The sequence below is a fragment of the Echinimonas agarilytica genome (genome assembly GCF_023703465.1).
GTDB classification, from domain to species: Bacteria; Pseudomonadota; Gammaproteobacteria; order Enterobacterales; family Neiellaceae; genus Echinimonas; species Echinimonas agarilytica.
This window is the reverse complement of record NZ_JAMQGP010000001.1, coordinates 230,687-346,029: the sequence shown is the minus strand read 5'-3', so window position 1 is coordinate 346,029 and position 115,343 is coordinate 230,687. Positions and strand designations below refer to the sequence as shown.

Here is a 115,343-nt window from a genome sequence, read left to right as displayed (position 1 = left end):
AAAGATTTAGACTTTGATGCAATGGTTGAATCACTCAAGTCCGCTGAAGCAGGCGACTTGGTGTTATTCCACGGCTGCTGCCACAACCCAACGGGCATTGACCCAACAAGCGAACAGTGGAAGATTTTGGCTGACATGTCTGCCACTCAAGGTTGGTTGCCGTTGTTCGACTTTGCATACCAAGGCTTTGCTGTAGGCATTGAAGAAGATGCCCAAGGCCTTCGCACCTTCTTGCAAAATCACGACGAATTACTGATTGCATCTTCGTTCTCTAAAAACTTTGGTTTGTATAATGAACGTACGGGTGCATTTACCTTGGTTGCAAAATCAAGTGACGTAGCCGATAGCGCATTCAGTCAAGTTAAAGTCGGCATTCGCAGCATGTATTCAAACCCGCCAGCTCACGGTGCTAAAGTGGTCAGCACTATTTTGGGCAACGATGACCTGTACACCCAATGGGTTGCTGAAGTGGCAGAAATGCGAGTTCGCATCCACAAGATGCGTGGCCTGTTCGTCGCCACATTGGCAGACAAAGGTGTCGAAGGTGACTTTAGCTTCATTGAACGCCAAAACGGTATGTTTTCGTTCTCAGGTTTAACGCCTGATCAAGTGACTAAATTGCGTGAAGACTACGCAGTTTATATTGTAGGTTCTGGTCGTATTAGTGTCGCCGGCATGACATTAGCCAATATGGATGCTCTCTGTACTGGAATTGCAGGCGTGTTGAAGTAACATAGGCTGTATCAGAACTAAAAAAGGCGGCTATAGCCGCCTTTTTTGTTTCCCCTTTGATCGCCGCTATGTGTTGTCCTGACGGTCTAAAAAGTGCTTACACTCTGTTTCATAGAGGTGAAATAGCACCAAGGTGATGGCGAAAATAAGCGGCCCGTACAACAACCCCATCAAGCCGAAGACATGCAGCCCGCCCAGTAACGAGAAGAAAATCACAACGGTATTCATTGAGCCTGCGCCTTGCATGAACATAGGACGCACAAAGTTGTCGATGCTTCCTACTACAACAACGCCCCAAACAATGAGAAAGATGCCCCAGCCGGTATCACCGTCGATGAGTAAGAATATAGCGGCAGGCAACCATATAAGCGCAGTGCCCACCACAGGGATCAACGAAGCGAATGCCATCATCGTCCCCCAGAACAGGCCGGGAAAGCCTGCCAGCCACATAGCAAATCCCCCAATTGCGCCCTGCGTTAAAGCCGTCAGCACTGTGCCTAACAGTGCAGATTTAGAAACCGCTTGAATCTCATCAATCAAAGCATCTTCTTGAGATCGAGAGAGCGGTAAAGCATGCCGAACAAAGTCCACCAATTTGTCGTGATCACGAAGCACAAAAAACAGCACGAACAACATCAATAACATCTGAACCACAAAGTGAGTAATGCTGCCCAACACGCCGGTAGATACGCCAACAAAGCCTTTTCCAGCGTTGGTTGCAACAGACATAATTTGCGTGCGGATATTGTCATTCTCAAGTAAATCATCCGGCAGGATCACGGCCAATTTAGCTTTGATAATACTCACCCAAGGATGACTCAGAACTGTTTCAATCCCCCCGCTATCAACCCAACTTTTCAGATCAATGGTGTATGAAATGCCTTGTTGAATGATCGCAGCAACCACGCCAAAGGCTGGGAGTAATATGACAAATGTAACGATGATGCAGCTCAGAACCGCAGCCAGGTTAGGGCTATCGCCAAGTTTACGGGTTAACCAAACGTTCATCGGAACCATCATTAAGCCAAAAAGAATAGCTAATATAATGGGCTCTAAATAAGGAGTCACCAGCACGTAACAGGCATAAACTGCCAGCAATAACATGCCGACAAGCCACCACACGCGGGGTTTATTAAAAGGAGATTCTTTCACTCAAGCGTCCTTGCATTATTTACCTTAAACAGACTCTTATGAGCCTAGCATGCGAATTTAGTCAATGACATTAAAGTGCGCGACATCTTTAAGCGCATCGGCCAGCAGCGGCTCAATTTTTTCGGCGTAATGTGGTACCAACATCATGTCCACAATGACAGACCAAGGTAGAACAAAAAGGCCAAACCAAGTGACAAAATTCAGCGCTGATAGGGTTGTTAATACCGAGCATAGCATGAGCATCACCAGACCAGAGACGAACCAATGACCTGCGATGTAGGGATCTTTCCAGTACACGATGCGAGAGGCCGCCAAGCGAATCACACGCCGACGGATTGTGGGATCAACACCGCTCAATACAGGGAATGGCTGGTTTATGATCTTACGCATTCGATACACCGATTAGGTTGGGGTATGAAGATGGTATGAAATTTTGAAGGAAGAGTCAGCAGGCTAATAACTTTAGCCTGCTAGGAAGGTCATATTTACAGGAAGTATTCCATAGCGACTTCATCGCAGGCATGCTTCTTCGGACAAATATCGCAGTCCTTCATGACTTTTTCAGGTAGTTGGTCTTTGCTGGTGTATCCAAACCCAAGCTTCTCAAAAAAGTCTGGTACACGTGTCAGAACAATCAAGCGCTTCAGCTCAAGCTCTTTGGCGCGTTGCAACATAAATTGCACCAATGCTTTTCCCTGGCCTTGGCCATGCTTGTCGTGATTCACGCCTAAACTACGGATTTCGGCAAGGCCGGTTCCATAGATATACAGCGAAGCACAACCCACCACGTCATTGTCAATTTCTGCGACCGCAAAATCTAAGATACTGCGAAGCAAATCATCGCGGCTACGCGGTAAAGTTTCGCCCTCACGGGCCCAGTGAGTCACGATGGCATCAATGTCATCCATGTCTGACAAACGAGCCGAACGTACACTTAAAACTTCCGCTTTTTGAGCATTCAAACGCTGTTGCACTTGGCCTAACGCGTACCCCACTTGCCCCACCGAAGTACCACCTAGGGCCTGGCCTTGTTGAATCTCATATTCTGACTTGCCATTTAAGGCTGATTCAACACTCGCTCTGGAGGTGCCACCTAGAACTTCACGTTTGGCCAAACACGCTTCGATTGTAAGGTGTTCAAACACATCTTGTTCAATCAACGGGCTATATTTTTGTAAATCAGCAAGTTCAAACTCTTCAAGGGCACGCTTTTGCGCAATCGCATTGACCACTACTTCACCCACCACATGATGAGCTTCACGGAACGGTAACCCTTTGGCAACCAAGTAATCAGCAAGCTCTGTCGCATTTGAGTAACCTTGCTTGGCAGCTTCTAACGTTGCGTCTTGGTTTACCTTCAGATCTTTTAGGCAAAGTGCCGCCATGTCTAAACATGCCAACCACGTATCAACAGCGTCGAATAAGCCTTCTTTATCTTCTTGCATATCTTTGTTGTAAGCCATTGGCAGTGCCTTGATGGTAACCATCAAGCCTGTCAATGAGGCCACAACACGCCCTGTTTTACCGCGAATGAGTTCAAGTGCGTCTGGGTTCTTTTTCTGAGGCATCAGAGAAGAACCAGAAGTCACAGCATCATCCAATTCGATAAAGCCAGCTTCTCCGGAGTTGTAGAAGATCAAATCTTCAGCCATGCGGCTTAAGTGCAACATCGAAGTACTTGCAGCAAAAATCATTTCTAACACGTGGTCGCGATCAGACACCGCATCGAGACTGTTGAGCGTCGCCGCTCGAAATCCCAGTGATGTGGCTAATTCGTTACGGTCGATTGGATACGCTGTTCCCGCCAATGCCCCTGAACCTAACGGACACGTATCAAGGCGATGCATCGCATCTTTGATACGTCCAATATCACGATCAAACATCTCGACATAGGCCAAACACCAATGACCAAATGTCAGAGGCTGAGCGCGCTGTAAATGCGTGTAGCCCGGCAAAACGGTACTTTGCTCGCGGCCTGCCAGTGTCACTAATGCTTCTTGCAACTTAACCAGCGCTGCGTAGATTTCTTCGCCTTGCTCTTTACACCACAATTTCAGGTCAGTGGCGACTTGGTCGTTACGGCTCCGGCCAGTGTGCAATTTTTTACCTAAATCACCCACTTTTCCAATCAGTTTACCTTCCACCCAAGAGTGAATATCTTCCGCATCCGATTGTAGAATTTGGTCTGGATCTTGTTGTACTTCAACCAGCAATTCTTCCAATGCTGCTTGAAGTTGTTGCTGTTCTACTTGTGTCAGAACACCGGTACGATGCAGCGCCATCGACCACGCGACGGACCCTACAATATCTTGTTCTGCCAAACGGTAATCAAACGGCAAAGAATCATTGAAAGCTTTAAACCTTGCATCGCTCGCTTGCGAAAAACGTCCCCCCCACAAAGCCATGATTACTTCTCCTGCGCTTTAAGCGCTTGAATACGGCTTGATAAGGTGTAAAGACGAATAAAGCCTTCAGCGTGTTTTTGGTCGTAGACGTCATCAGCACCAAAGGTTGCAAACTCTTCTGAATAAAGGCTGTTTGGCGAACGCTTTTGAGTCGCAGTGACAGAACCTTTGTAAAGTTTCAGAACAACATCACCGTTCATCTCAGCAGTAAAGCCTTCAGCCGCGCCCAACAAAGAGTCTTTCAGCGGCGTGAACCAGCGTCCGTCGTATACCAGGTGTGCAAATTGCTCACCTACGGTGTGCAACCACTCACGAGAACGCTTGTCGAGTACCAATTCACGAATGGCTTCTAGAGCAGCAACAATGACTGTTCCGCCCGGTGTTTCATAACAGCCGCGTGACTTCATACCCACTAAACGGTTTTCAACGATGTCGATACGACCCACACCATGCTCACCCGCAATTTCATTGAGCTTAATAATCATTTGATATGGGCTGAGAGCTTGACCATTGAGCTCAGTCACTTCGCCGTTTTTGACGGTTAAAGTCACTAGCTCAGCTTCATTTGGCGCGTCTTCTGGAGACTTAGTCCAAGTCCAGACTTGATCAGAAGGTTGGTTCCAAGTTTCTTCCAACTCGCCGCCTTCTGTTGAAATGTGCCATGCATTTGCATCACGACTATAAATTTTGGTTAAGCTCGCGCTACAAGGAATGTCGCGCTCAGCCAAGTAGGCTAATAAATCTTCGCGAGATTCCATTTCCCACTCACGCCACGGTGCAATCACAGTTAAGTCAGGTGCAAGTGCAGCAAAACAACCTTCAAAACGAATTTGGTCGTTTCCTTTACCGGTGCAGCCGTGACATACCGCATCAGCGCCTACTTTACGGGCTACTTCAACGTGTGCTTTTGCAATCACAGGACGTGCCATAGAAGTACCTAACAAGTAAGTGCCTTCGTAAATTGCGCCAGTTTTGAGTGTTGGGTAGATGTAATCAGCAGCAAACTCTTCTTTTAAGTCAACCACATGACATTCAGTCGCACCTGATGCGAGGGCTTTTTCCTCAACACCTTTAAGCTCTTCTTCGCCTTGCCCTACATCTGCACAGAAAGCCACAACTTCACAGCCTGGATAGGTTTCTTTCAACCATGGAACAATCGCTGATGTGTCCAATCCACCGGAGTAAGCAAGTACTACTTTTTTAATTTGTTTTGTCATTTTAATCGGGCTCCACTACAAACTGTTTTTTACTTCAACAAAGCTAACAACACGGCATTTTGAGCATGCATGCGGTTTTCAGCTTGTTGTAAAATAATTGATTGATCACCATCCAATACATCTGCGGTCACTTCTTCTTCGCGATGCGCCGGTTGGCAATGCATAAAATATTGCGCGCCACTATCTGTCATCATTTGGCGATTCACTTGATAAGGCATGAATTTTTCTGCAATACGTTCAAATGGGGTTTCATCGCCCATTGAAATCCATGTATCAGCATAGATCGCATCTACACCTTTTAGCGCAGAAACGTCATTACTGATGGTGAGTGTTGCGCCAGATTTTTCACATAGCTTCTGACTATCAACGACCACTTGGCCATCAACACCGTGACCTGGCGGTGTCACAATCACCATGTTTACGCCGAGAATAGCAGCTGTGAGCATCAACGAGTGAGTCACATTATTGCCATCACCAACGTAAGCTAAAGTGCGGCCTTGCACGTCACCAAACTGCTCGGTCAAAGCTTGAAAATCAGCCAATGCTTGGCATGGATGATACAAGTCTGACAGTGCATTCACCACAGGTACAGAGCCGTATTCCGCAAGTTCAATCAGAGATTGTTGGCTAAATACGCGGGCTACAATACCGTCGACCCAGCATGATAGATTTTGTGCAAAGTCTTTAACGCTTTCACGTTTACCGAAAGCACCATTTTGCTGATCGAGATAAACAGCATGACCACCCATTTTTTGAATACCCACATCAAAGCTAACTCGGGTACGCAGCGATGGTTTTTCAAAAATCATCGCGATGCTTTTACCAGCCAATGCTTGCTGGTATTTCTGAGGGTTTTTCTTCAAATCAATCGCTTGAGCGATTAGCGCTTTGAGGGTGGATTTCTCCAAATCTTTCACGCTCAACAAGTGTTCAAAATTCATAAGCTGTCTCGAATATTTTGCCCTTATCTGCAGGGCCTAAGGCAAAATGCGTGTTCCCACTGGTGCGCCTGCCAATAAATCGGCCAAACGCTCAGGATAACGCCAGTTTGCAACTGCGATAGGACGTTGCAACGAACGAGCTGTTGCCAACGCTGCACGTGTTTTAGGGATCATGCCGTCGGTGATCACACCGTCGACGACTAATTGCTCGATTTTTTTCTCATCCAACTCAGGAATGAGCTGACGGTTTCCGTCTAACACGCCATCGACATCGGATAGTAGCACCAAATCAGCTTGGAGCAACTGCGCTATGACTGTTGCGGCATCATCCGCGTTTACATTTAATAAACGACCCGTTTCTGACATCGCGATAGAGGAAACAACCGGCACAATGTTAGCATCAGTCAGAGCCATCACCAATGCGGCAGAGTTGGCTTTACATATACCCACAGCACCAAGTTCAGAAGACACTTCTGTTGCCGTTGTTAAACCACCATCGGCCAGACTGATGCCCGCCGCATTCACGCCGCTTTGCTTGGCATAAGACACCAACAACTTATTGGCATAACCGGCCAATGCTCCGACTACAATCGGCATATGCTCATCAGGGGTCACACGTAAACCATTGAGCTTGTCGCTCACGACGTTTTGCGCTTGCATCTGTTGCTCAACAAAAATTCCCCCCCCATGAACCAGCACCACCTTAAAGCCTTTCTCTTGCATTTGCGCAACGGCTCTAAAAAGGTTTAGAGCAGGCTCTGCCTGCTCCATTACTGCGCCACCAAGTTTGATAACAACCAAACTCATGATGCCGCCTCCAGTGGGAAATCAATCAGACCGAATCTTAAATTGGCGCATTGAATCGCTTGACCCGCGGCTCCTTTAAGCAAGTTATCTATGGCAGCAACAAGTACTGCGTGACCGCTGGTTTCGTCGACTTTCCAACCCAAGTCGCAATGGCTCGTACCCACGACGTTCTTAATGCTTGGAGATTGTCCTGCCATTTCATCGTATAAACGAACGCATTTGCTGCCGGCATAAGCGTTTTGGTAAGCCTCGGTCACTTGTGCTTGAGTGACGTCACTGGCGAGCTTGACCGTCACCGTCGATACGATACCGCGAGGGAAGTTGCCCAAGTGTGGCGTAAAAATTACGTCTTGCCCCAAGTGCGTGCCAATTTCTGGCTGATGGCGGTGGCCTAAAATACCATAAGGGTGAAGGCTCACTTCACAGAAGCTATTCACCATACTCGCTTTGCGACCTGCACCCGTCACCCCAGAGACCGCATTGACCACAGGATATTGCTGAGTATCTAACAACCCAGCTTCTTTGAGTGGCTTCAATGCACTTAATGTGGCAGTTGGATAACAACCGGGGACGGCAACTAAATTGGCGGTTTTAATCGACTCGGCATTCCATTCAGCTAATCCATACACTGCTTTTTTCAACAATTCAGGCTCAGCATGATCAAAGCCGTAATATTGTGGGTAAATGTCAGCATCCGCAAAACGAAAACCGCCAGACAGATCCATCACGACTAAACCCTGTGCCAACAGTTTTGGTGCAAGCTGTGTTGAAACTTGGTGTTCTGTCGCCAAGAACACAACATCATGCGATGTACCAATGGCTGCAAACGCTTCTTCCGACAATGGCGTCAGAGGCGTATCAAGTAACCCTAAAAAACGACCGTGCAACTGACTCAAAGGTTTATTCGCATCAAGACTTGCTTCTGACACATATACGCCGCCAAGCGACATTTGAGGATGACGTGCGATGAGAGCAGCCAATTCAACGCCGGTGTAACCGCTTGCTCCGATCACTGCACAACGAATGTTTTGAGTCATAATAATTCCGAAAATAGGGCCGTAAAAAGCGACAAAAATGCCACTTTAAAAATAAGGGTTACACATTATCTTTTGATGCATGGTTATGCAACAAATATGCATTAATATTTGAAAATTCCAATAAACAAGATGTAAAGTTTACTTACCAGCGGGTGAATTCAGCTTGATTACAATGACAATTGATAATCTGATTGAGCCAACTGGATATATTGATACAATCAAATGGCGAGAGTTGCTACAACTCTAACTCATTCGCTGCTTATGCATTGATCTTTGTCAGCAACACAGACGAATAGTTCCGGACATAGTATCCGGCCATAAATTTGCTAGCTCATATAAAGGTACTGATATTCATGGAACAGTATGAAACGCTGCGCGCTAACGTCCGTAAGCTCGGCAGCCAATTGGGAACGGTCATTCGCCAAGACCTTGGCGAGGAATTGTTCAACAAAGTTGAACATATTCGCACTCTTTCTAAGGCGACACGAGCCGGCGATAAAGAAGCGCATCAAGATTTAGAAGCCACACTTCGCGATCTTTCTGATGATGAATTGATGGGCGTAGCCCGATCTTTCAATCACTTTTTAACGTTTGCCAATATCGCAGAGCAATATCACACTATTTCGCGCTCAGGCCATCAAGACATCGACAAACCTCATCCGTTTGAAGATTTAATTGCCCGATTGCGAGAGCAGGATGTCAATCCAGAAACGATTGCAGACGCTATCAATGATATGTCCGTTGAATTAGTGCTTACAGCACATCCAACTGAAGTGAGCCGCCGTACGCTCATTCATAAATACATTGAAGTGGCCGATTGCTTGGAAGAGCTGGAACACCCTCATTTATCCAACAGTCAAAAAGCCAGCACGCACAAGCGCTTGTCGTCACTGATTAGCCAAGCTTGGCATACCAACGAGATTCGCACCCAGCGACCAACTCCGGTTGATGAAGCCAAATCAGGCTTTGCGGTCGTCGAAACGTCGTTGTGGGAAGCCATCCCCGATTATCTTGAACAACTCGACGGTTTACTCCGCGAACAATTAGGTATTTCACTTCCTGTTGATGCCAGACCAGTTAAGTTTGCATCTTGGATGGGCGGCGACCGTGACGGCAACCCGTTCGTCACTGCCAAAATTACGCGTGAAGTATTGATGCTCGGCCGCTGGAAAGCCGCCGATTTATATGTGTCTGATCTCAATTCATTGGCCGCAGAGCTGTCGATGAACGAGTGCAATAGCCACGTTCGTGCTTTGGTCGGAGAATGCCAAGAACCCTATCGTGAGATTTTAAAATCATTACGCGATCGGATGAAAGCCACTCGCAACGCATTGTTCCGTGCTTTATCAGGCAACTTAGCCGCGCTTGAACAACCAGGCCTCATCAATACCAAAGCAGATTTGCTCACCCCCTTACAAACCTGCTTTGAGTCATTGATTGATTGCGGTATGGCGTCAATCGCAAACGACTTGTTGTTACGCACTATTCGCCGAATTCACTGTTTTGGCATTCATTTGTTGAGCCTCGACATCCGCCAAGATGGTGAACGTCATGCTGAAGTGTTCGGGGAAGTCACACGCCATTTAGGTTTAGGTGACTACATGCAGTGGAGCGAAGAAGACAAACAGTCCTTCCTCTTAACTGAACTCACAAGTAAACGACCGCTTATTCCTCGCGATTGGCAACCCAGCGCAGAAGTGCAAGAAGTGCTCGACACCTGTGCAGTGATTGCCGAAACCGATCCGGACACGCTTGGCACCTACATCATTTCCATGGCAAGTAATCCATCAGACGTATTGGCCGTTCGATTATTGCTGCGCGAAGCTGGCGTAAAGTGGGCGATGCCTGTTGCCCCATTGTTTGAAACACTCGATGACTTAAGCGGTGCTCTGGATTGCATGACCCGTTTATTCTCAATTGACTGGTATCGTGGTTTCATCAATGGCAAACAAGAAGTGATGATCGGGTATTCAGATTCCGCCAAAGATGCAGGCGTAATGGCAGCCGCCTGGGCTCAATACTCAGCTCAAGAAAGTTTAGTGGAACTTGCCGACAAAGAAGATGTTCGTCTCACCTTGTTCCACGGACGTGGTGGCACAATCGGTCGCGGGGGCGGACCAGCTCACACCGCAATTTTGTCGCAACCTCCAGGATCACTGAAAGGCGGGTTGCGAGTGACAGAACAAGGCGAAATGATTCGCTTTAAGTTTGGTTTACCCGAGTTGGCAGTGCGCAGCTTAGCTATCTATTCAAGCGCCGTGCTTGAAGGCATGTTGCTACCACCGCCAACGCCCAAAGATAGCTGGCGTGATGTGATGGCAGAACTGGCTGAAGAGTCGTGTAAGGCCTACCGCGATGTTGTGCGCGGCAACCCTGACTTCGTGCCTTACTTCCGTGCTGCAACGCCTGAGCAAGAGCTTGGTAAGTTGCCGTTGGGCAGTCGCCCAGCGAAACGGAAAGTGGGGGGAGGAGTTGAAAGCCTGCGCGCAATTCCGTGGATTTTCGCTTGGTCGCAAAACCGCTTGGTATTGCCCGCATGGCTAGGTGCAGGCCAAGCGCTGAAAGTGGCTATGGAGAACGACCGTGGTGCAATCATGGATGAAATGTTCACCGACTGGCCATTCTTCAACACCCGTATGCTGATGCTCGAAATGGTATTCCTCAAGGCCGATCAAAGCCTGTCCGAATACTACGACGAAGTATTGGTTCCAGACGAGCTTCGTCCTTTGGGGCAACAACTACGCGAGCAATTATCATCCGATATCGATACCGTATTGGCGTTGACGCACGATGATAGCTTGATGGACAAGGAGCAATGGAGCCGTGAGTCAATTATGCTGCGCGCTCCTTACATGGAACCTTTACATCGCCTACAAGCGGAATTGTTGAAACGGATCCGCGCCAGTGAACAGACTGACAATTCTGACCTAGAATTGGCACTGATGGTGACCATGGCAGGTATTGCCGCAGGAATGCGAAATACCGGTTAACGTCGAATCAGGGGTTGCGCTGCATGGCGCGACCTCTTCGTTCTCACCAACACCACAAAGCGGTTGATCGCCGGTGCGACCAATGTAATGAGTGCAAGACCTTGCAATGCAGGAATAACAATTGAATAGCCCGCTTGAACACGGCTATCTTCAAGACCCGCACCAACCACAAACTGATCAATAAATCTCACCACATAAATCAACGCCAGAGCGACGAAAATAACCAGTAGACGAATGGTCGTTTTACGCAGATATTCAATATCAAAACTGATAAATACTAGGATGATGAGCGCTTTAATCAAGTTCACCGCACATGCTAATAAGAACCAGTAATACATGCTCGACTGAATGGGAAGCGCTTCAAGCGCCGAGATCAATTGCCAGCTGGTAAATTCAACCGCCACATTGACCAAAGCAAGATTGCGCAAAACAGGAACACGCCAATTCATGACCACTAAAAAACCACAGAGAGCCAAGAAATAGCTGCCCCATATTAAGTCGGTATTGCCGCTCCATCCTGATTCCATATGTACTCTATTCCTATTGCAATAGGCTCCATGCTCATCATGAAGGTCATGCCTTCAACCTGCAAGCCAAAGAAAAAGCCGCGTAAATCTACGCGGCTTTTTCAGAATTCACTATTATGCAGACGTTTTACCCACGCACACCCAGTGTATGACAAATTGCATACGACAAATCAGCACGATTTAAGGTGTAGAAATGAAAATCTTTCACGCCTTCTTTGTTCAATACTTTAACCATATCAATGGCGATAGACGCAGCTAGCAAATTACGGGTGCCTTGGTCTTCATCAAGGCCGTCATACATTTTGTGCATCCATTGCGGAATACCCACATTCGTCATGCCCGCAAAACGGCGCAACTGCACAAAGTTAGTCACCGGTAAAATGCCCGGTACAATTTCAACGTCAATACCGGCTGTGACACAGCGGTCACGGAAGCGTAAGTAGCTTTCCACATCAAAAAAGAACTGAGTGATGGCGCGATTCGCTCCCGCATCCACTTTTTTCTTCAAATTAATTAAATCAGACTGAGCGCTCTTCGCTTCAGGATGTACTTCTGGGTAAGCGGCTACCGAAATATCAAAATCGTGACGCTTTTTCAGCAACTCTACCAAATCACATGCGTACATATCAGGGCGCTCAGGATTGCCTTCAGGCAAATCACCGCGCAGGGCAACAATATTACGAATGCCGCTATCCCAATAGTCGTCTGCAATTTGGGCTAGCTCATCACGCGATGCATCAATACAGGTTAAATGCGGCGCTGCGGCTACACCGGTATCATTTTGAATACGTTTCACGATTTCATGCGTACGGTCGCGCTCACCGCCACCGGCGCCATATGTCACCGACATAAACTTAGGCTTGAGGGGGGCTAACCGCTCCACACTGGCCCACAATGTTTTTTCCATTTGTTCGCTTTTCGGCGGGAAAAATTCGAATGACACATTAATGTCGCCCGATATGTCAGCCAAACTTTGGTTCAAAGAGCCTAGTTGCTGGGCATGATGGTAACTCATGACAAAATATTCCTTCGCAAAAGCATTTAATAAAATGGATGTTTAGACGTCTATACGTCTTTTTATCCGATCCTTCACTAGGCTGTCAACCTGCAATTGACTTAGCCTTACAACTCAGACCTGCCGAATCAGCCGACATAAACGGAATAAATCCATTTGAATCGCGCCAGCAGCAAGCTCAGGGCCCGCACCTGGCCCCTGTAAAATCAATGGCGATTGGCGATACCAACGGGTTGAGATCGCCACACCAGTCACCGCTGGAGCTAGCGCCTGCAATGGCTGCCCCAATGGCTCTGAAGCTAAATAAACACGCGCTTGCCCTTTGCGGTTAAGCTGCGCCTTAAAGCATAAACCTTCATTGAGTGCAGCGGCTTGCGCAAATCGTTGCTGCATTAAATCATCCAGCGCTTTGGCGTCTTCCCAACAGGCTTCAAGCGGCATTGACTCCCAACTTTGTGGCAATAAGCTTTCACACTCGATGCTGCCGAGCTCCATTTCGATATCGAGACTGCGGCCAAGAATCAATAACTTTCGGGCCACATCTAAGCCACTTAAATCATCTCTTGGATCGGGTTCTGCTAAACCATTTTTCCATGCTTGCTTGAGCAATTCAGTGAATGAATTTTTACCGTTGTACTGCGCCAATAACCAACTCCAAGTGCCCGACAAAACACCTTCCACTGATTCCACATCATCACCAGCGTGTTGCAAGGCATCGATGGACTCTGTGATTGGCATACAGGCGGAAATAGTTGCGCCATAAAACCAGTGACGGGCCCGCTCTTGCTGATGTTGGGTAATTTCACGATACACACTCAGCGGCGCTGCTGCGGGAGATTTGTTGGCACTGACAATATGGCTGCCCGCAGCAAATAATTGCGGATACTGCTCACCTAAGCGAGCACTGTCAGAGGCATCAATGACCACCAGCTCGTCGTAAGGGTGGCTGGCCAGCAATTGGATCAAGGTTTCTGATTCATAGGCTTCAGCCCGCTCAGAGTAAGCTTGGTAACTCTGCTCCGGCAAGCCGGCAAAATCGATCAGGCCTTTTTGCTCTCCCACCACGCCGCACAATTGCACGGCCAAATTGTGATGATTGGCTAAATGGGCCTGTTCGCTCCGAAACAATTCAAGCCATGCCTGACCAATATTCCCTGCACCAAATAGAGCAACGCCCAAACGCTTATCTGGGCTGGCAATGGACTGATGCAGTTGAGCCACCAGCTCCGATAAATTAGTTTGGCGCAGCACGGCCACCAAAGACACGCCGTCTGGCCCCGTCTCGGTAAATTCGACCGGTGCCTGATCAAGACGACGAAAGAAACTGTGGTAGTGACGCGCATTATCGCGCACGCCTGCCCCCACTAGCGCAATTAAAGAATGCTGGTCGTCGAGCGTAATATGGCCGCCATGTTGATAATCTTTGAGCAGTTCAAACGCAGCACTGGCCAGCTCTTCGGTAAAACAAAAACGAATTCGATGTAAGTCTTCACTGACCTGAGTCGCTAATGGCATAAGCTGATGCTTACCCAGAAACGAACTCAATAGAAGTCCCATCTCTGCCACCTGATGATGCCGCGACAATTCAATGCTAATCACACTCACATTGTCTAAATACGTCACGGTTTTAGCGCCTTTGTCGCCCGCTTGTCCAGAAATCATCTGAGTGTGATTTCCATCTGCGGCAAAGGTCGAGCGAACAGCAGCTCGAATTTGAGTCCGGAGCAAAGGCTGCAGTGTCCGCGCATGCAGCACAGGAGAGCCAAGGCGCGCCAGTTCATCGGCTTCTTGAAGCGACAATAGTGGTACCGTGTGAGCACCGTTCACTTTGCGAGGATCGGCACTGAATACCCCGGCTACATCGGTCCAAATTGTCACCGACTTAGCACGCGCAAGTACTGCCAGCATCGATGCGGAATAGTCGCTACCGTTGCGGCCAAGCGTTACGCTATCGCCTTGTGCGTTCCGTGCGATAAATCCGGTCACAATTAAGCGGCTATCTGGGTGCTGCTTTTGAATTGGCTTGAGAAGGACGGTGGACTGTTCAACATCAATTGCTGGTTGCGGGCCTTCTCCGGCGCAAAAGATAACGCGCGCATCCAGCCACTGTGCCTTACTGCCAGCTTGGTTTAGTGCCGCAGCTAAAAGTCTCGCAGACCACATTTCACCATGGACCACAAATTCAGCCTGGCGAGTCGTACTCATGGGCTCGCCAAGCCATCGACGTAAATTGGCAATATCAAGCGCTAAAGCTTGCAACAGCGGTTGTGCGGGCACGGCATCGAGTACTTCGGTGATCAATGTGCTTTGAAATTGATGCAGGACATCTAGACATTCGCTGTGCTCATCAGCATTGGAACTCTGCATGCATGCGAGCAAATGATTGGTGGTTTTTCCCGCAGCAGAAACAACGACCATATCGCCGCCATGTGTATGTGACTGCACCAATTCACAGACTTTTTTAAAACAATGGCTGTCGGCAAGACTAGAACCACCAAATTTATGCACTTGTCGAGCTGTCATAAAACGTCTACCTAACTACTGCACCAAAAAATTAAGCAATGGCTGCAAAGGCAGCATCTAGATCAGCTTTGAGGTCATCCACATGTTCGATGCCCACCGACAGACGTAACAAGTTGTCTGTAATACCTGCCGCGAGTCGAGCGCTTTCATCCATAGCCGCATGGGTCATGGTTGCAGGGTGAGCAATCAAGCTTTCTACTCCGCCCAACGATTCCGCTAAACAGAACAATTTAAGCGCGGCTAAAAATTCTTTTACTTCTTTGAGGCTTGCGTCGAGTTCAAACGCCACCATACCGCCAAAGCCAAATTGCTGACGCTTAGCCAATTCATGACTTGGATGACTCTCTAAACCCGGATAATGAACTGCTGAGACTTTCGGGTGCTGCCCTAATACTTCCACCAATACTTTGGCGTTCTCTTCATGCTGACGAATACGCGGCAGCAGTGTTCGAATACCCCGAAGCGTCAGGTAGCTATCAAATGGTGCACCAGTGACGCCAATGCAGTTCGACCACCACGCAATTTGCTCCCCGATTTCTTCAGATTTGGCAATCAGGCAGCCACCCACCACGTCGCTGTGACCATTGACGAATTTAGTGGTGGAATGCACCACCAGATCAGCACCTAGCGTAAGAGGCTGTTGCAGTGCTGGCGACATAAAGGTGTTGTCGACCACGACTAAGGCATCCACTTGATGAGAAAGCTCGGAGATTTTTGCAATATCAACTAAACGCATCAATGGGTTACTTGGGCTTTCAACCCATACCATTTTCGGTTTCTGAGCCAACGCTTTCGCCAAAGCCACTTCATCATGTTGGTCAACAATTTCTAAACGAAAATGTCCTTTGGCCGCTAAATTGGTAAATAAGCGATAAGTACCACCGTAGCAATCATGTGGGATCACCAATAAATCGCCAGCGTCTAATAACATAGTCGCCAAATGACAAGCAGCAGTACCGCAAGCAGTCACAACCCCGTGAGCACCTTTTTCTAAATCGGCCATGGCTGCACCCAGCATGTTACGTGTGGGGTTTCCCGAGCGTGAATAGTCAAACTGACGCTTTTCATCAAAGCCAGCAAAGCTGTAAGTGCTTGTTAAATATATAGGTGGAACCACTGCTCCGTGTTGAGTGTCGCTATCTATTCCTGCGCGCACGGCCGTCGTTGCGGTTTTGTCATGGCTCATATTCGGTCTCCTGATTGAAAGCAACCCCGCTTTCAATTGATATTTGAGGGTCTCACGGGGTACAGAATAACTACATCTGCTCCCTGACAATAGTGCCACCTTAGCCGCCCTTTAATTGGACGTCAATACATCTAGACGTCTAGAAATCCTTGCGTATAGCAATCCAAAATTTGACTGAGCCATGAAGGTGGGTAAAATCATGCAGGATATTAAAAGAAGAGTTGCTAACAAACAGGCGGATTTATGGCGGACGAGTGGAACGGCGAATATATTAGCCCTTACGCCGAACACGGTAAGAAGAACGAGCAAGTGAAGAAGATCACTGTATCTATCCCACTGAAAGTTCTAAAGATTTTGACCGACGAGAGAACTCGCCGACAAATCAACAATTTACGCCATGCAACGAATTCGGAGCTATTGTGTGAAGCATTTTTGCATGCTTACACCGGCCAGCCATTACCTACCGATGTTGATCTGAGCAAAGACAAGCCGGACAACTTACCAGAAGAAGTGCTTCGAATATTAAAAGAACGCGGTTTACCCGTGCCAGATTTATACGAAGACGAGTAATACTTAGTTGACGACTGGGCCCACTTGCGTGGCCCAGTGTTGCCACTCTTCAACTCGAAGCACCTGAGAAGGGTGTTTAAGTCGCATGCGGAACTTACCATACGACTTATGTACAGTGCCGCGTACAATCCATTGCTCGCCAATGACCGATATATCGCTGGGCAAATTGACTGAATCAGCTTGAGCCAGCTCAACGCCTACCCAAACTGTGTCATCCAGCACCCACCACAGATTGGAGCTAGAACGCTCAAAGTGAGTGACCTTCCCTGACACCTCAATCCATTTTCGGTGCGCTTTTCGTATCGATTGCGCCATCACCGGATGCGCCTTGTTGTGGCTCCAAATGCCAATGCGCTGCTCACGCGCCAACCACTCGGCCATGGCATAGCAACGCCACATATCAAAATCATCGATAACCATTAGACGAGCCATTCCCTCAAGCAAGAGCTGCTGATTGACATTCACGCCTTGAAAGTTCACCACATGCCCAAGTGTACGACCAAACCGGTCAACACCTCGGCCATCGGTTCCCACTGAAATTGATTGTTCATCGAGCAAGCGAGTAAGGGCTTCGCGCGCTTCCAATGCAAAAGGTTGGCTCCGCGCAGGCACATCATGATTAATCTCTGGCGCATTGATCCCCAAAAAACGAATTCGCTCACCGTTGCTTAATGTGACCGTGTCGCCGTCGTGAATCTGTTGAATAGTGAGATTGGTGCGCTGTGTAATGGGTGGGCAGGCAAGCATGTGAGGCGTTGCTGCATAAGTGTTGGCAAACGGTCCAATCAAACACAATAAACAAAAAACTCGGATACATGTTTGCATGCGTGTTTCATCCACCTTTATCGACTGAATAACAAAATCTGGATACAAAAAAGGCGCCATCAGGCGCCCTTTTCTCATGGTGCAAAAATTTATTTTTTGCCCAATGCACCGAAACGCTTCTTGAAGCGATCAACACGTCCGCCGGTATCCAGAACTTTCTGCTTACCAGTATAGAACGGGTGACATGCGCTACATACGTCGATGTGAAAATCTTTACCCAGAGTAGAACGAGTCTGGATTTTGTTACCGCAAGAGCAAGTTGCAGTGACTTCTGAATATTCAGGATGAATACCTTGTTGCATGGGAAACCTCTATAGTTCAGGCCGTGTCGCCATCTAACCCGAAGTCAGACACCACACGTGGTTACAATTATCGTAAGGGCGCGAATTCTAATGGAGTTGGGCGTCCAGATCAATAATAGATTGGTAATTTTTTAACCAATTGATAAGGCACTTTCGTTGACTCGCTTCCATGATACCATTCAGACATTAAGCAATCACTCATGAAATATCACCTTGTCGACTGAATCCATCATCGAAGTAGCATTACCAGTGCCAATGCGCCGAACCTTTGATTACAAGGTCGACTCGTTGACTCACTGCGCCATTGGCTGTCGCGTTCAGGTTCCCTTTGGGCGCCGAGTGATGGTAGGAATCGTCGTGGCGCATAAAGACACCAGCGATTGGCCCATTGAACAAGTCAAAGCCGTTGAAACGATTTTCGATGATGTGCCATTATGGACGCCTAACATTGATAAGCTGCTTCGATGGGCGAGCCAATACTACCAACACCCTGTGGGCGAAGTATTTCACCACGCACTTCCCAAGCGCCTGCGCATGGGCGATGCGCCCGACGCTTCTGATATTGAAGTGTGGCGTTTGACCGATGCAGGCCAAGCCTTAACAATTCATGATTTAGGTCGCGCTAAAAAACAATGGAAGCTACTTTCACTGCTGAGTTCCGGCCCTCAGGATAAAGGGAGCATCACTGCTGCGGGCGTCGCCAAAGCGACCATCGACGCGTTACTCGAAAAACAATGGATTGAACAAGCAACACTCTCTGATCTTCCGACTCAAAAGCCCGACAGCGACGCTCCACCACCAACCACAGAGCAAGCGATTGCTATCACTGCATTACAGCGTCACTTAGACGGTTTTCACGTGACATTACTTGAAGGCGTTACCGGTTCAGGCAAAACACGCGTGTACTTAGATGTCATTGCAGATGTCATTGCAGCGGGGAAACAAGCGCTGATCTTGGTTCCAGAGATTGGTTTAACGCCACAAACACTAGCACGCTTTCGCAAACACTTAGGCGTTCACATTGCCGTCATTCACTCTGGGCTAAACGACTCAGAGCGACTCGCTGCATGGCAAGCCGCACGAACGGGGCAAGTGTCAGTAATTTTGGGAACTCGTTCAGCCATTTTCACTCCCATGAAGAACCCTGGCATTATCATCATCGACGAAGAACATGATGCCAGCTACAAGCAACAAGATGGATTTCGTTATCATGGCCGAGATTTGGCGGTTATGCGCGCCAAAAACGAGGGCATATCACTTATTTTAGGTTCAGCAACACCTAGCTTCGAGTCATTCCAAAACGCTTTGAGCGGCCGCTATCACCACTTGCAACTGAAACATCGAGCAACGGGCGGCGTCATGCCCACCATGAATGTCGTTGATATGCGCCAACAAACACTCGAGGGGCCGTTATCTGCTCCTTTAATTCAAACCATGCAGAAACATTTGGATGCCGGAAACCAAGTGTTGGTATTTTTAAACCGTCGTGGTTTCTCACCCGTATTGCTATGCCATGAGTGTGGCTGGTTTGCTGAATGTGGTCGCTGTGAGCGACCTTATACGTGGCATAAAAATCAACGCCGGTTAACCTGTCACCATTGTGCAACCGAACGCCCTATTCCTCACCAGTGCGAACAGTGTGGTAGCACGCAATTGCTTCCTGTTGGGCATGGCACTGAGCGCTTGCAAGAAGTGATTGAAACGCAATTTAAAGACTTTGAAGTGGCGCGTATTGACCGCGATAGCACACGCAAAAAAGATTCGTTCAGCCGTATCATCGCAGACATACAAGACGGCAAATATCAGATTTTACTGGGCACTCAAATGCTGGCCAAGGGGCACGATTTTGGCAAAGTGAGCCTCGTCGCAATGCTCGACATCGACGGCGCTCTGTTTAGCAACGACTTCCGTGCTGGCGAGAAAATTAGTCAGCTGCTCACTCAAGTTTCTGGGCGTGCCGGACGAGCAGGACAACCCGCACAAGTGGTGCTACAAACCCACTACCCAGAACACCCTTGGGTGCAGCAATTAATGACCGAGGATTACAGCGCCATTGCCAAAGACTTGTTAAAAGAGCGCGAGCAAGCTCTGCTGCCACCTTTTGCATCACTAGTCATGGTTCGCGCTGAAGCCAGTCAAGACAATTTGGTTCGGCGTTTTTTTGAAAGTGCAGAGCAAATTATTCGCCAACATGCACCCAAAGATGTCATGATCATGCCAGCAAGCCCATGCAGCATGACTAAAAAAGCCGGTAAATATCGCTGGCAAATGCCACTGCTCAGTGCACAGCGTGCCGCTCTTCAACGACTGCTATTTCAATGCACAGGCCTTATCGAAAAAACCCCCGAAGCCCCCAAAGTACGCTGGCATATCGACGTAGACCCTATTGAAACGACTTAACTTATGTAAGTCGTTTAATTTCTAAATCACAGTTAAAGTCTCTCATCGAGATTTCATTGCAAAAAATGGCCGATGGGAATTCTATGATAAACGCAAGTCAAAGCTCTCCGCTGATCGTTGCTGATCATATCAACTTCTCATCAAGAGAGATTTACGCCATCACTTGCAGTATCGGAGAACAAGCGCAAGGGTTCCTGCACTCAATGAAGATTGAGCCACGCAATGTGGCGAGTGGTCAATTATCTTTGAAGTAAAGAGAGTTTAGTGGAGATTACCCACAAAAATGCCAGATCACATTGTTGACCTGGCATTTTTTATGACCGTTCTTAACGAGCTTCTAACCTGCTAGTACAGCAATTTTCCCAACGGGTTGAGTAGGCGTGAAGGGCCTGAAGTGAAGTGGAGCGGCGCTTCAACCGCGGCAAAACATAAGCAATCCTCACTGGCATCGGCACCGGGTGTATGCGTGTGATTTGCGTCGCGAAGGATAAAGTCTCCTTCTTGGTATATATCATCTTCGTCAACAAAGCTGCCTGATAATACCAAAGTAGCTTCTCTACCTTTATGTGTATGCTGAGGTATGTTGCCGCCTTGCTCAATGTACAAAAAGCTCGTTCGCCATGATTCATCTTGATGCATTCGGCTTCGCCAAAGCTTACCCATTTGGCGCCACTGAGATGCATTTGCCGCATGCGTTTGCAATGCCCGGGGTAGGCGAAATTTACGACCATTCAACTCGATATATTTGACGCCCGAAGGTTGTGTCACTACAACGTCTTCGGATTCCAATATGTTTGCGAGCATGCCTTCTAACCCTGCATCCATAACAACATGCGCGTCATTATTTTCAACTACATCGTCAAGCGCAGCGCCAGCCAACTCTGCTTCAACCGCCAACACTTGCGCTTGGCACAAACGGCACATATCAACGTGAGCAGATACAGCAAGAGCCAAGGCAGGTGATAACTCACCGGCAACAAATTCCCGGATTAATTCAGCTGTAGGGTGACTCTTAATCATGATTAGCCTCGATTTTTTCTTGTAGCTTCTGAACAGCAAGGCGAATTCTTGATTTCACCGTACCCAGAGGGATATTTAATTCTTCAGCAACTTGTTGCTGCGGTTTGTCTTCTAAATACACTTTGCGAATCACTTCCATCTGAACTTCGGATAAAGCGTCGTAATATTTTTCAAGTTGTAATTGTAGGACTAAATGATCGGGTTGGTTGCGACCATCGCCCGCGTCAGCCTCAAGGATCGGCCATAAATCCTCTGCGCTGATGGTGTCGGCTTTGTTGCTCAGCTTTCGCATTGCGTCATAACGTAAATTACGGGCAATGGTAAAAATCCAAGTCGACGCAGCGCCTTTATCTGGGTTGTAGAGGTGAGCTTTTTGCCAAACGCTGAGCATGGTGTCTTGCACCAACTCTAATGCTAACGCTTCAGTGCCACATAACTTCATGGCGAATGCCTTTAACCGTGGTGCAAAGTGATTAAACAACTTGGTGTACGCTGCTTTACTTTGCGTTTCACCGATTTCAACCAGTGTGAGCTTCCACTGCTTGCCTTCGTCTCGGCTTCTTTGTGTCATTGGGTTAGAACTCATTGCTTTTGAAACATTTGAATCATTGCTCGGAGTATAACCAGAAACACTCATCGTTGCTGTTGTCATCGCTCATCCTCTGAAGTGACGGGCCTAAATTGGCCCGTCCATCACATCATTAATCATCCAGACTAATAACTGATACGCTCGTTGCAGAAGAAGGATCATCAATCGCAACTAAAGTTGTTAAAGTGCCCCCTTCTAATGCTAGCTCAGCAGGGCCAATCGCTACTGTGCTGGTATCTACCGGCGTGACAATGGCGTAAGCCATACCGGGCATCACCGACAACACCATGGTGTCACCCTTGTAGGGTACGTTAGATATCTTCACGTCATCATCACTGATCGTTGCATCTGCGCTCACGTAAATATCCACATTACCCGCAAGCGTTGAAGCGTGAATGACTCTAAGCTTGGCTTCTGTCGCCACGCGACGTGTATTGTTATCTTCAACCAAGTACAGTTCGTCGTTGTCTACCATGTCACTCAAATTGCCGATGGCAATGGCTGAATAAGCTTGGCCGCTCATTAACTCTCCTTCGAGCGTTAACGCATCTACCACAGCCACAGGATCCGAGCCACTCACTGCCACATTAAAGGTATATTCCGCTCCGGGTACCTGTAGGTAATCAGTCGAATATTTATACATCAAATTATATAAAGGACTGTCCATGGCAGGAGCGTCACCATTGATCCAAACATCAACTCCCGGTGCATCTGAAATGGTATGAACAGCTCTAATTGCTGCGCCAGCACTCATATCATCAACCAATAAATAACCTTCCCCCGTATCGACTAATACATCGACAGGTGATGATCCAGTTCCAGTGTTGGTTACCGCAGCTGCAAACCAATCCGCACCGGCTGGAACCGCAACGGTACCTGAATCAAAATAAACCATGCTTGCATCATCTGGCGCTGTAATGCGGATTTGGTAATCTCCGGCAGGCACTTCTATTGCATCAGTGGCCATTGGGTATTCGACGTTATCGGCAAATGGCGTGGCCGCGGACAAATCAGCACCGGGAGCAGTAATAAACACATCAACCATTGGCGCATCGGGCGACGAATGCATGACTTGCACTCGGGCCCCTTCTGGCATCAACGAGTCTCGACTGACAATTTGAGGCCCAAAAGCCATCGGAGTGCCAGCATCTGCTGCGACTTTACCGGTTGCAATCACGTTGTATTCGACGTTTGGCTCCAACGCGAGTTCAATTTCTGGAATTACAGTGGTCGTGCTACCGTCAGCCAAAATCGCATCGACTTGCACGGTGTGAGCACCCGAAGCAACCGTAATTGCACCTGAGCTCATGGCATAGTCAACACCTTCAAGTGCGGGCTGACCATCCAGCCATACGTTCACAGCCGGAGCATCGGGAGAAGCATGGAGCACTCGCAACTGAGAATAATCCATTTCTTCTGAAGAATTGTCGTTGTCATTGTCGTTACAGCCCACGAGGATTGTGGCCATCATTGAAGCAAGAATTAGTTGGTTGAAAGGTTTCATTGCAGCATTCCTTATTATTGTGTTGTGCAATGAAATTTACGGGGGGGGTCAAAAAAAGATCAGGAGGGAGAAGTGAAGCCCATCACACTTTCAGATGGGCAATAAACAATCATTAATCGTCATCACATGGTGGATTCGATGGCTTCAATCAGATCATCATCTTCTGGGGTCGTCATGGCACCAAAAGATGCAATCACCTTGCCTGAACGGTCCACTACGTACTTGTGAAAATTCCATTTTGGCGATTCACCGGCTTGCTCTGCAAGCTTACGGTAGAGTGGATCCGCATCATCGCCGCGCACAGCCATAGGCTCGAACATAGGGAACTTCACACCGTATGTAAGCTCACACAATTCGGCTGTTTTTCCTTCTTCTTTATCTTCTTGATTAAAATCGTGAGATGGAAAACCCAGCACTACAACATCTTTGTCTTTGTAGTTTTCATACAAAGCTTCTAAGCCTTTAAATTGAGGTGTGAAACCGCAGTAACTGGCGGTATTTACAATCAATAGCGTTTTACCTTTATATTCAGAACACATGTTAACGGTTTCTGAGCTGTTCAATTTACGCTTCATAAACTTCAACGTGTCAGGACAATCTGCTGCTTGTACAACAGCCGTGAATCCCACACTTATTGCAGCCAACATCACGCCAGCGATCAATGCTTTCATTGCCTTTCTCCAATTTTTTTAATGGCCTGATTCAAAAATGCTAAAGCCGCATTACAATCAGGTTGTTCTAATAATAGTTGTTTGTCATCTGGATTTAACGGTAGCAATTCTAACCAGCGATGGCACAGCCAAGTTGCATTATGCTCGTCAAACTCCAAAGCCAGCTTGTGCAGACTCTCATTTTCTTCATAGAGCATGCGCAATTGCTCTGCGAGCTCATATAATTCTGACGGCAATTCCACCGGATGCCAATCTTCCACCGCTTCTGTAAATCCGACTTTCAAACCATCGGGCTCTGCCCATACTCTGTTGAGTCGTCTTTTACGAATGCCACGCACCGTAATACCGAGCAAGCCATCGGGCAGCGCATCAAAATCAACGATCTCAATTTCGGTTGCCAACGGAAACATGTTCATCAGCGTGTCAGGCTTGGCACTGGCATCTAGCATGCACATGCATATCTTGCGGCCACCACTGGCCGCCTCTTTTACCATACGAACATAACGAGGCTCGAAAATTCGAAGAGGTAACATACCGCCAGGCAACACATGAGCGGTGAGCGGAAACAAGGCAAATTCAGCACTCATTGTCATCAGCTCCTTAGTTCTATTGATGATGCTTCATTGTCTGTATTACGCCTGAAAACAGCGGCAAGACCAATTCTGCCACTACTTTTTATTTTAGATGCGCGATTAAGCTTGATGATGCTGGTCAAAAACGCATCCGCGGTTTACAATTTCCGCCCAGCCCGCCTCCGATGCATCAGACTAAATTCTAGCGACTATGAAATCGATTATTGAACAACTTTTAACAACCACCATCGCTCAACTTAAATCTGCAGAAATCATTCCTGCCGATCTAGCGCCGCGTCTGCAAATTGATCGCACAAAAGACAAGAGCCACGGTGATTTCGCTACCAATTTAGCCATGATGATGGCCAAACCCGCAGGCAAGAACCCTCGCGAACTGGCTCAACTCATTATTGAACACCTGCCTCAAAATTCAGCAATCTCTGATGTTGCCATTGCAGGGCCAGGCTTTATCAACTTCTTCGTTAATCCAGATTATCTCGCTGAACAAATTAAAGCACTGCTGGCAGATGAACACGCTGGTGTAACGGTGGCAACTGAACCACAAACCATTGTGGTGGATTATTCTGCACCAAACGTAGCCAAAGAAATGGCCGTTCACCATATTCGCTCTACGGTGATTGGCGATGCAGTCACTCGTACGCTTGAGTTTTTAGGGCACAAGGTTGTTCGCGCTAACCATATTGGTGATTGGGGTACCCAATTTGGCATGCTCATCGCGTATTTGGAAAAGGTTCAAAACGAGCAAGCGGCAGATATGGAGCTATCCGATCTGGAAGCCTTTTATCGCGAAGCCAAAAAACATTATGACGACGACGCAGAGTTTGCAGAGCGCGCTCGAAACTATGTGGTTAAACTTCAAGGTGGTGACGAATACTGCCTGAAGATGTGGCGCAAGCTCGTTGATATCACCATGGTGCAAAATCAAAACAACTATGATCGCTTGAATGTCTCGCTCAGCAATGACGACGTTATGGGTGAAAGCTTGTACAACCCCATGTTGCCAAACATTGTCGAAGATTTGCTAGGCCAAGGGTTAGCGGTTGAAGATGACGGCGCGATTGTTGTCTTCCTTGAAGAATTTAAAGGTAAAGACGGCGAAGCCATGGGCGTTATTATCCGCAAACGCGATGGTGGCTACCTTTACACCACAACCGACATTGCCTGTGCTAAGTACCGTGTTGAGACACTGAATGCCGACCGCGTGTTGTACTTCATTGACTCACGCCAAGCCATGCACTTGCAACAAGCATGGAGCATTGCGCGAAAAGCGGGGTACGTAGGAGATCATGTCTCACTTGAGCATTGTGCCTTCGGCATGATGTTAGGCAAAGATGGTAAGCCTTTCAAAACGCGTTCTGGCGGCACTGTGAAGATGGTCGACTTGCTCGATGAAGCGCAAGAACGAGCCACGGCTTTGATTGCTGAAAAGAGTAATGATTTAAATGAACAAGAACGCAGTACCGTTGCCTCAGCAGTTGCCATGGGCGCAGTAAAATACGCTGATTTATCGAAAAACAGAACTACGGATTACATTTTCGACTGGGATAACATGCTCACATTTGAAGGTAATACGGCACCTTACCTTCAGTACGCTTACACGCGCATCCAGTCTATTTTCCGTAAAGCAGACATCACACCCGAACAATTGCAAGGCACGTTGAATCTCACAGAAGCAGCCGAACAAGCCTTGGCGCAAAAGCTCACTCAATTGAGCGATGTGGTAAACAACGTCGCGGCAAAGTCTTCGCCACATTTACTTTGTACTTATTTGTTCGAACTTTCGGGTCAATTCATGAGTTTCTACGAAGCTTGCCCAGTGAACAAAGATGGCGTGAGTGCAAATGAACGTAACAGCCGACTGATCCTGTGTGGCGCAACGGCCAAAGTTCTTAAAACCGGCTTAAGCCTGCTAGGAATTGCGACCTTAGAACGGATGTAAACTATGCCTCGCGATTATGCTAATCGCGGGCGCCCAGCCGCAAAGAAGAAAGCGACTCGGCGTCCCGCAGCCAAAAAATCCCCGAAGCAAACAGCTTCTGCGCCTTGGTTTATGATTCTCTTGGTTGTGGCGCTGCTAGTTGGCTTCGGCTACTTCTTATATTCCATTAAAGGTGGCGCGCAGCAACAAGCATCTGAGCCACCAGAAACCAGCCCAACAAAAAACAAAACGGTAAGTACACCAAAAAGTGATTTGCCCGAAAAGCCCGAAGAGCGATGGACCTTTATTGAAGAATTAGAAAATAAAGAAGTCGAAGTCGACGTGCCCGACGCGCCTGAAAAAACTCGACCTTATTTGATGCAATGTGGATCATTTAGAACCGAGAGACAAGCCGATGAACTCAAAGCTCGCATTGCTTTTCAAGGGCTTAGCTCTGAAGTGAGACGTACAGAAGGTACCAAAGGAGTTTGGTTTAAGGTTGTATTAGGGCCTTACGATACCAAGCGCGCAGCCGAAAAACATCGTCACGTAATGCAACGAGGCGACATTCAAGGCTGCCAAATCTGGCACTGGTGACTTGAAAAATACAATATCGCCCCTATTTTCCTAAGAAGTACACACTCTTCAGGAGAAGGTTCTTGACCACGATTGTTTCTGTACGTCGTAATGGCAAAGTTGTTATTGGGGGCGATGGCCAAGTTTCACTGGGCAACACAGTGATGAAAGGCAACGCTAAAAAAGTCCGTCGCTTATATAACAACCAAGTATTGGCCGGTTTTGCGGGGGGCACAGCGGACGCCTTCACGCTGTTCGAGCGCTTTGAAAGCAAGCTCGAAATTCATCAGGGGCATTTGACTCGCGCCGCCGTCGAATTGGCGAAAGACTGGCGCACTGACCGCATGCTTCGCAAGCTCGAAGCACTCTTAGCAGTTGCAGATCATACAGCATCTCTCATTATCACCGGTAATGGTGACGTTGTTCAGCCTGAACACGACCTGATTGCCATTGGCTCTGGCGGTTCATTCGCTCAAGCCAGTGCCACTGCTTTGTTAGAAAACACCGAATTACCCGCCGATGAAATTGTACAAAAAAGTTTAGCAATTGCCGGCAATATCTGTGTTTATACCAACCAATTCCAAACCATTGAGCAGCTCGACTACTAGTCGCTTGATGCGTTCACCATAGGATTGAATTATGTCCGCTATGACTCCCCGTGAGATTGTGCATGAACTAGACCGACATATTGTGGGTCAGCAAGATGCAAAACGAGCCGTTGCAATTGCGCTGCGAAATCGCTGGCGCCGCATGCAATTGCCTGACGCTTTGCGCCAAGAAGTAACGCCTAAAAATATTTTGATGATCGGACCAACAGGCGTCGGTAAAACTGAAATTGCGCGCCGCTTAGCGAAGCTCGCCAACGCTCCCTTTATCAAGGTTGAAGCCACCAAGTTCACCGAGGTGGGCTACGTTGGTAAAGAAGTTGACTCCATCATTCGCGATCTCGCCGACATGTCGATGAAAATGGTCAAAGAGCAAGAAGTGGAAAAGAACCGTTTTCGCGCTGAAGAAGCCGCCGAAGAACGTGTACTAGACGCACTACTGCCGCCGCCCAAAGAAGGCTGGAATGAAGATCAATCATCGCAAAGTAACACGCGACAAATCTTCCGTAAGAAACTGCGCGAGGGCGATTTGGATGACAAAGAAATTGAAGTCGAAATTGCTCAACCGCAAGTCGGCGTAGAAATTATGTCTCCTCCTGGCATGGAAGAAATGACGAACCAGCTTCAGGGTTTGTTCCAAAACATGTCGGGCACCCATAGCCAAATGCGCAAAATGAAAGTCAAAGATGCGCTCAAAGCAATGGTCGAAGAGGAAGCTAACAAGCTCGTCAACCCAGAAGATCTCAAGCAAAAAGCGATGGAATCAGTGGAGCAACACGGCATTGTGTTTATCGACGAAGTCGACAAAATTTGTAAGCGCGGCGATGCTTCTGGACCAGATGTAAGCCGTGAAGGCGTGCAGCGTGATTTGTTACCTCTGGTTGAAGGTTGCACCGTCAACACCAAGCACGGCATGATTAAAACCGATCATATGCTGTTTATTGCCTCAGGTGCGTTCCAAATGGCGAAGCCATCGGATTTAATTCCCGAGCTACAAGGTCGACTCCCTATTCGCGTTGAACTAGGCGCACTGAGCAGTGAAGACTTTGTTCGCATTTTAACCGAGCCCAATGCCTCGCTCACAGAGCAATACGAAGCGCTAATGGCCACCGAAGGTGTCATTGTTAAATTTGAAGAAAGTGGCATTAAGCGCATTGCAGAAGCAGCATGGCAAGTGAATGAACGCACCGAAAATATTGGTGCTCGGCGATTGCACACTGTGCTTGAGCGCTTGATGGAAGAATTGTCATTTACCGCATCTGACCAACATGGTGAAACCATTTTGATTGATGCAGACTATGTGAACAAATCATTGAATGAACTCGTTGAAGATGAAGACCTAAGTCGCTTCATTCTTTAATCCGAGCACAAGGTGAACCCGATGAAGCCTCAAGTCACGCACATTAAATTGCATCGAGAAAGTCAGCGTTTAACGTTAACTTTCTCTGATCAGTTAAGTGCGGATTTATCGGCTGAATTTCTTCGGGTTCATTCTCCATCCGCGGAAGTGCAACGGCATGGAAAACCAATTGTGGTGACCGACAAACATGACGTTCGCATGCTCGATGTTCAAGCCGTAGGACATTACGCGGTAAGAATTATTTTCGATGACGGCCACGACACGGGCATTTACAGTTGGTCTTGGCTGCATCACCTTTGCCAAGACCAAGAGCAACTCAAACTGCAATACCAGCAACAAGTGGCGTTAAAAAACGCTGAAAAAGCATTACAGATTCCAATCTCTGTTCGATTTAACGACGACTAACCCACTTTGGCTATTGAACTTGGAATTGCGAGACTTGCGCTTTGAGCGCACTAGATTGCTCGCTCACTTCGGCCGCCACGCTCACACTCTGCTCTGAATTTGCGCTGGTTGACCCTGCAATATCTCGAATGCGCTGTACATTTTGGCTCACCTCTTGAGACACCTGGCTTTGCTGCTCTGTTGCTGTTGCTATTTGTGTATTCATGTCCAAAATACTCGACACAGCTTGCACAATGCGGTGCAAAATTTGGCCAACCTCATTCGCCAGTTCAGCCGACTCGGTGCCCGACTGACTGCAATCTTGCATCATTTCAGTAATTTTTTTGGTGCTTTGCTGCAATGTGCTAATGATTCCTGAGATTTCCTCGGTAGACTCCTGAGTTCGATTCGCCAGACTACGAACCTCATCGGCCACCACCGAGAAACCGCGCCCTAACTCTCCGGCACGGGCAGCTTCAATCGCAGCATTTAGCGCCAATAGGTTGGTTTGTTCAGCAATGCCTTTAATGACCTCTACGACCGCGCCAATCGTATCGCTTTGCACCGCCAACTCATTCACAACTTCAGTGGTGTGATTGAGTTTCTCAGACAAACTCTGAATGTGCGTCACACTGTTGTCCACTTCTTGAACACCATTACTCGCTTCTTTAAAGGTGTTGCCTGCGTATTCAGCAGCTTGCTCTGTATTGCGAGCAATTTCGCCTACGGTTTGCCCCATTTCTGTGGTTGCAGTGGCTACCATTTCTGTTTCTTGCAACTGCTGTTCGGCGCCTTCATGAGTGTTATCGGCTTGTTGCGATAAGCGCTCTACCGCGGAATCAAGAATGTGACTGGAGTTGGCCACGCTTGATGCGAGCGTCTGAAACATCACTAATAACTCATTTAACGCTCTTCCCATTTCAGTAATTTCGTCTCGGCCACTTTCGTCCGCTCGGATCGTTAAGTTTTTAGACTGAACGATTTCTCTCATAGAACTTTGCAATGATACGATTCGAGACCGAATAGATTGACTAATCCATAACGTCAGGGCTAACGATACTGACACCAAGATAGCCACGATAATCACAGCAATTAAGGCAAATTGGGTACGACTGTTGTCAATTGAATCGTTAATCAACTGAGACACCCGATTTACATTTTCAATTGCAGCTTGCTGTTCGGTGGCCAAATTGCCCCGAATACCTTGATCTGCGGTTAACCCCACTATTTTCTCCGCATCCACTAATTTAGTGAACGCCTCTTCATACAAATCCAAATATTGTGACAAGTTAGACTGGTTACCCATGCTCAGGCCACTGGTGCGTAACGACGATTTAATATTAAAAATATTGTCGGAAAAGGTGTCTAAGTATTTAGGATCCAAGCGCAACATGAAGTCTTTTTCATTCCGCCTAAGTTCGAGTGTGTCGTACATCAGGCGGTAATTTTTTTGTTGAAATAATAATTCTTGTGCTTGATGAGCCTGCTTTCGTAACTCTCCCGACAAACCATCCTTGTATGATAAGCCGACTATTTCTCGATACTTAACCAGTTCGTTAAATGCCTCTCCATAAACATCAGCAATGATTTCAAGTTGATCGAGTTCAGCAATGAGCTCTGCGCTAGAATGTGCTTTCATGCGTTCTAGGGTCGCATCAAAATGCCCATCCAAAGCGATAAACCGGTCTCGGTGCTTAACATCCAAATCAAGTTGAAACTGCAATACCGAAGCTTCCATTTTATCCAGCGTGACCAGTAAGTCAGAAGCTTCGCGCTGGAATTGGTTTTGTTCAGCGGCCGTGTTGTCATACCACCAACCTAGGGCCAGCAAAAAGGCTATTGTCATCGAACTGACAACAAGTAAAAGCATTAACCGTTGTTTTATGGTCATCCAAACTCTCACAGCGAAACCAGAGATGTATTAGATTAAACATAGTCAAAAACTAAAAATGTGGTAAACGCTGCCTAAGGTTTTAACATGTTACTGTGGCGTAGGGCGGAAATTGCACTTGGCTCCATAACTCGTCAGCCACTTCGGACATGGGCCGAGTGGCACCTGCTGCAATCCATTGAGCAAGCATTTGAGCCACATTGGGATAATTGACGGGTTCTGCAGCAGGCTTTTCCAACCAAGACGACACCACATCAGCATCTAATTTTTGCATCGTCGAAGCCAAATTCAGCTGCTCTAATGTCAGTACATTTGATTCCTGCTCAAATTGGCGTACCAAAGGCTTCACTAGAATTTTTTTGCCAAGAAACAAAGATTCACTCGGCAATTCAAAACCGCCATTTGCTATCACTCCCTCGCAGTTTTGTAGGTTCGCTTCAAATGACTCTCGGTTTAATGCTCTGTAATGCAAATGATCAACGTCAGCATCTTTGGTTTCCGGATGATAAATATAGAAATCGACCTGCGAATAAGACTTCAGCAACTGAGCAATATCAGCTAACGATTCAAATGGCAGATATACAATGACTTTACCTTTGACGGGCGCACAGCGTTGCATATCAACATTAATAATGGGCGGTAAAATCGCATGTCCAAAATGATGCCAATGCACCCCCACCTTCTCTGAAGTAGGCGCAAAGTATTTCATCACAATTTTTGAGCCTAAGTCTTGCCCAGTTTTGGGAATTGGAAAACTAAACGCCGCCTGATGAGACAATCCAATACAACGAACTTTCTGCAATTTTGCAGCCCAGGCTGACACGGGTTCAAAGTCGTTTAGAATCAAGTCATAGCCACTCACATCGAGTTGCTTAATATCTTTAACCAACTGACGGGCATTCAAATCTTGCATGGTTTTAAACAGGTTTACTCGGCCTTGCGATGTAGCAAAGCTCAGCCCTCCACGCACCTCATAATCACCAAACAAATCCATATTAAAGAGCTCTTCTGGAGCTCTCCCTGAGAATAAGTAATCTACTTTTATATCGGTGTTTTGAAATGCAGTTGCCATTGCTCTAGCACGGGTAATATGGCCATTGCCCGTTGCTTGTACGCCATACAAAATTCGCATCAACTATTTACTTCTTATCTCAAACGGAAGGAGTGGACTAAACCCACATCGCAAGACTTATCCAAGCGGCACTCGCACCTAATGCAAAGCCACAGAGGATATCGGTTGGAAAATGCACTCTGAGTAACACTCGAGAGGCACCAATTAAAGCGGCCCAGGCATAACACAAAGATGCTATATCTGGATAAAATTGAGCCACAACGGTTGCCATTATAAAAGCAGCTGCGGTGTGGCCTGAGGGCAAGCTAAACTTATCGGAAGGCTTTACAAATGCAGGCAATGCCAGTAGTACTTCGCAGGGACGATTGCGTTTAAACACGTTTTTAATGACAAAATAGAATGGCAACTCAAAGGCAAACGCAGTGAGGGCCACTATAAAAAACTGGGTTCCGTGTTGACCATCAAGCAACATCGCCAGCACCCCAAGCACAAGGTATAGATGACCATCTCCGGAACGCGACACCCATCGAGCTACCGTAGCTATATTGGCGGCGTACTTTCGATCTGTAATACTTGCATATAACGCGTGGTCAGCACGCTGGATTGATTGCAACATGTTCAAAATCTATACAGTTCTGTGTCGCTATTAATCCTAGAACCCTTATATGACAGTTCCGTGAAACATTGACGACATTTTAATCACAATTGAATTGTTTAAAAGATTGCTATGAACCTCTAAATACCTGTTAGATTTAACACTATCTGCTTTGACATTAGGGCCATCTATGCGACCCGAACAAACATCCGTTTTCGTGGCAGGCGGAGCATCATGGGATGCCATTATCGATTTAGATGTGCTGCCTCATAACCAACCCGAATCACTTTTTGCCAAGCGCTATCACGAAGCCGTTGGTGGCACTGGTGCGGGCAAGGCTCTGAACCTTGAGAAGCTGGGATTCAATGTCATGCTGCATGTTGTGTTGGGCCAAGATGAATGGGGTGACAAAATTCAACAACGCTTCCAGCGAACCGGCGTTCAACTCCTCACTGATATCGACCCAAATGGCACCGAACGGCACACTAATCTCATGGATGCCGACGGCAGACGAATTAGTATTTTTACCCACTCCGCATCACCCATTCCAGGCATAGACCCTGAACACCTAGCTCGGGCAATGCGCCATGCCGATTACGTGGTCATCAATATCATTAACTACTGCCGACGACTGCTCCCATATGCCCGCGAGCTGGGAAAACCAGTATGGTGCGACTTACATGATTATGATGGCAAAAATAGCTATCACAGTGATTTTGTTGCCGCTGCTGATTACATTTTTATGAGTGATGACAAACTCGATAACCCCAGATCACTGATGGAAAGCCTTGTCGATGCGGGCAAACAGTTAGTTGTATGCACACATGGCAAACGAGGTGCATCTGCACTCACTCATGATGGCCAATGGTTTGCAGTATCAGCCCTGACCGACTTATTCATTAATGATTGCAACGGGGCAGGCGACGCATTCTTTGCGGGTTATTTGTTTGGCCACCAGCAAGGGTTATCAGTGTTAGATTGTTTACGAGTGGGAACAAAAGTCGCGGCCCGCTGTATCAGCTCGGATGAACTTGTTGACACCACATTGACAGAACAAATTGCACTCTCAGGTTATTGAAATTTAGTCTGTTAATCGACTCTTTGATCTAGCAATGGGTTTCCTGCCTTTGCTGGTTTATACTAATTGCAACTAGCGCCTATTTTCGGAACAAGAACAATGGAATACAACACATCAGAATTGTGCGATACCTATGCCGACCTCATCGATGTAGTCGAGCCGATGTTCACTAACTTTGGTGGCGTATCGTCGTTTGGCGGTCAAATTGTCACGATCAAATGTTTTGAAGACAATGGTTTGATCCAAAACATGGTGCAAGAGTCGGGAGTTGGAAAAGTCCTACTCATTGATGGCGGAGGTTCTTTGCGCCGGGCTTTAATTGATATCAACATTGCTGAACAAGCGTTAGAAAACGACTGGGAAGGCATTGTTTGCTATGGCTGCGCTCGCGATGTTGACGCCTTAGCAGAATTAGAAATAGGCATTCAAGCCTTAACGTCAATACCTGTCGGCTCAGAAAGCCAAGGGCACGGCGAAGTTGACGTAGCGATTAATTTCGGTGGCGTGACATTTCTTCCCGAAGATCATTTATATGCAGATAGCACCGGCGTCGTTCTGTCGACCGAGCCTCTGGATATGGAGTAGCTTGTTTTGGTGCGCAACTCATTGGTTGCGCACCAAAATCAAGACTCCACGCACCACTGCTGTACAATTAGCACCCACCTATTTCTCTCTCTGCACTGCCAGAATAATTTTCTCCGCCTCTAGCGCAACTATTTACCTTATAAATATCAATAAATTAAATGCAACAATTGTATTTTAATACGTTATGGCTTTGTTTTTGCTTTGAGCTAGTTAGAAACTCCTGTACTCACCGAGTTTCTGATGATTGCCGCTTGCTCCATCGCATCAGGGCCAGGGAACGGGGCAAGCGGCCTTTTTAACGATTTGCCCCAACTCGCATTTTTTACATTTCCAAGCGCAACATTTCTCTCCTGTCATATAGTTATTATCAAGACCTTATAGAAATAACTCGGTACTTATGGCGCCATCAAATCCTCAAGACATGCCAATCATGTTTGCTCCCAACCCAGACAAAAAACCGGTTGATGAGAGAAAGCGAGCTTCATGGCGAATCCTCGTTGTAGATGATGATGACGAAGTTCATAAAGTCACACTTTTAGCACTCAATAATCAAACCATACTCGAGCGTCATTTGGAGTTTGAGCATGCTTACAGTGCCAAAGAAGCACGCGACAAGCTTATGCAGCATGATGATTTTGCCGTGATATTGCTCGATGTCGTGATGGAAAGTGATAATGCTGGCCTTGAATTAGTGCACTACATTCGTAACCAATTAGCCATGTCAGCACCGCGCATTATCTTACGAACGGGCCAACCCGGCTATGCCCCTGAACAAACCGTTATTCATGAATACGACATTAATGATTACCGAACAAAAACCGAAATAACGCAAGATAGGCTGATCACATCACTTACCACTGCAATTCGATCATATCGGCAAATTAATCTACTCGACAAAAGCTTGAGCGGTATGGAAATGGCGATTCGTCGAGCAGCTTCGAATCACTCAAATTTAGGCTTTAGTCAATTTGCTCAATACTCACTTGAACATCTTTCTCAGATAATGGGCGCGCAGGCCGACGCTTTATTTGTGGTTCAATGGGGATTACCTGAAGTTGTAGCTGGATTAGGGAATTTTGATAACAAGACCCTTCTCGATCAATTGCCCGATGAGCATCAGCATGAAGTTTTACAATGCTTGTTTGACGGTGTTGTCATCAGCCAAGACAACCACTTGTGCATAAGCATCAACAGTTGCAGCCTGCCCTCGGTGTTATTCCTGAAAATGCCAACGCCGATCAGTCGACCCGACCGACACCTCATTCAGAGTTACTGCCAACATATTCGAATTGCATACGAAAACATCGTGCTACTCAAACAGCTGCATCACACCGCATTTGTTGATGAAGTGACTCAACTGGGCAACCGCAATCAAATGCTGGAACGCTTGGATAACCTTTGTGAAGAGCAAGCGCCTGACATTACCTTTGCTCTCATCGATATTGACCACTTTTCAGACATCAATGGCAGTTTAGGCCAACAATTTGGCGACGACACCTTACGCGCATTTGCCATGCGCTTAGAAGCCGAAATGGGTGGTGGTGACTTATTTTATGCACGCATTCATGCTGACGTCTTTGGCATTGTGGGGCCAAGCCAACTAATCAGCGCCAAACGTTTACTCGACCTGTTCATCAAGCCTCTTAGCGTTGGCACTCATTTTTTGCCACTGCGGATTAAAATTGGCCTGTGTCGCCTGTCAGAAATGCATCATGACGGTTTATCCATCATGCACCAATGCAGCATTGCATTAACTCAAGCAAAACGAAATGAGCATTTACGTCATGCATGGTTTGAAAGTGACTACGAAACACGCACCAAAGAGCGTTTAGACATTATTCGGCGCTTACGCCAAGCGGTGAATGCTGGCGAGCTTATGCTGTGGTATCAGCCTCAAATGAACCTTCAAACAGGAAAAGTTGAAGCGCTCGAAGGATTACTGCGGTGGCGCGACAGTGGTCGCTTTGTTTCACCGGCTACGTTCATTCCTCTTGCCGAATACTCCGGATTAATTAATGAAATAGGTAGCTCTGTGATCGACACGGCATGCGCACAGCTCAAACAATTTTCAGAACAGGAAATTGATGTTCGGATCGCGATCAACATTTCAATGCAGCAATTTAGAAAAGACGATTTTTCCCACAATATTCACCAACAAATGGCGCACCACGGCATTGACCCCACCAAGCTCGAACTGGAAGTGACAGAGAGCGTTGTGATGGACGACCCTAAATCGGTCATCAATATTCTCGAGGAACTACAGTCGCTGGGCGTCAAGGTCGCCATTGATGACTTTGGAACAGGCTATTCAAGCCTAAGCTACCTGAAACAGTTACCTCTTAATGCGATAAAAATTGACCGCGCATTTGTATGTGAAATTGAGCAGCCAGAAGTGGCATCAATCGTTGAAATGATTATTTCTCTGGCCGCTCGGTTAGGACTCACAGTCATTGCCGAAGGTATTGAAACACCGTCACAAGGTGTTCGACTCAAATCGTTAGGCTGTCATTTAGGCCAAGGATTTCTCATTGCTAAACCCATGCCAATAGAAAAGATCATGGAATATTTGCAAAGCAACCCCAATTGCCCGTTTAATTAAAACTCAACACATAGACCACAACGACTTTAAATGTCCCCTAAACCCGTGATATTAATGACTGGCTGTTCAAGCGGTTTAGGGCTTGCTCTCGCTCGGCAAGCCCTAAAACAAAGCTACGCTGTTATCGCCACAGCACGTCGTGTACAAGACATCTCTATAGAGCCGCATGAAAACCTTTTGACCCTGTCACTCGATGTAACTCAACCCAATAATATTGCCCATGTCATGGAACAAGCCGCATCATGGCGAGGGCAAATAGATGTGCTCATCAACAATGCTGGATATGGTCAAATGGGAGCCTTATTGGACTTGTCGGCTGAGCAACTCAACCAGCAATTAAACACCAATGTAACCGCCCCAATAGCCATGATTAAGGCTACGCTACCGTTATTTCCAAAACGGCAAGGGCGAGTCATTCAAATAGGCAGTGTCTCGGCCAAGCTCAGCACTCCGTTTGCTGGTGCTTACTGTGGTTCAAAGGCCGCTTTGCAAATCATGTCAGATGCATTAAGAATGGAATTATCAGAACTTGGAGTGTCGGTGTGCACTGTTCAATTGGGAGCTGTCGCCAGTGAATTTGCTAACAACGCTCAAAAAGGCCTGCTCGATGCGATTCCTACGCACAGTAAATTTAGCCACCTCAAGCACTACATTGAAGCTCGGGCAAATGCATCACAACAACACCCAACTGCCGCCAGAGACGTTGCTGTGAAAATTATTCATTCGCTCAACAAGCCCCCAACGGCATACCTCAAAATTGCCAATGGAAGTCACGCTCTACCCTTGCTCGCATTGTTTCCGGTCAAATTGACCGACTGGATTCTAAAACGTAAATTTGGACTCAATTGATCCGATCAATGCCCCAAAGATGGTTACTTTATATGGGGCAGGCCATTATTTAGCGCGCCCCAAATACACATCCATCATATTGTTCCATTCAGGCTCATCGATGACGGTCAGAATTTCTTGATTAATCACTTCTCGGGCGACCGTACTCGGTGGCAAAGCAATACCATAGTCTTGGCGAGCAAGCACAGTTGGCAATACTCGAAGTTGTTCGCTGAACTCATTGCCCACCGCGTATTGAAGAATTGGAATGTCATATACAACAGCCGAAACCTCGCCATCTGCCAAAGCTTGCAAAGCATCTTCAACGGTGTCAGCAGTGCTGTATCGAATAAGCTGATCATGCAATAGATCGGCACTTGTGCTTTGAGCCAATGTCATGACTTTCTTATCATACAAGTCATCAAGACCTTTAATAGACTGCCCTAACTGATTAACAGTTAACGAGGTAGCAATCGCTGCGGTAAAACTTGAAATAATAATAATACTGGCAAACATCCATACCAACGCCACCACTCGGCCGCCCATAGTGCGAGGTGATTTATCACCATATCCAACCGTTGTCATAGTCACCGCCGACCACCATAACCCGGCAGCAATACCTCTGACTGGCGCTTCATTAAACTCTTCGTTGTGGCGTCGTTCGGCTAACCAGACTAAAACGCCAATCACGGCCAGCACAAATAACAATGCACTCACGGCCTTCAAAAATGCAGGCGATATAAAGCGTTTCGTGGCATCTAAAATTCCAACATCTTCACTTTTGACTACCGCTATACCAATACCCGAGCTTAAATACGGATGTGTAAAATCGACTGTTCGTTCACGCTCAGCAGTAATGGTAAGTGCCGCCGCCGCAGCTTGAATGTCGCCTTGAGCGGTAGCCGTAAGCATTTCTTCAATGCTCATTTCTTTAAATTCAAACTTTAAGTCAGTATTCGCAGCAACGCGTCTGACCAATTCAATGCTAATGCCCTGCCATCCATCGTCAGTTTTAATACTAAATGGCGGAGCATGGCGAGTCGCGATCACCACGGTCTTATCCGTGACAAACGCTTTGGGCGGTGGTTGTTGATCTTGCGCGCACACCGATGTGACAGCACTCACCATAGCAAACAAGCCAATAAATAACGTATGTAGTAAAGATTTGATGCCCGATGTATGCCCCATTGAATGGTCCCTTTCGTTGCCTAATGAATGCAAATTGCATTTCGATTTAAATCAAGATTTAGCGCTTCAAGTATATAACTAAGCGACTCAAGGTGTTTGATAATTTAGCGGTTTCATACTCAGCAATGGATTCGCTCAGAACAACGGTTGCCGCCACTTCGAAGAATTGCGATCATGATGCCCATTATGGAATAAAGGATATAGCCGCATGGCACACTGGCAGTTTTGGATTGATCGTGGCGGAACGTTTACCGACCTTGTAGGAAAGTCCCCCTGCGGCAGGTTGCACGTCCATAAATTACTCTCTGAACATGCCGAACAGTACCAAGATGCGGTCACCGAAGGCGTGCGCCGTATTCTGTCGAAAAACAATGCGGTGGATGCGTCAATTGATGTGGTAAAAATGGGAACAACTGTGGCGACCAATGCTTTGCTGGAGCGCAAAGGTGATCCGACGCTACTGGTCATTACCCAAGGCTTTGCTGATTCGCTGGTGATCGGGTACCAGAATAGACCCCACTTATTTGAACGTGCTGTGTCTCGCCCAGAGCAACTCTATTCGCAGGTCATTGAAGCCACTGAGCGGTTAAATCACAACGGTCAAATCTTAACGGCCCTAGACACAAAAACACTACACCGTGATTTGAGTAAGGCCTATGCCAGTGGCCTTCGCAGCTGTGCCATTGTGTTTATGCACAGCTACCAACACCCTCAGCACGAGTTGATTGCAGGTCAAATCGCGCGTGACATAGGCTTCATGCAAGTGTCACTAAGCCATCAATCCAGCGCGCTGATTAAACTGGTCAGTCGCGGCGACACCTGCGTTGCCGACGCCTACTTATCACCCGTGTTGAGGCGCTATGTGTCTAAAGTTCGCCAAGGTCTACATGGCGCCAATTTGCAAATGATGCAAAGCCACGGCGGCTTAACCGATGCCCGCCAATTTCATGGCAAGGATGCCATACTCTCCGGTCCAGCCGGTGGTGTAGTCAGTATGGTCGAAACAGCTCGTCAAGCTGGGTTCGAGCAGATTATTGGCTTTGACATGGGCGGCACAAGTACCGATGTGTCTTTGTTCAATGGCCAATACGAACGCAGCTTTGAAACCGAGGTTGCAGGTGTAAGACTTCGCGCCCCGATGCTTAACATCCATACAGTTGCTGCTGGCGGTGGCTCTGTGTTGAGCTTCGACGGCCACCGCATGCGCGTGGGCCCAGAATCAGCAGGGGCATCTCCGGGGCCACGTTGCTATCGCAACCAAGGGCCTTTGGCGGTCACCGATATTAACGTTATGCTCGGCAAGATCCAGCCTGATTTTTTTCCTTCTGTGTTTGGCCCCCTTGGCGATCAACCCATTGATCAAGTTGCTGTTCAACAGGCTTTTTCTGAGCTTCAGGATTCGATTTCAACGCCAGAATCCCCCAAAACGGCAGAGCAAATTGCCAGCGGTTTTTTACGCATCGCGGTGAATCATATGGCAAACGCCATCAAAACCATTTCCGTTCAAAAAGGTCAGCCCGCCAACGACTTCGTTTTGTCGTGCTTTGGCGGTGCCGGGCCGCAACATGCTTGCTTGGTGGCCGATGAACTAGGCATTGAGTCCATCATGATTCATCCGCTGTCGGGCGTACTCTCAGCATTTGGTATGGGACTCGCCAGTTTACGCGATGTGCAAAGTCAAACCCTTGAAGTCATTTTAGATGAAGCGGGTTTAGTACAGGCCCAGCACTTGGCCCATACGTTGGGGCAGCAATCTCACCGCACCATTACCGAGCAACTTAGAACAAAAGTGCCGCTCCACCAACAAACACAGTTGGCACTCAGATATGAGGGTTCAGACACCACGCTCACAGTGGAACTGGCAAGCGGTAAAGCAATGCGACAAGCATTCGAGTCGCAGCATCAAACTTTATTTGGGTTTATCCAACCAAGTGTGGCGCTGATTGTGGCCAATGTGCAAGTTGAAGTGGAAGCACAAGAACACACACTATCGGCCCCCCAAGCTGTTCGTCGTCCGGATTCGACACCTGAACCGCTGTGCTCTCGTTCTGTGTATATGGGAGATCAGTGGCACTCTACGCCATTTTATGAACGCCAAACCTTGTTAAACGGGCAACAAGTGGCAGGGCCTGCCATTATTGTCGATGACACCACAACTGTGGTGATAGAGCCCGATTGGCGCGCATTAATTGACACTCACGGTAATCTGCAATTATCCCGAACTGCGCCAAGACAACAACAGAGAAACATTGGCACACACGCCGATCCTGTGATGTTAGAAGTGTTCAATAACCTGTTTATGCATATTGCGACGCACATGGGCCATGTACTGCAACAAACCGCCTCTTCGGTGAATATTAAAGAGCGATTAGACTTTTCCTGTGCCGTGTTTGATACCCGAGGCGAACTAGTGGCCAATGCCCCGCATATGCCGGTTCATTTGGGCTCAATGGGCGAGACAGTCAGCGCTGTACTGAAGCGACTCACGCCACAAGCGGGTGCGAGTTACTTGGTCAATAGCCCCTATCATGGTGGTACTCATTTACCCGACTTAACCGTGGTCACTCCCGTATTTGACGAGGCCAATGAATTGTTGTTTTTGGTGGCAAGCCGAGGACACCACGCCGATATTGGTGGCATTTCGCCGGGCTCGATGCCAGCGCACAGTCAGCACTTAAACCAAGAAGGTATTTGTTTTGAGTGTTTTGAGTTGGTTTCCAATGGCGAATTCAATGAGCAACAACTTCGCCAACAACTCTCAGCTGGGCCGTTTTCTGCCCGCAACCCAGACCAAAATGTAGCGGATTTGAAGGCTCAACTAGCCGCCAACCAAAAAGGGGTTACCGAACTCCATAAAGTATTGAATTACTTTGGCCTCGATACCGTGCGTGCTTATATGGCGCATGTTCAAGATTACGCCGAGCTTTGTGTGCGTCGTGCGATTGGTCAACTAACTGACGGGCAATACAGCTACCCATTGGACAATGGTGCTCGTATCGAAGTGGCGATTCAAGTGGATCACCGTACAGCCAGCGCTATCATCGACTTTACCGGTACATCATCGCAAACCGAAGATAACTTTAATGCGCCGCGAGCGGTCACTATGGCTGCTGTTCTGTATGTATTCCGTTGCTTAGTCGACGATGATATTCCACTCAATGCAGGCTGCATGAAACCGATTGATGTCATCATTCCCGAAGGCTCAATGTTGTCACCCGTATCTCCGGCGGCAGTGGTTGCTGGCAATGTCGAAACCTCGCAGTGTGTGTGCAATGCACTATTTGCCGCCATGGGAACCATGGCGCCCGGCCAAGGCACCATGAATAATCTTATTTTTGGCAACGACCAACATCAGTATTACGAAACCATCTGCGGCGGCACCGGAGCAGGATTGCACGGCAATGGAACCGATGCGATTCACTGTCATATGACCAATTCTCGACTCACGGACCCCGAAGTTTTAGAACAACGTTTCCCTGTGGTGCTTGAGTCGTTTTCAATCCGTCCAAATAGCGGGGGGCAAGGGCTGTTCACAGGCGGCAATGGAGTCATTCGTCGACTACGCTTTACCGAAGACGTGGAAGTTTCTGTATTGAGTAATCATCGTTCTCAAGGCCCAGCAGGCTTAAATGGAGGCTCTTGCGCAAGCGCCGGTCAAAATACCGTTTGGCGATTAGATGGCAGCCGCGAGCCCATTGCCTACTCAGCTCATATCTCGCTGCAAGCAGGTGAAAGTATCGAACTTGCTACCCCCGGAGGAGGAGGTTTTGGCAGCTAAACACATATTGGCAGCGGGTGCGCTAAGCATGATTGCTTCGCTCACTCAGGCATTCACGCTCGATAAACAATGGCGTGAACACTTAAATGAGTCGGGTATGATACTCGCAAGCAGACCATTTACGGGACACGGGCAGCCAGAGTTTTTTGCAACCTTGCCCCTTGAAGGCCCACCTCATGCCATGTTGTCGTTGCTACTCGACATAAACCGAGTCTCAGAATGGGCTTATCATGCAGATGGGTCGACCGTTATTACACATCCCACGCCTGATGCATGGCGCGTTCATTCCCGATTTTCACCGCCATGGCCGATTCGTGATCGCGATGTGTTTAGCCACTCTGTTCATTGGCAAAACGTACAAGGCATATGGCTAGAGATAAAATCAATTCCAGATGAATTCCCACCCCAACCTGGCTACGTGCGCATTCGAGATATGCAGAATTGCTGGCATGCCAGAGCGAATATTGATGGCACCGCTACTTTGTATCACCTCGGCCATGTCCGAGATCCAGGCTTGCTCCCTAATTTTGTCATCAATCCAGCGCAAGCGAGCGCTTTAAAAACAACACTCAAAAATATGGCAAAAGTGCTGCCCAGTTATCGTCAAAAAGTCACTGAAATAGGGCTCTCTCAACCACCACATAATTGGCACTACTGCCAACGTTTAGCACGTATTCTCGATTTGAATGAACACACAAAACGCGATCAACCAGAGTAAAATTCAAACTTGCATCCTTGGCCGTCCACAGACACACTAAACTCGCCTAAATACGAAAGAGTATCGTCATGCTTGAGACCCTAATTCAAAACTCAAAAGCCTTTTTTGAACACCATGGATTACCCGATTGGATGGCCACATTCACTCTGCTAGGTATGGCCTTGTTTGCTGGACTGGTGGTTGATTTAATCGCCCGAAGAGGCTTGCTCAAATGGGTTCAAGCCAGCGTGCATAACAATAAGATTAATTGGGATGACGTGCTGTGGAAACATGGCGTATTTAAACGCGCCGCGCATTTATTACCCGGCTTAGTGTTCTATCATGCTGCAGGCATTGTACTCGAAGCCACACCGGTAACCGCTGCGGCCTTTACCAAGGCTGCTGCCGTTTACCTTTTGATCATGGGAGGCCTCACCATTATGGCGTTGATTAACGCCTTAACTGAGCTTGCCGATCTGAAAGACAGCGATAACAAGCTGCCCTTGAGAAGCCTGCAACAGCTCTTCAAACTCATCATGATCATTGCCCTAGCAGTCACTTTATTAAGTTTATTGCTCGATCAAAACCCTATATACCTGCTCAGTGGTCTCGGTGCGTTCACGGCAATTTTGCTGTTGATTTTTAAAGACACTATATTGGGATTGGTTGGCGGTATTCAGCTCGCAGCCAACGACATGGTGCGACGCGGTGACTGGATTGAAATGGGTAAATATGGTGCTGATGGCGATGTGATTGACGTTGGCTTAACCACCGTCAAGGTTCGCAATTGGGACAAAACTATTACCACCATTCCAACTTATGCATTGATCACTGATTCATTCCGCAACTGGCGAGGCATGTCTGAATCGGGAGGGCGGAGAATCAAGCGTTCTGTGTTCCTTGATGTCAGTAGCATTAGGTTTATGGATGCGACATTGCAAGCCGACATGTCGAAGGTTTCGGTGTTGCAGCCTTACCTTCAAAGCAAGCAGGCTGAACTTTCTCAACAACCTAGCGAACCGCTCGAAGCCAGCCCAGTAAATGGCCGACGGCTAACCAACGTGGGCACCTTCAGAGCCTACCTTGAGGATTACTTAAAGAACAGAACGGACATTCATCCAGAAATGACATTGCTTGTGCGGCAGCTGGCTCCCTCAGAAAAAGGTTTGCCGATCGAGATATATTGTTTCAGTGCGCGCCAAGAATGGGCTGTTTATGAATCAATTCAGGCTGATATCTTTGATCACATTTACGCCATTTTACCAAGCTTTGGGCTTAGAGCATTCCAGTCTCCCACAGGGCACGACTTTCAGGTATTCAGCTCACATCATTGTTAGCCAGTTGGGCTCCGGTTAAGCCAGGCATTGAGAGGCTTAACCGGACTGACACTGAACAACTCGACTTATGGCTGGCCGCCACATTCGACCTACCAAGGATCAAGATCTTCAGATACAGGCAATACGCCTATCAGCGAGACTTATACTTTGTATTCAACTGACTCATCTTCAAGCGTACGGCTTTGAGCTACGCCTTTTTTCACCAACGCATCAAGTGTTGCTTTACGCGCTTTAATTGCTTTTGCTGAACTCCAGTCTCCCACTTCTTGCAATGCAGCAAGAGCAGTGGCTTGGGCTTCTGTTAGGTCGGCACTTGGAATCACTTTTTCAACGTTCTTTTTCTCCGCAGTAACTTTTGCTGCGGACTTTGCTCTTTTAATAGGCGCCTTTGCTGGAGCAGCAGTACCTTCGATCAGTCCTAGTAATTCAGTGCTGCTTAAACCTACATAAGCACTGAATGCCTTACCACGTGGCAACGGGTTACCTTGAGAGACTAGTTTATAAGCCCATGCTAACTCAGCTTTTACAGGCGATGTGTTTGTTTCAGATACTGTGTTTTCAATACTCATAGAGTCTTTTGGCTCCTGACAACGTTGAATATTTTAAGAAGGTGGAGAATCATAATGCACAGCCCACTTTAAATACCAGCCCCCACACCACTTTTGACGGCTAAATTACGACCAAGATAACTATTTCGCCACTTTTAGGCCCTCAATAGACGAATAATTCCGACGTTAGGTCACCCGATCTTGTTTTTTAGTGCTCCATTAGCGCTGGATAAGCCCTTGAAACTGGACTGTCATCAAATATTCATACATTTCTCAAACTTCTTTACCGCCATAAATTAACTCGACTGAAACATAAGCACTATGGGTCAGAAAAGCGCTCTCACCCATTTTTCGTGGCCCGACCAGGCCCTCTCTCAAACCTCATTCACCCAACACCCTCACTTGTTAAGAAAACGTAAAAAAACCAAACAAAAACACAACCTTAAACATATAGAAAAACTCATTCTTCTCTGGCATGGTGAATTTCTTTAGCAGCCTAAATTCTCTGAACCATGTTATGAGCTGCGCATGAGAGAGGGCCTCATTCGCGGCTATCAATGATTTTAAAACGCATCTAATAGATGTGTTGCTTTCTAGGGCGCCCACTTAGAAAGTGAACTTAATTTGGGCAATATTTGACAGGAAGTAAGCATGAAGAAGTTATTAGCATTGGTCCCCCTCGCCCTATTACTCACCGCCTGCGGCACTGCAACCGTTGAAGAGCTGATTGAAGACCCAGATAAATTGGCAAAAGTGAACGAAAAATGCTCCACCTTGATGATGCAAGGTAAAAACACCGATACCGAAGAGTGTAATAACGCCCGTGAAGCCATCAACCAAATGACTTCAAATATGCTCAAAGGCTTTTTGGGCAAATGATTCTAAGGAGAGAGGCGCGATAGCCTCTCTCTACACTCATTTTACCGCAAGGCTGGCATACAACATTTTGTAGCTATGGATTTTTAACGCGTCAGGCGCGTCCGAATGGTACATAAAATACTGCCCCATCGATGTAGCCATCGCTTCTATAACCTCAATCACCATCGCTTCTGGAATGACCGCAAAAAACCCCTGCTTCTGGCCTTTCTGAATGACCGACAACACGAAACAAAACAAGTCTTTCCACACGGCTTCTCGCTGCACTTGATTCACCGCTGAAGAGTGGCTGTATTGAATCACAAAGCGCAATTGTTGCGGAAAACTAGCGCACCACTGTAAATAATTCATCCACACGGTTTGTAGCTCATCCATCTCAATTTCAGCTGAATGTACAGGTTTTATATGGCGCGCTAAGTCTGCCTTAATGTCGAGATATAGCGCCTGCACTAAAGCTTCTTTATTGCCAAAGTGATGAAATAGAGTCCCCGTTGCAACGCCCGCTGTTTTGGCGATTGATGATGTGGTGACATGTTCAACGCCATGCTTTGAAAACAAGGCCAATGCAGCTTCAAGCAAACGGCTGCGCTTTTCGTCCATGTTGCGTGTTCGCCGCGAAACGCTTTGATTCACATCTGTCATTATCGAACCAACACCTTAAATAAAACCTTCTGCCACCAACGCTGATACGGTGGAGTGACCAAAGCGGCCGTCGTCAAACGTCCTCGTTTGAACACCGTTTTGGCATGAGAAAAAGTGATAAAGCCTTCTTTACCGTGATAATGCCCCATACCAGAAGGGCCAATACCGCCAAATGGCGCATCATCAGCAGCGCATTGATATAGAGTTTCATTCAACGCAACACCGCCAGAATGCGTCCGAGACAAGACTTCCGACTGTACCTTCTTATCCAAGCTCATTAGATATAGCGCAAGTGGGCGGGGCCGTTCATTCACATAGGCCAACGCTTGATCAAAGGTTTGATAGCTCACTATCGGCAAAATAGGCCCGAACAACTCATCTTGCATCACGGCCATATCATCACTCACATCACTGATCAGGTGAGGCAACATGCGGTGTACCTCATCATCACATGAAGGTTCCATCACAGGTGAAATAGAGGCGCCGAGACGCTCTGCATCTGTCAAGATCGTCTTTAAACGCGCATATTGTCGAGCATTAATAATCGACGAATAGTCTTTGCTAGCAATCCCCTTAGGGTAGCGCGCCAAAAACAACTTCTTAAAACTAGCTTTAAACGCTTCCACTTTGTCTTGAGGACAAAGAATGTAATCGGGGGCAATGCAGATCTGGCCTGCGTTTAAACATTTGCCCATCATTAACCGATTGACTGCAAATTCAATATCGCAATCAGGTGCGATCAGCACAGGCGACTTCCCTCCCAGCTCTAAGGTCACTGGAGTCAGGTTTTTTGCTGCTGTAGCCATCACATGACGTCCCACTTGCGTGGAGCCGGTAAACAACAAATGGTCGAAGGGCAGCGCACTAAACTCTGCTGCGATATCGGCCTCACCTTCGATCACAGCCACCTGATGAGATTCGAAACATTGTTCGATGACCGTTTTACAAACGCGATTGAACTGCGGCGTAAATTCCGACAGTTTTAGCATCACCCGATTACCTGCGGCCAATGCTGTCATAAGTGGACCAAACGACAACATAAGCGGCACATTCCAAGGCACAATAATGCCCACAACACCTTTGGCTTGGTAATGCACTTTGACCGATGCAGGCCATAGCGCCATACCAACATGGCGACGCGAAGGCTTCATCCATGATTTTAATCGAGAAAGGGTATAACGAAATTGTTGAGCCGTCGGCAGCACATCTAGGAGCATGGAATCATAACCAGCACGATGACCAAAGTCTTGGTTAAGCGCCTCAGAAAATTCATGCTGATGGGACAAAAATGCGTGATGTAAGCGTTGAAGATCAGACTTGCGCTGCGGATAGGTTCGTTCAGGTTGCTTTGAAAATGCCTGCCGCTGAGCGGCAAAAAATGAGCCTAGCTCCGAGCGCGTTGCATATATACTTTGAATCGATGAGTTTTCAAAGTCCAGCGACTCACGTTGTTCATTGCTGAATGTTTGCACGTCAAACCCCACTATTGACTGACTAGTCAGTTAATAATAGCGTTTAACGATGACAACAACAATGTTCAGCCATGCCTCATTAATGACGATGTGATGGCCAGCCTGTTGGTAATAACTCGGCGACAAAAGCACGTGCTCCGCGCCTTAGAATTGACCCCGAATAAAGCAAAATCAGCAGTGCGAGAGAGGCATATTGCACCCATGAGGCATCTTGAAAGTGAGGTAATTCAAGTGCCACAGACGGCCAAACCGGCATGAAAAAAGCAAACAAGAATGCAAGCAACAACATTAATATTGTCATCAAGTAAGCTGTTTTCACTCCATGCAGTTGCGCAATGAGTTTTATCAGAGAAATGTTAATCGCCGGGCCAATTAACAGCAAAATCAACGCTAAAGCGGGCGGTAAGCCATTAATCAGTAATACCGCGAGCACTGGCGTCATGCCAGTGGCACAAAGGTGGAAGGGCAGACAGATACACGCCAGCACCACCACCCCTAAAAGTAACGGCATTAAGTGAAAGCCATCAATCACCGGGATTAATGATGCCACCACGAGGCCTGCCACAATCCAAGGCGCAGTATGGTCAATTAAGTGAGCGTAACCATGCCGAATAGCTTGCTGTAAGCGACGTTTTACAGAGCTCCCCACGTGAGGTGCAGCGGCTTCATCTGCTTCAGGTTCCTGATTCTTCAACCAGTGCCCAACTAATAAAGCCATCGACAAAGCAAAAATGAGAGTCACCGCGATTCGCCATAAAGCCCACTCGCCACCCAGCAAGCCCCATGTGAGAAGTACAGCGTCAATTCCAAGTAGAGGTGATGCCATCAAAAATGCGATGGCATAAGTTCGGCCCGCGCCTTCGCTGACTAACATACGATACAGCTTGCTGGCATTGGGCACACAAATGGGCAAAGGGAGTCCAATCACTACACCGCGTAACGCTTGTCCCATAGTGTTTCCGCCCGATAGCCCTGCAAACGGCCGAGGCACCACATAGTGAATCACTGCTGCCACACAATAGGCCAATAGCAACCAGGGCGAAGCCACTAAACTCAACTCTAATAATCGTTCCAACACCAGCACACTGGTATCCTGGTGCGCCACCATCTCTGCGCTGTGGTGACCATGCTCCATCACTCCGAGCCAATAAGGCATCATAATCGAAAGTAATACCACCACACCGATTAAAGAGCCTATGCCCTGTAACCAGTCTTGCTCGCTGCCCTGATGTTGATGTGCATGCTCACCATGAGAGTCCTCATGGCTGTGTGAGTGTGGTTCCGCATTGTGCTCGTGCGCATGATCTTCATGGTAAGGACGATGGAATACGACGTGCAATATTGTGCCAACCACCAAAGCATCAAACCATGCCACGGGCGCGCCACTCAGTAACGACAACCAGTTCTCGGCCAAGGTATGGCCCACCACCGTACTCACCGCAATTGCGGCCAATACAAGCGATGCGATAAAGACACCGAAGTGAGGTCGAAGCAGCCACCAAATAGTTAAGCCCACTGGCAAACGATGCAAAATGACACCTAGAGCGAATAAGTAATGCCCGCCATGACTGCCTGCCTCAGCTAAAGCGGCACCATCAGTCATGCCGTGAATACCTAAGCCAATAGCAGCAAATAACATTGCGCCGGCATGCGCTTGACGGGCTATTTTTCGGAATAGGTGTTCCAGCATTGTCGGGACTGACATGCCAACAGCGAGAAAGATCAGCGATAGCCAGCCGCCATTATCAAGAATTTCGGGCAGCATATGAAACACGACCAAGCCGCCAATGGTGACAAAAATAAATGCATCTAAGCCACCCATTAAGCGAGTATTACGCTCAAATAGGCGATAGAGAAGAGGCCCTAAAAGTAAGGCTAATATTGAGAGCGTTAGATACATTAATGATGAATTCGTTGTAGATAAATAGATTTCAGCGGCCTATTGGCCGCTGGTGAACTATAGCGATCTGAGCGAATTTGAGCAATAGCTAGGGCGGTTCAAATCACTTTAGAGAAGCGATTTGACGGGGCTTTCTGAAGATAAGCGTCGAAGCACATGCAAATATTACGAATCAATAATTTACCAGCAGGGAGGACTCTAATTTCATCATCAAATAAGGCCACAAGCTGATCACCCACCATAGGTTCAAGTTGACTCAGCGCATTGGCAAAATAGCGATCAAACTCAATATCAAATACATATTCAATGGTGCGTTTGTTCAACGTCATATTGCAAATCAAATCGGAAATCACTCTCTGCCGAATGGCGTCGTCTTGGCTCAGTATGTAGCCTTTTTCATGGCCACTACCTGTTTCTTTAACTGCCTGATAGTAGGGCTTTAAGTCGCGAAGATTCTGAGCAAAACAGTTACCGATCTGACTAATCGAAGACACACCCAAGCCCAGTAAATCGCAATTTTGATGCGTAGTATAGCCCTGAAAGTTGCGATGCAATTTCCCTTCACGCTGGGCCTTAGATAGCTCATCGTCAGGTTTTGCAAAATGGTCCATACCAATAAAATCAAGACCTGCGTCGGTGAGTTTATCGATGGCCAATTGCAACAATTGCAATTTCTCATCAGCACTGGGTAAGTCTTCCGTTTTTATTTTACGTTGCGCGGCAAAGCGCGTCGGTAAATGAGCATAATTGAAAATAGACAAACGGTCTGGCTTGAGTGCAATCACTTGATCAAGCGTGTGCGAAAAGCTTTTCACGGTTTGATGAGGTAAACCGTAAATTAAGTCGAGGTTGATCGAGCGAAAACCCGCCGCCCGAGCCGCTATCATAATTTGCGAGACTAGTGCTTCAGATTGCACGCGGTTCACCGCAATTTGTACCGGTTCTGAAAAGTCCTGAACTCCAATACTCATGCGGTTAAAGCCCAATTCAGCCAGCGCATCAACATAGGTAAGTGTCACTTCTCTCGGATCAACTTCAATGCTTATTTGAGCGTCATCAGACACATTAAATCTGGAGCGAAGAGCAGCCATCAAGCGTGCGCATTGCGGTGCGGACAAATAGCTTGGCGTACCCCCACCCCAATGTATTTGAGTGACAGGTTTGTCTGAAAACTCGGCTGGAAGCAATTCAATTTCTTGCAATAGCACGTCCAAGTACGCATCTATTTTTTCAGGGTGACGAGTCACGACCTTATTGCAACCACAGTAGTAACAGAGCGTATGGCAAAACGGTAAATGCACATACAAAGATAATTCTGGTTTGTCGCTGTGATGCCAAGCATCGATCACTTGGGCACGCGTCACCTCCGAATGAAACGATAGCGCCGTCGGATACGAGGTATAACGTGGGCCACTCGAATTGTATTTATGCAGAAGTTCTGCACGAAGCTGTTGCGCAATCATCTCATTTTTCAGCCGCAATTAGTCCAGACTGCAAGTCTAACAACACGTCTGAGAAGCACTTTGATTTAGCGCATACAACTGACGAATGGTGCTTTGCACTATCAGCGAACTAATGCAGGTTGCCACGCAAGAATGGTAGGTAGCTCTTCGGTGATCGCCTTTTCAAATTCAGCTTCAAATTTTGTGCGCTCCATATCGAGCTTAAAAATCTCTTTCTTGGAATACTGTTTACGCGCATCGTGCGTGGGGTGATGCCTAATAGCATCGTACAAACCATGAATGGACGGAAATAACTCCGCCGCATTGGGCTTCTCTTCATGAGTTTCAAACGCGAGATGATCCATCAACACACACAAACGAATGGCAGCCTCTGACAATTCACATTGACCCTGCTGAGTGGCTCGAACGATGGTATCGATACTGCTTAACAAGCGTTCGTTGCGCGCCACTAACTTTTCACGTGCAGCTATTTTTTTTTGTGCTTGCTGTTGAGTTTGATGCTTGAGCATAAACAACAACTTTCCCGCGTAAACAGCAAGCCCAAGTACAATTAAAACAGCCGCTGCGACAGCAAACCAAATCATGATTCTTTCCTACTTCTAATGCTATTAAGCCTATTAAGACCAGTCATCCTTTAACGACTTACCTTGTTGCGTTAGATCATCCCAATCATCGCCTTCATCTTCAACCAAGCCTAACGCTTCAATCAGCCAGTCATAACGGCTGAGTTTTTGTTCAAACTCTGCAAGCTCAGATGCATCTAACACGCCACCATTTTCCAAGGTTTCCAGCTGTGCCATAAACACTTTGTCATTCTCAAGCGCTTCCATTGCCGCTTTTTTTGCTGCATCGGTTTGAGGCGGCCACACCACCACAGGCTTATTCGGTTTTGCCGCCTTAGGCGTTGCCGATACAGCCGGAGTCAATGAGATGGGTTTCTTGCTGCCTAAGCGCTTATCTCCTTTCTGACCTGCATTCGCCCCAGCGCCGTTCCCTGACGTTGTTCCACCTTGGCGATTACCCGCTGCTTTGCCTTTTCCAGGCTTTTTACTTTGCTTGCCTTGTGGCTTCGCATCACGCGCTATTTTTGTGGGAGCAAGAGGGCCGCCCGAGCGAGTTTTTTTCATACGTGTCATATTTATTCTCCGCTACAACGCATGATTCATTTGCGCTGCAATAAAATGGCATCACTGCCAAAAAATTCTAAAGTCAGCCCATCTCGATGCGCAAGAAACTCAAAGGTCTCTCGGCTAAAGAAGCTGACATGTGTTGGATCTAGCTTGTAGTGCCACCGCGCAAATTGAGAGGGGCTTTGCACAAGCCCTGTCATTAACCCCAAATAGCCTTGGGGTTTTAACAGGGTCATCCAAGTATTCCATTCTTTTTCGGGCTGATGAAAATGTTCAATAGCCTCGGTACAGGTAATAAAGTCGTAGTGATCTTGAAGCACAATGGTGCAGGGCGCAAAAAAAGGGTCATACACTGAAATATGATGCCCACGTTCAGTCAAAATTGCGGCTAAGGCTGGCCCCGGACCACACCCAAAATCTAGACCACTACTATTCGGTTTCACCCGAGCTAACAAAGGTGTTGCCAATCGACTCAAAAATTGTCGATAACGTATGTCAAATACATCGTTTTGATGGCAATCATAGAGTGCTTTTTCTTGTTCAGGCAAAGGCCTTTGCGAAGGTTCAACAAACACCAAAGAGCACGTTTCACATTGCCAAAACTGACGTCGTTCATCAGTGTGGTAATGCCTCGGCGTCGAGCATTGACATAAAGGGCACACAAGGTTGCTGTTGCTCATAAAACTCTCCATCTGAGCAATGACGGCTGGCGGCTTGTCAAATTTCACGCAAAAGAAAAAGCGCCATATCTCTATGCCGCTTTCTGGTTATCTGGCGCATTGTACCGCACCCCAATAATGACTGTGAACCGCAAAGTCCAGTTATCCCTTTATTGGCTTTTCTTCCTTGTTATTCTTTTTATCGTCAGTTCGAATTATTGGTTCATCCCAAACACTTTCAGTCGCCATCCTAGCTACGGCATCCATTGCCAATTAATGTGGACAAATGCCCAATCGAAATAGGAATCACCATTCCCACGCAAACACTGTAACTACTGTGTAATTAATAAGCAATCCGCCTATTAAATCGTTTTGAAGTAGCGAGGAGCATCTTAATAACTAAAGGTTATTAAGATGCTCAACTTCGCACTTATTCTGTCATCACTGTGAGTTCTACCGCTTCATCTTCGATAAACTCAAAACCGTGTTCAGCACGAGCTTGGCGAGCTCGCACAAGCAAGAACTCGGTCACCGCCATGTATTGTTCTAAAGACCTCACCATGCTTGCATCCACAATGTAATAGTCATCAATGACCAGCGTTGGGACGCCTCGCAATTCAATAGACTCTTGTAGCCGTTCATCAGCATTGAGTTGCTGATTGACAATGGGAGAGGTCACCTCACGCTCGGCAGCTTCAGCATCAATGCCCTGAGCAACAAGCCATTGAATTAAGCTTTTTTGATCGGAAATAGCCCCCGGTTCCGACGCCAACATATCAAACAGTGCGTCATCTAATGCCTCTGCGCCCTCAAGCTTCGACGTCACATAAAACGCCTTCGCATGAAAGTACCAATTGAGCCTTAATTGCGCGGGTATCCGTTGCCAATCCACATCGGGTGCTTTTAACTGGCTGTATTGCTCATCAAAACTCGCACAACTGGCACATCCGTACCAAAACCATTGACGAACCTTCACCGGAGATTTAAGCACAGCCTCAGACAGCGGCTGGGAAGTCACTCGGTAGTCTTGTCCAACCTGAAAGGCATCCACAGCAACAGCTGGCTGTATTACCAACATCAGCAGGATTAAAAAAGGCGACCAAAGGCCGCCTTTTCTGGAGTGATTATTAATGTAAGCCGCCAAGATATTTCGAAAGCGCATCAATTTCATCATCTGTAAGTTTCTGCGCCACATCGCGCATCATTCCGTTCAAGTCGTTCGCACGCTCGCCAGAGCGAAAAGCGGTCAGCTGAAGCTTAATGTACTCAGCATTTTGACCTGAGATTTTAGGGAAGCCTGACAACTCAGTACCATTACCACGAGGGCCATGACATGCTACACATGCTGCAATTTTACGCTCAATATCCCCCCCTAAATACAACGGTTGGGCTACTTCAATAACCGACTCAGGAGTGCTGCCAGCTTGCGCAGGCATGTTTGAGTAATGTTCTGCCAAAGCATCCATCATTTCTTCGGTAAGAGGCATCGCCATTCCGCCCATTACGGCATTAGCACGACCTTCTCCGCCCATAATGGCTGATTTGAACTCGCGTAATTGCTTAGCGATGTATTTGCTATGTTGTCCCGCAAGATTAGGGTATGCGTCCATGATTGCTTGACCGTTCTGGCCATGACATGCCGCACAGCCCATCGCTGCTTGTTCAACTTCCGCAGGTTCGAGTGCGCTTGCCGAAGTAGAGGCCAGCAACCCCATAATGCAAGCTAAGATGATTCTGTTCATTGATTACCTGTTATTATAGTCAATTTCGTCTGACATGAACGCCACCGCTAGGGACGTGGTACACTTGCGACCACAAAGCGCCTCTATCGCGCGATATTGTACACCAATTTAACCAAAAGTAACCAAATGGTCGGAGGAAGCTCGTGTCGGATCAGAAACTATTGTTCCAGAACGCCTACTTTACTACCAGCGCTCCTGATATACGACACATGCCCGAAGATGAGGGCATCGAGATTGCCTTTGCAGGTCGTTCAAACGCTGGCAAATCGAGCGCATTAAATGCGCTCACGCGCCAAAAGCGCCTGGCGAAAACAAGTTCAACGCCCGGTCGCACACAATTAATTAACGTTTTTAACGTGACAGACGACGTGCGCCTGATCGATTTACCCGGCTATGGTTACGCTAAAGTGCCTATTGCTGTGAGAAATAAATGGCAAAAAGCACTGGGGGAATATCTCCAAGCCCGCGCATGTTTGAAAGGTCTTGTGGTCTTGATGGATATCCGTCATCCGCTCAAAGATCTAGACCAACAAATGTTAGGTTGGGCTGCTGAGTCAGGGCTACAAATATTGGTGGCGCTCACCAAAGCTGACAAACTATCTCAGTCGGAACGTTCTAAAACATTGCGAAAAGTAAGAGAGGCATGTTTGTACTTTGGCGAAAACGTTGAAGTGATCGCTTTCTCATCCACACGTGGGTTTGGACTACCGGAGATGGAATCTGTCATCACTCGCTGGTGCACTGAACCTAATCCAATCGATTCCGAAGAACTCGACTCCGACACATCCGACGAACAAGCCTAATACCTTCCACTTTGTGCCACTCAGGTCATGGGCAACCATTCTGAGTGGACCGAATGATGTTGCAGTATCACGCTCCTCAAATTTTTCATAAAAAAAACCCCCGCGTTGGCTAAACGCAGGGGTTCCAATAAGAGAAGATGGACAAAGCACTTTTAACTTGCACTAATTAAGACTGCCTTGAACTGAATTGGTTCAATCTATTTTGCGAAAAGTAAAATGCTTTGAAATGTTGTAGCTGAAAAAACCTATATTCCAGCCGATCTTGGTAATTAAATTACATAACTATTATTTAATTACGTTATGTGAACCCGCGCAAGTGGGTGCACTATTTTGGTTCGGCACAGAAACCAGTTTATTTTGAGACCCAAATAAGTGCAATTTTATTGTTCTAGGTCATTTACACTGAATTTAAGGCAAAAAAAACGCCCCGACTGAACCCAGCCGGGGCGGCAAATATAAGCCTATTCAATTACGTGAACTAAAAGGTCTGAAAGATAGAACATCTTACCTCTGTACCCTACACCACTAAATATACACACAAATCTGGTGCAATGAAAGTATTGTCCGTAATTAATTTACTCAAGTGCACCATTAAATTGCAGGCAAAAAAAAGCCGATCTTCATGATCGGCTTAAAAAAAACACACTTTGCGAAACACAACCACTAACTGTTGTTTGCAGCGTTCACATATATTCAGACTCAAGTGGTTTCATTAAGTTCAAATTTTTTTTAATGCGCTTGCTGCCAATTTTCTCCGTGCCCTGCTTCAACCACAAGAGGCACATCCAGCTCTGCAGATTTTTCCATTAAATCAATAACTTTTGATTTAACTTCATCTAATTTGTGCAATGGTACTTCCAACACTAATTCATCGTGAACCTGCATCACCATAAATACATCTTGATTTTCTGGCTCTGTAAGCCAGTTCGCAACATTCAACATTGCCAATTTAATGATATCCGCTGCAGTGCCTTGCATGGGCGCGTTAATTGCAGCTCTTTCAGCAGCTTTTTTACGGGCTACATTTCGAGCGCGAATATCCGGCAAATATAAACGGCGTCCAAAAATGGTTTCTACATAAGCATTTTCTTCCGCTTTTTCGCGCGTACGTTCCATATACTCCAGCACCCCAGGATAACGCTCAAAATAGGTGTCCATGTACTGCTGTGCCTGATTTCGACCAATGCCAAGCTGCTTCGATAAGCCGAACGCTGACATGCCATAAATTAAACCAAAGTTAATTGCTTTAGCACTGCGACGCTGATCCGCAGACACTTGATCTAAATTCACGCCAAAGACTTCAGCAGCGGTTGCTTTGTGCACGTCCAAATTATTTGAAAATGCATCGAGCAAACCTTTATCTCCCGATAAATGAGCCATGATTCGAAGTTCAATTTGAGAATAGTCAGCCGCCACCAACGCGTATCCTTCTTGTGCAACAAACGCTTGGCGGACACGCTGACCTTCTTCCGTGCGGATAGGTATATTTTGCAAGTTAGGATCAGAAGACGACAACCGACCAGTGGCCGTCACTGCCTGATGATAGGAAGTGTGAATACGCCCAGTTTGCGCATTGATCATGTTGGGCAGTTTGTCAGTGTATGTGCTTTTGAGCTTGCTCAAACCACGATGCTCAATAATAAGTTTGGGCAAAGGGTAGTCCAGCGCGAGTTCTTGCAATACATCTTCTGCCGTTGAAGGCGCTCCTTTGGGCGTCTTTTTGATAATAGGAAGGCCCATTTGATCAAATAAGATTTCTTGCAGCTGTTTCGGTGATCCCAAATTAAACTGCTTGCCGGCCTGCTCATAAGCTTCCTGCTCTAACGTTTCTAATCGCGCACCAAGCTCTACACTTTGTTGTCCGAGCATAAAGCTATCCACTAGTACGCCATGGCGCTCAACAGCTGACAAAATTGGAACCAGCGGCATTTCAATGTTGTCATACACGCCTTGTAAGCTAGGCTCTTTGGCCAATTTTTCTTTGAGTACATGATGCAGCTGCAGTGTTACATCAGCATCTTCTGCAGCATAAGGAGCCGCTTGCTCTAAAGCAACTTGATTGAAGGTGAGCTGTTTGGCGCCTTTACCGGCAACATCTTCAAAACTAATAGTTTTATGACCAAGATACTTCAGCGAAAGGCTGTCCATATCATGGCGCGAACCCACAGAGCTAAACACATAGCTCTCGAGCATTGTGTCGCATAACGGTCCCGCAAATTCAATATCGTAACGCGCAAGTACACTCATATCGTACTTGAGATTTTGACCCACTTTAGTGTGAGATTCACTCAAGAGTAATGGCTGTAGGTCTTGTAACACTTGCTCGCGCGACAGTTGTTCAGGTGCGCCGGGGTAATCATGCGCTAATGGCACGTAAACGGCTTCGCCAGGATTTATTGCAAGCGAAATCCCGACCAACTCAGCCACCATGTAATCGAGCGCCGTGGTTTCGGTATCAATCGCGAATAGGTCGCAAGCTTGGAGCTTTGCTAGGTAAGCATTCCAGTCGCTAAGCTCGGTAATACACTGATAGTTTGAGGTATCGATACCCGATTCAGGTGCCACTTGTTCGCCGTCGTCTTTAGCAGTTTGATGATCACGAACTTCACTCAACCAACGACGAAATTCCAACTCCCCGTACAAGGTTGCTAAAGTACTGAGATCCGGCTCACGAACCTCAAGCACGTTAGGCATTTGTTCGGGGGTCACATCCACGTCGAGCTTAATTGTTGCAAGCTCATAGGAAAGTTTGGCCATTTCTTTATTGTCTGCCAACTTGGCCGCCATAGTTTTTGAACCACGGAACCCCAGTGCTGCGATTTTATCTAAGTTCGCGTAAATATCATCAATACTGCCCAACCCTTGAAGCATTGCCAGCGCAGTTTTTTGACCCACCCCCGGGACGCCAGGGATGTTATCCACCTTGTCACCCATGAGCGCTAGATAATCGATAATGAGATCTGCACCAATACCGAATTTTTCGATGACTTCATCAGGACCCATAATAGTATCGGTCATGGTATTAATGAGAGTGACATCAGGGTTGACCAGTTGCGCCAGATCCTTATCACCAGTGCTAATGAGAGTATGTAATCCTTGTGCTTTGGCATGCACAGCTAAGGTGCCAATAACGTCATCCGCCTCAACACCGGGCGTCACAATCATTGGTAAACCCATGGCTTTAATCACTTCGTAAAGCGGTTCAACCTGAGTTCTCAAATCGTCGGGCATCGGCGGACGCTGCGCCTTGTATTCCTGATACATGTCATCCCGAAATGTTGGCCCTTTTGCATCAAATACCACGGCCATTAATTTGGGGTTGTATTGCCTGATCAGGCTTCGGAGCATATTCACAACGCCATACACTGCACCGGTCGCTTCACCTTTGGAGTTCGTTAAATGCGGTGGAGAATGGTATGCACGGTATAAATAGGAGGAACCATCGACCAAGACAAAGGGCTGTTCAGGTATCTGAGGCATGAGAATCTTGCGCTGTTAGAATTAAGTGGGCATAGGATGCCACAAAGCGAATTAGATTACATAGAACGGCATGGATACGACCTGTGCGTAACCGTTGTGCTCTGTGGATAACTCTGTTGAAGAAAATCGCGCAGGAAAAATTCTTCCAAGAGAAGAAAATCTCTCAGACAATAACCAATTAATATTATTACTTTTTTTTGGCTGCTTATTGGAAGCCAGAGTTAGTAACTGATCGGTGAGGCTGTGAACAACTTTGTTATATTTGCTTGGGCAAGCAAATCACTGCGTCCGTGCTGTTCAAAGTAGGAACCGATGTGACGACGAAATATATCAGACAATGCCGCCTTTGACACAACAATTTTTTAACTTAAAGACAAAACGTGCGCACGCTCAATTTTGAGCAAAATTCGTCCAACATAGATAACAAATGGGCACACTTCTTGTGCCCATTGAATCAAAATAATATTAATTACCAAAAACAACTGTGCGATTGTTGTAAACCAGTACTTGTCGGTTTAGGTGACGCCAAATAGCGCGAGATAACACAACCTTCTCTACATCTCGCCCCTTGCGTACAAGGTCATCCACATCATCGGTATGACGAACATGCTCTACGTCTTGCTCAATAATCGGACCAGCATCAAGCTCTGCAGTCACATAGTGGCTGGTGGCGCCGATGATTTTCACTCCCCGCTCATAGGCGGAATGATAAGGACGAGCGCCAGGGAAAGCTGGCAAGAAACTATGATGAATATTAATAATTTGATTCGGGTATGAGCGAATGAAATCATCAGACAGTATTTGCATGTAGCGAGCCAACACAATGAAATCGATATTGTACTGCTTGAGCAGTTCGCGCTGTTGCAACTCAGCTTCCGCTTTATTGTCTTTGGTCACTGGAATATGAACAAACTTGATGCCCAAATTGGTGGCTGAACGTTCTAAGTCAGGGTGATTACTAATCACAAGAGGGATTTCAGCGTCCCATTCGTGGGACTGATAACGAGCTAACAGATCGAACAGGCAATGATCGTGCTTAGACACAAAGATGGCCATGCGCGGCTTTATATCGCTATAGAATAATTGCCAATCCATTTGTAGGGGCGTGGCCAACGCTTTTTCAAACGCTCCTGCAAGCGACTCTCTTGGAATCACGAAATCTGCCAAATCCCATTCAACACGCATAAAAAAGCGACCTTCTCGACGATCCACGTGCTGTTCTATATCAATCACGTTGCCGCCGTTGGTATAGATAAATTGGGTGACGGTGTGAACCAACCCTTTCTGGTCGGGACACGAGATAAGCAAAATCGCTGATACCTGTTCGGAGGCTTGCGTGGCCATTACTTTCAATACCTTAAGACATAATTGGACGGCCAGTATTAACCAGCCTGAACAATGACGCAACCATCTTACGCCGCCATCATTTTCAATAACGAATAAAATCAGATAGTTAATATCGTCAGTAATTGTTCGTAATAAAAATTTTGAAAAATATTCATCGCTAAATCAGGTGATTATTTGAAATATCATGCGGCAGCAAAAAACTATGGCGAGAGTCAGCTAAACTTAAAGTCAGGCATGTATGAGAAGGAAGCGAAATTATGGCGCAACGTGTACGGACACGCTTTACGACACGCGAAGCGATGTATTATTTGAGAGCGCGACCTCAATTCAATGAGTTTAGTGACCAATATCTCTCTGATTTAATCGCATCGGTTGTGACCGCGTCGGATAACAAAGATTTGTCCTTGTTAAGCTTGGCTCAGATTGAGAACGAGTTGTGCCAAGATCCATTTTCGGCAATGGCTTGATGCAACATCACCCATAAAAAAAGCAGGCAGCGCCTGCTTTTTTTATGGGTGATGTTGCACACGGCAATTGTTTGCGGTTGTCACCGATCACATTCGTAGTATTGAATAAAATCAATCAGGTGACTTTTAATCCCTAAAAGGTCTTGTTCTGAAAACATCTGTTGGTCATGGTCACTGATGCAACCCAACAGCGACTTCAATACATTATCAGATACAGCCTCGTACTTAGAGTTGGCTCTAAGAAGCCTAAATGCCTCAAGCTTAGTCATGTTAAAAAATTCCTTTTCTTAACCACCAAATTTGCAATCGAGCCAAAAATAGTCCTTTATTGGCTAAATTTCAAGCAAATAAAGCTAAATTTGAATCTAATTCCCTATTTTAATGCGTTGGATTAATGAACAACTCTGCTTCGGCTGCAGTTCATAAACATCATTGCCAGCGTTAACCGCTTCGATACAGACCATCGTAAGGTAGCCGTTGTCGTTAAAGTCACCGAGCTCTTGGGACTTTTCAATCCACGGATTCCACACAACCGTCGTATGACTACCTGATTTACTTACTTCAATGTTACGGTCATTTTGGCCATCGTGGATCACACAAGTCGTATCGGTATCGAGATACACACGATCTACTTCTTGATCAATCAGTACACCGCCTTTTTGTATGATCTGATCTTCACTGCTTACTTTGTCATCAAATACTGTTTGATCAAGGCCCGTAATTTCAGTTTCAGCAATATCACCCACAACGAAATACGTGTGTAAAGCTCCTCCGACAACCATTGGTGAATCGCCCGTATTGGTTGAAGTCAGATTCATTTCCAGCTCGATTCCGACAACAATACTGATTTTCAATTCAAAGGCATGTGGCCAAATAGCAAGGCTGCTGTCAGTTTCAGTCAAGATTAACTCAACCAATGTTTGCCCATTAGCGCGATTTTCAATGTGAGCAATCGTCCAGTGTTGATTTCGAGCAAAACCATGCTGCGGCAAGCTCGTATCTGTTGAATGCGGTCCAAACCAAGGCCAACACACAGGAACTCCACCTCGAATGGCTTTTCCTTCTTTATAAACGACATCTTCGCTCATCCAAATCACAGGTTTCTCACCTATGGGCTGAAATTCACAAACGTGGCCACCGTGAACGCACACTTTTGCTTGAGCTTGGTCATTCGCTACGTGTATGAAGGTAAGGCCGCTGTCTGACTGGCTGAATGAAATGCCAGTTGTATTCGCGTATTTTTGTTGAAGTTGTTGAAGCATATCGATCACGGCTCCATGCCAATAAAATAGAAGATTAGAGAAATGGTACTAAGCGTCAGTGCTTAGCACCACATTGATTCGATGAAGTTTTCGTGTTGCTAAACGCTACTTCGCGCCAACAAGCTGTTGAATATGGGCCCAACAAACAGCATTTTGCGCAAGCGCCCCTGTCGGAGTGAGCCAAAAACATTCTGCCATTTGGTCGTAATGCAGATGGATTGTGCCTTGTGGCACATTCAACATAGCAAACCACACATCGGCCCCTGGACAGATTTCGGATATTTTACCGCTCAAAACCAACGCCATATGATTTGCGGCTCGCTCAATATGAGCATCACTAAAGCACGGTTCAACTAAACAAAGAGCATCTAAAGACGGCTCTAGCTGCTGCATGATACCTCCAAGTCATCACTCCACTTAGGAGGAAGTTGCGCGTAGTGACCCATATCTGGCTGTTCTGCAAATGGCTTGGTTAGCAGGCTATGTAGTTGTTGAACTTCGGTGTAGTCGCCAGTCTTGGCCTTTTCGATGGCCGTATGCGCAAGATGATTACGCAAAATGTACTTTGGGTTACTCGCCAGCATCAATGATTGCCCATGCGTTGCATCATCTTGCTCACCACGACGTTTCCGGTAACGCCCCCACCATTGGCGAAAGCCTTCCAAATCGATAAATTCATTTTCTAACGCGCAACGACTTTCCCTAACATCTTGTTCAGACAGCAGTCTGAAGCTGAGGGTATGATCGTGTCGCCCACGCTGAATAAGTTCAAAGAATTCGGTCATCATTGGTCCATCACCATCTCGAATTCCATCAAGTCCAAATTTAGCAGCCATCAGACGACTGTATTCCCGCATTAAGTTGAGCTCATATAAACCCAACGCTTTGTCGGTGTCTTCTTTACCAACAAGCGGTGACAACGCATGGGCTAGGCACTGCAAATTCCAATGCCCAATCCCAGGTTGCTGCACATAACTATAGCGGCCACTGTGATCGGAATGATTGGGGATATGGTTGGCTTCGTATTTATCCATAAAACCATATGGACCGTAGTCGAATGTAAGCCCCAACAACGACATATTGTCGGTGTTCATCACGCCATGGGTAAACCCAACCGACTGCCATTTTGCAATGAGCGTAGCTGTGCGGATGACCACTTGCTCAAACATCGCCAAATATGGGTTTGCTGCTGTTAAGCACGATTGAAAATGATGGCGCAAGGCGTAGTCAGCCAGCTCTTTCAGTATGCCGTGACGATTGGTGTGAAAAAAATACTCAAAATGACCAAACCGTAAATGGCTCTCGGAAACTCGCAAGACCGTGGCGGCGGTTTCCATTTCTTCTCGCTGTACTGGGGTTTCACTGTCAAGTACACAAAGTGCTCGGCTGGTTGGAATCCCAAGAGCATGCATGGCTTCAGATGCTAAGAACTCTCGAATACTAGAGCGCAATACGGCTCGCCCATCTCCGCTGCGGGAGTAAGGTGTTAAACCTGCGCCTTTAAGGTGTAAGTCCCAGCTCTGTTGTTGAGCATTAGTGATCTGGCCCAACAATAACCCGCGCCCGTCTCCGAGTTGCGGCACATAGTGGCCAAACTGATGACCGGAATACACCTGTGCAAGCGGCGCACTGCCTTGAAGGACACTTGCACCGGAAAAGTAGCGGCACAGTTCAGATTCTGCTGGCTGCTGCTTTAAATCAAGCAACGATCCAACCTGCTCTGCATAAGCCACCAGCTTCGGCCGCATGATCGGCATCGCCATGACTTCACTATATGTTTCTGGTAACTCGTCATGCCAATGATTATTAAATTGCCAATCTTGCACCGCACACTCCTTCGTTTTTCATCATGCTAGCAGTAACAGGTCTCAATCTCATTACTTATATTCTTGCAAAGCAGCACCTTAAGCTTAATGTAAATCTTTCCAATGGGTTTTGTTTACATGTCTACACTTAGGTCCTGACATGTGAGTAAAAATTTGAACAAAAGGGACAATTGTTATGCCTCTCTCTAAAAAGTTAGTTGCAGAGTTTTTCGGAACATTTTGGTTAGTGCTTGGAGGGTGCGGAAGTGCAGTATTAGCAGCCGCCTTTCCTGACGTAGGTATTGGTTTGTTGGGCGTAAGCTTGGCGTTTGGTTTAACCGTGCTGACCATGGCCTTTGCCATAGGGCATATTTCAGGTTGTCACCTCAATCCTGCGGTATCGGTTGGATTATGGATGGGAGGGCGTTTTCCTGCCTCAGAATTGCTACCTTATATCGGTGCGCAAGTAATTGGCGGTATTGCAGGTGCAGGAATTTTATATGTGATTGCCTCAGGCCAAGCAGATTTCACCACCGCCGCAGGATTTGCATCCAATGGCTTTGGAGAACATTCACCGGGTGGATACAGCCTAACCGCTGCATTAGTGTGCGAGATCGTCATGACCTTTATGTTCTTGATGGTGATTTTAGGCTCCACCGACAAACGCGCACCTGCGGGGCTTGCTCCAATTGCTATTGGTTTGTGTTTAACACTGATTCATTTGATTAGTATTCCAGTGACCAACACGTCGGTAAACCCTGCACGTAGTACCGGTGTAGCGGTATTTGTAGGAGATTGGGCAACCGCACAATTATGGCTGTTCTGGGTTGCCCCTATTGTGGGTGCAGCAATTGCGGGCGTGGTTTATAACTGGCTTGGCAAAGAAGACTAATGCACGTTTTCTAACACATATGCACAAATGGCGGTGAGAAACTCATCGCCATATTTAGCCAACTTAGTTCGCCCCACACCTGTGATCGATAAAAGTTGACTATCGTTCGTCGGTTTTTGCTCTGACATTTCCACCAAAGTCGCATCCGAAAACACCACGTAAGGCGGCACTTCATCACGATCTGCCAAGGTTTTCCTAACCGAACGAAGACGCTGAAACAACCCACGATCATCATCGCTTAAACCCAGTTGCAATGAACGCTTATCTTTCACACGCACACGCGGTACCGCAAGCTCTAGGGTTTGTTCATTTCTGAGCACTGGACGAGCAGCCTCGGTCAGCACCAATGCGCCGTGATGCGTAATATCTTGACGAACCAAACCTCGATGAATCAGTTGCCGAATCACCGACAGCCACTGATCATGACTTTGATGTTTACCAATGCCGTAGGTGGATAGTTGGTCGTGTGCCAATCGTTTTACTTTTTCATTTTCAGAGCCACGCAACACATCCGCAATATGATGAGCGGTATGCCGTTGGTCGGCTCTAAACACACAGCTCAATGCCATTTGGGCATCGGTTAAGCCATCATATAACTGAGGTGGATTAAGACACACGTCGCAGTTTCCACACGCTTGATTGGCCGGTTCATCAAAGTAATTGAGTAGCACCTGACGACGACACGTCAGCGCTTCACAAAACGCACTCATGGCGTTTAACTTGTGCGACTCAATTTGACGTTGTTCAGGGTTTTCGACATTGGCAATAAACCCCAACAGGCGTTGCATATCGGCGGGGTCATGCAACATCAAAGCTTCTGCGGGTAGGCCGTCGCGGCCTGCTCTGCCCGTTTCTTGATAATAAGATTCAATATTTTTAGGCATGTCGTAGTGCACCACGAAACGCACGTTGGATTTGTTAATTCCCATACCAAACGCAACCGTTGCAACCACAACTTCGACTTCATCGCGTTGGAATTTATCTTGAACGCCGTGTCGCACAGTCGGCTCTAACCCGGCATGATAAACCGCTGAGTTAATTTGGTGCTGACGTAATTTTTCAGAAACCTGCTCACAACGAGCGCGGCTACCGCAATAGATAATGCCACTTTGGCCGCGCCGCTCATTCAAATAATCAAGCAGTTGTTTCAGCGGCCGATATTTATCTTCCAGCGTATAGCGAATATTGGGCCGGTCAAAGCTACCCGCATGCAACAGGGGGTTATCAAAGTTTAAACGGCGAACAATGTCGCGCTGGGTGGCTGCATCGGCGGTTGCCGTGAGCGCCATAATTGGTAAATGAGGATACTGTTCTTTCACTTGTCCAAGTGCTGCATAATCCGGTCTGAAGTCGTGCCCCCACTGCGAAATACAGTGCGCTTCATCCACCGCAATAAAAGCCAAGGGTAGATCTTCGATTCGCTCAATGAAGTGACCTCGAACCAGGCGTTCAGGCGACACATACAGTAATTCCAATTCACCTTGATGCGCTGAGCGCAATATTTCGCTTTGCTCTTCTCGGGGAATGTCGCCATACAAAGCGGCCGCTTTGATCCCCATATTTTGCAATGAATCGACTTGATCTTTCATCAGAGAAATCAACGGCGAAATCACTAACACCAATCTTTTCATCACCAGAGCAGGGAGCTGATAACACAATGATTTCCCAGCACCAGTCGGCATGAGTACGAGCGTATCGCGTCCAGAACAAATGGCTTCCATTACCGCTTGCTGACCGGGTCTAAATTCGCTGTAGCCAAACACACTTTCAAGCGTGCGCAGTAAAGCTGAAGAAGTGTCAGTTGTGGGAGTGTGATGTTCCATTCGGGATATCTTGCTCAGTTCGGTCTGGAAGTAAGAGGGGAATTGTACCCGTAATCAGCAGAGTCACAACCGAGCCTAACCTCGGCCCAGCGCCAACACGACTGACTCAAGTTCATAATTTCTCGCGAAAACAATTGTGTAGTTGGTTATTTCTGCAAGAAATTAATTCTAAATCCACTGGGCCGCAGAGGCTGTTAATCATTAAAAATGCTACTGTTTGAGCGTTTTGATTTCAGCACGAAGTGCTTTTAATTCGGCATGAATATCGATCAAAGTTGGTTCGCCTTCGTGCAACTTCGCTTCTTCCGCTTTATTTTCATTTTCAATGACATTCACTACAATTCCGATCACCATATTCAAAAACGCAAATGCCGTTAAACAAATAAAACTCAAATAGTACATCCAGCTCCAACCATGAACGGCCATGGTTTCGTACATCACGTCTGTCCAGTCTTCAAACGTCATGACTCTAAACAAAGTGAGTAAAGATATCGCGATGTCTCCCCACAATGTTGGGTTTATCGCGCCGAATAAGGTCGTTCCGACAGCAGCATAAATATAGAAAATAACGAACATCATCAGCAACACATAACCCAGCTGCGGCAGGGCTTTGAGCAACGAATTAATCAAGGTGCGCAGCTCGGGAATAATCGACACCATACGCAACACCCGAAACACTCGAACCAAGCGAGCAATAAGTGCCATGTCTTGATGTCCTATAGGAATCAACGACAGTGTAACGACCAAAGTATCAAATAAATTCCAGCCATTTTTAAAGAAGTCGCGCTTTCTCGGCTCGCCAATAAAGCGAATCGTGATCTCCGTTAAAAAGAAGAGTGTGATCGCCCAATCGAGTATATTTAGTGCGCTATTAAACCAATCAGGCACCTCAAATGTTTTCACGCCAATGATTAAGGCAGAAACAATAATGACGCCAATAACCAACAGCTCAAAGACTTTGTTGCTTCGAAGTTGGTCAAACTTGTTTTGTAACGTCTGAAAAGAAAATGCAGCCATGAACGAACTCTAACTTCCATTAAATTAAATACACGTCAATTGCCTTGCATTTAACGATAGTTTCCAAAATTGTACCAGTCCGAATTCGTCAATGAATGTGTCTTCATCGACAACACATCATCCCGCAGCGACTTTCTTCAATCAGATCGCGACGTGTACACTGCAGCATAAACCAACCAATAAATGCATAAAAACGATTTACTTATGCATATCTATTGAAAAACAAAAATTAGACAAAACAATATCTACAATCTAATAATTTATGGAAAAACACGCCCAAGATGCCGCATTAAATCGAAACAAAAGGCCAAGGCAACCATTAATTTATTGTATTTTAAGTGTATTAATAATTGTTCGCTTTGTATACACAAGGCGGTAGTAAATCAAAAATACTGTTTCAATATGCAGTTACTTCGAGATGAACTCCTTGATTTGAGTAATGGACGCGCTATCATCAAATGCATACTTATGCATCAACCCATTGAGGTCATTTCCGTGCGAAATGTATGGTTGTTGATTGGATTAATGACGACTCCAACGGCGTGGGCGTCAGACCGATCAGAAGTAGCAGATTTGTTGTGGATTATTGTTGCAGCAGGTCTTGTGTTTTTTATGCAAGCTGGCTTTACCATGCTTGAGTCTGGCTTAGTCAGAGCAAAGAACAGCTACAATGTTGCCGTAAAAAATATTAGCGACTTCACCGTTGCCATGCTCACATTCTGGTTATTCGGCTTTGCCATTATGTTTGGAGATGGCGCATCCGGCTGGTTCGGTTCCAACGGGTTCTTTGGGGCTCTTCTGAACACGCCCTACGACTTTGCATTCTTCTTGTTTCAAGCCACATTCGTTGGCACTGCAGCAACAATTGTTGCCGGGGCTGTTGCAGAACGGATGAAGTTCAAAGCCTACCTCATTGTTTCAGTCGTCATCAGTCTCATTATTTACCCCGTTTCTGGACATTGGATGTGGGGCAGCTTACTCATGCCCGATAACCAAGGTTGGTTAGAAGCCAAGGGCTTTATGGACTTTGCCGGATCCACTGTTGTGCATTCAGTGGGGGCATGGGTTGCGCTGGCAGCCATTATTGTTCTGGGGCCTCGTGCAGAACGCTTCGATGACAACGGTGATGCGCAAGACATTCCCGGGCATAACCTTTTGCTCTCAACCCTAGGCGTATTTATTCTCTGGTTTGGTTGGATTGGCTTCAATGGCGGTAGTACGCTCAAAGCCGAGGGCGCAATTGCTAAAATTGTGGTCAACACTATGCTGGCAGCCAGTGCAGGTGGTCTTACGGCAGTCGCGATTAGCTGGGTAGCACACCAAGGTCAAATTAGAGTTGAGCGCGCTCTGAATGGAATTATAGCAGGACTCGTCTCCATCACTGCCGGTTGTGCATTTGTCGATCCGGGCAATGCAATTATCATCGGTATCATCGGCAGTGCGATTGTGTATTGTGCCGAAAGTGTATTGCTCCACGTCTTTAAATTAGATGATCCCGTGGGAGCGGTCGCAGTTCACGGCTTTGGCGGCATTTGGGGCACTTTAGCCATCGCCTTCTTTGCCAATGCCGACACACTGGCAACGGGTAATCGATTCGACCAATTTTTAGTTCAAGTTAGCGGCGTGTTTGCAACCTTTATCTGGGCCTTTGGTATGGGTCTGCTTACTTTTGTCTTGCTCAAGGCACTGCATGATTTGCGCGTCACACCGGAAGAAGAAAATTTAGGACTAAATATGGTTGAACACGGTGCCAAGTCTGTTTGGCTCGATTCAATGAAGACCATGCATCACATCATTCAGACCGGTGACTTAACCACAAGAGCGCCCATTGAGCGTGCAACCGAAGCCGGAGAAACTGCCACTGCCTTTAACTATTTGCTCGACCGGTTTCAGTCCAGCATTAGCCTTATGGCCGACTCTGCACGAAATATTTCGGTGCAAAGTACTCAGCTTGATCAAGTTGTGAATCATAGTGCTGACGGTATTCTTCGCCAACAAAATATTACACGCGATATCACCGAACTCATGGCCAACGTGCTACAACAAGCAGAGCAAACTCAGCAATCCTCTAGTCACGGTGCCAACCTTGTCTCTCAGGCACAACAAGACGTGACCAGCGGTGTTGAAAATGTTGCTCGCCTGTCCGATGCGGTGAACGAGTTATCCAACAACCTCACTGCGGCATCTGAACGGGCCGATCGGCTTTCGACTCAAACTAATGCCATTGCCGAGATCGTTGAATTAATTCAAAATATTGCCGCACAAACTAATTTGTTGGCCTTGAATGCTGCTATCGAGTCGGCTCGTGCCGGAGCGCACGGCCGTGGCTTTGCTGTGGTTGCTGATGAAGTGCGTCATTTGGCGCAGCGCACTCAATCCGCAACTGAAGATATTCAACTGCAAATCGAAACCTTACAAAGTGAAGCCAAAGGCTCAGCAGATGTACTGCGAAGCTATTCCAAAATAGCCATGCAAAATGCCAATCAATCACAAGATACGCTGACTGCATTGCAAACCCTGGTCAATGCTATCGATAGTATTACCGATCTGAACTTACAAATTGCTGACGCAGCCACGCACCAAGCCAAGCTCACGCATCAAACTCATGAACTTTTGAGCGAAGCGCATATCATCACTGAAGGCAATCAAGCCGGTACAGAGCAACTCTCGCAAGCATCACAAGCGCTACGCAATAGTGTGAAAGGGTTTGAATCAACTATTTCGGATTATCGACACCGGAACGCTTAGCATCACTGTCGGAGCATGCTCTGGATATGAGAGCATGCTCCGATCGAGTTTTACTTGAATATCTTCCCTTTCATTACTTTCCTTTTCGATCAACTGATGTCTATCATTTGTGAGTCTTTCGCTTTTATAAACCTCCTTTTTCTCATAAAAACATCGGTTTATTTATTGATAATAAAGTGATGCTCATTTGTTGCGAATACGTTTAAGCTTGATCTAAAACAAAACCACATTTCTATTGATAATTATTATTGTTCGCATCTATTGTTGATAGTTGCCATAAATCCATGAAATTTGCTCATGTTTCTCCATTCGTTTTTCTCCTAGGCATTTCCTCCATGCCATCTTTTGCCGACGATTCCGCCAGTGAAGTAGAGGTCGTTCAGGTCACCGGTGTGCGTCAGAAGTTAGAACAAGCAGGACGCCTAAAAGATGTGATTCAAAAAACAGAAGTACTTGATGCTTTAAGCATTGAAAACAAAAACGCATTGAGTTTGTCAGAAGCCATTAACAACGAACCTGGCGTGAATGTTTCGAACGAATGCTCGATGTGTGGCGTCAAACGCGTCATGCTCAACGGCATGAAAGGTGAGCATACGACCATTTTGGTGGATGATCTGCCCACTCACACCTTGATTTCAGGCTTTTATGCCGTGGATGCCATTGCGACCACTGGCGTCGATCGTATTGAAGTCGCCCGCGGTGCTGGCGCCTCATTGATTGCGCCCGAAGCGATTGGGGGCACGGTAAATGTCATTACTAAACAAGCCGTTGAAAATACCGCATCCATCGATTTCACCAAAGGATCTGAACAGTTTTCAGCTTATAAACTCGCTGCAACTGCAGTGAACGATGACGGCAGCACCGGCCTTTCTATCAGCGGCCAGTACGACACTCAAGATCAAGAAGATCACGATGATAACGGTGTCAGTGAGGCTCCTTTTGTAGAAAATATGTCACTCACGGCACTCCTCAGTCACGACTTAAATAACAGAAATAATGTTCAATTGCGCATCTCGCAGGTTCAATCTGAAATCTTTGGTGGACCGATGCTGGGCCAATCCGCACATGGTATTGGCCACATACTGTCATCTTTTGATGGGCAAGAATCGGAGCAATTATTTAAAGACGATGATGTCCGAAACGAATATATTGGTAAGCCTTGGGAAACCACTGAATGGATTGATACCCACCGTGATGAAGCCTACGTCAAATGGTTGACCGATATTAATAATGAATTGGTCTCCGAATTTTCCGTCAGTTATGCAAAGCATAATCAAGACTCATTTTATGAAGGCATTGATTACTCAGCTGAAGATACCATGTGGTATGGCCGCGCCAAACTTGATTGGGCATTGAACAATACTCATTTTTTAACCTTTGGTGCTGACCGTCGCCAAGAAGAAATGCGTTCACACACAAATGCATTACAAAATGTTGATACTTATGTCAGTGACTCATTTGACTACGTCACACAAGGTATATTCATCCAAGATACATGGACGCCTGAAGATTGGTTAGAAGTGGCTGTTGCGGTGCGTATTGATCACATTGATGCAGACTTTATTGATCCTAGCAAACCCGGTACAGAAATTAGTGAAACATTTGTTGCGCCACGTATGGATGTACGCTGGTTCCACCATGACCAATGGACAAGTCGATTTTCTGTAGGACGTGGGTACCGCGCTCCTCTCTCATTCTTTGAAACCGACCATGGTATTTTAGATGCTGAGTTAGGCTATTTGATTGACGTGGATGAACTTGAAGAAAGTATGTCGTTCAATTATTCACTCAGCTTCGACAACTCGATTGCAAGCAGTACATTCTCAATTGCTCACTCAAATGTTAAAAATCTGGCAAGTTTAGAAGAAACGGAGCAGGGCATACCGATTCTAACGCAACTCGAAGAAGACGCGTCTGTCACCACGTTAGATTGGGTGTCAGGTTATCAAGTTTCTGAAAACATCTTACTCTCATTGTCACTTGAGCATTTTGATTATAATGATGAGTTTAAATCATCATACTCAATTGCCCCGATTGAAGAGCGCGTGTCATTCGATGCTGAATGGACATCTGAATACCTTCAGGCATATTGGTCGACCGTTTGGTTTGGTAGCCGTGATCTTTCTGAATATGGTTACGAGGGATACAACATTAAAGGCGATTTGAATTCAAATAAAACAACTCATGCACCGTCTCATTCAGTATCAAACATACGCTTTAAAGTGCCATTAAATAAGGATTGCCATGTCTATGCAGGCCTCTCAAATGTATTTAACTACACTCAAGTAGAAGAAGGTGATACGCCACTGTTTTTTGATGCTAATGAGTCATACGATGTCGCTTACATCTATGCTCCATTACACGGCAGAGAGTTTTATGCGGGCTTCCAATACAACTTGTAATGCTCTGCTTGCACTTGCAGCTGTCATTTGGAGTCAAACGGCAGCTGCAAACTTGTATTCATTACAACTCAAAGACATCAGATCCATGACTCAATCGATTTGGATTGATAATGCAACTCACCCCACCATCGCATTGGTTTATCAAGTGGGATGTCGTTGGTGCAAGAAGCAAGCTCAAGATCTCGCTAAATTGAGCCAATCTCATTCTGTGAATACGGTACTCATTGGTATGGGAGCGTCGTCACGCGATCTCAAAACGGAGCTGAGACATTTCCCATCCCATTTATCCGCAAAAGAAGCAAACCGAGAATTACTTACTCAAATCAAAGGGGTAGAGGCTGTTCCCACAACGCTATACATCTCACCACAGGGCGAGTTGATTTATAAACATCGAGGTTATATTCCCTCTGCAACATATCTACAAGTTGGGCGCGACTATATTGTTTCTAAAGGCGCTGTTGGAGCGCCACAATAATGAGCGCAAATGAACAGCACCTACGCCGTTCAATGGTCATTTTTGCTGCGCTAACAAACGGTCTAAGTTATTCGCAAATTGCTGACGATCGGCTTGGCTTAGCGGTGGCGGCCCTCCAGTGTGAACACCACTGGAACGAATGCTATCCATAAAGTCACGAATGTTGAGACGCTGTCGAATTGTGTCTTGGGTGTATAGCTCTCCGCGCGGGTTTAGGGCATGAGCCCCTTTGTCCATCACCTCTGCTGCCAGCGGAATATCGGCTGTAATCACTAAATCACCAGCTTGGCAGCGTTGTACTATTTCGTTGTCAGCCACATCAAAGCCGGCCTGAACTTGAATCGCTGAAATATTTTTTGCCGCGGGCACCTTGATGTATTGATTGGCCACCAACGTCAAGTCGATGCCTGTGCGCTGCGCAGCCCGAAATAAAATGTCTTTGATGACCACCGGACATGCGTCCGCATCAACCCATATCTTCATGAAATTTCACCCTATTAATTGGAACCAAAGTTTTCGATGGGATGCCCCCAAACTGCGAATTCATTGCCCGATGGCTCTTTGAAATGAAACCGTCGCCCGCCGGGAAACTCAAAAATGGGTTTCACAATGTTGCCGCCACCATCCACTACTTTAGCCAAATAACTGTCTAGATCATTGGCAAAAAATACCACTAATGCGCCACCATTACTTGTTTCATTGGCAATGGGCGCACTAAAGAAGCCGCCATCGAGCCCTGCATCTGCAGCAGAAAATGAACTGTAATCGGGGCCATAGTCTGTAAAGGTCCATTCAAACACGCGCTCAAAAAACGCTTTAGTGGCCGCTAAGTCGCGCGCGGCAAATTCAACATAATTGATAGTGGCGGTAGATGTCATGATTCGACTTTTCCTATGCGGTTATCCATTTTTAAGCGACGCTTAGCGTTGTGCATTTCGTTGTAGGCTGTTAAATTTTTCATCGATAAATCCAGCAACCGCTTGGACTGCTGGATTGGATTGCTCTTGCATCGCCAACACTCGATAAATCGCGATCAACCGTTTCGATTCCATCGGCAACGCCAGCTTCACAAGTGTTCCGGCAACCAACTCCTCTTCTATTTGTGGCTCAGTAATAAAAGCAAAGCCCAACCCCTGCTTAACAATACGAATTGACGTGCCAAAGTACGTCACGGTCCAACGCTGCTCGGCTTGGAGCCACCCAGCGTCCATCGAGCGACGACTGCCAGAATCTCGCACAACAACTTGGCGATGTTGCTTCATATCGTCTGACGACACCGTCCCTTCAATATGTGCCATTGGGTGGTTGGGGCTGACAACACAAGGCATTTCGAATTGATCCACCGGCGTGCCCATAAACCCAGGTAACACATGCGGGGTATACACCATATCAGCTTGGCGCTCGAGCAAAGCATCATCGGTGGCAGACAAGGTCGTTTCCAACAAACGAATACGCGTTTGCGGATACTGTTCCGAAAAGCCTCTCAATCCGCAGATAATGGGTTGCATATCAACGAGTGAGTCCACGGCAATGGTTACTTCAGCTTGCCAACCTGAGGCTAAGTAGTTCGCATGTGCTTCCACTGAAAGCGCTTGATTCAACAAATTATTCGCGTGTCGGTAGAGCACCGTACCCGCTTCGGTGAGCGCCGCTTTTCGTCCTTGTTGTTCCAAGGCGGGTGTGGGGAGCTGTTGTTCTAACTTGCCCACAGAATAACTAATGGCCGACTGACTTTTATTTAACGCTTCGGCCGCTTTGGCAAACGAGCCACAATCCACCACTGCTTTAAACGCGGCCCATTGCTCTAACGATACTCTTGGAAGCTTCATTCACACCTTCTTCAAACCATTCATTATTTAGATAAATATAGGCCACAACCATAAGAATCTAATCAAATTTCATGAATTATGAAAGGGATCCAAACGCCAAACACAAGGTTCTTGGACGCAGGGCTAATTTTTAAGTGTGAATCGTTAGCAAGGGTCATCAAACCTCACCTAGTTGAGGTATTCTTGTGCTTAAGAGTGCAGCGATTCTTAAGCACAAAAAAGAGGGTACACGATGAATTTTGAAGATGTTATGGCAGCCTTGTCATATGTGGTGTTTACATATGACGAAAGCCCCATCACTGTCATGCAAATACTGCAGGTTCCCGTTTATATATTCCTTGCATGGTTTATTGTTCGGCGCGTCGGAAAAATAATTGTCAGCACCATGCACAAACGCAAGGTCAATGCCGATGCGGTTCATTTATTCTCTCGCATGTATCTGGTGTTAACTATTGCCGTATTGGTCGTCACCAGTTTAGAAGTACTCAATATACCGCTCACGGCCTTTGCATTTGTGTCAGGTGCTATCGCTATTGGTGTGGGCTTTGGCGCTCAAAACATCATTAACAACTTCATCAGTGGTTGGATTTTGATGTGGGAACGGCCTATTCGAATCGGCGATTTATTGGAAGTTGGAGAAGCGAGGGGGGTGGTAGAAAGTATTAACACACGCTCTACACTCATTCGCCGAAACGATGGCGTGCATATGCTGGTTCCCAACAGTCAACTGCTTGAAAATACCGTTACCAACTGGACTTTAGTAGACAACAATGCCCGTACATTTGTACGCGTAGGTGTGGCTTACGGTTGTGATGTAGTTCTGGTAAGGGATTTATTGCAAAGTATTTTAGATGAACGCGCCGACATTCTCACTTCTACCAAGCCTTTGGTATTGTTTGAAGACTTTGGTGACAACGCACTCATTTTCGATCTGATTTTTTGGATGAACGCCAATGCGGAATCCGACATACGCCGCACCCGCAGCGAAATTCGTTTCCGCATGTACGAGGTTTTAAATCAACATGAGATCGTCATTGCTTACCCACAACGAGATGTTCACCTTGATGGTAGCTTAACGCTAAAGCACGCCGAGCCGGAATAACAGCGCAGACAATGCCTCACCAAAGGTGGCGATTGGTGAGGCGAACAAAGGCCTAAGACTGCGACATATTTGCCACAAATTCCCCAGTTTGATAATCCTCAATGGCCTGTTCAATTTGCGCCTGAGAGTTCATCACAAATGGGCCATATTGCACAATGGGCTCGCGTAATGGTCGCCCTGCCAATAACAACACCTGAGCACCTTCGGCCAATTCAAACTCGAGCCTACCCTCCGCACTATATCGCATCAGTTGGCCAGCCGTTGCACCTGCGGCTTGCCCCGCCACCACATAGACTAATGCAGTATGGCCATCCGTTAACGCCACCGATACCAGCCGAGATTGCGATGCCATATTTGTTATATGCCAATACAAAGGCTCACTCACGGGTACATATGTATGCGCCGATAGATCTTCACCATTGATCACAGCTGAGCCTGCAATAGCAGTGATCTTGAGATGCTTAACACATGCATGGTGCAGCTCATCTGACTGAACGTTTTGATAACTCGGAGACATCATTTTTTGGTGGCTTGGCAAATTAATCCAAAGCTGAAAACCACGAACTAACCCCTCGGTTTGTAACGGCATTTCCGAATGGATAATGCCACGCCCTGCGGTCATCCATTGCACACCACCAGCATGGATAGTCTCTACATGCCCTAAGTGATCTCGATGTTCGAAACTGCCACTTAGCATATACGACACCGTGATCATGCCTCGGTGCGGGTGACGAGGAAACCCCCTGATATAGTCGTCAGGCGTAGACGAACCAAAGTCATCAAGCATCAGAAACGGGTCGAACCGTTCCAACCCTTGGCCACCAAAAATTCGCAGTAACTTAACACCGGAACCGTCTTGCGTGGCGTGTCCATCAATCACTTCAACCACAGTCCGTCGTTTCATACAGCGATCTCCAATTCTGTTTAAATAACTCATGAAGCTCAGAATACGCCAACATTTGTGAACTATTAGTCGATATATCGGCGCTTATTCATCTAAAAATCGAGATGGATTTGTTTCACGTATCTGAGGTTAAACAGGTAAGTTGATCATATTGAGCCTTAACTGGGTTCACAATTTGAGCAACTCGAATTGTGTATTCAGCAAACCTCACTCTAAACTGATCATTATAATTAGAATAATTACTCCACACAGAGAAGCTTATGTCCCTCGTCAAACCCTCAACCATGATCCACGAAGTTGCAGAGTTATTTCACAACGGTATGCCCTTTGATAAAGTCATAGGGCTTCGAGTCGAACGCTGTGAACCCGAAGGGGCCACATTAAGTTTTGACGCCAAACCAGAATTAATTGGTAATCCTATTCATCAGATTTTGCACGGTGGAGTGATCTCAACTGCATTGGACGTTGCAGGTGCCGCCGTCACATTTGCTGCTGCGCTCAACCGAATGCCGGAAATGCCTAAACAAGAAATGTATGACCGTTTAGGGCGAATGAGCACGATTGATCTCCGTATTGATTATCTTCGCCCCGGTCGAGGGCAAGTGTTCACCGCAACTTCCCATATCATTCGCGCTGGCAGTAAAGTTGCTGTGGCACGAATGGAACTGCACAACGAAGACGGCACTCATATCGCATTTGGTACCGGCACTTACATGGTGGGCTAAGCTGTACACCAGAGCATACAATTTGACATGGCTCATGCAGCAAACTCACTGGTAAGAGCTGCTAGAGCAGGCTAGACTGCGCTCTTTCTTAATTCCCCAGTGTTGTTTCAAACACTCTGCTAGGAACCTTCATGCAGAACACAGCCAAACATGGCGCCATTTTCGCAATCTTAGCGTATAGCATGTGGGGCATTGCTCCGCTTTATTTTAAGCTGCTATCGCAAATTCCCGCGCTTGAAATGATTGGGCACCGAGTGCTTTGGTCATTTTTTCTTTTGGTTTTGATCATTAGCTTGCGCGTGGGCTGGCAACCGGTCAAAGATATCTTAAAAACGCCTAAAAAATTAGCATGGTTATGCGTGAGTTCCCTGCTCATCGCCATCAACTGGTTAGTATTTATTTGGGCAATTAATGCCGATCATATGCTCGACGCATCGTTAGGTTATTACATTAATCCTATTGTAAATGTGGGTCTGGGCATGTTTTTTCTAGGCGAGCGCCTCGCTCGATTGCAATGGCTTGCCATTGGTTTGGCAAGCTGTGGTGTATTGGTGCAGCTGATCACCTTTGGCTCCATCCCTTGGATTGCTCTAATCCTTGCTGTGAGCTTTGGCTTATATGGCCTAATTCGAAAGCAAGTTGTCATTGATGGAGTCTCTGGTCTTTGGATTGAAACCTTGTTACTCGCGCCCTTTGCGCTCGCATACTTATGCTTCATCGCCCCCCACAACATTCCAATGTCTCAATATGACGGCGTCACGCAGATACTGCTAGTGGCGGCTGGAATAGTTACGACCTTACCGCTGTTATGCTTTATTGCTGCCGCCAAACGATTGCCGCTGTCAGTTTTAGGCTTTTTTCAATACATTGGCCCCAGCTTAATGTTCCTTTTAGCCACACTTGTCTATGATGAGCCGCTGACTCAGGATAAAATCATCACCTTTGGATTTATCTGGCTAGCGCTAATTGTTTTCAGTTGGCATGGGTGGCGCACGCACCGCCGCACTGAACAAGCCTCAGCCATTCGCTCTAACGCATGATTTAGGTATTAGTATGAATAACTACAACTGGCTTTTGTTCTCCTTTAAAGGGCGAATAAATCGAAAGACCTTCTGGCTTTTTCAATTGTTCATGATGGCTGTGGTGGTTGCTCTACTGATGATGTTGGGCGGGGACCTGCTAGATCGTTTGAAAAACCCAGATGATGTCGAGGCCTTCAATGAGTTGATGGACTTGGCGTGGAAAATTAATTTAGTGTTCTTATGGCCCAAACTGGCGGTGGACGTAAAGCGTTTTCAAGATCGCAACAAAGCTTGGTATTGGGTGTTGATTCAACTGATTCCAATGATTGGTCCAATCTGGTATTTGATTGACGCAGGCTTTATGCCTGGCACCGCTGGCGAAAACCGCTTTGGCACCGCCGCAGGCCCAAACCCACCGCCGTCGGGCGGCCAAAATCAGTCTGGCGAGAGCGGTCATTTCGACGCTTAAATAACCAATAAACAGGTGCTATTGAGAGAAACACCTATTCAGACTAATCTTGTTAAAACAATTTGTTACTTGGGGATTCAACAATGAGCACATTTACAGGGACGAGTTTTGGCATACGATTATTGTTTGCCGCTATCTTAGTGTTTGCTACATACAACCCCACAGGGTTTTCGTATTCACATTGGCTCATTGCTAGCTTTGAAGGGTTTTCTCCTCTCGTTGCCGTGCTCGGCATTGTGCTACTCATTGGCTGGGTTGTTTGTCTTAAAGCAACGTTCGACTCGCTTGGCCCACTCGGCCTGGTGTTAGGCATTGCACTTCAAGCCAGTATTGTATGGCTGATGATGAGCTGGGGTTGGTTTAGCCTCGACAGCGTCAACGTCATGGCTTGGGTCGTATTGTTGATGATGACGGTGTTGTTGGCTGTTGGTATGAGTTGGTCGCACTTACACCGCCGTTTAACAGGCCAAGTAGATGTTGATGAGATTTCAGATTAATCCTTTAATCCATCTCCTTACTCAGTAAAAGGGCTTCACCGCCCTTATACTCCTCTCATCTGATAAACACTGTCGTTCTGCTTCTATGCATTTAATACTTCACGGTTTTACACTGTCGGCTCGCGCGCCGATCGAAACTCAATTACTCAATTTCTTAACGCAATGCCAAGCAGACTTTCAAACCAAGGTTATTGGGGATTTAAGCTATCTTCATGCCGATGCTGTTCGCCAACATGGCATTCGACTATTGCATGTAGAGTCACTCGGATACAGCCAATTTAAGTTACACTTTGAATATGATTGGCAGCTGTTTAATGGCTGCCGAGGAATGGACGAAAGCGGCACGATTCAGAGTGCGGTGCGTTTTAAAAAGGCGTCAATGGACACCCTTGAACTGGATCTTTCAGCCTTTGGGAACGATACCGATGGGAATGGCTTTTAACGACGTTAGCCCAACGCCGTTAAACGTGCATAAGTAACCACCAACCACTTGCTACCCACATCATCAAAGTGAACTTGAATGCGTGTTTGGGCACCGCTTCCTTCATAGTTCGTCACGGTACCATCACCAAATTTTGTATGGTTGACGCGCTGCCCTAGATGAAACCCACTGGCATCAAAACGCTCAGACTCTTGATGGAAGCGATTCTGCATCGTGGGCTTTTGCACTGTTGTTTTGAGTTTAACGTTCTCGATAAGGTCGGCTGGAATTTCTCGAATAAAACGAGACGGGCGATTGTAACTTTCTTTGCCGTAAAGACGGCGCGTTTCAGCATGGCAAATCACCAGCTTCTTCATCGCACGCGTCATCGCAACATAACACAAGCGCCGCTCTTCCTCTAAGCGCTCAGGATCTTCGCCCGACTGCATACTTGGGAACATACCCTCTTCCACCCCTGGCACAAATACAAGCGGAAACTCCAACCCTTTCGCTGCATGCATGGTCATGAGCTGCACGGCATCATCAAACTCATCAGCCTGACTTTCACCCGCTTCAAGTGCAGCATGGCTTAGAAAAGAGTCGAGCTCTGACATGTCTTGCTCATCTTCATCGAGCACGAAGTCTTTGGCGGCGCTCACAAGCTCCTCCAAGTTCTCCACTCGTGTTTGACCTTTCTCGCCTTTCTCAGCTTGATACATTGCCAACAGACCTGAATGGCGCATAGACACATCTACTTTTTCATACAGCGCTTTTTCAGCTAACTCGTCACTTAAGAAGTCGATTAAGTCGACAAATTTTGCCACCGAGGAAGAGGCTCGTCCTGTGAGAAGTTTTTGTTCCACCATCATCACTGCGGATTGCCACATTGAACATCCTTGCTCCCGCGCATTGAGTCGAACTTTTTCAAGGCTAGTTTCGCCAATGCCTCGCGTTGGGGTGTTTACAATGCGCTCAAAAGCAGCATCGTCACGGCGATTGCTAATTAACCGTAAGTACGACATGGCGTCTTTAATTTCTTGGCGCTCGAAGAAGCGTACCCCGCCATAAATTCGATACTTCATGCCCGAATTAATGAATGCCCCTTCCAATACTCGCGACTGGGCATTACTTCGATACAAAATGGCAGCATCAACCAATGCATTGCCTTGCTGCTGCCATTGTTGCAGCTGATTCACAATGTAATTGGCTTCATCTAGCTCGTTATAAGCTTCATACACAGAGATGGGCTCGCCATCACTACCGTCAGTCCATAACTCTTTGCCCAATCGGCCCGTGTTATTTTCGATGACCGCATTGGCAGCTTTCAAAATGGTGGCCGTCGAGCGATAGTTTTGTTCCAACCGAATCATCTTTGCGCCGGGAAACTCATCTAAGAATTTTTGAATGTTTTCTACTTTTGCACCACGCCAACCATAAATGGACTGGTCATCATCACCCACAATCGTGACATGGCTGGTATCGCCTGCAAGAATGCGGATCCAAGCATATTGAATGCTATTGGTGTCTTGAAATTCGTCCACCAATATATGACGAAAACGATCTCGATAGTGACGCAAGAGGGTGGCATTTTTTAACCATAGCTCATGAGCACGCAACAACAATTCAGCAAAATCCACCAAGCCTGCGCGATCGCACGCCTGCTGATAAGCCTCGTAGATTTGTAGCCACGTTTTGGTCGTGGGGTCGTCATAGTGATCGATATTTTGAGGCCGCAAGCCTTCATCTTTATTGCCATTGATAAACCAAGCGCCCTGTTTGGCAGGCCACTTTTTTTCATCCAACCCCATGGCTTTGATTAAGCGCCGAATGAGGCGAATTTGGTCATCGCTATCGAGAATTTGAAATGCTTGCGGCAAACCGGCTTCTTGATGATGTGCGCGGAGCAAACGATGAGCCAATGAGTGGAAGGTACCAATCCACATTCCGTTCGATTGGCCGCGTAATAGCTGTTCAGTTCGGCCACGCATTTCAGCTGCCGCTTTGTTGGTGAAGGTTACCGCCAACACAGAAAAAGGGGAAACTTGTTCAACGCGCAGCAACCATGCAATGCGATGCACCAACACACGAGTTTTACCACTGCCTGCGCCCGCCAAAATTAACTGACTGCACGGCGGAGAACCCACCGCTTCTCGCTGGGCATCGTTAAGGCCGTCGAGTAATTCACTGACATCCATGAGTGGCAACCTTCATCAAAACAAACAAAGATGTGAGTATATCACCATTTAAGTGTATGGATATACAGTGTTAATAACGCATTTAATCATCGTTCGATACTATGTCAGGCTGTCAACCAAGTCAGAAAAGTGTGTATATTCAAGATGAGGTAAGCGCACACTATGCTCAGAATACTTATTAAATGGAATATTAAGCTGCGATTCATTAAACCAGGCAGCCTGCCAACCTGCGTTAATCGCGCCCACCACATCACTCACAATATGATCGCCAACATGTAGCCATGCGCTCCCATAATGTCCTGTTTGCTGCTCAGCATGACGAAATAAATCGCAGTACGGTTTCATCCGAAATTCACCCGCCTTCGGCGATAACACATGGTCGAAGATTCCAGCTAAACCAATGTTATCTGGGCGCGCATTGCCGTTGGTAATGGCAATAATCGGGTAGTGTTGGGCGAGACGCTGAAGTAAGGCTACATTGTCTGGCGGCACCTGAAAATCATTGCGTGTTTGTAGAAATACATTCAAACCTTGTACAGCCAGAGACGCTGCATCTTGAGCGCTATATCCTTGTTGCTCAAACGCATGTTGTAGGCTGCTCAAACGAAGCGCAGTAACGTCGTGTGCAACCTCAGGGTGAAGCGCCGCATAGCCTTGGCGCTGCTTCATCCATTGGTGCATCGTCATACCTTGAAAGGCTTCACATTTAAGTGCCAACCAATCAATGAGCGCAGTTTCTGCCGCAATCATGATGGGCACATTGTCGTACAGGGTATCGTCTAGATCAAAGCTGATTGCGGTGGGGCGAACCCAGTCTCGGTAAAATTTCATATTACCCCACTTTATTCATTATTCATCTACCGATGGTTATGCGTGGCGACGTTCACGAATTTGACGCAAGACTGACGACACTAACGTTCGCAATTGATTCAACAACAACACATCTAAGTTTGGATTAAAATGCGTCGAATCTTGGCTACCAAAGGCCAGCAAAATAGACTCATCTTCCAACGTCATCAGCGCTGCTGATTGCACATTTTCTTCATCAAAGACCAATGCGCGGTCTTGCTCTGACAACCGCCCAAAATAAAATGGTTCGTCACCTAAACGATGACGAACAAGCTCAGATAAGGCTTTATGATCAACCGGCTTACGACGCGGCACCCAGTCTTGCTGGCCAGATAAAGGCCACATGGTAATGGCGTTTAAATCCAACAACTCGGTTAGAGTGTGCTGAATTTTTTGCTGCACTTCGTTAATGGAAGTACACGGCAGCAAGGCCAGATATAGTGTGCAGAAATTGCGATATATCGTTTCATTGTGTTTAGCAATGCCCATCAGCTCTGTAATTTCTTCACGGAGCTGCATATTTTGTTCACGCAGTTTTTCAAGTTGTCGATCCACCAGCGAGATACTGCCTCGCTGTGAGTGATTCAATTGTACGCCGGCCAAAAAATCGGCTTGGTTTTCAAAAAACTGGGGGTGGGCTTCTAAATAAGCGCGAACCTGCACTTCATCCAATGCAACTTGCTCTGCAACGGGTACGTCTTCATTACTCATAAGTTTATCGTTCCATCGTAAACATGTTTTGCAGGTCCGGTCATACGGACGGGGTGCTCATCGCTATCGCAACGGATCCGCAGTTGGCCACCGGGCAAATCAACTTTCACGCGGTTATCAAGCAACCCTAATTTTTGCCCAATCACCACAGCAGCGCATGCGCCAGTGCCGCATGCTAGAGTTTCGCCCACGCCTCGCTCAAACACTCTAAGTCGAATGTGGCCACGGCTAACAACCTGCATGAATCCGGCGTTCACGCCTTGCGGAAAGCGAGCATGCTTCTCAATGGCAGGACCAACCCCTTCAACATCAAAGTTATCAACGTCATCCACCACAGTCACACAATGTGGATTTCCCATTGAGACGACGCCCACATCATATGATTTGCCATGAACGTCTAGCGTGTATTTGTCGGCGCGTGCGGACGCGTCAAAGGGGACTTCAGAAGGAGTCCACTTGGCTTGCCCCATATTCACCGAGACATTGCCATCGCGCTCAACTTGCAACAACAAGTTGCCTTTCGCCGTTGAGACACCAATACGGTGCTTGTTGGTAAGACCTTTGATACGAACAAAACGGGCAAAACAACGCGCACCATTACCGCATTGCTCAACCTCCGAACCATCGGCATTAAAAATGCGATAGTGAAAGTCCATGTCTGGATCATAAGGCGGCTCGACCACTAACAACTGGTCGAAACCGATGCCGAAATTACGATCCGCCAAACGACGGATCTGTTCGGGCGAGAAAAAATGGTTTTGGGTGACATTGTCAATGACCATAAAGTCATTCCCCAAACCGTGCATTTTTGAAAAATCGAGCGGCATGTAACACCGAAACTAAAAACAGGAATTGTTGATAGTTTACGGCAGCACTACCTCTCCTTTCCAGAGGTCTGCGAAGGTTTCGCGCCGACGAACCTCTATGGCGTTGTCAGAATCCACCAATACCTCGGGCGGACGCGGACGAGAATTGTAGTTTGAAGCCATGCAGAAACCATAAGCACCTGCCGAACGAACCACCAATAAATCGCCTTCAGCAATCGCTAATTCACGATCTTTACCTAAGAAATCACCCGTCTCACAAACCGGTCCAACCACATCGTAAATGTCTGATTTTCTGTCCAAAGATGTATTTGCAGGCTGAATCGATTGATAGGCACTGTAGAGCGATGGACGAATTAAATCGTTCATCGCGGCATCCACAATTGCGAAGTGCTTTTCTTCGGTCGGCTTTAAAAATTCAACCTTAGTTAAGAGAATTCCTGCATTTGCCGCAATGGCTCTACCGGGCTCAAAAATTAATTTCAAATTCGGGCGATCGATCAAACGCTGACGCAATGCATGTGCATATTCTGAAGGATGTGGCGGCGTTTCGTCCTTATATGGCACACCTAATCCACCTCCAACATCCAGATGTTCAATCTCAATGCCCAACTCTGCCAGCTGATCGATAAGCGCTAACACGCGCTCAAGCGCGTCTAAAAACGGATCTAGCTCAGTCAACTGCGAGCCAATATGACAATCCACACCCACAATTTTCAATTGGTCATAGGCCATTGCCTGCTGATACACCGCGGGAGCATGTTCAATGGCAATACCAAATTTGTTTTCTTTTAGCCCAGTTGAGATGTAAGGATGCGTGCCCGCATCAACATCTGGGTTGACTCGAATTGAAATATTGGCCACTTTCCCTAAACGTCCTGCCACATTGGCAATGCGGTGCAATTCGGGTTCGGATTCAACGTTAAAGCATCCAACTCCAGCGTCCAACGCAAACTCAATTTCTTCGGATGTTTTACCCACGCCAGAAAACACCACTTTAGAAGTATCCCCACCCGCTTCAATCACTCGCGCTAATTCTCCGCCGGAGACGATATCAAAACCAGACCCCAATTTGGCAAGTACGCTAAGAATCGCCAGATTCGAGTTGGCTTTTACTGCATAACACACCAAGTGAGGGTGGTCGCCGGCAGCTTCATCAAATGCTTTCCAATGACGCTCTAACGTCGCACGGCTGTATACATAGCAAGGTGTACCAAAGTTATTTGCAATATCTTCTACAGGTACGTTTTCGGCAAAAAGCCTGCCGTCAGGCTGGTAATTAAAATGGTCCAACTACTTCTCTCCTAATCGTCTTGCACGGTATTACGCAATTCTGATTCGCTCGGGGCAGGATCAGGTTGAGTGTTTTCCACAGGATCTTCTTTGGGTTCTGGTGGCAGATACAATGGGCCTTTCTGACCGCACCCAAAAAGTGCCATTAAAAGCACCGAAAGTGGAAGCGTTAAAGCCAGTTGCCTGATATTTTTCATGATCTGATTACCGTGCAATGATGGATATTGTCAATTTGGTCTCTATAATCGCACTCAACACCACAAATGCAACCCTGTAATACGCTATGAACGATACTGAATTTCACACTTTGGTCGATACGCAATTGGAATGGCTTGAAGAGCAGCTGGACGAATCCGATGCCGATATTGATTACGAGACCACCGGAGGCATTCTCAGCATTGAGTTTGCAAATGACTCTAAGGTGATTATCAACCGCCAAGAACCTTTGCATCAGCTTTGGTTAGCCACGCGCTCTGGTGGCTATCATTTTAATTATAAAGATGGCGATTGGGTGGACGATCGCAGCGGCCAACTATTTTTAGACGTGCTAGAGAAAGCCTGCTCAGAGCAAGCACAAGAAGCAATTTCGTTTCGGGATTAAAGACTGAGCAACTGAAAGTCGGTTATAAATTAACCGACTGACTCACGTTTTGTTGCGCACCTGAACTATACGGCAGAATTTGCTTCATGCCATTGCGTTCAATAATTTCGTAGAATTGTGGCAGGTTGAAATTCACCATTTGACCTTGCGCTTCAGCGGTTTCTTTTTGGCGCGATGACGAGTAAAAGCGATTGACGCTTTGCACCAACTCATCTTTTGCCCCTTTGAAATGCTCATACAATTCCACTTGGTTCTCTTCGTCAACCACGTAAATATTAAAGCCTTCGCTGCAACGTTCAAAAAAGAACTGCACAAGACCTTCACTGGCGTGGTTTTCAACAATCGCTGGCGTATCAACATGTCCCGCAGGGCGATCAAAAATATCTCGACCACCTACTTTATTGTTGGAGATGTGGCGATAGAAATCGACAGGGTTTTCAAGTTTGTGTTTATAAACCGTGCGTCGCTCAAAGAACAAACCATAGCGCTCTCCCGCCAACGTTAACAGGCGATACGAGGCGCCCACTCCCGAGCGATCGAGGCGCATAGTCATGCAGTCAAGTAACACTCGGCGCACTTGTTGCCCCACCACATGATCCAACAAATTGCTGTAGCAAAACACATCACTCCGGATGGGAATCGTTGCTTGCTTGTGCATCTTAGAAGTGAGCATCACCATGCAGTCGAGAATGGCTTCATTGCCTTCAAAATGAAATGAGTGAATCTCATTCCAACTACTGATGTACAGTAAATCGATACTGCGAACCAAGTTCACTTGCGGTTCACCAATACTGAATACGTCTTGAGATGCGTCGATGTTCACCACAGGCTGCACGTCGTCATGTCCTGATGACATATTCACAAACAACAACAACTGACGAATTTCAGAAGGTTTAATCAACTCTTCTTGGCGCGTGGCTGGCGATGTGACCGGCATAGTGGCAGCTAAGTCACGCACAATCCGACGCACAGTGTCCACTGACACTTTCGAACTTGGACTGTGTACATGGATTTCTGTGCCTGGATTTACAATGCCATTGAAGTACGCCCAAGCAATTAATTTTGACAGGTGATCACAATGCTTTTGTGCTTTGGCACCTATCATGCTGCTTGCCCGCAGGGGATGCTTATATAGGTACCAGCCTGCGGCAATTTTTCGGCCTTCTGGCACTTCCACAAATGTCACTACCGGCTCATACAAACTCGGCGCAATATTTGGATTAATTAATTCGATTTTGCTCGGCGTCATTTCAAATGATGCATACAACTTACGCGACAATACCCCAATATCTTCTGGGTTAATCGCTTCACTGATTTGATTGCGTCGAGCAAATTCAATCAGTTTTCTGAATCCCACCATAAGCGCTTCAAGCACTTCACGATAAGATGTTTTAACTTGTTCTACTTTCCAGTGCTCGCGGCGATCCAGCTCTACCAACTGCTCGGGTTGCCAATCCCAGCGGCTCACCAGCCGCTGCAAGCACACAAGTTGCCAGTTGGAATGATCCGATGGTGCGCTCAATGCAATACATGTTTTGAGGTAAAAGCAGCGGCGCGCTAAGTCTAAGCGAGCCCAGTCACTGCTCTGACGCAAATAGTGAGTCACGCGGTCGAGCACAAGACAATAGCTATCTAGCGCCAATGGGTCTTGGCTACCTGTCATCCAACGATCTTTAAAATCGTGACACAACAAGCGTGTATTCGGATATTCCTGCGAGTAAGACTCCAGCAGCAATGTTTTTAAAACCGCCTTGAATGGTGAATCAATACCTTTGTACAACTGCCACAGCGCTGCGCCAAAGTATTCTTCAGCTGGAACTCGAGCGATGCCGCCTAAGTCAACCCACTCCTCGTGATTCACAAGGTGCTGTTCAAATAGCGAAGCCACGTACTCAGAATATTGATCTTCACAGGCTACTGGCACTAAGAACCACACCAAGTTACAACCCGCAAGACGAGTGCAAGTTCGATAAAACTCATCGAGTAACAACCAGTTTTGGCTTGAACCACAGTTCTCTTTGCTAATGGTTTGCTGACGGCTACGAACAAATTGCTCGGGGTCAACCAAGAAAAAGTTAGCTTCAACTTTGAGTCGGCTCGCCCAGTCGGTAATGCGTTGGCACTTTTGCTCTAATTGCATGCGCTCTGGCGCATTCAATGTTGAATCGTAAATGATCCAAATATCTAAATCTGAATCACAACACTGACCTAATGACGCTGTACTGCCCATGCAATACACGCCCAATATTTTTTGTTCAGTGACTGCGGTCTGATTGAACTGTTCCCATTCTTGAAGCAAGTGACTGGCACGTTCGTCAGGCGCGTAATTATTGATACCAGCAGGGCAGTTGTCGCCCACATAACCGGGCAAGGCGGAATGATTGAAATGAAGAAGCCCTGGAATGAGATCAAAAATGCGTAACCCATCAGCAGTTAACGCACCGCGAGAGCGCAACAAACGAAGATCATTCAGCTTTTTTAGCTTATCGAGCAGGGAGTCGATGTGAATGCCGTTCGTGTCCATATCAGTCCATTGCCGCCAGCATAGGAATGCAAAGTAGCGTTTGTTGGGTGATAGAATTCTGTCGACACGATAACAACATAAAAGCGTTCAATAATTGTTCAAGATAAAACGTGATCATGGTAACGGTTTTGTCGCGTCACGTAAACCAACACTGAAGCTAGGGACTTGGGCTAGATCAATCCTAGTGTTAGCATGACGATAATTTAGAAATTGGAAGTCACCATGTCCACAATCCGTATTGCGACACGTAAAAGTCCCCTTGCGCTCTGGCAAGCCGAATACGTGACAGCTCAGTTGTTACGCTTTCACCCCAACCTTCACGTTGAGCTCGTTAAAATCGAAACTCAGGGCGATAAAATATTAGACACTCCGCTGGCTAAGATTGGGGGTAAAGGGCTGTTTATCAAAGAGCTTGAAGTCGCCATGCTCAACGGCGAAGCCGATATTGCAGTGCATTCCATGAAGGACGTTCCGATGGAGTTGCCGGAGGGTTTCGCGTTACCCATTATTTGTCCGCGCGAAGATAGCTCTGATGCATTTGTCAGCAATACCTTTCAAAGCCTGAGCGAATTGCCACTCGGCAGTGTGGTCGGTACTTCCAGCTTACGCCGCCAGTGCCAACTGCGCGCCGTTCGTCCCGATTTAGTGATTAAAGATTTACGCGGCAATGTAGGAACACGTCTCGGCAAACTCGATGCTGGTGAATACGATGCCATTATTCTTGCCAGTGCCGGCTTGATTCGTTTAGAGCTGGCTGAGCGCATCGCGCAACGTTTGCCCCATAGTTTGTCATTGCCTGCCGCAGGGCAAGGTGCTGTGGGCATTGAAACACGCGAAGACGACCAAGCCACAAAAGCCTTATTAGCGCCGTTGCATTGCGAAGAAACTGCTGTGTGTGTTCGTGCCGAGCGCGCCATGAACCGCCACTTAGAAGGCGGCTGCCAAGTGCCGATTGCAGGCCAAGCGGCACTCACAAACAGAGGAATTACTCTGACTGGATTAGTGGGCAGTACCGATGGTGCAACAATCTTGCGCGCTGTGCATTCAGGCCCAAACGATGCCCCAGAAGCGTTGGGAGTCAAAGTCGCAGAATCGCTCATTAAGCTGGGAGCTGTTCCCTTGCTTCAAGCACTCGGCGAGCGATAAATATGGGGAGTGTGCTTATCACACGCCCAAACCCCGATGGCCTAGCGCTGCAACAACAACTCGCAGCAAAAGGCCTGAAAAGCTTCGTGCAGCCTCTTTTTTACATGCAGGCCGGGCGCCAACTTCAACAATTGTCGACGCACCTTGCCAGCGCTGACATCGTCATTGCCGTTAGCAAACATGCCATTGCATTCGCCGCTCAAAGCATTTCCTTCTGGCCGCCGAACAAACAGTACTTCGCCGTTGGGTATGCCACCCAAAAAGCGTGGCAGAAACAAGGCGTTCAACACGTGCATACTCCCACCGACAACCGCTCTGAAGGCTTATTAGAATTACCTCAACTGCAATCGGTAAAGCACTCAAACATAGTGATTTTAAGAGGTCAATCGGGACGAGAATTGCTATACGAGCACTTGATTGAGCGCCAAGCCAACGTGCATTATTGTGAGTGTTATCAACGGCAGGCGGTGCCTTTTGACGCACAATCGCAATTCAACGCTTGGCAACAAGCCAATGTTGAGCAAGTCGTGATCACAAGTGCCGAACAATTGGTACGGCTTCACGAATTGTGTCCGAAAGATCAGTTAGTTTGGCTATACTCAAGGCAATTGATCACGGTCAGTGAACGAATTATCGTGCATGCTCAACGACTTGGTTTTAAGATCACGCAATTAAGTTCAGGTGCCAGCAACGCAGCATTGTTTGAAGCCGTTACAGTACAATTAGAGAAAGGTTAACACCACGATGAGCGACACCAAGGACACAGCATCTCAGGCCTCACAGGACCCAGCTGACACCACTTCGCCGGTTGTCATCGAAACGGATGCTACACCGTCAGAGCCGCCCAAAACAAAATCCAAGCGAACCCAGGCAAAAACGGCGCAAACCAAAGATTCAGCCGAAGCCTCAGATGGCTCATCACCTAAGGCTATTAAACCGTCCAATGGCAAAGCGAATACCGCGTTAGTGTTGAGTATTATTACCATTGCGTTACTGATTTTGTCGCTATCTGCCATCACTATTATTTGGCCCGAATGGGAAAAACAACTTAAAGCCGCGTCCGACTTCCAAACTGACATGAAAGCGCGCCAACAAGAAACGTTGCAAGCCTTTAATGCCATTCAGCAGTCAAGTGCTTCGCAAGAAAAAACGTACCAAGTTCTACAAGGTCAAGTCACTGATGCATTATTCACTCAGCAACGGATTCAACAGCGCCTTCAGCAGTTTGATGGCCGCAATTCCAGCGAGTGGGTATTGGCGGAAGTTGATTACTTAATTCGACTGTCAACCCGTAAATTATGGATTGAGCGCGATGTGAATAGCGCAATCGCACTGCTTAAAAGTGCCGATTTACGCGTGTCCGAATTACACGATGCTAGCCTCACCCCACTGCGGCGCAGTTTAAACGAAGATATTGCCATGCTTCGCGCGCTACCTCTGGTTGATATTAATGGCATCGCATTAATGATTGATGGCCTGATTAGCCAAATCGACAGTTTGCCAATTAATACGCGCGTCATTCCTGAGTCTATTGTGACCGAGAAAAAAGAGGTGATAACCGATGATCCCTCGGATTGGCGCAGCAACTTAATGCACACATGGCATTCGTTTATCGATGGTTTTATTTCCGTGAGTCGTCGCTCAGACGACGCCAAGCCTTTACTTGCCCCCGACCAACGCTGGTACTTAGCGGCGAATATCCGCTTGTCGTTACAGCAGGCCCAGCTCGCTGCGATGCGCTCACAGCCCATGATTTATCGCAGCTCTCTCACTCAAGCTGATCAGTGGATTAGTCAATATTTCGATAACAGTAGCAGCACCGTTTCTTATGTCCGAGAAGCTCTGGCTGAACTTGCCATTGCGCCGGTTCAAATCGAGTTGCCACAAGATCTCAGCAGCCGCCGACAAATTAGTGGTGTACTGAATGAACGCAACGTCAAAGCATCGACTCCAACCGAAAGCACAGCACCTGGGAGTGAGTCTGCGGAGCCAGAACCTGAAATCACGGCCCCTGCACCTGCCAATGCCCCCCAATCTGATGCGCCGCAACCGCAAGTAGAATTGGAGCAAGACGCGAGTCATGATACCGATGCTGAAGAGCCCTTATCGACAGAGGAGCCAAGCGTATGATTCGGATCATCATTATCTTGGTGATTGCTGCGCTGGCGGTTATTTTCGGCCCGATAGCAAGTGGCAATAAAGGTTATGTGCTGATCGCCATGGGCGATTTGACCATAGAAATGACGGTCGTGAGCTTTGTCATTTCAATGATCATCTTATTTATTGGCTTTTTACTGGTTGAGTGGACTATCAAGAAAGTTCTTCGCATCACCAATCAGTCATTTTTGTGGTTAAGCCACCGCAAGAAAACAAAAGCCTTACAACAAACATCGGATGGTTTGTTAGCCGTTGCGGCTCAAGATTGGCGCAACGCCGAAAAGCTATTATCCCGCAGTGCTCCATACAGCCACACTCCTGCTTTAAACTATCTAGTTGCAGCTGAAGCGGCAAAGCAATTGGGTCACAGTAAACGGAGTGAGCAATACTTTGAACACGTAGGAGATGCGGCGCAAACGTCGTTAGCCGTGGCTATGACAAAAGCTCGATTAGCTCACGATGCTGACAGCCGCCAATCAGCCCTGACGGTATTGGAGCAGTGGCGCAAGCGCCACCCTAAAAATGTGGCTCTGCTCAACCAAGTTTCGCGTTTATACCTACAACTCGAGATGTGGGCTGAATGGCTTGATATACTGCCGGCTCTTCGAAAATACTCTGCGACACCCCATGAAACACTAGACCAGCAAGCCACGCAAGCACAGAGTCAATATCTCGACCACATGGCCCATCATAAAGGAGTTGAAAGCACGCTGAATTATTGGCATTCATTGCCAAAAGAAGTGCAGCAAAACCCTGAGATATTAAGCCAGTTTAGTCTCACCTTGCGTCACCACGGTGCAAGCCCGCAGGCGTCAGAGTTGGTCTACGCATTACTATGTAAAACACCACATCAGGCGTTGCTTGATGAGTGGTATCAGCTACCGGTTGTTGAGCAAGAAGAAAAGTTATTGGCGGTGAAAAAGCTGCGATTAAAAGAAAGCTCGGAACGAGCGGCATTTATTGGTATGACGGCACTGCACGCCAAACATTTTGCAGAAGCCGCAGACTACCTTAAGCAAGCCATTCGCTTGGAATCACATCAACGCGATCATTTGGCGCTGGCACATGCTTTGGAACAAAGTGGAAATTACAGTAGTGCGTTAGAAGTGTATAAAAAGGCCGTAACTACGCCGGCTTAAACCGGCGCTTTAGTATCTGAGGCTAATCAATAAACGCAAATGCATCAGAGAACATGCGCTCTCTCGGCATCCCGCGCGTTAAGAATGCATCTCGCGCAATCCCAACCATTTCAAAGCGCCCGGCCATGTACAAGTCGTGGCCCGACATATCTTCAAAGTCGGTCAGCACCGCTTCATGCACTTTGCCCTTCATGCCCGTCCAGCCTGCGCTTGGTTCTTCAACTACGGCATGAACATTTAACCAATCGTGAGTATCAGCGAGATGCTTTAAACGCGGAAAATCATACAAATCAGCTTCTTTGCGAACGCCCCAGTACACATGAATAGGTAACTTTCGTGGCACATTTATCATGCTGAGCAAGATTGAATGTACATACGAAAAGCCAGTGCCACCGGCCATCAAGATGGTCGACTCATGACGTTCAGGGTGCCAATAGGCATCGCCACCGGGCAATGAAATAGTCACCTCTTGTGTAGCTTTCAAGTGCGCCATGGCCTGCCCAGCGTAGCTATCTTCACGACCAACACCGATGTGCAATTCAATTTCCTTTGCACCTTGCGGGCTGGCAATTGAGAACGGACGCTGATCATCATCGCTCAGATGCAACATTAAATACTGGCCCGGCAGATAATCAATCTGTTGCACAGGCGCTAAAATCACCCGATGGACAAAAGGTGTGAGCGCCTCAATCCGGCGCACGGTGCATTGCACCTTATTCATAACTACTCCAACTCTTATTATTGTGGTGGCTCAAGGTCGATACCGAGCTCATCCCAAATGTCGTCAACACGCGTTTTTACATCTTGCGTCATTTCAATCGGAACGCCCCATTCTCGGTCTGTTTCGCCTTGCCACTTATTCGTCGCATCCATTCCCATTTTGGAGCCAAGCCCCGCAACGGGCGATGCAAAATCTAAGTAATCAATGGGCGTATTATCAACGAAAGTAGTATCTCTCATAGGATCCATTCGGGTGGTCATTGCCCAAATAACATCTTGCCAATTGCGTGCATCAATATCTTCATCACATACGATAACAAATTTCGTGTACATAAACTGACGTAAGAACGACCACACTCCCATCATGACACGCTTCGCATGCCCCGGATACTGCTTCCGTATCGTTACAATTGCGAGCCGATATGAACAGCCTTCTGGCGGCAAGTAAAAGTCGACAATTTCTGGATATTGTTTTTGCAAAATAGGCACGAAAACTTCATTCAAAGCGACCCCTAATACGGCAGGCTCATCCGGCGGACGACCGGTGTAGGTGCTGTGATAGATAGGGTCTTTGCGGTGCGTAATACGTTGCACGGTAAACACAGGAAAGCTTTCAACCTCGTTATAGTAACCGGTATGATCACCATAAGGCCCTTCGGGAGCCATTTCTCCGGGTTCGAGTACCCCCTCAAGCACAATTTCTGCGCTTGCCGGCACTTCTAAATCATTGCCTATACAACGCACTGTTTCGGTCTTATTGCCCCGCAACAAGCCAGCAAAAGCATATTCAGACATCGTATCGGGAACCGGCGTCACTGCACCCAAAATAGTAGCAGGATCAGCGCCCAGTGCCACCGACACGGGGAAAGGTTCGCCCGGATTGGATTGCTGCCAATCGCGAAAATCCAATGCGCCGCCTCGATGCGATAACCAGCGCATGATGAGCTTATTTTTACCCAGCAACTGTTGACGATAAATACCCAAGTTCTGGCGCTTAGCATTGGGGCCACGGGTAATCGTCAGCCCCCACGTCACTAGAGGGGCGACGTCTCCGGGCCAACAAGTTTGAATGGGTAACTGGGTCAAATCGACATCATCCCCTTCAATCACCACATGCTGACAAGGCGCTTTACCCAACACTTTGGTCGGCATATTCAACACTTGCTTGTACATGGGCAATTTTTGCAATGCGTCTTTAAAACCTTTGGGCGGCTCTGGTTCTTTTAGCGATGCGAGTAATTTACCCACATCTTTCAGCGCACTCACCTCTGACTGCCCCATGCCCAATGCCACTCGCTTCGGCGTACCGAACAAGTTTGCGAGCACAGGAATGCTGTGTCCTTTGGGGTTTTCAAAGAGTAATGCTGGACCGCCCGCACGAAGGGTTCGGTCAGCAATTTCAGTCATTTCCAAGTTCGGGTCGACAGGAAAAGTAATGCGCTTGAGCTCGCCAAGTGCTTCTAACTGATCAATAAAGTCTCGCAGATCTTTGTATTTCATAATGAAGTGGGTATCTGAGCGTTGCTGGCATTATAAAATAGCCATGGGTGAAAGCGTATTCTAACGCATTATGGTTCGGCGCGGTTCAATGCTAATAATTGTTCGGGCGTATAAGGGCTCCGCTGTACAGCGAGTCGAGCAAACTGAGCCGCATTTTCGTTTAGTTCACCACGGTCTACTTTTTGTAGCACGCGAGCCAGCGTTTGTTGTGTACCAAACCGAGCCAATGCCGATGCCCCCGATGGCGCTAAACGGTCATTGTGTAAACTATCCATCATCAGCTGCTGCACTTCTGGCATAAAGCCATAAGTTTGCCCCAAAATGGGCATCACAATCACCGTAAGCACAGGAGTTTGAGCCGCATGGCTGAGTAAGGTCAAACTATCCTGCGAATCGAACTCAACAATGACGCGACCAAAAGCATCCGCCACCACATCATATTCACCACGGTCAATGGCAGCCATCATGAGCTTCGAATCTCGACAATTAAGCGCAACATCAACCAGTAATTCGGCAGGTGCTTTAGCTTTTAAATCGGGGCGCAGGTGAAACTCTCTGGCCCAATCACATTGCGCTTGACGATCGATGCGCTGAAGCACAAACATTAAATGTGCTCTGTTCTCAGCCGAGCTTAACCACTGCGCGAGGGTATATTGAGGAATATTATCTTCATAATCACTCAACAAGCGTGCCGCTGCAGAGGCAATATCAAGCGCATCAGAACTGATCGGATACGAAGACCAACTTGTAGCCCATGCCTGCTCTAATAACGTTAACTCATTCGCTTTGCGTCGCAGTTTTTGTAATGCCTGATAAACACCAAGCTCTATGGCAACGACTTGATTAGCACTGTATTGCGACAATTGTTCCGGGCTGAAATCCGTAGGACTCTGACTCACAACCAATACTTGCTGTTGGAATTCTGAGGAATGATACAAGTTATCAGACACAGCAGCGCCTACCCACAGGGGTATGAATAGACTCAACAATGTAACGATCCGCAATAATTTGCGACCTAACCGTTTCATAGTCATATAACGTTGGGTTCTGCGTTAAATATAAATACGGGAACTAAAAATTAGCTCCCGTAAATCAATTAGCGATCTTGGCTCCTTTCAGAGAAAGGCGATACGCTTATTTTTTCTTCATGGCCAAGAAGAACTCTTCGTTCGTCTTCGTCATTGCTAGTTTATCGATTAAGAATTCAATGCCGCTAATTTCGTCCATAGGGTGCAAAATTTTGCGTAAAATCCACATCCGTTGAAGCTCATCTGGCGTAGTCAGTAACTCTTCACGACGTGTACCTGAACGATTAATATTGATCGCAGGAAAAACACGTTTTTCAGCAATTTTACGATCCAAATGCACTTCCATGTTGCCGGTACCTTTAAACTCCTCATAGATGACTTCATCCATTTTAGAGCCGGTATCGATCAACGCAGTGGCCAAAATCGTTAAGCTACCGCCTTCTTCTACATTACGTGCAGCACCAAAGAAACGTTTAGGCTTGTGCAACGCATTGGCATCCACACCACCGGTCAACACCTTGCCTGATGATGGGATAACAGTGTTGTAAGCGCGCGCCAAACGAGTGATTGAGTCGAGTAAAATCACCACGTCTTTTTTGTGTTCAACTAAACGCTTCGCTTTCTCAATGACCATTTCAGCCACTTGAACATGGCGACTTGCAGGCTCATCAAAGGTAGAAGCAACCACTTCTCCTTTCACCAAGCGCTTCATCTCGGTTACTTCTTCCGGACGCTCATCAATCAACAACACCATCAATTCACATTCAGGGTGATTGGCGGCAATGGATTGAGCAATGTTTTGGAGAAGAATCGTTTTACCCGCTTTTGGCGGTGCAACAATCAAACCACGCTGACCACAGCCAATCGGTGATGCTAAGTCTAAAACTCGCGCTGTAATGTCTTCTGTTGAACCATTGCCACGCTCCATCAACATACGCTCATTGGCATGCAGAGGTGTGAGGTTTTCAAACAAAATTTTATTGCGTGAACTTTCAGGTCTGTCGAAGTTAACTTCGTTGACTTTCAATAACGCAAAGTAACGCTCGCCTTCTTTTGGCGGACGAATTTTACCGGCAATGGTGTCACCGGTACGCAAATTAAAACGACGAATTTGACTTGGAGAAACATAGATATCGTCTGGGCCTGCCAAGAACGAACTGTCAGCACTACGTAAAAAACCAAATCCATCTTGTAGAATTTCTAACACGCCGCTGCCGAAGATGTCTTCGCCACCCTTTGCGTGTGTTTTTAAAATGGTGAAAATAATGTCTTGTTTACGAAGGCGGGCAAGATTCTCGAGTTTCATGCTTTCGCCTAAAGCAACTAGCTCGGAAACTGGGGTATTTTTTAGCTCTGTTAAGTGCATAGTGGGGTTCTGCTAAACGTGTAACGTTCACTTTTGTTGTTTATATGCAGCGACAATCGCCGCAGGGGATATGATTAATTTGGAATTTCCGGGCTAATTTAGCCGCAAGAAGGGAACTCACTTAGTACCTAAACTAACACCTAGTTTTGCATTCGTCCAGAAATTAGTCATAAAAATGGCAGTAAATCAAAAATCATTACTGCCATTTCAAAGCATGCTTGAGGCTTAAATATTTTCGTTAATGAAATCAGCCAATTGACCTTTCGACAAGGCGCCTACTTTTGTAGCAGCTACATTGCCGTCTTTAAACAGCAGCAATGTTGGAATACCACGAATACCAAACTTAGGCGCAGTTTCAGCGTTTTCATCAATATTTAATTTGGCAATGGTGAGTTTTCCTGCAAACTCTTCCGCAATCTCATCTAAGATCGGCGCAATCATTTTACAAGGGCCACACCACTCCGCCCAAAAATCTACAAGTACGGGGCCAGAGGCCTTCAATACATCACTTTCAAAACTGCTATCTGTTACGTAAACAATCTTGTCGCTCATCAATCGCTCCAAAACATCGGTTAGTCGTCATATATTTCTAAAGTATATGGCGATGGGATGGATCTATTTCAAGTCATCCTGTTTATTTATTCAAGTATTAACTGATATGCTTCACTAATGAGCAAAACACATCTCTCCGAGACTCGCTTCAACGATTTTGAGCTACACCCTAAAGTGTTGTCTGCTCTCGTTGATAAAGGGTTCGAATACTGCACGCCTATTCAAGCTCAGACTTTGCCTTTGGCATTGACTGGCAAAGACGTAGCAGGCCAGGCTCAGACCGGCACTGGCAAAACAATCGCATTCCTCGCGGCGACTTATCATCACCTGATGACAACACCCGCTCGCGAAGAACGTCCCATTAACAACCCACGTGCAGTGATCGTGGCGCCTACCCGCGAGCTTGTGATTCAAATTCACAACGACGCCCAGCTTATGGCAGAGCACACCGATGTGAAGCTGCAAGTTGTTTATGGTGGCGAAGGCTACGATATCCAACGCCAGCGCTTACAGCAAGGCGTGGACATTTTGGTTGGCACAACCGGACGCTTAATTGACTACCTCAAGCAAGGTGTGATCAACCTTGATGACGTGCAGGTCATGGTGCTTGATGAAGCCGACCGCATGTTCGATCTTGGCTTTATCAAGGACATTCGATTCTTAATGCGTCGGTTGCCCGAAGCAGATAAGCGCTTGAATCTCCTGTATTCAGCGACTTTGTCGTACAAGGTACGCGAACTTGCATACGAGCACATGAATGAACCGACTCATGTTCATATTGAACCTGAGCGAAAAACCGCAGAGCAGATTAAAGAAGAGCTGTTTTATCCATCCAATCCAGACAAGATGCCACTGCTATTAACCTTGTTTGAAGAAGAATGGCCAGATAAAGCGATTGTGTTTGGCAATACCAAACACGGCTGTGAAAAAATCTGGGGCGCATTGGCGGGTGAAGAGCATCGTGTTGGATTGCTCACCGGTGATGTACCGCAACGCAAGCGCATCAAAATACTTGAGCAATTTACCAATGGTGAGCTTGATATTTTAGTCGCAACCGACGTTGCTGCCCGTGGTTTACACATTCCGTTGGTAACGCACGTATTTAACTACGACTTACCTGACGATGCTGAAGATTACGTTCATCGTATTGGCCGTACCGGTCGTGCGGGGCAGAGCGGTCATGCCATTAGCTTTGCCTGTGAGCAATACGCGATTAATTTACCCGCCATTGAATCGTATCTCGGACACGAAGTACCAGTCACTCAATATGATTCTTCATGCTTGTTGGATGATATTAAACCTGCGAAACGCATGCCTCGTTCACGCCAAGTGAATCAAAGCGGGCGAAAACGCAGTGGCGGCAACCAACGTTCGAATTATAAGCGAAGTAAATAGTTCGCAATGGCCACCCGCAATAACGACCTGTTTGCAGCCATCGATTTAGGCTCGAATAGTTTCCATATGTTGGTGGTTCGACAAATTGGCCATTCGGTGCAAACCATGGCCAAAGTCAAACGTAAAGTCCGGCTTGCCGCCGGGCTTGATGACTCACTTAACCTTTCCAAAGAAGCAATGGAACGCGGCTGGCAATGCTTGCGCTTGTTTGCCCAACGTCTTCAATATTTACCTCCTGAGAATGTCAAAATCGTTGCAACGGCAACGCTTCGTTTAGCCAATAATGTTGATCAATTTGTCACCCAAGCTGAACAGATTTTAGGGCGCCGCATCAATATCATTTCTGGTGAGCAAGAAGCAGCCTTAATTTATCAAGGCGCCGCGTACACCTCTGCCGGACAACCTCACCGCTTGATTATCGATATTGGTGGAGCAAGTACCGAGATGATCATCGGCCATGACTTCGACATTCACCAGGCCGTGAGCTTAAATATGGGGTGTGTCCGGTTCACCACTCAATTCTTTAACGCGGGTCGGTTTTCGGCCACAGCCTTTGAGTTAGCAACTGAAGCGGCCAAGCATGAAGCTCAAGCACTCGTCACCAGTTATCAACAATTCGGTTGGCAGCAATGCCTAGGTTCATCAGGCACGGTACAGGCCATTCAAGAAGTTCTGCTATCACAAGAGCTAGACGACCAAATCACCTTGTCTCGCATGCATCACCTTCGTGACCAAATCATCTCTTGCGAGCGGCTTGAGCAACTAAATATCAAAGGCTTAGCTGAAGATCGCAAACCTGTGTTTGCCGGTGGTTTGGCTATTTTGATTGGACTATTTGAAACATTTGGCATCACAGGTATGTCAATTTCGGGGGGAGCACTGCGCGAGGGCTTAATTTACGGCATGATTAATCAGCCCATCGAGCCGGGCGTACGACAATCGACCCTGTCTGCACTCATCCACAAATATCACATAGAGCCACGCCACGCAGAACAATGCCGTGCGACCGCATTGGCTCTGTTTGCACACTACAAAAATCAATGGCCCATTGAATGCCATGAGGGCGAAGAACTCTTGGGGTGTGTCGCACTGCTCCATGAACTGGGCTTAACCGTGGGCTTTGCCGATTCCCACAAGCATGCTGAATATATTTTAAATGTGACCCAACAACCGGGATTCAGTAAAATTCAGCAAGCGCTGTTGGCCACCTTACTTGGCAATAGTAAAGGCGAAATAGACAGTCAAAGCATTGAGAGTTTAAGAGGTTATAAAGCAGAACAAGCATTTGGGCTGTTGCGGATATTACGTTGGTCTATTCTACTCACAAGTCATCGCTCATCGAGCTTGATACTACCATCAGAAATCCTAACCGATGGCGTTGACACTCATTGGAACATGCCTGCGGGTTGGCGGAGTAGCCATCCGCTAACCGCTGCTGACTTACTTGAAGAGCAAGCCATTCAAGCCAAAGTTGGCTGGAAATTTAACGTCAGCAGCCTTAAAACACCAAGCCACTAACGCTCTAGCCCTGTTTAAGCCAGCGTGCCACATCAACTGCAAAGTAGGTCAAAATAGCGTCTGCGCCTGCACGTTTAAATGCTAATAAAGACTCCATCACTACCGCTTTTTCATCAAGCCAACCATTTTGGCTTGCAGCCTTCAGCATGGCGTATTCACCACTGACTTGATAAACCATAGTGGGCACTTTAAATTCCGTTTTCACACGATGTACGATGTCCAAGTAGGGCATTCCTGGCTTCACCATCACCATGTCGGCCCCTTCGGCTAAGTCGAGTGCAACTTCTCTGAGCGCCTCGTCGCCGTTTGCTGGGTCCATTTGATAGCTGTATTTATTGCCACCTTTTAGATTACCCGATGAGCCGACTGCATCACGAAACGGACCATAGAAGCTTGAGGCATACTTTGCAGAGTAAGCCATAATGCGCGTATGAATATGACCGTCGGACTCAAGAGCGGCTCGAATAGCGCCCACTCGGCCATCCATCATATCTGAAGGGGCAACGATATCAGCGCCGGCATCAGCATGAGACACGGCTTGCTTAATCAACACCTCAACGGTTTCGTCATTCATGACATAGCCAGTTTCATCCAACAGACCGTCTTGTCCATGAATGGTAAACGGGTCGAGCGCGACATCAGTCATCACGCCCAGCTCAGGCTGACGCTGTTTTAGCGCTCGAATCGCTCTCTGCGCAAGTCCATTTGGATCGTACGCTTGTTCTGCTAACTCAGTTTTCACGTCAGCAGGCGTCACCGGAAAAATTGCGATTAAGGGAATACCCAGCTCCACTAATTCATCAGCAACATCCGTCAGAAGATCGATAGAGACACGCTCAACACCCGGCATAGAAGCAATGCTCTCACGCTGCTTTTCGCCTTCGAGTACGAAAACGGGGTAAATCAAATCTGCTGCGGTTAACTGATTTTCAGCCATTAATCGACGTGAAAATGCATCTTTTCGCATCCGTCGTGGACGAATCATAGGAAACTGAGCTGTCATATTTTACTCCAAATCGAATGGCAAGCTCGCATGAGGTGATCCATTTGAATCACCCACGGCCTGAACTTGGTATTGGTCACGACCAGCAGATTTAGCTTTGTACAAAGCCTGATCCGCAGCGGTTAAAAGATCTTCAGGACGCAGATCATTGTTCGCAACAGCGTCTGATATTCCGGCGCTAATGGTCACCGTTAACGGCCCGTCACTGGTGATTAAAGGCGTTTGGCGAACAGCTGTAATGATATCTTGCGCGACTTGTTTGGCACCATCGATGTGAGTGGCGGGTAAAATCACCGCAAATTCTTCACCGCCATAACGTGTCACAACATCCGTCGGACGCTTAATTACCGACTGGATGCGTTGGGCCACTTGACGAATACACTCATCTCCGACGAGGTGGCCGTAGGTATCGTTGACGTTCTTAAATCGGTCAATATCCAGCATCATCACAGATAATGGTGTTTGCTCACGCCTGCTTCGCCGAAATTCAGCAACAAACCGGCGGTCAAAGTGCTTTCTATTTTTAACGCCCGTCAAGGCATCAACCGTGCTCTGCTCTTCTAATCGACGGTTGGTTTCCTCAAGCTCTCGTAATGTAACTTCAAGCTCGAACGTTCGTTCTTGCACCTTGCGTTCTAATTCATCAGTTGCAACAGCTTGGGCTTGTAATGCTTGTTGTTGCAAACGTTGCGCGCGCTCGTAACTTTCAAGAGACTCCTTATGCGCAACAATCATATCGGTTTGAGCATCAGAAAAACTGCCTGCCAACACAAATGAAACCACCACGACTTCAATGCATATGCCAGCCATGAGTGGAATCCGGTGTGAAAATGGCCAGCTTAAAACATCTGCTCCAATCAATAACGTCAATGCAAAACCAACCGCCACGCTGGTCCAAGCAAATGCGTACGACATACCATAGTTATGTTTGGCTTGAGTCAAAATCGAGCCAACCACTACTAGAAATAGCACCATGATAAAGGCAAAGAACATGACCAGTTTAATGCTCAGCTCATTCCAGCTAAACACCATCACAATCCCCGTCAGCAATACCGCCAAACCTGTAATACGCAAACAAACGCGAAGCCATTGAGCCGTATGGAGCTTGCCTAAAAGTTCATCTGCAAAAAGCCCAATACACACCGCCGCCACAGCGCCAAAGCCTAACGCTATTTGCTGCTGATACCAGATAAGTGGCTGCCACAATAACGACAACAAACCAATTGCTGAGGCGGTCATAAACACCACGCACAAAGCATAGAGGCCATAGTAAAGAAAGCTGATAGTGCGGCTGTGCCAAAAGATAAACAGATTGTACATGGCCATCACAAATAGAATGCCGACAAAAATGCCGCTACTCATGATCACTTTTGCATGATGCTCGAAGCGCCCGTTTATAACTTCATTGATTTGCATTGCTGGCAAAGCACCATCGTTGGCTTGGGCCGCAAAAGCTACCCCTAGGATGCCAAACATGGTGAACAATAAAAAAGCAATACGACTCATCATAACGGCCAGTTATCGCAAACGAGTAACAGAAGTTTTACGTCCGGTACCATTTTTAAGGATGTAAAATGCACCTAAGGTGCCACGCTCAACAACAGCAACGTCTCCAACAGAAAAGCGCGGCCCTTTGGAGCGCATTTTCCAAACTTGTTGGTTTTTCAGCTCTAACGTTAACTTGCCGTAGGGATCTTTGGTGATTTTCACCACCTCACTTTTGATTTCGGCAATGGCTTTGGTTTGCTCCTGAACAATTTTGTTTTCTAAACCAAATTTCTGCTCAGCGCTCAACGTATCTGCGCTGTTGACCACTGGCGATTTTGTGGCAGAAGCAATCGCTGAACTCCTATCGACTCCCGCCGCAGTAGAAGTCGGGGCGGCCATTGTTGGCTTAACTTCAGGCGAGGCTGACAGTTGCTCTGTCAGTGCGTCATAGCACTCGAGACGACTACTATCATCACTGACATTTGAACATGCTTTGAATTGGGCAGTCAGGTTCGTGTCGGCCAAAGCAACGGACGAGGCGAGCACCAGGGCAATTAAACTAATTTGCTTCATCTTCGGACTCCTCATCTTTTTTGGATTTCGAATACAACGACGCCATCAGCACACCCACTTCAAACAGCAGCCACATCGGTAGCGCCAGCAGGGTTTGAGAAATAATATCGGGCGGCGTCAAAAGCATTCCTACGACGAACACCGAAACAATAACATAAGGGCGTTTTTGGCGAAGTTTTTGCGGCGTCGTGACGCCACTCACGCACATCAAAATAACAGCGATTGGAATTTCAAACGCGATGCCAAATGCAAATAATATTTTTAACACGAAATCGAGATAGCTGGAGATATCCGTCGCTATCTCAACGCCTTCGGGCGCAACACTCGTAAAGAACGCAAACGCAATTGGGAATACAACGTAGTACGCAAACGCCACCCCACCATAGAAAAGCAACACACTGGTGACTAATAGCGGCACCGCAAGACGTCGCTCATGGCGATACAGGCCCGGTGATATGAAGCCCCAAATCTGATGTAAGATCACGGGCATTGCAGCAGCCATTGAGACCACCAGCGTTAATTTAAATGGGGTAAAAAACGGAGCCGCAACATTGGTCGCAATCATGCTACTGTTCTGAGGTAACTGCGCTAATAAAGGTGTAGCAAGCCAGTGATACAAATCATTGGCAAAATAGAACAAGCACAAGAACATCACTAAAATTGCCACCACAGCACGTAAAATACGACTGCGCAATTCAATCAAATGACTGATAAGAGGTACACCTTGATCAGTCATTATTTTTCTCCGATGTTGGAGCTTTAGGTGTTTTCTTTTGTGAATCTAGTATTTGATTCTCTTCGCCAGAAGAGTCCGTTTGGTAAGGCCTTTGCACAGATTCGGCAGCATCTTTAAGTTCATCGATAGACGATTGCAACTCAGGGCTTAAATCTTTCATGCCTTGTTGCTCTGCTTTTTTCAGATCTTGTTGTAATTCGTGCAAATGAAGTTCTTGGCTAATGTCTTGTTTAACATTATTTGCCATCGTTTTCACTGAGCGCACCCAGTTCATCACATTGCGCAAAGCAGTCGGCAAGCGCTCAGGTCCCAAAACGAGAAGCCCAAGCACAGCAATCACTGCAAGTTCCCAAAAACCGATATCAAACACTATGTTTTACTTCTTTGTGTCACTTGTCTGTTTTTCTGATGCTTCAAAATCTGCATCCGCGGCATCACGTGATTGATCTGTCAATTGTTCGCTCGACTCATCTTTTTCCTTGGCAGGCTCATCGCCATTTACGGATTCTTTAAATCCTTTAATTGCTGCACCTAAATCTCCGCCCATACCGCGCAGTTTTTTTGTGCCAAACAATAAAACGACAATGGCCGCAATAATCAACAACTGCCAGATACTAATTCCGCCCATGTTCAAGTCCTTCCCAACATTATGTAATGGTTAAATAAGTTTTAAGAGTTTTACATCAAGAGCGCTTGCGGCTTAGTAACCAGCCCTTCGCCCAACACACAAATGAACCCACACCCAGAGCCATTGTTACAGGCCATTCTACGTCTAAATGCAGTACAGTTGCCATTACAGCCAAAATTGCAGCTGTTGCCAACCAATAATATGCCTGCATTTGATACATGCGAACCTTTTCGGTGTGTTTTATTTGTTGCTGATATTGTTCATTAAATTGTTTCACGGCGATTAAACCGTCATAAATTAAATTTGGCATCTCCGGCAACTTTTCTCCCCAGTAGGGAGCGTTTTCCTTAATTTCTCGCCAGAGCGCTTTTGGCCCTATCTGATTTTGCATCCAATCTTCAAGAAACGGTTTCGCGGTTTGCCATAAATCTAGTTGCGGATAAAGCTGACGCCCCAACCCTTCAACATAGAGTAAAGTTTTTTGTAACAACACCAACTGCGGCTGCACTTGCATATTGAAGCGCCTAGCGGTGTTGAATAAATTAAGCAATACATGGCCAAATGATATTTCAGCTAGCGGCTTCTGGAAAATAGGTTCGCACACAGTACGAATAGCAAACTCAAATTCTTCAACATTGGTGTCGCTTGGCACCCACCCCGACGCGACATGCAATTCAGCTACCTTACGATAATCGCGATTGAAGAATGCTAAGAAATTTTCAGCGAGGTAACGTTTGTCATCTCGGTTGAGTGTTCCCACGATACCAAAATCAACACCAATATAAAGAGGATTTTCAGGGTGCTCTCGTGACACGAAAATATTGCCAGGGTGCATATCAGCATGAAAGAAGCTGTCGCGAAAAACCTGTGTAAAAAACACTTCAACACCGCGCTCTGCAAGCCGTTTCATATTGGTATTTTGAGCGTTCAGTGCATCGATATCACTCACAGGAATACCATCAATGCGTTCCATCACAAGAATGTTTTGACGACAAAAGTCTGAGTACATTTCCGGCACATACAAGCTATCAGAACCCTCAAAGTTTCGTCTCAGTTGTATGCCATTGGCCGCTTCTCTCATCAAATCAAGTTCATCGATGAGTGTTTTTTTGTATTCAAGCACAACTTCGCGAGGACGTAAGCGTTTACCGTCAGGCAAGAAGTTTTCGGCAAGCCCAGCAAACAAGTACATCAATGCGATATCGGCATCAATAATGCGCTCAATACCAGGACGAATCACTTTGATGACAACATCTTGGAGGTTGCCATCCAATTGCAGTCTCGCTCCATGCACTTGAGCAATAGAAGCCGAGGCCATGGGCGTGGCTTCAAAGCTCTCGAACACATCGGTCACTTTCTGCCCCAGAGCTTTTTCAATTTGAGTCAGCGCTTCAGCTTCACAAAATGGAGGCACTCTGTCTTGTAACTTGGCTAATTCTTCGGCGTATTGGGGTGGCAGTAAGTCGCGCCGCGTTGACAGCATTTGGCCAAATTTAACGAATACCGGCCCTAACTCTTCTAGCGCCAAGCGTAACCGTGCAGCGTCACACTCATGTTTTGCCTTGGGGCGGATCCAAAACATGGCAAAACGACCATATTTGACATACCACGGCAGCCAACTTGCAGGAAAAAGTAGATCGAGGCGGTATTGCCAAAAGATACGAGTAATTTGATAGAGACGTTTGTGCTGCTTCAACAACATGTTCAATTTAGGCCTTTCTGTGCACTCACGCACTGCTGTAATTGAGCCACTCGTTCGGCTAAATCATCGATTCGAGCGATGGTTTGATTGATGTGCAATTTTCGTTGGCGCACTTCCGGTTCAACCGGCAAGAGTTGCGCTTCATCCTGTAACCATTCACGTAAGTCCAGTTGACCTTGTTCAGCGCGATAGTTTAACCATGATTTCAGACAGTTCAGTCCATTCATAAACGTGTATGCAGGCACATCTCCCATCCATTGAGACAACCATTCTTCGCTATCAAAGTGCGTATGGCTGAGAACTTGTGCGATTTGGCTAGCCACTTGTAGGTTACCTTCAAGCTCCAACGCTTCTGTTTTGATCAATCGAGGTATGTCATTGCCATCTTTTAAAGACGTGAGCACACCGACTTTGCCTCGAATCATGCAACTTGGGGTCATACCATCAACCGTCGTAACATGAAGTCGCTGATCGACTCTCACCACAAAACTTAGGCCCACATCCGTTAGCTCAACGAGCAAGCTTTCACCCTGAATTGGCTTCAATTGTCGCGACATTGAATGTTGGCTTTGATAGACCCCTAGGGCTCTATCAGCAGCGGACAACAAAATGGGCAACACTGCTTTGATCATTAGAATTTGTATCCACGATGCAGGGCTACAATGCCACCGGTTAAATTAAAGTACTTCACTTCATCAAACCCCACATCAGACATCATGCCGGCGAGTGTATCTTGGTCGGGGTGCATACGAATAGACTCGGCTAAGTACTGGTAGCTTTCGCTGTCATTAGCCACCAACTCTCCCATTTTAGGCAGGAGTTTGAAGGAGTAGGTATCGTAAACCGATGCCAACCAATCATACTGAGGTTTTGAAAATTCGAGTACCAATAATCGCCCACCGGGCTTCAGCACTCGATACATAGACGCCAGTGCTTTGCTTTTGTCGGTTACATTTCGCAACCCAAAACCTATGGTAATGGCATCAAAGTAATTATCTGGAAACGGCAGCGCTTCGGCATTTGCCTGCACAAACTCAACATTAGATACAACACCACGATCGCGCAGTTTGCCACGCCCCACTTGCAGCATCGATGCATTAATGTCAGCCAACACAACCTGACCGTCATCGCCCACACGCTTTGACATCAATGCGGTGATGTCACCAGTGCCGCCGGCAATATCAAGTACTCTATCGCCTGAACGAACACCGCTACACTCAAGAGTAAACCGTTTCCATGCACGGTGGACTCCCATCGACATCAGGTCATTCATCACATCGTATTTTGCGGCCACGGAATGAAAAACTTCGGCCACCATTGAAGCCTTTTCATCAGATGCGACCTGACGAAAACCAAAATGCGTGGTTGCGGATTGTTGTTCTGACATAAAAAAACTCTTCAATATAACTGCATCTGATTGTATCGGATGCGCCTCAACTCTGAAAGCCTCCGCACTGAAAGCAACACAAATGACGTCAGGCACTGCATTCCACAAAGAAACAAACCGCTCAATATGGACGTCATCCGAGTGTATTTCATGGATCGATAAAACGCGCCGATCAGTACATACCTTAGATACCTCATTTGTCAGTTAAAAGTTCAATCACATTTGCCAACTCTAACCCATAGTTTGAACGTCTTCATCGATTTGGCTAAAACAATATGGATACCGCTACGCCATCGACACCGGCATGGGTATACTCTTAGGCTTTATGATGGAGCGAGACGTAACATGGCCTCACAAACAGAACTAGAAGCAGCGGTTTTTCGCCGTCTGGTGAAACACTTACAAAACAGAACAGATGTGCAAAACATCGACATGATGAATTTAACCGGCTTTTGCAGAAACTGCCTGAGCAAATGGATGGTTGCCGAAGCCGAGTCTCAAGGCCAAGAACTAGCGCTTGATGTTGCCCGCGAGCGGGTCTATGGCATGCCATATGATGAATGGAAGGCCACTCACCAAACTGAGGCCACTGCTGAACAATTGGCCGCATTTAATAAAAAATAAAGCACTCGGCCCGATCGTCCTTTGCGCGATCGGGTGAACTTTTCGCCAAACATCACCTTTCGAACAAGCCATCGGGTCAAAACGGCTATTTCACTATTCAGCTTTGGCTGACCTTCCTCTGAACACTACCAACGGTCAAAAATTACTCTATGTTGGTACTCGGTTTGGGTTTTTAGCGTGTATTTAGAATCCGCCTAAGAACAAGATTCAAATACCGCATCGAGAGTTAAATTTTTTTACCGCTCAATGAGACCGCTACCACTTTTGCACAGCAATAGTGCACAGGCCAAAAGTCGTTTTTAAATAAACGCTTACTATCGGCTCTGTTGATATTCATTTGATATTGCATCGACGCATGCAACTTAACGATAAAAATGAACGACACAGTTCTCGATCTTTACTACAGATATTTTTGAAGGAGACACACTCATGAACATGCTTAAAGTTGTGATTGCAGGATTGAGCACGGCCCTTTTATCCGTTGCCACCGCGCACGCAAATGGCTTCGTAGAGCCTAGCTACGTCAACTACAAATTTGACTCTAACTTGGTCGAAGAATTTACAAACTATGTAGGAGAAGAAGAATACGGCGCATTCGAGCCATCGTATGTTAATTACGATTTTGACAATGCCCCTAAAAACCATTTCACTCGTTTTGAGTTGCTGTTGAAAGAAAAACCTTCGGCAACGGGAGCAACGAAGACAGAAGTTGCCTACAAAGGCGCTTATGAAGAGCCAATGTACGTGAATTACCGCGACTAATGACTCTGAAATTGAGTCTCTGGCATTCCCACCAGAGGCTCTTTTATGCCCTCCATACTTGTATCCACTTAAGATTTCGGCCAATGCATTTCCCAAGGATTACCATATTCAACGGGCACAGACTGGCGAAATTCACCCTCCTCTGAAGGCGGTAGCAAAAAGCGCTGGCGTTCCCCTTGCCAATCAAATTCCAAGCCATACGCATGCAGATACGTTCTGGCCTGAGCTTTCGCGCCATACAGCTCATCGCCTAGTATTGGACAACCGATACTTTTCAGCGCAACACGTAATTGGTGAGTTTTACCCGTGATTGGGCGAAGCAAGTACCACCGAAGACCTGCGCTGTGAGACACACTAAAAAACTGAGTTTTAGCAGGGTTTTTAACACTTCTTTCAAGCTTCCAAGCACCCCGACGCGCCTTAGCCATATCGCCAATAATGGTGCCTTGTTTCTTGCTCGGTTTTCCCGCAGCAAGCGCCAAATAGAACTTACGCACTGTTCGATGCTCAAATTGTTGCGACAAAATCGATGTTGTCTTCTTGTTTCTGCCTATCAACAACAAGCCTGATGTCACTTTGTCTAACCGATGCACCAAGGATAATTCAGGCTCTTGCATGAACTGTTTTAGAGCATTCAAAAAACCAATGCCATCTCGATCATCTTGTACTGAGCAACCTTGCGGTTTATGCATGACATACCAGTCTGGGTTAGCGTGAACGAAGATAAAGTTCATTAAGCAGTCCTTAGGTAAAAATAGATTGACGGATCTCATTATTGATAGGGTGAGTTGTCTCTGAGCCAAAAATCCATCGGCATAAAATGCAGTCACCTCAAAACAAGCTATAACTTTAACAGATAAAACGATTTTTCAGCATTTGCTCATCAGAGGTACTTAATGGAATTAACGCCCCAATCAGCGATGGATCACCAACAAACAGAGAACGCTTCTGGTCCGCACCAAAAACGCAAAATTGCGTTTGTCTGTAATCCCAAGATGGGCGGTTCGGGGATCATCGCAACGGAATTAGCAATGGCGTTGGCCGAGCGCGGTCATCACATTTGGTTGTTGGCAGAACGCCATCCCTATTCATGGCGTCAAGTGAGTGACACACTTCATTTTTTAAAGCTACATGTGAATGACTATCCCGTGTTCGAAAGCGCCCCACACACCTTGGCACTTGCCGGAGCATTGGCCAATTTGGTGGAACAAAATGGCATCGAGATTGTGCATGCACATTATGCGGTTCCCTACGCAGCTGCCGGATTGATGGCCAAGTTCATATGCAAGAAACCGTTTAAGCTGATGACCACTTTACACGGTACCGATGTAGTTAAATTAGCCGATGATCCGGCGATGCACCGAGTGATCGAAACGGTGTTAGCCGAATCAGAACGCGTGATTAGTGTCTCTGATGACTTAGCTCAGCAAACATTTGACCGCTTCGATCTGAAACAAACGCCCGCCACAATCGCCAATTTCGTGGTACCCAAAAAGATCTTTCAGGGCAATAGAGCAGACGCCCGCAAGGAACTAGGGCTGGATGTTGATGAAACGTATTTAGTACATGCCTCTAACTTTAGAGAAATCAAACGCATACCAGACATTGTTCGCTGCTTTGCATTGGTCAGAAAACAGATGAAATGTAAGATGATCTTTCTTGGCGAAGGCCCAGAGGTTGAGCCAAGCAAAGCGCTTGCTCGGTCATTGGGGGTATTCGACGACATCACCTGGGTGGGACAAGATCCGTTAATTTCACGTTGGTTTTCTGCGGCCAATGTCAATTTACAGCTCTCCGAATATGAAAGCTTTGGACTCACCTTAATCGAATCTATGATTCAAGGCACACCAAGCGTGGTGACCAATATCGGCGGCATGCCAGAGGTGGTTAAGGACGTTGGCAAAATAGTTGAAGTTGGTGACTACGAAGCCGCTGCAAACGCCGCTTTAGAACTGCTAAATGATGAAGAAAGTGAACACATTAAAAAGTTATGCCTTGAAGTAGCCAGCTCACGTTATTCTTCAGAAGCTGTCTGTATTGCCTATGAAAAAGTCTACGACCAAGCTCTCTGTACGAAGTGCAAATCAGAAGAAGTAGCTGCAAGTATTTAAAGCGAAGGAATGTTATGAGTAGTGAGAAATCGACCAAAGGGCTATCCCTTGCCTCTGTGATGATTTTATCGATGGTGCTGGGCATTGGGACCGGCATATTCTTTGGTGAAATGGTCGGCTGGATGGGCATTATCGGTAACGCCGTCATTATGCTCATGCAAATGACGATTTATCCTTACATCTTAGTCAGCTTAATTAGTAGCATTGGTAACCTTGATCCGACCGAGGCCAAGCGTTTATTTATCAAAGCTGGCAGTATCATGGCTGCTATTTGGGTCATCGGCCTGATCGTGGTTTTACTGACGCCCATTACATTTCCAAGCATGGTTTCAGCCAGCTTCTTCAGCAGTAGCGAAGTTCAGCCGCGTGCCGAGATTAATTATCTCAAACTCTATATTCCGTCGAACCCTTTCGAATCGATGGCAAGCGGTGCTGTTCCTGCTCTAGTTCTATTCAGCATTGCTTTAGGTGTTGCGTTAATTTCAGTAAAAAATAAAGAGCGCGTCATTCATCTAGCGTCCACATGTGCCGAAGGGTTGGCCAAAATTACGCAATCGGTGGTTAAAATATTGCCTATTGGGGTATTTGCAATGTCAGCCAATGCAGCTGGCACAATGGGCATTGATGAACTCGAAAGTTTGCAAGTCTTTATGATCAGCTATTTTGTACTGTGCATGCTATTGGCTTTTGTGATTTTGCCCGTGCTCATTACAAGCTTTACCCCATTTAGCTATCGCGATGTGATGACGGTATCGTGGGGCGCTCTGGCGACCGCATTTTCCACCGGTAATATCTTCATATGTTTACCGGTGATCATGGAAGAAAGTAAGCGGCTATTAAAAAAATACGGCAAAGATAACGACGAAGCCATGAGCTTGGTCGATGTTGTGTTGCCAATCGTGTTTACTTTCCCCAACTTGGGCAAGCTCACGATTATTTTGTTTATCTTTTTTGCCGGTTGGTTTATTGGCAAACCGGTTGATTTAATGAGTTATCCACTCGTTGGCATCAGCGGCCTTTTAAGCTTATTTGGGAGTGTATACGTTGCAGTGCCTTTCCTATTGGAAAGCGTTTTTTTACCTTCGGATTTAAATCAATTATTTGTTGTTTCGTCATTTATTACGGGCCGGTTCAATTCATTGGTTGCGGTGATGAATCTCATGGCGGTAACTATGCTGTCGGCCATTGTTGTGGTCTACGGTGTGGGTAAGCCCAAACTCGGCTTTATTCGATTTTTGGTGATTTCGTGTATCTCCACCGTACTTATATTTGGCGGTACCCGAGTCATGTTAGAGCACTTAATTGGTGACGACCAAAACACATCGAGCTTGATTGCCGATATGAAGATCGACAGCAGTATCATTTCTCAAGGTCAAGAAACTGGCGGCTGGG

General features: G+C 46.8%; 106 protein-coding genes (2 of these 106 running past the window's edge). 40 read left to right on the top strand and 66 right to left on the bottom strand.

Features of this window, described 5'->3' with window-relative positions:
• Positions 1-732 carry the 3' portion of an amino acid aminotransferase gene (locus tag NAF29_RS01445; RefSeq protein ID WP_251259704.1) on the top strand. It extends 462 nt beyond the left edge of the window, so the window shows 732 of its 1,194 coding nt (coding positions 463-1,194); its start codon lies beyond the left edge, outside the window; it ends in the stop codon at positions 730-732.
• A 66-nt stretch (positions 733-798) separates the two neighbouring features.
• Here NAF29_RS01445 and NAF29_RS01440 read toward each other — a convergent pair whose 3' ends face one another.
• The 7 genes from NAF29_RS01440 to argC all read right to left on the bottom strand — a co-directional run bounded on the left by NAF29_RS01440 (position 799) and on the right by argC (position 8,291).
• Entirely contained in the window at positions 799-1,884 is a 1,086-nt protein-coding gene (locus NAF29_RS01440) for an AI-2E family transporter (RefSeq protein WP_349665543.1), read from the bottom strand.
• 57 nt (positions 1,885-1,941) lie between these two features.
• Positions 1,942-2,274, bottom strand: coding sequence for a hypothetical protein (locus tag NAF29_RS01435; RefSeq protein WP_251259703.1), 333 nt, complete (start codon positions 2,272-2,274; stop codon positions 1,942-1,944).
• A 95-nt stretch (positions 2,275-2,369) separates the two neighbouring features.
• Positions 2,370-4,289 (bottom strand): argininosuccinate lyase, encoded by a 1,920-nt coding sequence (argH, locus tag NAF29_RS01430; protein ID WP_251259702.1) that lies wholly within the window; start codon positions 4,287-4,289, stop codon positions 2,370-2,372.
• Between the two features lie 2 nt (positions 4,290-4,291).
• A complete protein-coding gene (locus tag NAF29_RS01425; RefSeq protein ID WP_251259701.1) occupies positions 4,292-5,506 on the bottom strand; it encodes an argininosuccinate synthase in 1,215 nt (404 codons plus the stop codon).
• A gap of 29 nt (positions 5,507-5,535) precedes the next feature.
• Complete coding sequence (locus NAF29_RS01420; protein ID WP_251259700.1) at positions 5,536-6,447, bottom strand: ornithine carbamoyltransferase; 912 nt, start codon at positions 6,445-6,447, stop codon at positions 5,536-5,538.
• Positions 6,448-6,483: 36 nt separating this feature from the next.
• Complete coding sequence (gene argB, locus NAF29_RS01415; RefSeq protein WP_251259699.1) at positions 6,484-7,254, bottom strand: acetylglutamate kinase; 771 nt, start codon at positions 7,252-7,254, stop codon at positions 6,484-6,486.
• Positions 7,251-8,291, bottom strand: coding sequence for an N-acetyl-gamma-glutamyl-phosphate reductase (gene argC / locus NAF29_RS01410; RefSeq protein WP_251259698.1), 1,041 nt, complete (start codon positions 8,289-8,291; stop codon positions 7,251-7,253). Before argC ends, argB begins: the two co-directional genes overlap by 4 nt.
• Before the next feature lie 353 nt (positions 8,292-8,644).
• On the opposite strand from argC, the gene ppc reads away from it, so the two are divergent.
• Complete coding sequence (gene ppc, locus NAF29_RS01405) at positions 8,645-11,281, top strand: phosphoenolpyruvate carboxylase (protein WP_251259697.1); 2,637 nt, start codon at positions 8,645-8,647, stop codon at positions 11,279-11,281.
• Here ppc and NAF29_RS01400 read toward each other — a convergent pair.
• The 4 genes from NAF29_RS01400 to metB form a co-directional block, all read right to left on the bottom strand.
• Positions 11,278-11,808 (bottom strand): hypothetical protein, encoded by a 531-nt coding sequence (locus tag NAF29_RS01400; RefSeq protein WP_251259696.1) that lies wholly within the window; start codon positions 11,806-11,808, stop codon positions 11,278-11,280. The two genes, ppc and NAF29_RS01400, sit on opposite strands and share 4 nt — an antisense overlap.
• A 127-nt stretch (positions 11,809-11,935) precedes the next feature.
• Complete coding sequence (gene metF / locus NAF29_RS01395) at positions 11,936-12,823, bottom strand: methylenetetrahydrofolate reductase (protein WP_251259695.1); 888 nt, start codon at positions 12,821-12,823, stop codon at positions 11,936-11,938.
• Between the two features lie 114 nt (positions 12,824-12,937).
• Positions 12,938-15,346, bottom strand: coding sequence for a bifunctional aspartate kinase/homoserine dehydrogenase II (gene metL, locus NAF29_RS01390; protein ID WP_251259694.1), 2,409 nt, complete (start codon positions 15,344-15,346; stop codon positions 12,938-12,940).
• 31 nt (positions 15,347-15,377) lie between these two features.
• The gene (gene metB / locus NAF29_RS01385) at positions 15,378-16,532 is read right to left on the bottom strand and encodes a cystathionine gamma-synthase (RefSeq protein ID WP_251259693.1); all 1,155 of its coding nucleotides are present in this window, start codon (positions 16,530-16,532) and stop codon (positions 15,378-15,380) included.
• A 243-nt stretch (positions 16,533-16,775) separates the two neighbouring features.
• Here metB and metJ point away from each other — a divergent pair, with 243 nt between their 5' ends.
• Positions 16,776-17,102 carry a met regulon transcriptional regulator MetJ gene (gene metJ / locus NAF29_RS01380; protein WP_251259692.1) on the top strand — a complete coding sequence of 109 codons (327 nt, stop codon included), beginning with the start codon at positions 16,776-16,778 and terminating at the stop codon, positions 17,100-17,102.
• A 3-nt stretch (positions 17,103-17,105) separates the two neighbouring features.
• Here metJ and NAF29_RS01375 read toward each other — a convergent pair whose 3' ends face one another.
• Both NAF29_RS01375 and rpmE read right to left on the bottom strand, forming a co-directional pair.
• Positions 17,106-17,987: a thermonuclease family protein gene (locus NAF29_RS01375; RefSeq protein ID WP_251259691.1), complete on the bottom strand. Its 882-nt coding sequence runs from the start codon at positions 17,985-17,987 to the stop codon at positions 17,106-17,108.
• A 29-nt stretch (positions 17,988-18,016) separates the two neighbouring features.
• Complete coding sequence (gene rpmE / locus NAF29_RS01370) at positions 18,017-18,229, bottom strand: 50S ribosomal protein L31 (RefSeq protein ID WP_251259690.1); 213 nt, start codon at positions 18,227-18,229, stop codon at positions 18,017-18,019.
• 213 nt (positions 18,230-18,442) lie between these two features.
• Here rpmE and priA point away from each other — a divergent pair, with 213 nt between their 5' ends.
• The gene (gene priA / locus NAF29_RS01365; RefSeq protein ID WP_251259689.1) at positions 18,443-20,629 is read left to right on the top strand and encodes a primosomal protein N'; all 2,187 of its coding nucleotides are present in this window, start codon (positions 18,443-18,445) and stop codon (positions 20,627-20,629) included.
• A gap of 345 nt (positions 20,630-20,974) precedes the next feature.
• Here priA and NAF29_RS01360 read toward each other — a convergent pair whose 3' ends face one another.
• The 5 genes from NAF29_RS01360 to NAF29_RS01340 all read right to left on the bottom strand — a co-directional run bounded on the left by NAF29_RS01360 (position 20,975) and on the right by NAF29_RS01340 (position 25,000).
• On the bottom strand, positions 20,975-21,649 hold the full coding sequence (locus tag NAF29_RS01360; RefSeq protein WP_251259687.1) for a ChrR family anti-sigma-E factor: 675 nt from the start codon (positions 21,647-21,649) through the stop codon (positions 20,975-20,977).
• Positions 21,642-22,301, bottom strand: a complete 660-nt coding sequence (locus NAF29_RS01355) for a sigma-70 family RNA polymerase sigma factor (RefSeq protein WP_251259685.1) — start codon at positions 22,299-22,301, stop codon at positions 21,642-21,644. The genes NAF29_RS01360 and NAF29_RS01355 overlap by 8 nt, the downstream gene beginning before the upstream one ends.
• Positions 22,302-22,350: 49 nt before the next feature.
• Entirely contained in the window at positions 22,351-23,742 is a 1,392-nt protein-coding gene (locus tag NAF29_RS01350) for a DUF4397 domain-containing protein (RefSeq protein ID WP_251259683.1), read from the bottom strand.
• A 122-nt stretch (positions 23,743-23,864) separates the two neighbouring features.
• Positions 23,865-24,413: a glutathione peroxidase gene (locus NAF29_RS01345; RefSeq protein WP_251259681.1), complete on the bottom strand. Its 549-nt coding sequence runs from the start codon at positions 24,411-24,413 to the stop codon at positions 23,865-23,867.
• Positions 24,410-25,000: an LON peptidase substrate-binding domain-containing protein gene (locus tag NAF29_RS01340; RefSeq protein WP_251259680.1), complete on the bottom strand. Its 591-nt coding sequence runs from the start codon at positions 24,998-25,000 to the stop codon at positions 24,410-24,412. Before NAF29_RS01340 ends, NAF29_RS01345 begins: the two co-directional genes overlap by 4 nt.
• A gap of 196 nt (positions 25,001-25,196) precedes the next feature.
• On the opposite strand from NAF29_RS01340, the gene argS reads away from it, so the two are divergent.
• The 5 genes from argS to NAF29_RS01315 all read left to right on the top strand — a co-directional run bounded on the left by argS (position 25,197) and on the right by NAF29_RS01315 (position 29,870).
• The gene (gene argS / locus NAF29_RS01335) at positions 25,197-26,945 is read left to right on the top strand and encodes an arginine--tRNA ligase (RefSeq protein ID WP_251259678.1); all 1,749 of its coding nucleotides are present in this window, start codon (positions 25,197-25,199) and stop codon (positions 26,943-26,945) included.
• A 3-nt stretch (positions 26,946-26,948) separates the two neighbouring features.
• On the top strand, positions 26,949-27,521 hold the full coding sequence (locus tag NAF29_RS01330) for an SPOR domain-containing protein (RefSeq protein ID WP_251259676.1): 573 nt from the start codon (positions 26,949-26,951) through the stop codon (positions 27,519-27,521).
• A gap of 62 nt (positions 27,522-27,583) precedes the next feature.
• Positions 27,584-28,108, top strand: coding sequence for an ATP-dependent protease subunit HslV (hslV, locus tag NAF29_RS01325; RefSeq protein WP_251259674.1), 525 nt, complete (start codon positions 27,584-27,586; stop codon positions 28,106-28,108).
• A gap of 31 nt (positions 28,109-28,139) precedes the next feature.
• Positions 28,140-29,465: an ATP-dependent protease ATPase subunit HslU gene (gene hslU / locus NAF29_RS01320; RefSeq protein ID WP_251259672.1), complete on the top strand. Its 1,326-nt coding sequence runs from the start codon at positions 28,140-28,142 to the stop codon at positions 29,463-29,465.
• 21 nt (positions 29,466-29,486) lie between these two features.
• On the top strand, positions 29,487-29,870 hold the full coding sequence (locus NAF29_RS01315) for a gamma-butyrobetaine hydroxylase family protein (protein WP_251259671.1): 384 nt from the start codon (positions 29,487-29,489) through the stop codon (positions 29,868-29,870).
• Between the two features lie 10 nt (positions 29,871-29,880).
• Here the strand turns inward: NAF29_RS01315 and NAF29_RS01310 are convergent, their stop codons facing one another.
• The 3 genes from NAF29_RS01310 to NAF29_RS01300 form a co-directional block, all read right to left on the bottom strand.
• Positions 29,881-31,740: a methyl-accepting chemotaxis protein gene (locus NAF29_RS01310; RefSeq protein ID WP_251259669.1), complete on the bottom strand. Its 1,860-nt coding sequence runs from the start codon at positions 31,738-31,740 to the stop codon at positions 29,881-29,883.
• Between the two features lie 82 nt (positions 31,741-31,822).
• Positions 31,823-32,872: an MJ1255/VC2487 family glycosyltransferase gene (locus tag NAF29_RS01305; protein WP_251259667.1), complete on the bottom strand. Its 1,050-nt coding sequence runs from the start codon at positions 32,870-32,872 to the stop codon at positions 31,823-31,825.
• A 37-nt stretch (positions 32,873-32,909) separates the two neighbouring features.
• Complete coding sequence (locus NAF29_RS01300; RefSeq protein WP_251259665.1) at positions 32,910-33,428, bottom strand: phosphatase PAP2 family protein; 519 nt, start codon at positions 33,426-33,428, stop codon at positions 32,910-32,912.
• Positions 33,429-33,597: 169 nt separating this feature from the next.
• On the opposite strand from NAF29_RS01300, the gene NAF29_RS01295 reads away from it, so the two are divergent.
• The 4 genes from NAF29_RS01295 (at position 33,598) to NAF29_RS01280 (ending at position 38,518) form a co-directional block, all read left to right on the top strand.
• Positions 33,598-34,485: a carbohydrate kinase family protein gene (locus NAF29_RS01295; RefSeq protein ID WP_251259663.1), complete on the top strand. Its 888-nt coding sequence runs from the start codon at positions 33,598-33,600 to the stop codon at positions 34,483-34,485.
• A gap of 99 nt (positions 34,486-34,584) precedes the next feature.
• Positions 34,585-35,070, top strand: a complete 486-nt coding sequence (rraA, locus tag NAF29_RS01290; RefSeq protein WP_251259661.1) for a ribonuclease E activity regulator RraA — start codon at positions 34,585-34,587, stop codon at positions 35,068-35,070.
• A 430-nt stretch (positions 35,071-35,500) separates the two neighbouring features.
• The gene (locus NAF29_RS01285) at positions 35,501-37,669 is read left to right on the top strand and encodes an EAL domain-containing response regulator (RefSeq protein ID WP_251259659.1); all 2,169 of its coding nucleotides are present in this window, start codon (positions 35,501-35,503) and stop codon (positions 37,667-37,669) included.
• Positions 37,670-37,699: 30 nt separating this feature from the next.
• Positions 37,700-38,518: an SDR family NAD(P)-dependent oxidoreductase gene (locus tag NAF29_RS01280; RefSeq protein ID WP_251259657.1), complete on the top strand. Its 819-nt coding sequence runs from the start codon at positions 37,700-37,702 to the stop codon at positions 38,516-38,518.
• A gap of 45 nt (positions 38,519-38,563) precedes the next feature.
• On the opposite strand, the gene NAF29_RS01275 is transcribed toward NAF29_RS01280, so the two are convergent.
• A complete protein-coding gene (locus NAF29_RS01275) occupies positions 38,564-39,685 on the bottom strand; it encodes a transporter substrate-binding domain-containing protein (protein ID WP_251259655.1) in 1,122 nt (373 codons plus the stop codon).
• Between the two features lie 208 nt (positions 39,686-39,893).
• On the opposite strand from NAF29_RS01275, the gene NAF29_RS01270 reads away from it, so the two are divergent.
• From NAF29_RS01270 to NAF29_RS01260, 3 genes are all read left to right on the top strand, one after another.
• Positions 39,894-43,463, top strand: a complete 3,570-nt coding sequence (locus NAF29_RS01270; RefSeq protein ID WP_251259653.1) for a hydantoinase B/oxoprolinase family protein — start codon at positions 39,894-39,896, stop codon at positions 43,461-43,463.
• Complete coding sequence (locus tag NAF29_RS01265) at positions 43,453-44,181, top strand: SRPBCC family protein (RefSeq protein ID WP_251259651.1); 729 nt, start codon at positions 43,453-43,455, stop codon at positions 44,179-44,181. Before NAF29_RS01270 ends, NAF29_RS01265 begins: the two co-directional genes overlap by 11 nt.
• 68 nt (positions 44,182-44,249) lie before the next feature.
• Positions 44,250-45,497 carry a mechanosensitive ion channel family protein gene (locus NAF29_RS01260; RefSeq protein ID WP_251259650.1) on the top strand — a complete coding sequence of 416 codons (1,248 nt, stop codon included), beginning with the start codon at positions 44,250-44,252 and terminating at the stop codon, positions 45,495-45,497.
• A gap of 140 nt (positions 45,498-45,637) precedes the next feature.
• Here the strand turns inward: NAF29_RS01260 and NAF29_RS01255 are convergent, their stop codons facing one another.
• Positions 45,638-46,066 carry a hypothetical protein gene (locus NAF29_RS01255; RefSeq protein WP_251259648.1) on the bottom strand — a complete coding sequence of 143 codons (429 nt, stop codon included), beginning with the start codon at positions 46,064-46,066 and terminating at the stop codon, positions 45,638-45,640.
• Between the two features lie 630 nt (positions 46,067-46,696).
• Here NAF29_RS01255 and NAF29_RS01250 point away from each other — a divergent pair.
• A complete protein-coding gene (locus NAF29_RS01250; RefSeq protein WP_251259646.1) occupies positions 46,697-46,924 on the top strand; it encodes an EexN family lipoprotein in 228 nt (75 codons plus the stop codon).
• Between the two features lie 36 nt (positions 46,925-46,960).
• Here the strand turns inward: NAF29_RS01250 and NAF29_RS01245 are convergent, their stop codons facing one another.
• The 9 genes from NAF29_RS01245 to NAF29_RS01205 form a co-directional block, all read right to left on the bottom strand.
• Positions 46,961-47,563 carry a TetR/AcrR family transcriptional regulator gene (locus NAF29_RS01245; RefSeq protein ID WP_251259644.1) on the bottom strand — a complete coding sequence of 201 codons (603 nt, stop codon included), beginning with the start codon at positions 47,561-47,563 and terminating at the stop codon, positions 46,961-46,963.
• Positions 47,563-48,981 carry a coniferyl aldehyde dehydrogenase gene (locus tag NAF29_RS01240; protein ID WP_432763223.1) on the bottom strand — a complete coding sequence of 473 codons (1,419 nt, stop codon included), beginning with the start codon at positions 48,979-48,981 and terminating at the stop codon, positions 47,563-47,565. The genes NAF29_RS01245 and NAF29_RS01240 overlap by 1 nt, the downstream gene beginning before the upstream one ends.
• Before the next feature lie 133 nt (positions 48,982-49,114).
• Positions 49,115-50,935 carry a permease gene (locus NAF29_RS01235; RefSeq protein ID WP_251259640.1) on the bottom strand — a complete coding sequence of 607 codons (1,821 nt, stop codon included), beginning with the start codon at positions 50,933-50,935 and terminating at the stop codon, positions 49,115-49,117.
• 98 nt (positions 50,936-51,033) lie between these two features.
• A complete protein-coding gene (gene hemN / locus NAF29_RS01230) occupies positions 51,034-52,398 on the bottom strand; it encodes an oxygen-independent coproporphyrinogen III oxidase (RefSeq protein ID WP_251260248.1) in 1,365 nt (454 codons plus the stop codon).
• Between the two features lie 101 nt (positions 52,399-52,499).
• Positions 52,500-52,982, bottom strand: coding sequence for a DUF2489 domain-containing protein (locus NAF29_RS01225; RefSeq protein ID WP_251259638.1), 483 nt, complete (start codon positions 52,980-52,982; stop codon positions 52,500-52,502).
• Between the two features lie 33 nt (positions 52,983-53,015).
• The gene (locus NAF29_RS01220) at positions 53,016-53,534 is read right to left on the bottom strand and encodes a GTPase-activating protein (RefSeq protein WP_251259637.1); all 519 of its coding nucleotides are present in this window, start codon (positions 53,532-53,534) and stop codon (positions 53,016-53,018) included.
• A gap of 26 nt (positions 53,535-53,560) precedes the next feature.
• On the bottom strand, positions 53,561-54,208 hold the full coding sequence (locus NAF29_RS01215; RefSeq protein WP_251259635.1) for a class I SAM-dependent methyltransferase: 648 nt from the start codon (positions 54,206-54,208) through the stop codon (positions 53,561-53,563).
• A 409-nt stretch (positions 54,209-54,617) separates the two neighbouring features.
• Positions 54,618-55,361 (bottom strand): DsbA family protein, encoded by a 744-nt coding sequence (locus tag NAF29_RS01210; protein WP_251259633.1) that lies wholly within the window; start codon positions 55,359-55,361, stop codon positions 54,618-54,620.
• On the bottom strand, positions 55,315-55,929 hold the full coding sequence (locus tag NAF29_RS01205) for a c-type cytochrome (RefSeq protein WP_251259631.1): 615 nt from the start codon (positions 55,927-55,929) through the stop codon (positions 55,315-55,317). The genes NAF29_RS01210 and NAF29_RS01205 overlap by 47 nt, the downstream gene beginning before the upstream one ends.
• Positions 55,930-56,072: 143 nt before the next feature.
• Between NAF29_RS01205 and yihA the strand changes: the two genes are divergently transcribed.
• A complete protein-coding gene (yihA, locus tag NAF29_RS01200) occupies positions 56,073-56,732 on the top strand; it encodes a ribosome biogenesis GTP-binding protein YihA/YsxC (RefSeq protein ID WP_349665542.1) in 660 nt (219 codons plus the stop codon).
• A 729-nt stretch (positions 56,733-57,461) separates the two neighbouring features.
• Here the strand turns inward: yihA and polA are convergent.
• Both polA and purU read right to left on the bottom strand, forming a co-directional pair.
• Complete coding sequence (polA, locus tag NAF29_RS01195; protein ID WP_251259629.1) at positions 57,462-60,212, bottom strand: DNA polymerase I; 2,751 nt, start codon at positions 60,210-60,212, stop codon at positions 57,462-57,464.
• A gap of 465 nt (positions 60,213-60,677) precedes the next feature.
• On the bottom strand, positions 60,678-61,556 hold the full coding sequence (gene purU / locus NAF29_RS01190) for a formyltetrahydrofolate deformylase (RefSeq protein WP_251259627.1): 879 nt from the start codon (positions 61,554-61,556) through the stop codon (positions 60,678-60,680).
• Between the two features lie 260 nt (positions 61,557-61,816).
• Here purU and NAF29_RS01185 point away from each other — a divergent pair, with 260 nt between their 5' ends.
• Entirely contained in the window at positions 61,817-62,026 is a 210-nt protein-coding gene (locus NAF29_RS01185; protein ID WP_251259625.1) for a hypothetical protein, read from the top strand.
• A gap of 80 nt (positions 62,027-62,106) precedes the next feature.
• On the opposite strand, the gene NAF29_RS01180 is transcribed toward NAF29_RS01185, so the two are convergent.
• The 4 genes from NAF29_RS01180 to NAF29_RS01165 form a co-directional block, all read right to left on the bottom strand.
• Complete coding sequence (locus NAF29_RS01180; protein ID WP_251259623.1) at positions 62,107-62,295, bottom strand: hypothetical protein; 189 nt, start codon at positions 62,293-62,295, stop codon at positions 62,107-62,109.
• A 96-nt stretch (positions 62,296-62,391) separates the two neighbouring features.
• The gene (locus tag NAF29_RS01175) at positions 62,392-63,288 is read right to left on the bottom strand and encodes a D-hexose-6-phosphate mutarotase (RefSeq protein ID WP_251259621.1); all 897 of its coding nucleotides are present in this window, start codon (positions 63,286-63,288) and stop codon (positions 62,392-62,394) included.
• Positions 63,289-63,393: 105 nt separating this feature from the next.
• Positions 63,394-63,681, bottom strand: coding sequence for a hypothetical protein (locus NAF29_RS01170; RefSeq protein ID WP_251259619.1), 288 nt, complete (start codon positions 63,679-63,681; stop codon positions 63,394-63,396).
• A complete protein-coding gene (locus tag NAF29_RS01165) occupies positions 63,669-65,114 on the bottom strand; it encodes a protein adenylyltransferase SelO (protein WP_251259618.1) in 1,446 nt (481 codons plus the stop codon). Before NAF29_RS01165 ends, NAF29_RS01170 begins: the two co-directional genes overlap by 13 nt.
• A 175-nt stretch (positions 65,115-65,289) precedes the next feature.
• Between NAF29_RS01165 and aqpZ the strand changes: the two genes are divergently transcribed.
• Entirely contained in the window at positions 65,290-65,985 is a 696-nt protein-coding gene (gene aqpZ, locus NAF29_RS01160; RefSeq protein ID WP_251259616.1) for an aquaporin Z, read from the top strand.
• On the opposite strand, the gene recQ is transcribed toward aqpZ, so the two are convergent.
• Both recQ and NAF29_RS01150 read right to left on the bottom strand, forming a co-directional pair.
• Positions 65,982-67,808, bottom strand: coding sequence for a DNA helicase RecQ (gene recQ / locus NAF29_RS01155; RefSeq protein ID WP_251259614.1), 1,827 nt, complete (start codon positions 67,806-67,808; stop codon positions 65,982-65,984). The two genes, aqpZ and recQ, sit on opposite strands and share 4 nt — an antisense overlap.
• A gap of 210 nt (positions 67,809-68,018) precedes the next feature.
• Positions 68,019-68,825: an ion transporter gene (locus NAF29_RS01150; protein ID WP_251259613.1), complete on the bottom strand. Its 807-nt coding sequence runs from the start codon at positions 68,823-68,825 to the stop codon at positions 68,019-68,021.
• A 495-nt stretch (positions 68,826-69,320) separates the two neighbouring features.
• Here NAF29_RS01150 and amt point away from each other — a divergent pair, with 495 nt between their 5' ends.
• The 3 genes from amt to NAF29_RS01135 all read left to right on the top strand — a co-directional run bounded on the left by amt (position 69,321) and on the right by NAF29_RS01135 (position 74,450).
• Positions 69,321-71,573, top strand: coding sequence for an ammonium transporter (gene amt, locus NAF29_RS01145; RefSeq protein WP_251259611.1), 2,253 nt, complete (start codon positions 69,321-69,323; stop codon positions 71,571-71,573).
• 335 nt (positions 71,574-71,908) lie between these two features.
• Positions 71,909-73,975 carry a TonB-dependent receptor plug domain-containing protein gene (locus NAF29_RS01140; protein ID WP_251259610.1) on the top strand — a complete coding sequence of 689 codons (2,067 nt, stop codon included), beginning with the start codon at positions 71,909-71,911 and terminating at the stop codon, positions 73,973-73,975.
• 85 nt (positions 73,976-74,060) lie between these two features.
• Entirely contained in the window at positions 74,061-74,450 is a 390-nt protein-coding gene (locus tag NAF29_RS01135) for a TlpA family protein disulfide reductase (protein ID WP_251259608.1), read from the top strand.
• Positions 74,451-74,486: 36 nt separating this feature from the next.
• Here NAF29_RS01135 and NAF29_RS01130 read toward each other — a convergent pair whose 3' ends face one another.
• Genes NAF29_RS01130 through NAF29_RS01120 form a run of 3 tightly spaced genes read right to left on the bottom strand, consistent with a single transcriptional unit; the run spans position 74,487 to position 76,279 of the window.
• Complete coding sequence (locus NAF29_RS01130; protein ID WP_251259606.1) at positions 74,487-74,933, bottom strand: YaiI/YqxD family protein; 447 nt, start codon at positions 74,931-74,933, stop codon at positions 74,487-74,489.
• Between the two features lie 14 nt (positions 74,934-74,947).
• Complete coding sequence (locus tag NAF29_RS01125) at positions 74,948-75,328, bottom strand: VOC family protein (RefSeq protein WP_251259605.1); 381 nt, start codon at positions 75,326-75,328, stop codon at positions 74,948-74,950.
• 42 nt (positions 75,329-75,370) lie between these two features.
• Positions 75,371-76,279, bottom strand: coding sequence for a LysR family transcriptional regulator (locus NAF29_RS01120; protein ID WP_251259603.1), 909 nt, complete (start codon positions 76,277-76,279; stop codon positions 75,371-75,373).
• A 232-nt stretch (positions 76,280-76,511) separates the two neighbouring features.
• On the opposite strand from NAF29_RS01120, the gene NAF29_RS01115 reads away from it, so the two are divergent.
• The gene (locus tag NAF29_RS01115) at positions 76,512-77,381 is read left to right on the top strand and encodes a mechanosensitive ion channel family protein (protein ID WP_251259602.1); all 870 of its coding nucleotides are present in this window, start codon (positions 76,512-76,514) and stop codon (positions 77,379-77,381) included.
• 52 nt (positions 77,382-77,433) lie between these two features.
• Here the strand turns inward: NAF29_RS01115 and NAF29_RS01110 are convergent, their stop codons facing one another.
• The gene (locus tag NAF29_RS01110) at positions 77,434-78,285 is read right to left on the bottom strand and encodes a pirin family protein (RefSeq protein ID WP_251259600.1); all 852 of its coding nucleotides are present in this window, start codon (positions 78,283-78,285) and stop codon (positions 77,434-77,436) included.
• Positions 78,286-78,545: 260 nt separating this feature from the next.
• On the opposite strand from NAF29_RS01110, the gene NAF29_RS01105 reads away from it, so the two are divergent.
• From NAF29_RS01105 to NAF29_RS01085, 5 genes are all read left to right on the top strand, one after another.
• The gene (locus NAF29_RS01105; protein ID WP_251259598.1) at positions 78,546-79,010 is read left to right on the top strand and encodes a thioesterase family protein; all 465 of its coding nucleotides are present in this window, start codon (positions 78,546-78,548) and stop codon (positions 79,008-79,010) included.
• 131 nt (positions 79,011-79,141) lie between these two features.
• A complete protein-coding gene (gene rarD / locus NAF29_RS01100; RefSeq protein ID WP_251259597.1) occupies positions 79,142-80,050 on the top strand; it encodes an EamA family transporter RarD in 909 nt (302 codons plus the stop codon).
• A 13-nt stretch (positions 80,051-80,063) separates the two neighbouring features.
• Positions 80,064-80,501 carry a DUF805 domain-containing protein gene (locus NAF29_RS01095; protein ID WP_251259596.1) on the top strand — a complete coding sequence of 146 codons (438 nt, stop codon included), beginning with the start codon at positions 80,064-80,066 and terminating at the stop codon, positions 80,499-80,501.
• A gap of 83 nt (positions 80,502-80,584) precedes the next feature.
• Positions 80,585-80,998: a DUF6524 family protein gene (locus NAF29_RS01090; RefSeq protein WP_251259594.1), complete on the top strand. Its 414-nt coding sequence runs from the start codon at positions 80,585-80,587 to the stop codon at positions 80,996-80,998.
• Positions 80,999-81,083: 85 nt separating this feature from the next.
• Positions 81,084-81,440 carry a hypothetical protein gene (locus NAF29_RS01085; protein ID WP_251259593.1) on the top strand — a complete coding sequence of 119 codons (357 nt, stop codon included), beginning with the start codon at positions 81,084-81,086 and terminating at the stop codon, positions 81,438-81,440.
• 5 nt (positions 81,441-81,445) lie between these two features.
• Here the strand turns inward: NAF29_RS01085 and uvrD are convergent, their stop codons facing one another.
• The 6 genes from uvrD to lptM all read right to left on the bottom strand — a co-directional run bounded on the left by uvrD (position 81,446) and on the right by lptM (position 87,488).
• Entirely contained in the window at positions 81,446-83,614 is a 2,169-nt protein-coding gene (uvrD, locus tag NAF29_RS01080; protein ID WP_251259591.1) for a DNA helicase II, read from the bottom strand.
• Between the two features lie 99 nt (positions 83,615-83,713).
• Positions 83,714-84,445: an HAD-IA family hydrolase gene (locus NAF29_RS01075; protein ID WP_251259590.1), complete on the bottom strand. Its 732-nt coding sequence runs from the start codon at positions 84,443-84,445 to the stop codon at positions 83,714-83,716.
• A gap of 36 nt (positions 84,446-84,481) precedes the next feature.
• Positions 84,482-85,174, bottom strand: coding sequence for a DUF484 family protein (locus tag NAF29_RS01070; protein ID WP_251259589.1), 693 nt, complete (start codon positions 85,172-85,174; stop codon positions 84,482-84,484).
• Positions 85,171-86,001, bottom strand: a complete 831-nt coding sequence (gene dapF, locus NAF29_RS01065; RefSeq protein ID WP_251259588.1) for a diaminopimelate epimerase — start codon at positions 85,999-86,001, stop codon at positions 85,171-85,173. Before dapF ends, NAF29_RS01070 begins: the two co-directional genes overlap by 4 nt.
• A gap of 36 nt (positions 86,002-86,037) precedes the next feature.
• Positions 86,038-87,291: a diaminopimelate decarboxylase gene (lysA, locus tag NAF29_RS01060; protein WP_251259587.1), complete on the bottom strand. Its 1,254-nt coding sequence runs from the start codon at positions 87,289-87,291 to the stop codon at positions 86,038-86,040.
• Between the two features lie 11 nt (positions 87,292-87,302).
• On the bottom strand, positions 87,303-87,488 hold the full coding sequence (gene lptM / locus NAF29_RS01055) for an LPS translocon maturation chaperone LptM (protein WP_251259586.1): 186 nt from the start codon (positions 87,486-87,488) through the stop codon (positions 87,303-87,305).
• 86 nt (positions 87,489-87,574) lie between these two features.
• Here lptM and cyaY point away from each other — a divergent pair, with 86 nt between their 5' ends.
• Positions 87,575-87,892 carry an iron donor protein CyaY gene (gene cyaY, locus NAF29_RS01050; RefSeq protein WP_251259585.1) on the top strand — a complete coding sequence of 106 codons (318 nt, stop codon included), beginning with the start codon at positions 87,575-87,577 and terminating at the stop codon, positions 87,890-87,892.
• Between the two features lie 22 nt (positions 87,893-87,914).
• Here cyaY and NAF29_RS01045 read toward each other — a convergent pair whose 3' ends face one another.
• Positions 87,915-90,416 carry a class I adenylate cyclase gene (locus NAF29_RS01045; protein WP_251259584.1) on the bottom strand — a complete coding sequence of 834 codons (2,502 nt, stop codon included), beginning with the start codon at positions 90,414-90,416 and terminating at the stop codon, positions 87,915-87,917.
• A 222-nt stretch (positions 90,417-90,638) separates the two neighbouring features.
• Here NAF29_RS01045 and hemC point away from each other — a divergent pair, with 222 nt between their 5' ends.
• The 4 genes from hemC to NAF29_RS01025 are packed head-to-tail and all read left to right on the top strand — an operon-like array spanning position 90,639 to position 94,858.
• Positions 90,639-91,562 (top strand): hydroxymethylbilane synthase, encoded by a 924-nt coding sequence (gene hemC, locus NAF29_RS01040; protein ID WP_251259583.1) that lies wholly within the window; start codon positions 90,639-90,641, stop codon positions 91,560-91,562.
• 11 nt (positions 91,563-91,573) lie between these two features.
• Positions 91,574-92,299 (top strand): uroporphyrinogen-III synthase, encoded by a 726-nt coding sequence (locus NAF29_RS01035; protein WP_251259582.1) that lies wholly within the window; start codon positions 91,574-91,576, stop codon positions 92,297-92,299.
• A 7-nt stretch (positions 92,300-92,306) separates the two neighbouring features.
• The gene (locus NAF29_RS01030) at positions 92,307-93,692 is read left to right on the top strand and encodes a uroporphyrinogen-III C-methyltransferase (protein WP_251259580.1); all 1,386 of its coding nucleotides are present in this window, start codon (positions 92,307-92,309) and stop codon (positions 93,690-93,692) included.
• The gene (locus NAF29_RS01025) at positions 93,689-94,858 is read left to right on the top strand and encodes a heme biosynthesis HemY N-terminal domain-containing protein (RefSeq protein ID WP_251259579.1); all 1,170 of its coding nucleotides are present in this window, start codon (positions 93,689-93,691) and stop codon (positions 94,856-94,858) included. The genes NAF29_RS01030 and NAF29_RS01025 overlap by 4 nt, the downstream gene beginning before the upstream one ends.
• 22 nt (positions 94,859-94,880) lie before the next feature.
• Here NAF29_RS01025 and fre read toward each other — a convergent pair whose 3' ends face one another.
• From fre to trxA, 5 genes are all read right to left on the bottom strand, one after another.
• The gene (gene fre / locus NAF29_RS01020) at positions 94,881-95,579 is read right to left on the bottom strand and encodes an NAD(P)H-flavin reductase (RefSeq protein WP_251259578.1); all 699 of its coding nucleotides are present in this window, start codon (positions 95,577-95,579) and stop codon (positions 94,881-94,883) included.
• Between the two features lie 17 nt (positions 95,580-95,596).
• Entirely contained in the window at positions 95,597-97,078 is a 1,482-nt protein-coding gene (gene ubiD, locus NAF29_RS01015; RefSeq protein WP_251259577.1) for a 4-hydroxy-3-polyprenylbenzoate decarboxylase, read from the bottom strand.
• Between the two features lie 68 nt (positions 97,079-97,146).
• Complete coding sequence (locus NAF29_RS01010; RefSeq protein WP_251259575.1) at positions 97,147-98,028, bottom strand: hypothetical protein; 882 nt, start codon at positions 98,026-98,028, stop codon at positions 97,147-97,149.
• Between the two features lie 184 nt (positions 98,029-98,212).
• Entirely contained in the window at positions 98,213-99,472 is a 1,260-nt protein-coding gene (gene rho, locus NAF29_RS01005; RefSeq protein ID WP_251259574.1) for a transcription termination factor Rho, read from the bottom strand.
• 225 nt (positions 99,473-99,697) lie between these two features.
• Complete coding sequence (trxA, locus tag NAF29_RS01000) at positions 99,698-100,024, bottom strand: thioredoxin TrxA (RefSeq protein WP_251259573.1); 327 nt, start codon at positions 100,022-100,024, stop codon at positions 99,698-99,700.
• A gap of 117 nt (positions 100,025-100,141) precedes the next feature.
• On the opposite strand from trxA, the gene rhlB reads away from it, so the two are divergent.
• Both rhlB and NAF29_RS00990 read left to right on the top strand, forming a co-directional pair.
• Positions 100,142-101,419: an ATP-dependent RNA helicase RhlB gene (gene rhlB / locus NAF29_RS00995; RefSeq protein ID WP_251259571.1), complete on the top strand. Its 1,278-nt coding sequence runs from the start codon at positions 100,142-100,144 to the stop codon at positions 101,417-101,419.
• Positions 101,420-101,425: 6 nt separating this feature from the next.
• Positions 101,426-102,937: a Ppx/GppA phosphatase family protein gene (locus tag NAF29_RS00990; protein ID WP_251259570.1), complete on the top strand. Its 1,512-nt coding sequence runs from the start codon at positions 101,426-101,428 to the stop codon at positions 102,935-102,937.
• A gap of 4 nt (positions 102,938-102,941) precedes the next feature.
• Here NAF29_RS00990 and hemB read toward each other — a convergent pair whose 3' ends face one another.
• The 9 genes from hemB to ubiE are packed head-to-tail and all read right to left on the bottom strand — an operon-like array spanning position 102,942 to position 110,454.
• Entirely contained in the window at positions 102,942-103,940 is a 999-nt protein-coding gene (gene hemB / locus NAF29_RS00985) for a porphobilinogen synthase (RefSeq protein ID WP_251259569.1), read from the bottom strand.
• Between the two features lie 3 nt (positions 103,941-103,943).
• Positions 103,944-105,446 (bottom strand): sensor domain-containing diguanylate cyclase, encoded by a 1,503-nt coding sequence (locus NAF29_RS00980; protein WP_251259568.1) that lies wholly within the window; start codon positions 105,444-105,446, stop codon positions 103,944-103,946.
• A 12-nt stretch (positions 105,447-105,458) separates the two neighbouring features.
• Complete coding sequence (locus tag NAF29_RS00975) at positions 105,459-106,001, bottom strand: hypothetical protein (RefSeq protein WP_251259567.1); 543 nt, start codon at positions 105,999-106,001, stop codon at positions 105,459-105,461.
• The gene (tatC, locus tag NAF29_RS00970; RefSeq protein ID WP_251259566.1) at positions 105,988-106,737 is read right to left on the bottom strand and encodes a twin-arginine translocase subunit TatC; all 750 of its coding nucleotides are present in this window, start codon (positions 106,735-106,737) and stop codon (positions 105,988-105,990) included. Before tatC ends, NAF29_RS00975 begins: the two co-directional genes overlap by 14 nt.
• Positions 106,730-107,107, bottom strand: coding sequence for a Sec-independent protein translocase protein TatB (gene tatB / locus NAF29_RS00965; RefSeq protein ID WP_251259564.1), 378 nt, complete (start codon positions 107,105-107,107; stop codon positions 106,730-106,732). The genes tatC and tatB overlap by 8 nt, the downstream gene beginning before the upstream one ends.
• 6 nt (positions 107,108-107,113) lie before the next feature.
• On the bottom strand, positions 107,114-107,365 hold the full coding sequence (tatA, locus tag NAF29_RS00960; protein WP_251259563.1) for a twin-arginine translocase TatA/TatE family subunit: 252 nt from the start codon (positions 107,363-107,365) through the stop codon (positions 107,114-107,116).
• 55 nt (positions 107,366-107,420) lie between these two features.
• The gene (gene ubiB, locus NAF29_RS00955) at positions 107,421-109,067 is read right to left on the bottom strand and encodes a ubiquinone biosynthesis regulatory protein kinase UbiB (protein ID WP_251259561.1); all 1,647 of its coding nucleotides are present in this window, start codon (positions 109,065-109,067) and stop codon (positions 107,421-107,423) included.
• Positions 109,068-109,069: 2 nt separating this feature from the next.
• Entirely contained in the window at positions 109,070-109,699 is a 630-nt protein-coding gene (locus NAF29_RS00950) for a ubiquinone biosynthesis accessory factor UbiJ (protein ID WP_251259560.1), read from the bottom strand.
• Positions 109,699-110,454 carry a bifunctional demethylmenaquinone methyltransferase/2-methoxy-6-polyprenyl-1,4-benzoquinol methylase UbiE gene (gene ubiE, locus NAF29_RS00945; protein WP_251259559.1) on the bottom strand — a complete coding sequence of 252 codons (756 nt, stop codon included), beginning with the start codon at positions 110,452-110,454 and terminating at the stop codon, positions 109,699-109,701. Before ubiE ends, NAF29_RS00950 begins: the two co-directional genes overlap by 1 nt.
• A 345-nt stretch (positions 110,455-110,799) precedes the next feature.
• Here ubiE and NAF29_RS00940 point away from each other — a divergent pair, with 345 nt between their 5' ends.
• A complete protein-coding gene (locus NAF29_RS00940; protein WP_251259557.1) occupies positions 110,800-111,078 on the top strand; it encodes a DUF1244 domain-containing protein in 279 nt (92 codons plus the stop codon).
• A gap of 429 nt (positions 111,079-111,507) precedes the next feature.
• Complete coding sequence (locus NAF29_RS00935) at positions 111,508-111,840, top strand: hypothetical protein (protein ID WP_251259556.1); 333 nt, start codon at positions 111,508-111,510, stop codon at positions 111,838-111,840.
• 68 nt (positions 111,841-111,908) lie between these two features.
• Here the strand turns inward: NAF29_RS00935 and NAF29_RS00930 are convergent, their stop codons facing one another.
• Positions 111,909-112,574 carry a TIGR01621 family pseudouridine synthase gene (locus NAF29_RS00930; protein WP_251259555.1) on the bottom strand — a complete coding sequence of 222 codons (666 nt, stop codon included), beginning with the start codon at positions 112,572-112,574 and terminating at the stop codon, positions 111,909-111,911.
• A gap of 162 nt (positions 112,575-112,736) precedes the next feature.
• Between NAF29_RS00930 and bshA the strand changes: the two genes are divergently transcribed.
• Positions 112,737-113,951 carry an N-acetyl-alpha-D-glucosaminyl L-malate synthase BshA gene (gene bshA / locus NAF29_RS00925; RefSeq protein ID WP_251259554.1) on the top strand — a complete coding sequence of 405 codons (1,215 nt, stop codon included), beginning with the start codon at positions 112,737-112,739 and terminating at the stop codon, positions 113,949-113,951.
• Between the two features lie 14 nt (positions 113,952-113,965).
• Positions 113,966-115,343, top strand: the 5' portion of a protein-coding gene (locus tag NAF29_RS00920; RefSeq protein WP_251259553.1) for a cation:dicarboxylate symporter family transporter. Its footprint extends 806 nt past the window's final position; 1,378 of the gene's 2,184 nt are visible here — the first part of the coding sequence; the start codon lies at positions 113,966-113,968; its stop codon lies beyond the right edge, outside the window.

Coding starts and splice junctions, on each gene's coding strand:
- rarD (WP_251259597.1), top strand. CDS start 79,142: ATGCAGAACACAGCCAAACATGGCGCCATTTTCGCAATCTTAGCGTAT.
- NAF29_RS01285 (WP_251259659.1), top strand. CDS start 35,501: ATGTTTGCTCCCAACCCAGACAAAAAACCGGTTGATGAGAGAAAGCGA.
- hslU (WP_251259672.1), top strand. CDS start 28,140: ATGTCCGCTATGACTCCCCGTGAGATTGTGCATGAACTAGACCGACAT.
- NAF29_RS01425 (WP_251259701.1), bottom strand. CDS start 5,506: ATGACAAAACAAATTAAAAAAGTAGTACTTGCTTACTCCGGTGGATTG.
- recQ (WP_251259614.1), bottom strand. CDS start 67,808: ATGGAACATCACACTCCCACAACTGACACTTCTTCAGCTTTACTGCGC.
- tatA (WP_251259563.1), bottom strand. CDS start 107,365: ATGGGCGGAATTAGTATCTGGCAGTTGTTGATTATTGCGGCCATTGTC.
- NAF29_RS00940 (WP_251259557.1), top strand. CDS start 110,800: ATGGCCTCACAAACAGAACTAGAAGCAGCGGTTTTTCGCCGTCTGGTG.
- NAF29_RS01245 (WP_251259644.1), bottom strand. CDS start 47,563: ATGACAGATGTGAATCAAAGCGTTTCGCGGCGAACACGCAACATGGAC.
- NAF29_RS01120 (WP_251259603.1), bottom strand. CDS start 76,279: ATGAAGCTTCCAAGAGTATCGTTAGAGCAATGGGCCGCGTTTAAAGCA.
- NAF29_RS00950 (WP_251259560.1), bottom strand. CDS start 109,699: ATGATCAAAGCAGTGTTGCCCATTTTGTTGTCCGCTGCTGATAGAGCC.
- NAF29_RS01140 (WP_251259610.1), top strand. CDS start 71,909: ATGCCATCTTTTGCCGACGATTCCGCCAGTGAAGTAGAGGTCGTTCAG.
- uvrD (WP_251259591.1), bottom strand. CDS start 83,614: ATGGATGTCAGTGAATTACTCGACGGCCTTAACGATGCCCAGCGAGAA.
- NAF29_RS01205 (WP_251259631.1), bottom strand. CDS start 55,929: ATGAACAGAATCATCTTAGCTTGCATTATGGGGTTGCTGGCCTCTACT.
- dapF (WP_251259588.1), bottom strand. CDS start 86,001: ATGCCGCTCGATTTTTCAAAAATGCACGGTTTGGGGAATGACTTTATG.
- NAF29_RS01235 (WP_251259640.1), bottom strand. CDS start 50,935: ATGTATCTAACGCTCTCAATATTAGCCTTACTTTTAGGGCCTCTTCTC.
- NAF29_RS01350 (WP_251259683.1), bottom strand. CDS start 23,742: ATGAAACCTTTCAACCAACTAATTCTTGCTTCAATGATGGCCACAATC.
- NAF29_RS01345 (WP_251259681.1), bottom strand. CDS start 24,413: ATGAAAGCATTGATCGCTGGCGTGATGTTGGCTGCAATAAGTGTGGGA.
- polA (WP_251259629.1), bottom strand. CDS start 60,212: ATGCCTCAGATACCTGAACAGCCCTTTGTCTTGGTCGATGGTTCCTCC.
- NAF29_RS01075 (WP_251259590.1), bottom strand. CDS start 84,445: ATGAAATTTTACCGAGACTGGGTTCGCCCCACCGCAATCAGCTTTGAT.
- NAF29_RS01170 (WP_251259619.1), bottom strand. CDS start 63,681: ATGCAGCAGCTAGAGCCGTCTTTAGATGCTCTTTGTTTAGTTGAACCG.
- NAF29_RS00975 (WP_251259567.1), bottom strand. CDS start 106,001: ATGAAGCAAATTAGTTTAATTGCCCTGGTGCTCGCCTCGTCCGTTGCT.
- NAF29_RS01090 (WP_251259594.1), top strand. CDS start 80,585: ATGAGCACATTTACAGGGACGAGTTTTGGCATACGATTATTGTTTGCC.
- purU (WP_251259627.1), bottom strand. CDS start 61,556: ATGGCCACGCAAGCCTCCGAACAGGTATCAGCGATTTTGCTTATCTCG.
- hemB (WP_251259569.1), bottom strand. CDS start 103,940: ATGACAGCTCAGTTTCCTATGATTCGTCCACGACGGATGCGAAAAGAT.
- NAF29_RS00980 (WP_251259568.1), bottom strand. CDS start 105,446: ATGAGTCGTATTGCTTTTTTATTGTTCACCATGTTTGGCATCCTAGGG.
- metF (WP_251259695.1), bottom strand. CDS start 12,823: ATGAGTTACCATCATGCCCAGCAACTAGGCTCTTTGAACCAAAGTTTG.
- argS (WP_251259678.1), top strand. CDS start 25,197: ATGAAATCGATTATTGAACAACTTTTAACAACCACCATCGCTCAACTT.
- rho (WP_251259574.1), bottom strand. CDS start 99,472: ATGCACTTAACAGAGCTAAAAAATACCCCAGTTTCCGAGCTAGTTGCT.
- NAF29_RS01125 (WP_251259605.1), bottom strand. CDS start 75,328: ATGACATCTACCGCCACTATCAATTATGTTGAATTTGCCGCGCGCGAC.
- NAF29_RS00990 (WP_251259570.1), top strand. CDS start 101,426: ATGGCCACCCGCAATAACGACCTGTTTGCAGCCATCGATTTAGGCTCG.
- NAF29_RS01025 (WP_251259579.1), top strand. CDS start 93,689: ATGATTCGGATCATCATTATCTTGGTGATTGCTGCGCTGGCGGTTATT.
- fre (WP_251259578.1), bottom strand. CDS start 95,579: ATGAATAAGGTGCAATGCACCGTGCGCCGGATTGAGGCGCTCACACCT.
- NAF29_RS01215 (WP_251259635.1), bottom strand. CDS start 54,208: ATGAGCAACAGCAACCTTGTGTGCCCTTTATGTCAATGCTCGACGCCG.
- NAF29_RS01355 (WP_251259685.1), bottom strand. CDS start 22,301: ATGACAACAGCAACGATGAGTGTTTCTGGTTATACTCCGAGCAATGAT.
- NAF29_RS01420 (WP_251259700.1), bottom strand. CDS start 6,447: ATGAATTTTGAACACTTGTTGAGCGTGAAAGATTTGGAGAAATCCACC.
- ubiB (WP_251259561.1), bottom strand. CDS start 109,067: ATGTTGTTGAAGCAGCACAAACGTCTCTATCAAATTACTCGTATCTTT.
- hemC (WP_251259583.1), top strand. CDS start 90,639: ATGTCCACAATCCGTATTGCGACACGTAAAAGTCCCCTTGCGCTCTGG.
- NAF29_RS01305 (WP_251259667.1), bottom strand. CDS start 32,872: ATGCGAATTTTGTATGGCGTACAAGCAACGGGCAATGGCCATATTACC.
- aqpZ (WP_251259616.1), top strand. CDS start 65,290: ATGCCTCTCTCTAAAAAGTTAGTTGCAGAGTTTTTCGGAACATTTTGG.
- NAF29_RS01225 (WP_251259638.1), bottom strand. CDS start 52,982: ATGATTTGGTTTGCTGTCGCAGCGGCTGTTTTAATTGTACTTGGGCTT.
- NAF29_RS01250 (WP_251259646.1), top strand. CDS start 46,697: ATGAAGAAGTTATTAGCATTGGTCCCCCTCGCCCTATTACTCACCGCC.
- ubiD (WP_251259577.1), bottom strand. CDS start 97,078: ATGAAATACAAAGATCTGCGAGACTTTATTGATCAGTTAGAAGCACTT.
- NAF29_RS01310 (WP_251259669.1), bottom strand. CDS start 31,740: ATGACCATAAAACAACGGTTAATGCTTTTACTTGTTGTCAGTTCGATG.
- rraA (WP_251259661.1), top strand. CDS start 34,585: ATGGAATACAACACATCAGAATTGTGCGATACCTATGCCGACCTCATC.
- NAF29_RS01400 (WP_251259696.1), bottom strand. CDS start 11,808: ATGGAATCAGGATGGAGCGGCAATACCGACTTAATATGGGGCAGCTAT.
- NAF29_RS01175 (WP_251259621.1), bottom strand. CDS start 63,288: ATGCTTCAACAACTTCAACAAAAATACGCGAATACAACTGGCATTTCA.
- cyaY (WP_251259585.1), top strand. CDS start 87,575: ATGAACGATACTGAATTTCACACTTTGGTCGATACGCAATTGGAATGG.
- NAF29_RS01135 (WP_251259608.1), top strand. CDS start 74,061: ATGACTCAATCGATTTGGATTGATAATGCAACTCACCCCACCATCGCA.
- metB (WP_251259693.1), bottom strand. CDS start 16,532: ATGAGCCATGACAAAACCGCAACGACGGCCGTGCGCGCAGGAATAGAT.
- NAF29_RS01105 (WP_251259598.1), top strand. CDS start 78,546: ATGTCCCTCGTCAAACCCTCAACCATGATCCACGAAGTTGCAGAGTTA.
- NAF29_RS01110 (WP_251259600.1), bottom strand. CDS start 78,285: ATGAAACGACGGACTGTGGTTGAAGTGATTGATGGACACGCCACGCAA.
- NAF29_RS01275 (WP_251259655.1), bottom strand. CDS start 39,685: ATGGGGCATACATCGGGCATCAAATCTTTACTACATACGTTATTTATT.
- bshA (WP_251259554.1), top strand. CDS start 112,737: ATGGAATTAACGCCCCAATCAGCGATGGATCACCAACAAACAGAGAAC.
- NAF29_RS01340 (WP_251259680.1), bottom strand. CDS start 25,000: ATGAGTGCTGAATTTGCCTTGTTTCCGCTCACCGCTCATGTGTTGCCT.
- NAF29_RS01210 (WP_251259633.1), bottom strand. CDS start 55,361: ATGATGAAATTGATGCGCTTTCGAAATATCTTGGCGGCTTACATTAAT.
- rpmE (WP_251259690.1), bottom strand. CDS start 18,229: ATGCAACAAGGTATTCATCCTGAATATTCAGAAGTCACTGCAACTTGC.
- tatC (WP_251259566.1), bottom strand. CDS start 106,737: ATGACTGATCAAGGTGTACCTCTTATCAGTCATTTGATTGAATTGCGC.
- NAF29_RS01435 (WP_251259703.1), bottom strand. CDS start 2,274: ATGCGTAAGATCATAAACCAGCCATTCCCTGTATTGAGCGGTGTTGAT.
- NAF29_RS01300 (WP_251259665.1), bottom strand. CDS start 33,428: ATGTTGCAATCAATCCAGCGTGCTGACCACGCGTTATATGCAAGTATT.
- argC (WP_251259698.1), bottom strand. CDS start 8,291: ATGACTCAAAACATTCGTTGTGCAGTGATCGGAGCAAGCGGTTACACC.
- NAF29_RS01255 (WP_251259648.1), bottom strand. CDS start 46,066: ATGAGTATTGAAAACACAGTATCTGAAACAAACACATCGCCTGTAAAA.
- NAF29_RS01030 (WP_251259580.1), top strand. CDS start 92,307: ATGAGCGACACCAAGGACACAGCATCTCAGGCCTCACAGGACCCAGCT.
- NAF29_RS01295 (WP_251259663.1), top strand. CDS start 33,598: ATGCGACCCGAACAAACATCCGTTTTCGTGGCAGGCGGAGCATCATGG.
- hemN (WP_251260248.1), bottom strand. CDS start 52,398: ATGATTGCGCAACAGCTTCGTGCAGAACTTCTGCATAAATACAATTCG.
- NAF29_RS00935 (WP_251259556.1), top strand. CDS start 111,508: ATGAACATGCTTAAAGTTGTGATTGCAGGATTGAGCACGGCCCTTTTA.
- NAF29_RS01085 (WP_251259593.1), top strand. CDS start 81,084: ATGCATTTAATACTTCACGGTTTTACACTGTCGGCTCGCGCGCCGATC.
- NAF29_RS01315 (WP_251259671.1), top strand. CDS start 29,487: ATGAAGCCTCAAGTCACGCACATTAAATTGCATCGAGAAAGTCAGCGT.
- argH (WP_251259702.1), bottom strand. CDS start 4,289: ATGGCTTTGTGGGGGGGACGTTTTTCGCAAGCGAGCGATGCAAGGTTT.
- NAF29_RS01095 (WP_251259596.1), top strand. CDS start 80,064: ATGAATAACTACAACTGGCTTTTGTTCTCCTTTAAAGGGCGAATAAAT.
- NAF29_RS01330 (WP_251259676.1), top strand. CDS start 26,949: ATGCCTCGCGATTATGCTAATCGCGGGCGCCCAGCCGCAAAGAAGAAA.
- argB (WP_251259699.1), bottom strand. CDS start 7,254: ATGAGTTTGGTTGTTATCAAACTTGGTGGCGCAGTAATGGAGCAGGCA.
- NAF29_RS01070 (WP_251259589.1), bottom strand. CDS start 85,174: ATGAGTAATGAAGACGTACCCGTTGCAGAGCAAGTTGCATTGGATGAA.
- NAF29_RS01220 (WP_251259637.1), bottom strand. CDS start 53,534: ATGACACGTATGAAAAAAACTCGCTCGGGCGGCCCTCTTGCTCCCACA.
- NAF29_RS01150 (WP_251259613.1), bottom strand. CDS start 68,825: ATGGCTGCATTTTCTTTTCAGACGTTACAAAACAAGTTTGACCAACTT.
- metL (WP_251259694.1), bottom strand. CDS start 15,346: ATGACAGCTCGACAAGTGCATAAATTTGGTGGTTCTAGTCTTGCCGAC.
- NAF29_RS01180 (WP_251259623.1), bottom strand. CDS start 62,295: ATGACTAAGCTTGAGGCATTTAGGCTTCTTAGAGCCAACTCTAAGTAC.
- lptM (WP_251259586.1), bottom strand. CDS start 87,488: ATGAAAAATATCAGGCAACTGGCTTTAACGCTTCCACTTTCGGTGCTT.
- NAF29_RS01130 (WP_251259606.1), bottom strand. CDS start 74,933: ATGAAGATATGGGTTGATGCGGACGCATGTCCGGTGGTCATCAAAGAC.
- NAF29_RS00930 (WP_251259555.1), bottom strand. CDS start 112,574: ATGAACTTTATCTTCGTTCACGCTAACCCAGACTGGTATGTCATGCAT.
- rhlB (WP_251259571.1), top strand. CDS start 100,142: ATGAGCAAAACACATCTCTCCGAGACTCGCTTCAACGATTTTGAGCTA.
- NAF29_RS01280 (WP_251259657.1), top strand. CDS start 37,700: ATGTCCCCTAAACCCGTGATATTAATGACTGGCTGTTCAAGCGGTTTA.
- NAF29_RS01045 (WP_251259584.1), bottom strand. CDS start 90,416: ATGGACACGAACGGCATTCACATCGACTCCCTGCTCGATAAGCTAAAA.
- NAF29_RS01260 (WP_251259650.1), top strand. CDS start 44,250: ATGCTTGAGACCCTAATTCAAAACTCAAAAGCCTTTTTTGAACACCAT.
- NAF29_RS01185 (WP_251259625.1), top strand. CDS start 61,817: ATGGCGCAACGTGTACGGACACGCTTTACGACACGCGAAGCGATGTAT.
- NAF29_RS01375 (WP_251259691.1), bottom strand. CDS start 17,987: ATGGCGCCTTTTTTGTATCCAGATTTTGTTATTCAGTCGATAAAGGTG.
- trxA (WP_251259573.1), bottom strand. CDS start 100,024: ATGAGCGACAAGATTGTTTACGTAACAGATAGCAGTTTTGAAAGTGAT.
- NAF29_RS01270 (WP_251259653.1), top strand. CDS start 39,894: ATGGCACACTGGCAGTTTTGGATTGATCGTGGCGGAACGTTTACCGAC.
- NAF29_RS01115 (WP_251259602.1), top strand. CDS start 76,512: ATGAATTTTGAAGATGTTATGGCAGCCTTGTCATATGTGGTGTTTACA.
- ppc (WP_251259697.1), top strand. CDS start 8,645: ATGGAACAGTATGAAACGCTGCGCGCTAACGTCCGTAAGCTCGGCAGC.
- metJ (WP_251259692.1), top strand. CDS start 16,776: ATGGCGGACGAGTGGAACGGCGAATATATTAGCCCTTACGCCGAACAC.
- NAF29_RS01360 (WP_251259687.1), bottom strand. CDS start 21,649: ATGATTAAGAGTCACCCTACAGCTGAATTAATCCGGGAATTTGTTGCC.
- ubiE (WP_251259559.1), bottom strand. CDS start 110,454: ATGTCAGAACAACAATCCGCAACCACGCATTTTGGTTTTCGTCAGGTC.